This is a genomic window from Spiractinospora alimapuensis (assembly GCF_018437505.1).
GTDB classification, from domain to species: Bacteria; Actinomycetota; Actinomycetes; order Streptosporangiales; family Streptosporangiaceae; genus Spiractinospora; species Spiractinospora alimapuensis.
Window position 1 is genome coordinate 3,309,794 of sequence record NZ_CP072467.1, and the last position, 112,547, is coordinate 3,422,340.

Sequence of the window (112,547 nt, forward strand, 5' to 3'; positions counted from 1 at the left end):
CACCACTGGGCTCGCCTGTCGCGACAAGGGGGAACACCGCTGTGCCGATTCGTCGGACCGGGGCGCTGCTGACCACATCCGTCCTTCTGGCGTCCGTCTCGGTCCCCGTGGCGGCTCCCGCCGTCGCGGACGGAGACCTCACCCTCGACCAGTGGGGCGTTGACGCGGTCAACGCCGCCGACGGGTGGGAGACGAGTACAGGGGCCGGCGTCACCGTCGCTCTCCTCGACACCGGTGTCGACGACACTCACCCCGATCTGGGCTCCTCACCCGACGCCTCCGACACCGAGGCGCCCAGCTCCGTGGTCACCGGCCCGGACTTGACCGGAGAGGACCTCGAGCCCGGCGCTGAGTCCTTCGGTGTCCGCGGCACCAAGCTCGCCGGGATCATCGCGGCGAGCGGACACGGTCAGGAACACTCCGGTGGTGCGATGGGCATCGCCCCGGACGCGGCGGTCCTCTCGGTGCGGGTCGCCGGCGAGCCGGACGGGGACGCGCACGCCGACGCCGCTGTGGTGGCCGAGGGGCTGCGGCACGCCGTCCAGGAGGGTGTCCAGGTCGCGCTCCTCCCTGTGGGCCTGGACGCCGACGACGAGACGATCGTGGACGCCGTCGAGACGGCCGAGAGCAGGGGTGTGGTGGTCGTCGCCCCGGAGGGCTCGGCCGTGCCCGGCGCGCTCGCCGCGACAGCGGTCGACGAGGACCTCAACCCGGTGTCACCGGACTGGGGTAGGGCACACCTCGCCGCCCCGGGCACCGACATCGTCACCACGTCGGCCGGCGGCGACTACGCCCAGGCCGAGGGAGCTGAAGCGGCCGCCGCGTTCGTCGCGGGCACCGCCGCCCTGATCCGATCCGCCTTCCCGCATCTACGCCCCGACGAGGTGTCTGAGGCGATGACCTCGAGCGCCAGCCCCATCTCCGGCGCCCCCGAGGTCGCGCCGGAGGCCGAGCAGGTTCCGCCCGAAGCCGTACCCGACCCCGATCCGGCCCCGCCTGAGGGCGGCGTCCCGGGGGAGACGCAGGAGGCGCCCGTCGAAGGGCTGGACGGCCTGGGCGTCGAGGGCGGCGTCGAGGGAGCCGCGAACGGTCTCGAACAGGCCCCCGACGCCGAGGCGGACGCGGCACCCCCCGAGGAGGCTCCCGCCGAGGACGAGGCGGACGACGACAGCGACCCCGTCGGTCTCCTGCACGTCGCGGACGCGTTGACCACGGCCGAGGAGATCGCGGATGAGTCGGAGCCGTTCGACGAGGACCTCGTCTCCTCCGAGGAAGACCAGGTTTCCCTGCTCTGGCTCGCCGGCGCGGCCACCGGACTGGTCATCGGCGCCGGAGTGCTCCTCTTCATCGTGCTCCGTCGTCGTTGGTCCAACCCCTACGACCTCCCGCCCCGCGAGACCTTCGCGGTCGACGAACCGCCCGACCCCCAACCCCGCCGAGGCCGTCGACGTCGCCGCTAGACAGCGTCGGGGGGCGCCGATACCCGAGGCCCTTGTCGCGCCGCCCCTCACCCGTCCTTTGGGCGCCCGGCCGCTGGGCCCACCAGCTTCCCCGAGGCCGGCACCACACGGCGGTTGACCACGCGCATCCGTTCGGGGGATACGCACCTCGCGCGCCTCGGCGCCAACGCTGCGAACTCCGGCTCAGCGTCGTCGACTGACCCACCACACCGGCCTCCCACGACAGCGTGCGGCCACGGCTCGTCCACATCCGGGCCAGGCGATCGATCGAGGGGCGTCCAGACTGGGTTGTCCACCGAGCATCAGAGGCTTCACGCCAAGCCGGGACACCACGTCACCCGACAAGTCACACACGCGGACAGGGGCCGCCGACCATCGCGCGCATGGGCACGTGGGGCGGCGGGAATGTGACGGCGTGGTGTGCGGCCCACGCGGGCGGGCGTGGACCTGCGACCCGGTGGCCGTGAACAGGTGTGCTGCCGGGGAAGCCCTGGCACGCGTGGGGCCGGCTCCTGTGCGAATCCCGGGGGTGCGGAGCCTCAGTGACGCGAGAGGGCGTCGCGGAGGGGCCTCCATGGAGCGCGGCGTTTCGGGCTCGCCCCGCCGTCCGCGCGCGTGGCGGCTACGTGACACGTTTCCTGGAAGGCCGGTGTGTCGGCCGCGCCCCTCGGAGAGACGGGGCTACAGCACGGCGTCGCGGACCGCTTGGCGTAGGTCCGGGAGTCGGCGGCGTTCTCGGCCGAAGTGGACGGAGTTGGTCAGAACGCCGGCGAAGCGACCACGGTCAGGGTGGATGGCGAGGGACGCGCCGGTGAAGCCGTCGTGGTGGACGACTCCATCCGCGGTGAGGAGCCAGCCGAGGCACTGTGCGTGCTCGTGGGAGAGCCACAGGGCCGCCTCTCGGCTTTGCTGAGCGTAGGCCTGGGACACCACCCCGCCCGGCCGGCCGGGGTCCGTCCAGGTGCCGAGGAGTGCGCGACAGTACCGGGCCAGGTCGTGAGCCGTGGTGAACACGCCGGCGTGCCCCGCGACGCCTCCCATGAGGGCGGTGGACTCGTCGTGGACGGTGCCCCAGGTGGCTCCGGCTCCGGCGAGGCGACGCTCGGTGGGGGCGGTGTCGGGGCCGGCGGCCACGGGTCCGTAGGTGGTCTCCCGCATCCCGAACTCGTCCCACAGGTCCCGCGCCTGGTCCCGCAGCCCGCGCCCCTGGAGCCGTTCCAACAGCAGGCCCAGGAGGATGTAGCCACGGTCGATGTAGCGACGCCCCGGCTCCTGGAGTGGCGCCGCCAGGATGGTCTCCACGAGGTCGTGCGTCGTGCCGACGTACCGGTGGAGTCCGGTGACCGGATCCAGTCGCGCGGTGTGGGTGAGGATCTGGCGGGTGGTGACCGCGGCTCCCGGAGTGGTGGCGTACCGGGTCAGGTACCGTCCCACGGGAGCGTCCAGGTCCAGGGCCCCGGCGGCCACCGCACGACCGACGAGCGGCCATGTCACCATCACCTTGGTGAGGCTGGCGACGTCGTAACGGACGTGGGGGTCGGGTGCGGTGTGCGGGAGGTCCGGAGTAACCAGACCGGCGGCCGCGAAGGCGTGACTCGCGGCGTCCCCGACCACGGCGACACCGCCGGGGAGGTCACCGGCCGCGACCATCTCCCTTAGCAGGTCACGGAGCCGTCCGGCCTTACCTGACCACGGTGCGGGCGCGTCGTCCACAGTGACTCCCCCAGATTCACGTTGAAAACTTAATTAACAAGCCGTATCCTGCGTAGGCTCCGTACGGCGCTCGGAGCGTGGCGGCCCTCGGTCAGATCCCCCAAGGCCCGGGGCCGTCACCGTCAACTCCTTCGTACCCCGACACTCGCTCAGGCCGGCTCGATGAGATCCCAGCGGTTCCCGTAGAGGTCCCGAAACACCGCGACGGTGCCGTAGTCCTCCACGCGCGGGTCCTCCTCGAACACGACGCCCGCCCCCCCGCAGACGCGCGTGCTCTCGGGGGAAGGAGTCCGTGTAGAGGAACCACCCCACGCGGCCGCCCGTCTGGCCACCGACCCTGCTCCGCTGAACGTCGTCGACAGCCCGGGCAAGCAGGATCCTCGCTCCGTCGAGCGACGACGGCGCCACCACCACCCAACGCTTGCCCCCACCAAGGTCGGTGTCCTGGACCAGGTGAAACCCGAGACGACCCGTGTAGTACGCGATGGCCTCGTCGTAGTCCTCGACCAGCAGAGCGCACAAGCCCAACGAAAGCACTGTCGACAGATTCCCGCCGACCGGTCACACAAACCACGGCGAGCCGTTCGCAGGATCACGGTGTGGGGCGGACGACCCACTGCCGAGGACTTGACCTCCAGCGCGCTTGAAGTGATGCCGTGGACGTGGTTCTTCCCGCCCGCGTCCGGAGGTTACGCGTGAGTGTCCTGGTTGAGGTCTGGTCCGATATCCGTTGCCCCTGGTGCTGGATGGGACATCGTCAGCTCGTCGCGGCGGTCGAGCGCTCCGGCGTCGACGTCGACGTACACCATCGCAGCTTCCTGCTCGAGCCCACCGGACCCGCCGAGTCCCGGCGCCCCATTCGCCAACTGGCGGTGCGGTCGTGGGGACTGACCCCTGGGGAGTGGGATCAGCGCCGGGACCACATCCAGTCCTCCGGCCGGGCCCTGGGGCTGCGGATCAGTATGGACTCCGCCCTCGCCATCGACTCCCGGGACGCCCACCGACTGATCAAGTGGGCGGTCGCGAGTGGGGTTCCCGCGCTCAGCATGTGGGACCTCGCCTTCGCCGCACACCTGGAACACAACGAGAACCTCGAGGACCCCGATGCCCTACGGGCGCTCGCCACACGCGCCGGGCTCGACGCCGCGGAGGCCGACCACCTCCTCGCCTCCGACGCGTTCTCCGACGAGGTGGTCGAGGACCACCGCAGAGCCCAAACCCTCGGAGCCCGGGGCGTCCCCACCTTCCGCGTCGGCGGACGCGTGCTGAGCGGCCACCACCCGGTCGACGCCCTCGCGGAGTTCCTGGTCACGGGTGCCACCGCCGCGTGACGGGCCAAGCCATGCCGCCGTCTGGGGACCTGCCCGGCGAGAACGGGTACTCGCTTCGGTTCGCCGCGAACTTCACCACCAGCCTGGTGGAGGTGCCCGTCGGCCCGAGGGCTCGTGGGTCCAGGCGGAGGCCGTGGCGAAGAAACTCGCTCCCGGGGGCTGGGCACGAGTGCGCTGGTAGGCTCCACACCGAAGAATAGGACTTCTCTCCACAAAACACCCGTCTTTCCCGGCGGTCGCTGGAAGGAATACATGCCTACGGCTCCACCCGCCTTCCAGCTTTATGACCTGTGCAAACGGTTTGGCGAACACCAGGCTGTGGACAACGTCAACCTGACGGTTCCCACCGGCTCCTTCTACGGGCTTGTCGGGCCGAACGGCGCCGGGAAGACCACCTCACTGACCATGGCCGTGGGGCTGCTCCGGCCGGACAGCGGCGGTGCACGGGTCTTCGGGGCGGACGTGTGGAGTGATCCCCTGGCCGCGAAGGCGCGCATCGGTGTGCTGCCCGACGGCATGGCCATGCCCGAGCGACTCACCGGACGCGAGCTCCTCACCTACCTCGGGCAGCTCCGCGGGCTGGACCGGCGCGACCTGGACACGCGGGTCGAGGACCTCCTCGCCGGGCTCGGGTTGGACGAGGCCGAGGGCACGATGATCATCGAGTACTCGGCGGGAATGCGGAAGAAGATCGGGCTCGCCGGCGCGCTCCTGCACAACCCCCGGCTCCTCGTGCTCGACGAACCGTTCGAGGCCGTGGACCCGATCTCGGTGAGCGTCATCAAGTCGCTGCTCCGCTCCTTCACCGACTCCGGTGGGTCCGTCGTCATCTCCAGCCACGTCATGGCGCTCGTGGAACAGATCTGTGACCACGTCGGTGTCATCGCGCGCGGGCGGGTGCTGGCGTCGGGAACCATCGACGAGGTACGCGGCGACCATCCCACCCTCGAGCAGGCCTTCGTCGACCTCGTCGGCGCCCCCGAACCGACGACGGGATTCGCATGGTTGGGGTGATGGTGCGGATGAAGCTCGCCGCCCTCCGACACGGGTCGAGCGGATCCCGCACCGTGGGGGCGGTGCTCGGCATCGTCCTCGCCCTCGGCACCGTGTGGGTCGGTGTCCTCGCGCCCGCCCCCGCCGTCGCCGGTCTCGTCGCCGCGATCCTCGGTGTGTGGACCGTGGGGTGGCTCGTGGGCCCGTCCGGTGTCGGCGGGGGCGACGAGACTCTCAAGCCCGAGTACTTCGCCCTGCTTCCCCTTCCTCGGCGCACCGTGGCCGTCGGGCTGCTGTGCGCGTCGTTCGTGGGCGTCACGGTGCCGGTCACCGTGGTCGCGCTGCTGTCCCTGCTCACGCTGGCGCTGCGCTACGGGGCCCTGCCCGTGCTGGTCGCGGTCGTGGCGATCCCCCTGCAGCTCCTCGTGATCGTGCTCGCCTCCAAGGTGCTGACCGCACTGTGGGGCGCCGCGCTGCGCACCCGGATCGGTATCGAGATCACCGCGATCCAGAGCGCGGCGATCCTCGCGACCGGCTTCTCCGTGTACATGCTGTACCAGGCGGCCTCGCACCACGCCGACGTCGCCTCCGCGATGTGGAACGAAGGCCTCCCCACGGGAGTGACGCGGGTCGCGCTGCTCCTGCCCTCCGGTTGGGGTGTCGCCGCCGTCAACGCGGCGGGCGAGGGGCGCTGGCTGGTGGTCCTCGGGGCGCTCGTGGGCCTCGCGGTGTTCTCCGTACTTCTCCTGGCGGCCTGGTCGGCACTCATCCAGCGGCGCGTCACGCGCCCGACCACCGGCGACTCCCGCGGGGCTCGCCGTCGGAGCTGGCACCTGCAACGGCTGATGCCGTCCACTCCGGTCGGTGCTGTGGTCGGGCGGGAGCTGCGTTCCTGGTCCCAGGATCCGCGGCGGGCACTGGAGCTCCGCACGGCCCTGTGGACCGGACTGCTCGTGTGCGTGCTGGGACTCGCCGTCGGGCTGACCTTCATGATCCCGTTGGCGGGCCTGATCACGCTGGCCCTCGCCGCCCTGATGTCCCTGAACACCTACGCCCAGGACGGCAGCGCCCTGTGGCAGACGCTGTTGGTTCCCGACGCGGCACGCGGCGACGTCCGTGGTCGTCAACTCGGCTGGCTGATCGTCTTCGTCCCGATCGCCCTGGCCGTGTCGGTCGGCGGGATCCTGTTGACCGGGCAGTCCTGGGCCTGGCCGTGGGTGGCCGCCGCCGCCCCCGCCCTCGTCGGTGGGGGCGCGGGCCTGTCCGTGCTCTTCGCCGTGACCTGGCCGGCGCCGGGCGCCGATCCGCACCGGCACGGCGGCAATCCGCTGGACTCTGGCTCGGTCGTGGCCCAGTTCAACGTCATGTTCCCCCTCATGCTGTTCGTGGCCGCGCCGCCCACGGCCGTCACCGCGTTGGGGTACCTGACGGACAACCCGACGCTCATGTGGTCCGGGACGGCGGTCGGCGTCGCGTTCGGGACACTCTTGGCCTGGGGCCTGGGCCGCGTCGCGCACCGGCGCCTTCAGCGTCGGGGGCCGGAACTCCTGAGCACCCTTCGGTGGGGCGCCTCGCCCGAGCCGGACGCGTCCCAACCGGGCGAGGAAGGCGGTGGGACGGTCACGTTCGGGGTGGTCGCACGGGCCCAGCACAACCTGGAGACCCTGTCCTCGGCTCGGGGGGCGGCCCTGTCGGCCCTGGGCCTGACGTTCTGGCTGCCGCTGTACCAGGGCGTCGTCTCCCTGGTCGGAGTCCTCGTCGGGACGGACAACCCGTCGTGGCACCTTCCGCTGTACCTTCCGGCGCCGCTCCAGATCCCTGGATCCGTCGGCATGCTCCTCCTCGGCGTCCTGATGATCGTCGCGATGGGACGGATCGTCCTCCGCCCGGTCCGAACCCAGCCGGAGGTCGACGGCGTCACCCTCGCCGCGAGCGCGACGGAATCCGACGTTCCGGACGAAGTCGTCGACGCCACCAATCGCTGACGAGCCCACGGGCAGATCGCCATCCGGCTTCGGTCGATCAGCAGAACGGAAGCCGGTCCGGGCCTAGCGCAACGGATGCACCGCCGCCAGTTCGGGTTGTGGGCGTCCGGTGGCGATGGTCTCGGCGAGGAGTTGACCGGTGATGGGGCCGAGGGTGATGCCCCACATGCCGTGGCCGCCGGCGACGAAGACCCTGGGGGAGAGGGTCGGGCCGACGAGGGGGAGACCGTCCGGGGTGCAGGGACGAGCACCGACCCAGTCGTCCTGTTGGGTCGACCAGTCCACACCGCGCAGTTGCGGAGCGGCCGCGTCGCGAACGCTGGCGACCCGGCCCGGGTCCAGCGGCGCGTCGGTGCGGCGGAACTCCATCATCCCGGCGACCCTCATCCTGTCCCCCATCGGACCCGCGACCACCCGGGCCGCCGGGAACATCACCGGGTCGGCTGGCATGTGGTCCGTCCGCACGCTGAAGCTGTACCCCCGCCCGGCCTGGACCGGCACGGTCACACCGAACGGCGCGGCCAGCCGGTTCAACAGGCCACCGTTGGCGATGACGGCGACGTCGCCGCGAACCACTCCCCCCGGCACTCGGGCCTCCACCCGGCCCCGGCGCTCCCTCAGGCGGGACACGGGGCTGTCCTCGGCGATGTGCCCCCCGAGCTTCCGCACCCCGTTCGCCAGGCCCGCGACGAAATCACCCGGATTGACCCGACGTTGACCGCGCAGACGCATCGCCGCGCCGATCTCGTCCGACAGGGCCGGCTCGGCCGCGTGTGCCTCGATCGCGTCCAACAGGTCGTACTCGACCGGGAGGCCCGCCTCGCGGACGTGCCGCATCTCCTCGACCATCCCCCGCAGGCCGGACCTGCTCGGAGCGGCGACCAGTGGTGCCGCCGGAACCGTCTCCGCACTGACGCCGCCGTCGGTGAGCTCGTCGAACGCGGCGAAGGCGCGCAGATTGAGGGGGGTCATGGCGGCGAGTCCGGCACGCCACCTGCGTGTGGTGGCGTTGCGGAGGAACCCGGTGAGGAACCGGACCAGGTGGAGGTCGATGGTCGCCGGGACGTACAGCGGGGCGCTCGGGGACATGAACCCGGTAACACCCGCCTGGAGGGTCGAGGGATCGGGAAGTGGGACGGAGTGCGCGGGGGACACCCATCCGGCGTTGCCCCAGGAGGCGCCGGAGGCGACCCCACGGCGTTCCAGCACGACCACGTCGACCCCTCGACGGAGCAGGAACCACGCGGTCGAGAGCCCCACCATTCCCGCTCCCACCACAATGACCCGCTGGGGCGAACGGCGACCGTCCGACATACGATCCCTCCTCGAGAAAGCACCCACACGTACGCGGCGACGCACCGCACACCGGACAGAAGCATTCCCCCGCCACATAGAGGGACACTTCTCCCGCCCCACGCCGACTTCGTATCCCGCGACTGTTCCGCACGACACGCGGCGCCGTAGAGTGCTGGACTCCTGATCCGTCTCGAGGACGGTCCCCGCTCCCCGGCGAGAGGAAGACCCATGGGCGAACTGGTGGTTCGGACCCTGGCTGACGACCCAGCGCTGATCGACGTCCTACGTCGGTTCCCCGACACGTGGCCGCGCTTCATCATCGAGGACCCGTGGGGCGAGGCGTACTACTCCCACGCCGCGGACCTCTTCCCGGAACACGTGCAGGTCGCCTGGGACACCGACGACCCACGGACCCCGGTCGCCCGCGCCTTCAGTGTCCCGTTCGTCTCCGACACGGAGGAGCGGAGCTCCCTGCCGGAGCACGGCTGGGACGCGGTGATCCAGTGGGCGCTCCAGGACCGGATCGCCGGCCGTACCCCGACGGTGGTCTCCGCGTTGGAGATCACGATCCACCCGGAACGTCGCGGTGGCGGGCACGCCGCGGAGCTGCTGAACGCCATGCGGACCAACACCAAGGCGCTGGGGTACACCGAGTTGGTCGCACCGGTGCGTCCCACGGGTAAGGCGGCCGAACCCCAGGCGCCGATGACGGAGTACGCCCACCGAACCCGGGAGGACGGGCTCCCCCTCGACCCGTGGCTCCGGGTCCATGTTCGCCTCGGCGGTGAGATCGTCGGTGTGTGCGCCCGCTCCATGACGATCGCCGGATCGGTCGCCGAGTGGCGGGCGTGGACCGGGCTCCCGTTCGACGAGCCGGGTGACGTGGTGGTGCCGCGGGGCCTGGTTCCCGTGCACTGCGACCCGCGCCACGACCACGCGGTCTACGTCGAGCCCGGGGTGTGGGTACGCCACCGGATGTGATTCGGGAACCGCGCGACGGCCTCACGGACGGCTTCCGCCCCCTGGAGGCCCCCCAGGGGGCGGATCGACGCGGGACACCCGCCCAGCGACGACGGAAACCCTCGTCCGGAACCACGAGGCCGACCCCACCCACCCCGGCGAGCCGCGCACCTGTGGCGTCGGAGCGCCGCGACTGCGCGCGGGCTCTGTCGTGGCACGAAACCACGCCTTCCCCCTGACCGGCCCGCCGAGGGCACAGGGACAAGCGGCCCGCTACCCGGGCTTCCGCGCTGTGGTGACCAGGCTGGGCGTCGGCTGCCGCACGCCCCGGCGAACGTCGACGTGTTCCTCCAACGCACGCACCACGGCCGCGCGCGCTGCCCCTTCGGCCTCTTCGTCCACGTCGCCGAACCAGTGGCGGATGGGCCCCATCTCGAACATGAACGTGGCCGCCTCCTCGGCGTCCCGACCCAGGAACTGGGTGACGGGTGCCGACTCCGACCGAACGTCGACGAACCCGGCCGCCGTCAGAACGTTGGATACGCCTTCGGGTGTGGAGAGCGTGTCGGTCCCGGTCGTGTCCTCCTCGACGGCCAGCGTTGGTGTGTCCGGAACGAACTCCCGCATGATCCGGAGAAGGTCCGGGAATCCCCCGGTCTCAGGCTCCTCGGTGGAGGGGGTCATGATGGCGAGCCGTCCTCCCGCCCGCAGCGCGGAGGCGATGTTGGTGAACGCGGCGACCGAGTCGCTGAAGTACCACACGCCGCCCCGGCTGATGACCACGTCGTAGGACGCCAGAGGAAAGGGGTGGACCTGGGCGTCCCCCTGCTCGAAGGACACATTGGCGATCAGTTTCTCCTCGGCCACCTCCCGCGCGCGGACCAGCATCGGTGCCGACAGGTCGACACCGTGCGCGTGCCCCTCAGGTGCCAACGTCGCGGCACGACGGGTCGTGAGCCCCGCTCCGCAGCCGATGTCCAGCACGTGGTCCGCCGAACGGATGTCGGCCGCGCCGAACAGTGCACGATTCATGCCTCCGACCATGGCGTCGTAGCGGTCGTTGTTGTTGGCCCAGTGCTGGCCCTCGTAGCCGTTCCAGGCCTGGTACTGGTGTGTGTTGACGATCTCCCGCGACATGCGTGCTTCTCCTCCGTGTCGTGTCCCGCTGACCGGCGGGCGCTCCTCGAGGCCACCGGCGTGGGGAGACCGGCTCCCCCGCCTCCGGTCTCCGGTTCGAGCGCCGACGCGTCAGATCGCCGCTCCGAGCTCCTCGGCGTGCCGCGCGCGGCACGCCTTCGTGCAGTAGCCGTAGGTCTCGCCAGCGTGCACCAGGGTGATCGCCGCGTCGTCGAGCTCCACGACCATGTCGCAGATCGGGTCGTGGACGGTCGCCGGGCGAGGCCCGGGAACCGGGACCCGGCCCCGGACCTCCTCCCGCCGGCGCTGGGTGACGAGTCGCTCGATCTCCGGCGTCGACAACGTCTGTCCGTCCATCCCCCAGCTACCGTCCCGGACGCCGCGAATCTCCACCCAGATCCGGGGGTCCGCGTCGGCGTCGGCCTCCCGTGCCGCCTCCCGGATGATCCGGGTGAAGCGCTGGACCATCTCCTCCCGCACCGGCTTGACCCACGGCGCCGGCACACTGACCCGGGCGACGTAGCGCGCGTTGTCGTGGCCGCTCACGGTCCGGTCGCCGGCGACCCACGTCTGGGGTTCGAGCAGGAGGACCTGGGTGAGGGCCCGCGAGTCCTCCAGCACCGTGGGGGAGTGCTCGTCCTCGTCCATGAACGCGATGAGGCGGCGGGCGAGCCGCTCGCGCTGTGGGGCGCCGAGAACTCCCGAGGGCAGGTACAGCTCGATCAGCAACATCACCCATCACGTCCTTCGCGGCGAGGAATCGTGCCACCGTCGGTTCGTGGCCCCTGCTCCACAGCGTTCCCCACATACTCCCCAGGGGCATCCGACCTAGGGCGGCTTCGCCCCGTGCGGACAGTGACGGACGCGGGGCGACGGCTACGCCCGGGGGAGTAGTCGGCGTCGTCGCCCGGGGTAGGACGCGCGTTCGGACGGAAAGCGCCTAGGTTTGAGGAATGCAGCTTCGATGGATGCCGGGGCCCGGCCCCGCCCGCGAACTGGCGATCGTCGGCGTGTCGGCCGTCCTCGTTCTGGTGAGCGGGGCTTTGGGTTCGATCGACGCCGGCGGACTGGCGGTCCATGACTATCCGCTCCTGCTCAGTGGACCGGCGTTGCTCCTGTTCCGGAACCGGACGCCTCGCGCCGTCCTGGTGGGGGCCCTGCTGTCACTGCTGGTCAACTCGGCGGTCCAGCCGGAGGTCGGCCCGCATGTGGCGCTGCCCGCCCTCGTCGCCCTGTTCACTGCGGTGAACCACGGCTACCGGGGCTTCGCGGCCGCAGCCGTGCTGCCCACCATCGGCGCCGCGGCTCTCGCGGAGGTGAGCCAGGCCAGCGGGCCGAGCGGAGACGGTCTACAGGAACTCATGCTCTCGGTCGGCTGGTTCGTGGCCGCGGGGATCCTCGGCGAGGCCACCCGCCAGCACACCGCCTATGTGCGCGAGGTGGAGGGGCGTGCCGCCGAGGCCCGCCGAACCCAGGAGGAGGCCGCACTACGCCGCGCCGGAGAGGAGCGTCTCCGGATCGCCCGCGAACTCCACGACTCTCTGACCCACGCCATCTCGATCATCAAGGTCCAGGCGGGGGTGGCTGCCCACCTGACCCGCAAGCGCGGCGAGGAGGTGCCCGAGGCACTAGTCGCCATCCAGGAGGCCAGCGGGGACGCGACCCGCGAGCTCCGCGCCACCCTCGAGGTGCTGCGACGGCCGGCGGACGACCCGGACGACCGGCCGGGGTTGGGACAGTTGGAGGCGCTGGTGGAACGTTCCCGCGGTGCGGGAGTCCCCGCCACCGTCACCGTTCGCGGCGGCGCCGACGCCGTCTCGGCCGACACCGACCGTGCCGCGTACAGGATCGTGCAGGAGGCGCTGACCAACGTGACACGCCACGCGAACCCCACCACTGTCCGCGTCGAGGTGTCCTACGAAACCGACGTGGTCCGTGTCGCCGTGGAGAACGACGGCCCCTGGCTCGGCGCCCAGCCGCCCACGCCGGGAACCGGCCTCCGAGGTATGCGGGAGCGCGCCTCCGCCCTTGGTGGTTGGGTGCGCGCGGAGCCCGGACCCGAGGGCGGTTTCCGGGTGGAGGCAGAGCTCCCCCGGGAGGCGCCCGTGGAGGCCCCGACGTGATCCGGGTGCTCCTGGTCGACGACCAGCCACTGATCCGCGGCGGATTCCGAGCGCTGCTGGACGCCGAGGACGACATCGCCGTCGTCGGCGAGGCGCCCGACGGAGAGCAGGGCCTTACCCTGGCCCGGGAACACCTGCCGGACGTGGTGCTGGCCGACGTGCAGATGCCCGTCATGGACGGCATCGAGGCGACCCGGAGAATCGCCGCGGATCCCGCCCTCGATGGGTGTCACGTGGTGATCCTGACTAACTACGGCGTCGACGAGTACGTGTTCAACGCCCTGCGGGCCGGAGCCGCCGGGTTCCTCGTCAAGGACATCGACCCTCCGGAGCTCCTGCACGGTGTGCGGGTCGCGGCACGCGGTGAGGCCCTGCTCGCGCCGGCCATCACGCGACGCCTCATTCAGGAGTACGTCGCACGGCCACCACTCTCAGCGTCCCTCGCACGGGTGGACGAGCTCACCAACCGGGAGCAGGAGGTCGTGGCACTGGTGGCTCGGGGCCTGTCCAACGACGAGATCGCGCGGCAGATGGTGATCAGTCCCGCGACGGCCAAGACGCACGTCAGCCGCGCGATGATCAAAACCGGCGTACGCGACCGGGCCCAGCTCGTCGTCCTCGCCTACGAGTCCGGCCTCGTCACCATCCGCCGCGACGGCTTCGCCTGACCCCGCCCGTCCCCGTCCCCCCATCAGGATTTCTCCACCCCCCACCAGGATTCACGCACATGGATCGTGTGGGGGGGTGCACCCCGCCCTGCCATCGCGGGGTCAATCACACCCACCACCTTGTCCACCCACCTCGCAGCGCTATACGCTACAAATGTAGCGCTACATAAATAGCGAACGAATGTCCGGAGCGGGAAGGGCGACACCATGTACGACGTACTCATCGTGGGCGGGGGACCCAGCGGCCTGATGGCCGCCCACGAACTGGCCCTGGCCGGCGTCTCCTGCCGGATCCTGGAACGGCGCCGCGAGGAGTCCAACGTCACCCGGGCGTTCGCGCTCCACGCCCGGGCGCTGGAGCTACTGGACGCCCGCCGGCTCGGGGACGGCCTCGTCGCACGCGGCAACCCGCTGCGACGCGTCGCCCCCGCCTACGCGTCCCAGGTGGAGTTCGGACAGTTGGACACCCGCTACCCCATGCTCTTGGTCGTACCGCAGAGCGGCACCGAAGAACTCCTCACCGAACGCGTGGCGGAGTTCGGTGTCGAGATCCTCCGCGGCGCGGAGGTCGCCGACGTCGACCAGGACGACGACGAGGTGCGTCTGCGCCTCACTGACGGCACGACGCACACCGCCTCCTACGTGATCGGCGCGGACGGGGCGCACAGCACCATCCGGGAACGGGTCGGCGCGGGGTTCACCGGTGATACCTACGAGCTCCCCATGCTCCTGGCGGACGTCCAGCTCGCTCCCGGGGCCAGGCCGTCCCTGAGCAAGGTGGGCCGAGCGGGCGTGGTCGTCGCCCTGCCGTTCGGGAACGACTGGTATCGGGTGGGCGCGTGGCTGCTGGACCCGCTCCCGCAAGGGACCGATCCCCGGACCGACCACATCCGCGCGGCGTTCCTCGAGATCGCCGGAACGGATCACGGGATGGGTGAAGCCCGGTGGATCACCCGGTTCACCGCCGAACGCCGCCAGGCACAGCACTACCGAGTGGGGAGGACGTTCCTTGTCGGCGACGCCGCGCACGTCAACTCCCCCATCGGAGGCCAGGGCATGAACACCGGAATCCAGGACTCCGTCAACCTCGGATGGAAGTTGTCGGCCGCGGTCCAGGGGTGGGCACCGCCGTGGCTTCTCGGCTCCTACCACGCCGAACGCCACCCGGTCGGAACCGAGGTACTCGCGATGACCGACCGACTCACCTCCATCGTCCTCACCGGCTCCCGGCTGCGGCTGGCAGCGCACCGCCATCTGATGACGGCGCTGCTGGCCACGCCCCACGGCCGGGACGCCATCCTGGGGCGCATCAGCGGACTGGCCCTCTCCTATCCCTCGGTGGTGCCCGGCGACTCCGCTCCCCATCCCCTCGTGGGCCGCCGCGCACCCGACGGCCCGACCGACCACGGACGGCTCTACGAGGTGCTGAGGGACGCGACGTTCGTTCTGCTGTCCAACGCACCGCCCACCGACGGCCCCCGGCTCGAGGCCACCGACGAATCCGTGTCCGCGGCGGCCCCGCCGTGGAACGGCCGCGTACGCCAGGTGCGTCCACTGAACCCGATGGCGGCGACACACGTCCTCGTTCGCCCTGACGGCTACGTGGCCTGGGCGGGTGACTCCACGGCCGCGTGTGACCAGGCGATCAGGACGTGGTGCGGGTCGGCCTAGAGTGGCGGGGAACAGCCGCGGAACACTGAGGTTGGAGGTTCGGTGCCGCCACCCAATCGGGCGCGCCGCGACGCCCTCGCGGACGCCGCCATCGACGTGCTCGCGCGGGACGGCTCACACGGGCTCACCCACCGTGCCGTCGACGACAGGGCCGACGCCCCCAACGGGACCACCTCGCGCTACTTTCGCTCCCGGGCGGCGCTCCTGGAGGCGGTGGCCGAACGCCTGACGGACCGGCTGCGGCAGCGAATCGACGGCTTGGACCCCGCCCCAACGGACCCGGTGACCCTGACGGACTCACTGGTCGCGACGATCATGGGGATGCTTGACGGGAACCGGTCCATGGCGCTGGCCCTGATGGAGCTTCACCTCGAGGGCAACCGCTCGCCGGTCGTACGCGCCGCGGTGTCGAGCGCCCTTTCCGCCCGGGTGGACCTGATCCGCGGCCGGTGTCGGTCCGCTGGTGTCGAAGTGTCCCTCAAGGACGCACAACTCCTGGACACCACGATCACGGGGATCCTGTTCACCACCATCACCGTGCACGCCTCCGACGATCCTCTCCCCCTGGTCCGCGCCATGGTCCAGCGGACCCTCACCGGACAGCTCCTCGACTCCTGACCGGGAACCCTCCGGTTCCGCGTCGAGGACACGCCCTGTCCGCGATCGCTGGCAGACTGGTTTCCATGCCCGAAACAACCGCGGGGCGACTGCTCAGCCTCCTGTCCCTCCTGCAGACAGCACCAGAGTGGACCGGTGAGCAGCTGGCTGAACGGATGGACGTCACCACGCGGACCATCCGTCGTGACGTGGACCGACTCCGGGAGTTGGGGTACCCGATCGAGTCCACGTCCGGGGTGGCGGGCGGGTACCGCCTGGGTCCGGGCGGGCGCATGCCTCCGCTGCTGCTGGACGAGGAGGAGGCGCTGGCGGTCGCGGTGGGGCTACGCACCGCCGCGCAGGGTTCCGTCGCGGGCATCGAGGAGTCGTCGGTCCGGGCGCTGACCAAACTGCACCAGGTGCTTCCCCCGCGCCTGCGGCAACGCGTCGAGGCCCTCACTCTCGCCACCGCCACCATCCACCGCGAAGGCCCCACGGTCGACCACGAGACCATCGCCCTCATCGCCGGCGCGTGTCGGGCGAACGAACGCCTCCGCTTCGACTACGTGCGCCTCGACGGCACCGAGGCCCGACGTGTGGTGGAGCCCCACCGTCTGGTCTCCGTCGGACGCCGCTGGTACCTGGTCGCCTGGGACGTCGACCGCGACGACTGGCGCACCTTCCGCGTGGACCGACTCACCCCGCGCCCCCCGACAGGTCCCCGGTTCGAGCCACGCGATCCCCCCGACGGCGACGTCGCCACCTACCTGAACCGCCGCATGGGCCTGGAGATGTGGCCCATCGAGGCTCGGCTCCTCATGCACGCCCCAGCCGAAACGTTCGCGGGCATGGACTTCGGCCTGGTCACACCGATCGACGATGACACCTGCGAAGTACGCATCGCCAGCGACTCCCTCACCATGCTCGCCGTCTGGTCCGGCCTCGCCGACGTGGACTTCACCGTCCTCGACCCCCCAGAACTCCGGGAGAGGCTGGGACACCTCGCCGCCCGCTACCAACGCGCCGCGAACTCCTGAGTAAGCGCCTACCATCCATGACGGCAGGGGCGTGCGGTCTGCCGCCGCTGAGCGTCCGAGGATCCGGGTAGGGGTCTCTCAGGGGCCGAAGGAGGTGCGCCATGTTCAGCGGACGGACCAAGGGACCGTTGGGGAGTCACGCCCGGCCGGCGAGTGCGCTGGGCCTGCGGCTGATCCTCGCGTTGTTCGGGTTCGCGGTGTGTACCGCGGCGACCGCGATGGCGGTTTTCTGGTGGCACTCGGCACCGGTCGCGGTCATCTTCGGATTCGGCATGGTGTTGACGGCGGTCAACTCGTACTGGGTCGCCGAACGGATTCGCTACGAACGGCGGTGACGCCCGACGCGGCCAGTGCCCCGCGGAAGTGGATCTTCTCGCGGGGCACTGTCACCGTCCGTGACAGGAGGGGTGGCTCACGGACGGTGTCCCGCGGGTGGGACGGACACCCGCGGGGACCGGTGACATCGGGGCCGGGCCCCTGGTGCTATGGCGTCAGAGTGCCAGAAACCACGCGCCAGCGGGCATTTCTACTGCTCTCCCGACTGACTGTCTCACTCAGAATCGAGCAATGTGAGCCAGGCCGTCAATGCTCTGTCGACAGTAGGCCAGTTCCGGACAGTGCACGGAGGGCGAACAGTGCACGTCACGCCCGAGTGCTGGTGGAACCGTCGCCCGCCCCCTGTCCGACCTGCTGGCTCCCGATCCGGGGGAACGGCTCCGTGGAGAACACCACCTCGACCGGGACCTCGAAGTACTGTGCCAGCCGTAACGCGAGGTGCAGGCTGGGACTGTACTCCCCGCGTTCGAGATAGCCCACCGTTTGGTAGTGCACACCAAGGGCCTCAGCGAGCTGCCGCCGTGAGACTCCACGTTCCGCGCGCAGGACGCTGATCCGGTTGTAGACACGCTCGGCGCTGATCGGTCTCCCCTTCTCCAGTCCCTGCCGTGTCTCAGCCGACCCGCTTCATCGCGTCCTCCCGGCGCGACTGGACCGCCGAGCCCGACTCCCGCCGTGCCATCCGACGCAGCAGGGGCGGTGCCAGCACCAGACCCAGTACGGCCCAGACCCCCAACACCCCCAAGGTCTCCAGGTGCCGCCACGACTCGCCGATCTCCGCCGCCGCCATCTCGCTGGGGAGGAGAGCGGAACGCATCCCCAGGCCGAGCCAGTAGACGGGGAAGACCTGCGCGACCGCCTGCAGCCAGGTGGCCATCGCCGTGATCGGGTAGAAGATACCGGAGATACTGATCAGCCCACCCATGGGGAGGAAGACCAGTCCCATGCTGCGCGGGTTCGTGATCAAGGCCCCGATCGCCGCCCCGATAGGCACCACGGCCAACATGCCCAACACGAACACGACGACGAGCAGCACGGCACCCGTCACCGAGGGGGTGACGTCGGAGCCGAAGAGCGCGATGCCGCCCAGCAGGATCAGGAGCGCGCTCATCGCCGTCATCGCCGCGACGAGGAACGTCTTGGCGACGAGGTAGGAGAGCATCCCGTTCGGGGTGGACTTGGCCCGCAGCAGCGTGCCGTCCTCCCGCTCGGTGACGAGGATGGACGCGACACCGATCATGGCGAAGGCCACGTTCATCCCGATCACGCCGGGCAGCACAGAAGCCCCGAGCGAGAACTCCGTCCCGGGAACGGTCGAGTTCCGCATGAAGAGCATGACGACGAAGAAGATAATCGGCCAGAAGAAGTACTGGAACAACTCCTGCGGCTGAGTGATCGAGTGAAGGAACTCGATCCGTCCCCGGGCCACCCCCAGCCGGAGGGCACGCAGATACGGTGTCATCGGTCGGCCTCCCGCTGCTTGAACTCACTGACCGCTTCGTTGGTCTTCCCGGCCTCGTGCCGCTGGACCATGGACATGTAGACGTCCTCCAGCGTCGCCCGCCTCACCTCCAGGTTGGCGATCTCCTCCCCGTACTGACCGAACAGCTCGCGGACGAACTTCGTCGCGTCCGGGGTGGAGTGCAGGAAGTGTTCGTCGCTCCTGGTCCAGCGCACCTCGGCGTCGTGCGCCACCTGGCGCGCCAGTTGTGCGGCACTTCCGTTCGCGAGGATCTGCCCGCCCGCGAGGATGAGGATCCGGTCGGCCAGTTTCTCGGCCTCGTCGAGGTCATGGGTGGTGAGAACGATGGTGGTGTTCTCGTCGGCGACCGAGTGGATCAGGTCGTGGAAGTCGCGTCGCGCCTCGGGGTCGAAGCCGGCGGTCGGCTCGTCCAGGAACAAGAGTTCCGGATTGCCCACCAGGCCGATCGCCACGTCCAGGCGCCGACGTTGCCCCCCGGAGAGCGCCTTCACCCGGGTGCTCGCCTGCTCGGTCAGTCCCACGCGGGCGATGAGCTCGTCGGGGTCCACCGGACGCGATCGGTCGGTGGTGCCGTAGGGACGGTAGTACTCACCCAGGTGACGAATGAGCTCCCGCACCCGCCAGCCGCCGTGGTCCCGCCACGACTGCAGGACGATCCCCATCCGTGCCCGCCAGGCCTCATTACCGTGCGCCGGATCGACACCCAGGACCGAGACCTCCCCGTCGGAGCGCATACGGAAGCCCTCGAGGATCTCGATCGTCGTCGTCTTCCCGGCACCGTTCGGACCGAGCAGACCGATGACCTCTCCCGGCTCCGCCGAGAAGGTCACTCCGGTCAACACGTCCTTGCTGCCGTACCGCATCCGCAGGTCACGAACTTCGATAGCGGTGTCGACCCGCGTGTGCGCTTCGGGGGCGAGGTCGTCACCCGCGAGTTCGCTCACTCTTGTCATACCTCTCTGCCTTTCAGCCACATCTATACACCCAATTGTAGTACTTGTACTACATTCGATCGCAAGCCAATTACGCCCAGGTGCGGTCCTGCCCCCTCATCGGGTGTCCTCCGGCGCTCGACGGTGCCGAGTGTCAGGCCCCCAGGATCCGGCCGACCGTCGCGCCGAGGATCATCGCGCCGACCCCGGCCAGCAGAGACGCGGCCACGTTCAGCAGCGGGAGGAACCGGACCCCTCCACGGGCGAGTCGCACACGGTCTCGAACGCGAACGTCGAGTAGGTCGACAACGCACCGAGGAAGCCGACGGCGACGAACCCGAACCACGGCTCCGGAAGGACCAACGTGGCCACCAGCCCCAGGAGGCCACAGGCGAGGGTGTTGGCGGTGAACGTGCCCCAGGGGAACAAGGAGTCCAGTCGAGCCCGCCAGGCGCGATCAATGAGGTAGCGCGACGGCGCCCCGAGGGCGCCTCCCAGCGCGACCAGGAGGAATGTCATTCGTCCCGCCCCTCCTCTCCACCATCGGTGGAGCGGCGCAGCACCCGCTCGGTCAGCTCGACTCCCGCCCAGACCGCGAACAGCCCACCCACCAACGTGACGCCGAGGTACACGACGGCCAGGCCACCACTACCGACGGAAGCCATGTCCAACGCGTCGAGGACATGGGTGCTGAACGTCGTGTAGCCGCCCAGCACGCCCACGCCGAGCAACGGTCGGGCCAGCGGCCAGCGGGGGTGCAGCTCGGCGAGCGACGCCAGCAGGATCCCGATCAGCAGGCACCCACCGACGTTGGCGATGATCGTCGCGTGGGCGAAGCCCCCAGGAGTGTGGGGTATGGCGAGGTCGATCGCGTGCCGTGCGCTGGCCCCCAGCGCCCCGCCCAATGCGACGAGCGCCAGGTCCCACCCCAGACCGGCGCGGGACGCTCGACGGACGCGGCCGGAGGGGGCGTCCGTTTCGCCGCCGTCCCGTGGCCCGGCTGCGGGAGGTGTTCTGGGCGACCCTTGGGGAGCGGAGCGCTGTCCACGCGACCGCGGCGGGAGCGAGTCGTCCGGCTCCTCCGCCTCCCCCGGTCCATCGACGCCGCCCGGGCCGTCGGCGCACATGTGCATCTCCCATCAGCGAACGGGGACCGCGCGAACAGCGGCGCGAACCGTCTGACTGACAGGGACCGTTGGCGGCACGTACGTCCGCGATTGGGTGCGGCGGGCCCCTCCGCCGCGTCGATCCCGCCCAGTCTATCCCCAGGTCAGCCGTCCATCTGGGGGGACACCGAGCCGACGAGGTGGTCCAACAGCAGGCCACTGACCCGGTCGGACCGTTCGATGGAGACGAGGTGGGCGCCTCCGCTGACGACGGCGTAGCGGCAGCGTGGCAGCCGCTCGGCGAGGTGACGTCCCTGCCGAGGCGGCGCCTCGGGGTCGTGCGCGGAGGAGATCACGAGGGTGGGGTGCGGGATGTCCCGCAACGCCGGCCTGAGGTCGGCGTCGGCGAACGCGGTCGCCACCGCCGCGAACTCGTGGGTGGACATCGCCACCAGCTCCCGGGCGAGCAGTGCGCAGACGTCGGGCCGTTCCTGGGCGAACCTGGGGGTGAACCAGGACCGTGTCGCGTCCGGCACCACGGCGGGCATCCCCGATCCGAGGGCCAGGATGGCGCGCCGTCGCCACGCCGACGGGTCGCGGGTCCGGGCCGACGCGGACAGGAGCCCGAGTCGTTCCACCGACCGTGGGGACTTCCGCGCCGCGGTGAGCGCGACCGCGGCTCCCAGAGCGGCGCCCACGATGGACACCCGCTCGAGTCTGCGCACCTTCAGCAGGTCGAGCACCGCGTCCGCCATGGCGTCGACCGTCGCCCCGGGGGGTTCGCCGTCGGGACCACGGAGGTTCACCCGGAGCACGCGTAGGTGTCGGGTGAGCTCGGGAAGCTGCGGCTCCCACATCGACCATCGGGTCCCCGCGGCGGGCAAGAGCAGGACGACCGGGGCGCGGGGTGGTCCGACGAACCGGTGCTCAAGGGGCGCGAGGGCCACGTGCGACCTCCCAGGACGGCACGGCCCAAAGCGTATCCGTTCCGACACCGCCCAGTGGAGGTTTCGTCGAGTTCTCTTCGGCCATACGCGGCGATTCTCCGCCGGCGACCGCGACCGGGCCCCCAATCCGCCGGCACCTGTGAGGGCACGCCATACCCGCCGCTCAGCCGAACCCAAAAATGTCTTGGTGCCCCTCATTCGGGTCGGGAACAATCGCATCTCATGACGGATTCACCAGACTCGAACTCACCCAGAACCGTGACGGTACGCCCCGCGACCGGCGAGGACATCGACCAACTCGTGCGGGTGTCCCGGTCCGCCGACACCGCGTTCCACGCCGCCGGACTCGACCTTCCGCCCGACGACCCCGAGGAGGAGTTCCGCTCCAGTGAGTGGCTGCTCGTCGCGGAGGTGGCAGTGGATGGCACCGCGCGGGTCGCGGGATTCGCGACTCTGCTGGACATCGGTGGGGGCCAGGCGCACCTGGCGGGTCTTGGCGTACACGTCGACCACATGCGACGCGGTGTCGGGACCACGCTCCTCGACGCGGCCCGGTCCCAGGCACGGGACCGGGGCTACGCGTGGCTGACCCTGACGACCTTCCGGGACCTGCCGTTCAACGCGCCCTGGTACCGGCGTCGCGGGTTCTCCGTCGTGGACTCCGTGTCCCTCACCCCGGAACTCGCCGAACGGTTCCGCTTGGAGGACGAGGGGTCGGGGCACGCCGCGCCGCGCGTAGCGATGCGGCGAGCCCTGCGGTAGACACACCGGTGTGGGACGCCGGCGTTCCGCACCGGCGGGTCACACCGGAGCGTCCCAGGGGCGCAGGCGGGGGATCCACGCCGGCACGTTGCGACGGTAGGTCTCGTAGTCCGACCCGAACTGCCGCACCAACGTGGGCTCCTCGTAGAGCCGGACCCACAACACGAACATGACGTGCACGCCGACCGCGTAGAGCACCAGCCAGGCGGAGCCGAACAGCAGTGCCTGCCCGACCAACGCCGCCGCGATACCGACGTACATGGGGTTGCGGACGTAGCGGTTGGCGCCGGCCACCACGAGGCGCTCGGTCGGGGCCACAGGCGCGGGAACACCGCGTGCCCGGACGAACTCCACGAACGAGGCGACCAGCGGGATCAGGCCGAGGACGACCAGCAACGCGCCCAACGTCTGGGCCACGACCCAGTACTGCGTCGGCTCGACGAACTGCCAGCGGGTGATCAGCCAGGGCAGCAATCCCACGACCGTTCCCGGCGCGATCAGGAAGAAGACGACACTGCCCATGGCGGCAGAGGCTCGCGAACGCATGACAACCACTCCTGTTCTCAGGGGGAGATGCGGGTCGACTCCGAAGGTGGCTCCACCGCGACCGCACGCAGGTACATGCGGACGAACTCCTCGGAGGCGAAGTCAACCGGTGGAAGCCCGCCCGGAACGACGGGTTCCAACGTGGGGCGCAACATCAGATGCGCCATCAGCGGCCCAATGAGCTGCTGAACGAGTAGGGGAATGGGAAGATCCCGCAGCCGACCTGCATGCACGTGGGGGAGGAGCAGCTCGGAGAACACCCGGAACATCCGCGGGAATGTGGTCCTGGACATCTCGGCGACAGGGGCCTTCGGACGCGCCATCACCTCCGACAGCAGCCCCGCGACGACGCGGGGTTCTCGCTGGAAGGCCCTGATGAAGATCCGGTGCAACGCCCGGACGGTCTCCTCGAGCGACTCGGGGAGCTCGGCGGCCAACTCCTCCAGCTCGATCACGGGCCCGTGCCGCTCGAACACGGCCGCCAGCATGCCGTCCCTGCCACCGAAGACGGTGTGCAGGCTGGGGACCGAGCACTCCGCGTTCTCCGCGACACGCTCGAGTGTGAGCGCGCCCAGCCCCCGCTCACTGATGATGAGCGCCGCCGCGTCCGTCGCGCGTTCCCACACGGACGGACGTCCCCCCGGGTCGACCCCGGCGCGACGAACGGCGTCGTCCAGCGCCGCGCGGGATCCGCCCAACCGGCGCAGCAAGGTGCTGCGTGAGACGCCGGCCTCCGCCGCGATCGCCGGCAGGGGCACCATCGCCACGTCCTGTCCGCGGTCACGGGCCGCCCGCAGCGCGGCGTTCACCAGATCATCCAGAACATCCATAGACGTGACACTATGATAAATGTAGTCACGTATCAAGTGTCAGCGGACGATGAGCACGACACGTGGGTGCGGAACATCAGACAGCGAAAGGAAGGACGGGGGATTCGGACGCCCGGAGATCAGGACGCCCCCGCGAGCCGCACCGCGCCCACGACGCCGAGCTCGGCGCCAACGGCCACCCCGGGGGCCACGGATCCGACGAGCCCTCACGCGGGGGACATCGCCCCCAGGGACAGAGACGCAGGACTTTGACCTGCGAAAACATCCCCACACACAAAGGCGCGAGGGTCGTCTCCGCATCCCCCCTCAAAATTACGGAGACGACCCTCGCCTTTAGGGAACGGATCGCCGACTCCTCCCCCCTGGAGTCGCGACCCATGAAGGTCTGTCGCACGATTTGGGTTCTTCCCCTCCGTGCTGATAGCTACCTTACCTATAGCCACCTGCTCTAACAACCGACCGTCATGGAAAATCACTTAAAGTAATTTCCAGTTTTGGGTTCTCCGGTATCCAAGGGGACATCCTGGACACCAAGCGGGGGTCACGAGCACCCCGTGTCAACATCCACCTACCCTGGAGAGGTGCGCGCCCTGCTCCTCAGCCCTCGCTGGCTCGGTATCCACCTCGCGGCGGTCCTCATCGCGTTCGGTTGTGGCATGGGCGCCTACTGGCAGTTCTCCGCCGCGATCAATCCGGAGCGCGACGCTGTGCCCGCGCCGGAGGACATCACCTCGCCCGACGACATCGACTCCGTCGTGGGCCCGGGTGAGTACCTCCCCATGGACCTGGCCAACCAGGGCGTGTCGGCCACCGGCCAGTTCGACCCCGACCGGCAGCTACTCGTTCCCGGCCGGTCCCTCGACGGTGAGCTCGGCTATTACGTGATCTCCGCCCTGGTCACCGACGGCAACACCGCGGTCGCCGTCAACCGTGGCTGGCTGGAGGCAGCGGAGGGCGAGGCGAACGACGTGCCCACGCCGCCGGAGGACACGGTCACGGTGACGGGATGGCTCTCGCCGCCGCAGGCCGAGGAGACGGAGGGGCTCAGCGCGTCGAGTCTCCCCGCGGGGCACATCGACCGGGTCACACCGGCGATCCTGGTCAACGAGTGGCCCTACAACCTCTACGAGGGTTACATCACGGCGATCGACGACGCCTCCTCGCTCGCCCAGGCCCCCCCGGTCGAGACACCGGAGAAGTACGACCTGAACTGGCGGAACCTCAGTTACGGCGCCCAGTGGGCGATGTTCGGCGTGGTCGCCCTCATCTTCTGGGGAGTCCTGGTCCGGCGCGAACTCAACGGAGACGACACGCCCACCGACTCCCCCGGCTCCGAACCGGTCATGACGTCGGTCTGACCACCGCTCGCCGGCGCCGTCAGGCCAGCGCCCGCTCGCGCCGCCCCGCGGGGAGCACCGACATGCGGATCACCGTCCGCAGTTCGTCGACCTCCAAGGTCTCCCGCGCTCGCGGGACCACCTCGGTGGCGCAGTACTCCCACACGGCGCGCGGATCCGCGTCGTCGGTGAGCACCACATCCAGGCGCACACGGGGCTGTCGCAGTGAGCCGATCAGCCGCGCCCGCGCCCGGGACACGCCCGGGCAACGCCCGACCCCGTCCTCCAACGCCTGGGAGAGCGACGCCCCCATCACCTCGGTGCGCCCCTCTCCCGGGTCCGTGGCGACCCGGAACCGGTCGATGGAGGGGGTCCTCCCCTGGACGAGCAACCAGCGCAGCGCCAACACGGCCACGATCACGGCGACGACGGCGATGACATAGGGCACCCACGCCAGTCCGGCCAAGGGGGACACCGCGTCCCCCAGGGTCGACGAGGCGAGGGCGCCTCCGAACAGTCCCAGGCCGGCGGCGAGCGCGCCGGCACCCCCGACCGTGAGGACGAGTCCCACGATCACCAGTCCCCACCGGTTGCCCCGGGCCGACCTTCGAACGTCGTCCGCCACCGCGCTCACCCCTTCGCGTTGCCGATTCGGGCGCGGACACGCAAGCGTCGCAGCGGACCGAGCGCGTCGAGCCGCTCGCGCACCGTGTCCCGCAGGGTCCGCGCCATGACCTTGCGCCGCGCGCGCTCCGGCCGCGCCCACGTCGACGCGCGGACCTTCACGCGGCGGCGCCGTACGGCCACCCGCGCCTGGTGCACGCCGTCCATGTCGGCGACCGCCGCCGCCAGGTGCCGCCGCAGCCCGGCCCGCGACACGCCGACCACAAGGCTCGGGTCCTCCGTCCGGAGCGGGACGTAGCCCCCACGCCCCGGCAGCAGAGCCGCGAGCAGCAGGATCACCCCCACAGCGCACGCCACGCCCCCCGCGACCAGAACAGCCGTCGACCGCCACGCCAGGGGCTCCAGAGCACCGGTGACCGTCTCCATCGGCAGCAGCCCCAAGGGGCGCCCCACCACCGTGGCGACCGCCTCCGCCGCGACGAGCACCGCCACGATGGCGACACCCGCCGCCACCAACACCGCCGGCCAGGTCCGCTGCGGTCGGAAGGTGTGCAGCGCGACGCGTCTCGCCCGCCGCGGCGCCACGACCGGCACCGTCCCTCGTTGGATCGCTGTCATCTGGTCCCCCGATTACTCCCGCTTCCCGTGCCCGTCTCCATCGCCCGGCCACCACACCGGGTGCCTCGGTCGACACACACGCCGCTCCCACCGATTCGGCCGGTCGACGGTCAAGCCACCCACCGCGCTCGTCGCCTGGTTGGGGTGGGGCGACGACGCGCCGCCCCCTCCCGGATCGGCGGCCCGAGGCGCCGCCGTGCTCACGCGGCGGGACCACATGGGTCGGTATTCGGTCCGGAGGTCGACGAAGGTGACGCGGTGGAGCCGGGCCACTGGGACGAACGTTTCCGAGCCCACCGGACGTGGCAACGCCCAGCCCCTCCTGGCTCGCGCCCATCCCGCCCGACTCGTCCGGCCGGAGCTCCGCCCCACACCCACGGCACGAACGGTGCGCCTTCCCGACCGGTCGTCACATCCGCCGACGGCCGACCGACACGCGCACCGGAACGGGCACCCGACGATCCGCCCCGCACTCGCCACGTTGACGCGCCAGCTCGGCCTTCCCATGAACGCCCGGCCGCCGTCTCGGAAACCACGGTGCGGGGTCGTGACGCCGCGTCCCTCGCGATGCCAACACACATGGTCCGCCGCCGCGCTGCCGCGAGCGGCTCGGCGCGGCTCAGCGCGGCTCGGCTCCGCTCGTGCCGTGAGCGGCGTCCGATGACACGACGACCGCGCCATGCGCCGATCACCGAACCCGGGGCGAGGGAACGAGTTCGGCGACCTGGATGTCGACGTGGCGGACGGTCAGCCCGGTCAGCGCAGTCACCCGGTCGCGGACGTGGTCACGGACGCGTTGGGCCGCCTGTCCGACGGCGACGGGATAGGTCAGCGCCACCTCCAGGCGCAGGGTGACCGCGTTGCCCTCTCGGCGCACGTTGACCCGCGCGTAGTGGGTGTCGACGAGTCCCCCCAGCGCCGCGGAGCGGGCGTGGGTCTCGGGACGTTCGCGGACGGCGCGACGCACGACGCGCTCGATGACACGGTCCGCGATGTCGGTGCGGCCGGGCGTGTCGCGCGCCCGTGGTTCGACCGACGTTTGTTCCACCGGCGACTGTTCCGTCCGCTCCGGGGCGGTCGTCGGGCTCATCGACTGTCCACCGTGCGGTTACGGAGGAAGAGCGCGGCCAGGTCGATCTCCCCGTCGTAGGCGCGCCCCGCCAGGAATCCCACCACCCCCAGGATGAGAACGAGAACGAACGCGCCGAAACCGCCGAACGCGGCGCTGAGTCCCAACAACGAGCCGTACGCCAGTCCCACGATTGCCCACATGACAGCCTCCTCAACTGCGAGCGCGACCGGGCGCGCCCGACGCTTCGGGCGCGGTGGGCGTCTCGACGACGACGTCCTCGATGGTGACGTCGACCGCGCGGTCCGGAACCACCGCGGCGACGGTCGCGCGAACGTCCGCGGCGACGTCGGGCAGTGGTCGTCCCCACCGCACGACGACGCCGACCTCCACCCGGCTCGCGCTCAGCGACACGCCCGACACCACGTCACCCGGCAGGACGGTGTGCACCGTTCCGAACGCCCCGGCGGAGAGGTCGACGACGTCCGGCGACTCCCGCGCCGCGGCCGCGACTCGCTCGGCGAGTCGCGCCTCGGCGCTCATGTCCGAACTCATTCCACCCGCGACTCGGCCGAGGAGTCCTCGGAGGAGTCATCCTCGGGTAGGTGGATGTCGTCCACGGAAATGTTGACCTCGGTCACCTGCAGTCCGGTCATGCGCTCCACCGAGTGGATGACGTTCTTCCGGACCGCGGAAGCCAGGTCGGGAATGGACACCCCGTAGTCGACGGTGAGCTGGACGTCGACGGCGGCCTGACGCTCGCCGACCTCGACCTCGACGCCACGCGACGCTGCCGCGGTGCCGCCGGCCACCCGGTCACGGACGGCTCCGAACGCGCGGGCGGCCCCGCCACCCATCTCGTGCACGCCTCGTACTTCGCGCGCCGCCATTCCGGCGACCTTCGCGACGACGTCGGAGGCGATGTTGGTGCGTCCGGCCTCCGTCACGAGATCGTCGGATCGGCTCGAACCCCCCGCGCGTCGACCCTCGCGCGCGTCGGGCACCTTGACGTCACTCGGCTTGGCCTCGGTTTCGGTCATGCTAAGTCCCCCCGGTGGCGGGACACGCGTCCCGCCGGTTGTGCGGTCGCGGAAGGGCGGGCCCGGTGGCTCGGCCACGGCCCGCCCCGATGGCCGGAACTCTGGTTCGGCCGAAGGTCCACGGTCAACGCTTAGCGTCGCGGATCTTGTTGATCGCCTCGCTCGCGGTCTCCTTCGCCTTGTCCTTGGCTTTCTCCGCGGCTTCCTTGACCTGGCTCTTCGCCTGGTCCTTCATTCCGTCGGCCTGCATGGACTCATTGCCGGTCGCCTTGCCGATGCCTTCTTTGGCCTTGCCAACGGCATCGTCGACGTGCTTGTCGTGATCCGCCACGACTTCACCCCCATGCACTGATCTGACGGGAAAGCCCGTCATTCGCATTCGTCATGCGGTGGGGGTTATTTCGCGGATCACCCAATCGGAACCCCAAGGAAGGCTCCAGTCTCGGTCAGCGCACCATCACGGCGCGCCGTTCCGGCGTCCGGACGGCCGGTGGTCCCGGGGTTTCAGGACCCGCTGGTGGGGGCGGCCGGCTCGGCGGTGGATCCGGTGATCTGGACGGACGAGGAACGATGTGCCTCGGCGCGCGCCATGCGGCGCTCGACCACCATGCCGAGGACCGGGATGGTACCGACGAGGGCGACGCCCAGCGTCCTGCCCGCACCCCAGCGTCGGCTGAGCGCCAGCCACAGCACGACGACGACATACGCCATGTAGGCGTAGCCGTGCGGCATGGCGATCGGGAGCATCAGACCGCTCTCCGCACCGAACAACTGCTCCGTCCCGGCCGGGGCGGACACCAGCGAGAACGCCGCGTCGTCCCCGATCAGGTACTTGGCGGGCATGGCGACGAAGGTCAGGAGGACCAACAGCACGCCGGTGACGTACGCCAAAACCTGGTAGGTCAGGAAAACCGCACGTCCGGAGGAGGGTTTCGCGTCCATAGCCCCAGGCTACGGCCATGTTCCGTCAGGCGCGCACCGCCCTGCCCGGACTCTTCCACTGCCCGTCGGACCGGGTGGTCCACGCCTGGGGGATGGTCCGAAGCGCGAGGAAGGAGTCGACGAGCCGGAACCCGAGGAAGAAGAGACCGTAGACGAGATAGGCGGGACGCCCCCGGATGGTGGCCATGACACACGTGAGCACGTAGTCGGGAACGAACAGGCCGCTGGCCAACACCACGAGCGGGAGCAACAACGTCACCTGGTCGTACCCGGCGGCGTACCAGGAGCTCTCGAGCACCGCTCCGTTGGTGAGCGGCGGCAGCGCCGTGAACACGGCGAGGACGGCGGTCGTGATGAGCACGACCGACACCAGCAGCAGCTCCAGGATGTAGAAGAAGAGCGCGAACCAGAAGAAGCTCGGCCACACACCGTGGCGACGGATGGTCTGCCAGAAACCCAGGGACCACCGCCGTACCTGGCTCAGGTAGTCGTTGAGGTTGTAGGGGTCCTGACACACGGCCCGCGTTCGGGGCCGCATGGAGATGCGCCCCAGCGCCTTGCGGTGAACCTCGAAGGTCATGTTGAAGTCCTCGATCACCAAGCCCTGTGGGTTGATGTCGATTCGGCGCAGCGCGGAGGTGCGGTACAGGCTCGCGAACCCCGGAACGATCGGGGGAACGCTGGTGAACCGCCAGGTCTGACCGAACCGGATCAGGTACTGCAGCATGAAGTACAACCGGTCCCGGTACGCCGAGATCGCGCGGCCGACGAGACTGCGTTCCTGCGGGTTCCACTCGGCGACCACGAATCCCGCCACGGCGGCGACCTTGGGGTCGCGCAGTTGGGCCTTGGCACCGCGAACGTAGTTCTCGTCCAGCTCGGTGTCGGCGTCGAGGATCACGACGCCGTCGTAGCGCTCCACCAGTTGGAACTCGGTGATCAGCGCCTCAATCGCACCGGCCTTCCCACGGTTGGTGAGGAGCTCCAGGATGTTGACCCCGGTCTGGGCCGCGATGTCCGCGGTGTAGTCCCTGGAACTGTCCGACACCACGTAGATGTCCCGCCGGTCGAACAGGCGCAGCGCGGACCGGATCGCCGCGTTGATGACCGGTTCCTCGTTGTGCGCCGCGATGATCACCGACAGGGTGATGTCGGCGTTGGGGTCGGCCTCCCCGTCATGGCCCGACGGCTCGGGACGCACCAGGGTCGCCGTCGGCGCGCCGCCGGAGCTCATCTCCGTCGACTCGCCGGTCGCGGACATCATGAGCACCGGGGCCGTTCCTCCGCGTCGGTGCCGTCCGGTGGAGGCGACCTGGGCACCGCGCTCCCCGCGGAGGCGTCGTATCAGGGCCCGGGTTCCGTCGTCACCGCAACGCACCAGGCCGACCATCGCCCACACCGCGAGGTTGACGCCCAACGCCAGCCAGAAGAAGAGCACCGGGGTGGACTGCGCCCCCAGGGTCGCGATGGCGAAGGACGCCCACTGCCAGGCGAGGACGACAGCCACCGTCGCGGCGATCAGGGCACCGACCGAACGGCCGATGACTCTCGCAGTGCGCACTCACAACTCCCCACTCACCCGTCCCGCGCATGGCGGGGCCAAATTCGACAGGATTAGACTCGCAGCGCGATGACAACGGGTGATCGCGGAGTGGTCACGCCGCCGCGGCCATTCGCGCGTACCACGGCGCGCCCGGAGTGTCACCCGGATCCGGATGCCGATGAACCGGCGCACACATAAGCGATCATGACACCGCCCCAATGATCAGCCGAAACACCTGACAATTCAGTGAACAGTAGTGTACTTATGGTGGGGCCGTGTTGCATGACGACGATTCCCGTGTCGTGGACATGACCTTACCGACCGCATCTACCGGGAGGATTCCACCGTGCGTGTGGCCATTCACCAGCCGCACTACCTGCCGTGGCTGGGGCTGATCGACAAGATCGACCGTAGTGACCTGTTCGTCCACCTCGATCATGTCCAATACGAGCGGCGCGGGTGGCAGAACCGCAACTATATCGCGGCCAAGGGCGGCCCGGTCATGCTCACTGTGCCGGTTGTGCAGCACAGCAGGGGCGAGCTGATCAAGGACAAGCAGATCGACACCGCCCAGGGGTGGATCGAGAAACACCGACGCGCTATCGCCCATTTTTGCTACCGAAACGCCCCTTATTGGCCGGAACTCGGTCAGGATATCGTCGGAATATACGATCGCGAGTGGACCAATCTCGCCGAGCTTGCGATTACCTCGACTGATCTTATCCTGAAACAGTTTGGCGTGAACACGCCGTGCGTGCGCAGCAGTGAACTGGGGGAGTTCACGGGACAGAAGAGCGAACTCATCGCACAGATCGCCGCGAAGGTGGGCGCGACCGCCATGCTGTCCGGCGACGGGGCCCGCGGGTACATGGACGAAGACGTCTTCAGGGAGCTGGGTGTCACTTTGGAATGGCAGAACTTTCAACATCCGACCTACACGCAGTTCTGCCGTGCGGAGGATGAATTCCTGCCTCGAATGGCGGCCATCGATCTCCTCCTGAACAAGGGACCAGATGGCATCAATCTCCTGCGCGCGGCCCGCGCGGAGTCGTAGGGCTCCCACCCTGGGAGACCCTGGGCGGACCGTCACGGTCCCATCCCCCAACTCTTCTCAATCGAGGACGGAGCGTATGACGATCGACTGGGCCCAGCAACGCATCCTCATCCTGTCGCCACACCCCGACGACGAGACCCTGGGATGCGGCGGCCTCATCGCGAAGGCGAAGGAACTCGGCGCGGAGGTCTACGTCCAGTTCCTCACGGTCGGCGACACCCGGGACTACTCCGCGGCCGGGCTGTCCACCGCCCAGGAACGCCACGGCGAGATCAAGCGGGTCGCCGACTTCTTCGGCTGGGACGGGTGGGAGATCTCCTTCCCGGGCAACGAGTACCACCTGCGCCTGGACCAGATCCCACGGGTCGACCTGTCCAACATGATCGAACGGGACAGCCCGCTCTCCATCGCGGAACTCGAACCGTCGATCGTCATCACCACCCACCGAACGAGCTACAACCAGGACCACCAGGTCGCCGCCGAGGCGCTGCACACCGCCACCCGGCCCTCCAACCGGTCCGTCCGGCACCATCCACAGATGGTCCTGGCCTTCGAGGAAGCCGCCGACCAGTGGCGCTACGACGCCGCCCCCACGCCGAACCTGCTGGTTGAACTGGAGGAGCGCCACGTCGCCGCCAAGCTCGAGGGAATGCGGCAGTACGGGACCCAGATGCACGACCATCCGCACACCCGGTCCGAACAGACCCTGCGCAGTCTTGCTCTCCTGCGGGGCATGCAGGCGGGAACCCCCTTCGCCGAAGGTTTCCACTGTCTGCGTTGGTTGACCTGACCTGGTCCGCCGACGACCACGTAGAGAAAGAGAGGCAAGCGTTGAGAGCCGTCGTGACGGGCGGAGCCGGATTCATCGGCTCGCATCTGTGTGACCATCTGATCTCCCAAGGCCATCAGGTCGTGGTGCTCGACGACCTGTCGACAGGGTCGGCCGACAACCTCCCCGCCGGGGAGAACGTCGAGCTCGTCCGGGGGTCCGTCCTGGACCGGGACCTGGTCGACTCGGTGATCCGCGACAGTGACGTGGTGTACCATCTCGCGGCCGCGGTCGGTGTCCACAACATTGTGGACAAGCCACTGGAATCGCTGCGCATCAACCTCGACGGCACCGAGAACGTGGTCGAGGCGGCCGTCCAGCACCGCGCGCCGTTCATGATCGCCTCCACCAGTGAGGTCTACGGCAAGAACGACGCCGACGGATTGCGGGAGGACGCGGTCCGGGTTCTAGGCTCGCCGCTGCTGAGCCGATGGTCCTACGCCGCGGCCAAGGGCATCGACGAGCTCCTCGGGTACGTCCACAGCACCGAGAGCGGCGTCCCCTGCGTGATCGTGCGCTTCTTCAACATCGTCGGCCCGCGCCAGACCGGCCGATACGGGATGGTGGTGCCTCGGTTCGTCACCCAGGCGTTGGCCAACGAGCCCATCACCGTCTTCGGGGACGGGACACAACGCCGTTGCTTCGGATCGGTGCACGACGTGGTCCCCGCGATCACCGAGTTGATGCGGACCCCCGCGGCCTACGGACGGGCCGTGAACCTCGGCGGACACGAGGAAGTCTCGATCAAGGGACTCGCGGATCGCATCCGGGAGCTCACCTCGTCCACCAGTGAGACGACGTTCGTGCCCTACGAGGACGCCTACGGGTCGGGTTACGAGGACATGCAACGCCGGATGCCCGACACCGGGCTGGCGCGCGAGCTGATCGGTTTCGAGCCCAAGTACGGACTCGACGACATCATCCGCTCCATCACCGACGCGCGCTGACGTCCCGCCCGGACGGCGGCGGCCCGGGGGCCGGGGAACTGGCTGTCACACCAGTGCGGCGACGCCGACGGTGACGGCCAGTCCACCGACCATGAGGCTCAACACCACGACCTGCCACCGGGGGGCCGGCCGCGCCGCCGCGGAAGGCCGGGCCAGGGTTGCGCGCCAACGCCGACGCACGGAGACCCCGATGACGACGGTCGTCGCCGCGGCGACGGTCAGCGGCAACACGGCGGCGACGTGGGAGGCGGTGGGGGCGACGTCGGTGATCCCGGCGGCGGAGAGCAGGGAGACCACGAGCAGGAGCACCAGGGTCCGCTGCCACGCCAGATAGGTGCGTTCCGGCTGGAGTCCCGGGTCACGCGGTGCCCTCGGAGTCATCCGGCGAGGTTCCCCACGATGACCAGCACGCACACCACGAGCACCGCGACAGAGGTCACCACCGGCAACGCGCTGACCGGCAACGGCGCGTCCCGGCGCATCGCCCGCTGAACCCGGATCCAGCGGAAGGGGGCGATGCCCGCGATCACGATGGACAACACGGCCAGGGCGAGACCGACAGAGGTGCGCAGGCCCGGACCCCACTCGAGGGGCACCAGGCTCAACACCGCCACCGCGCCGGCCAACAGCGCCAACGCCGTGCGGATCCACGCCAGGAACGTCCGCTCGTTGGCAAGGGTGAAGCGATAGTCGGGTTCGTGCTCCTCGGCGTCGGCACGCCCACCTGTCCCGTTCACCCGTACCCCTCCTCACTGGTCCCGGCCCCCGCGGGCCACGAAGGCACGCACCAGCCTAGACAGCGCGGAGCCACTGATGATCACCGGCGTACCCCAACTCGCGGGGCCCCGGAACACCGTCGTGACGCCGGTCACGACCGCGGCGACGTCCAGACGGCCGCACCCCCACCAGCGGCCCAAACGCCCGCGATGGTGGAAAACTCTGCCCCGCCCCCACTGGTAAGGAACAATGTGGCGGGCCAAGACGCTCTAGGGGAGCGAGACACGCCACAACAGGAGGATTACAGTGCCAACCGTCGAGCTGACAAAAGACAACTTCGACGAGCAGCTCACGAACAACGACTTCGTGCTGATCGACTTCTGGGCCGGATGGTGCGGCCCCTGCCGGCAGTTCGCCCCGGTGTACGAGCAGGCCTCGGACCAGCACTCCGACATCGTGTTCGCCAAGGTGGACACCGAGGACCAGCAGGAGCTCGCGGCGAGCTTCGACATCACGTCGATCCCGACCCTGATGGTCGTCCGGGACCGTACCGTGATCTACAACCAGGCTGGTGCCCTCCCGGCCGACGCACTGGAGAACCTCATCTCACAGGCACGCGAGCTCGACATGGACGAGGTCCGCAAGGACATCGCACGCCGGCAGGCCAACGGTGAGGCGGAGTGACCCCACGGGCTCAACGACGTGCGATGTAGACCACGTCGGGTTCGCCCCGCGCGACCTCGGTCTCTTCTCGGCGCACGGTCCCGAACCGGGAACGCAGCGTCGTCTCGAACCGCGGTGTGGGGGCCGCGCTCCAGAAGCTCACGACGCCCGTGGGTGCCATGATCCGCAGCAACTGGTCCATGGCCTCGGCCTCGTAGAGACGCTGGTTGCCGTCGACGACGGTCCACTCCGGTCCGTTGTCGACGTCCATGCACAGCACGTCGTACTCGTCGCCAGATCGGACCGCGGCCCCGATCCAGTCGACGATGTTCGCGCACTCCACCCGGCAGCGCGAGTCGTCCAGGGCACGATCGGTCACCGCGGCCAACGGGCCGGAGTGCCACCCGATGATCCGAGGTTCCCACTCGACCACGAGTACGCGTGAGACGCGAGGATCATCGAGCGCGGCCCGCACCGAGAATCCCGCTCCCAGACCGGCGATCAGGACCCTGACCCCCCGCTGGTGCGCGGGCAGCTCGTCCAACGCTCGCTGGACCAGTGCCCGCTCTGAGCGACCGTCCCTGGTGTCCATCAGGAACACGCCGTTGCTGATGATCTCGTAGGCGGGGCCGACCCGCCGAAGCACGAGCTCACCCCCGGACACTCCGTGGGCGCGGTCCAGGACCTCCGGTTGTTCGATCACAATCGGCAGGCGTAGATATCCGTGACGAGGATCGCCCTGGCTCCAATCTCCCACAGCTCGTCCATGATGCGTTGGGCGTCGCCGCGCGGAACCATCGCCCGAACCGCGACCCACCCCTCCCGGTGCAGCGGAGAGACCGTCGGGCCCTCCATTCCGGGGGTGAAGGAGATCGCGTCGTCGAGGAACTCGGCGCGCACGTCGTAGTCCACCATGACGTAGTCACGGGCCACGAGGACGCCCCGGAGGCGTCGGAGGAGCTGCGCCGCCTGACGGTTGTCGTCGTCGGCTCCCTGGCGTCGGATGACGATGGCCTCCGACCGCAGGATCGGGTCGCCGAACGTCTCCAGCCCCGCGTTGCGCAGCGTGGTGCCGGTCGAGACGACGTCCGCGATGACATCGGCGACACCGAGTTGGATGGAGCTCTCCACCGCTCCGTCGAGCTTGATGACCCGCGCGTCGATGCCCTGCTCGCTGAGGTAGGCACGGAGCAGTCCGTCGTAGGAGGTCGCGATGCGCAGCCCGTTCAGGTCCTTGGTGTCCATCCGCCCGCCGTCCGGGGCGGCGAAGCGGAACGTGGAGTCACCGAACCCGAGGGCCATGACCTCCTCCACCGGTGCCCCCGAGTCCAGGAGCATGTCCCGGCCGGTGATCCCGACCTCGATGATGCCCTCGCCGACGTAGACGGCGATGTCGCGGGGGCGCAGGAAGAAGAACTCGGCGTCGTTCTCCGGGTCGACCAGCACGAGGTCGCGGGGATCCTTGCGCTGGCGGTATCCCGCCTCGGTGAACATGGCGATGGCGGGCTCGGCGAGTTGGCCCTTGTTGGGCACAGCGATACGCAGCGTCTCAGGCATGGTGTTCTCACGGCTCCGGAACTATTGGGCGATCGTCGACATCCGTGGACGGCCGGCCCCACACGCGGTGGGGCCGGCCTACAGATGCGCGTAGACGTCGTCCAGGGTCAAGTCCCGAGCCAACATCAGGACCTGGAGATGGTAGAGCAGTTGGGAAATCTCCTCGGCGGCACGGTCGGCGGACTCGTGCTCCGCCGCCATCCACACCTCGGCCGCCTCCTCGACCACCTTCTTACCGATCGCGTGTACCCCGGCGTCCAGGGCCGCGACAGTGCCAGACCCGGCGGGGCGGGTCTCCGCCTTCTCCGCGAGCTGGGCGAACAGTTCTTCGAAGGTCTTCATGCTCCACAGTCCTTGGTGACGTGCCAGCTCAAGCATAGAGGACACGTGTCACCGTAGGCGCCGCATCGCCGCCAAAACCCCACGACGCACGACCGCGCCCGGGACCACGCCGAGGAGCACGTCGGCGATCTTGTACTGATACCCGGGGACGACATGCGTTCGCCCCGCCGCGAACGCCCGCAGGGACTCGGTGACGACGCGCTCCGCCGAGACCCACACCACGTCCGGTGGGTCCGCGGCCTGGAGTCCCACGGTCATCGGGGTGCGCACGTATCCGGGGAGGACGGCGGTCGCGCGCAGCCCGTGGGAGGTCTCCTCGAGGGCGACGCTCTCCGTGAAGCTCCGCACGAAGGCCTTCCCCGCCGCGTACACGGCGTTTCCCGGCATGGCGGGCAAGGCACCGGCCATGGAGGAGATGTTGATGACACCCCGGGGACCCCCGGTGGCTCGCCGTCGCCTCATGGACGACATCGCCGCGTGGGTCAGACGCACCACGGCGCGGACGTTCAGGTCGATGCTGGCCTGGATGTCGGTGAGGTCCTGCCGAGCGAGTGGCCCTCCGCCTCCGACTCCCGCGTTGTTCACCACCACGTCGATCGGATCGTCTCTTGCCTCGACGCGCGCCGCGACGCGTTCCAGTGCGGCGGGGTCGGTGAGATCGGCGGGTAGGGGCCGCACCTCGACGCCATAGGTTCCCTCGAGGTTCGCTCCCAGGTCCCGGAGGGCCTCGGACCGGCGCGATACCAGAACGAGGTCGTGTCCCCGTCGGGCGAGCTGGCGTGCGAACTCCGCTCCGATCCCGGTCGACGCGCCTGTGACGAGTGCTGTCCTCTTGGCGGAACGGGATGCCGTCATATCACGAGATCCTAGGACGCGGTCCCGTCACCGGGCGATAGGCGACGCCGAAGATGCATGAGACGCGGCGGCCGGACAGTACCGTGCTGGTATGCCTGCGATTGAACAGATTCAAAGCCGGGCCCGCGATGCGGGCGTGTTCCTCAAGGAGTTCTTCCGGGAGTTCCGTGACACTGGTTCGATCACACCGAGCAGCGCCGCGCTGTCCAACGCCCTGACCCGCTCGCTCGAACAGCGCACCTCCCGCGAGCCGCTGACCATCCTGGAGGTCGGCGCCGGGACCGGCCCCGTCTCCAAGGCCATCGCCCGCCGCATGGGAACCAAGGACACCCTCGAGCTGGTCGAGTCCAACGACCGGCTCGCCGACCGCCTCCAGGACCTCCTCATCGACGACGACGAGCTCGCGGGGGTCGCGGACCGGGTCAGCCTGCACCGTGCCCGGGTCGAGGAGCTGGACCGGACGGAGCGTTACGACGTCATCATCTCCGGGCTTCCCTTCGCCAACTTCACGGCCGAGGAAGTCCGGGAGATCATGGAGGCCTACTTCGCGATGCTGCGTCCCGGCGGGACCCTGTCGTTCTACGGCTACCTGGGGACGAAGCAGATCCGCGCCGTCGCGGCCCGACGCGAGGACTACCTCCGTCAGGTGCGCTCGGGGTGGGTCGTGGACGAGTATCTCGCCCGCTACGGCGAGGCCGACGACCGGGTGATCGCCAACGTGCCGCCGGCCTGGATCCACCACCTGCGCAAGCCGCTCGACTGAGCCGCCTGACCGGGGGATCGACAGAGCGAGGCGCGTGCCGCGGCGAGAGCGGCACGCGCCTCGTCGTCTATTCGCCTGACGGAGACACGATCTGCCACGACCACCCACCAGGTGAGGGGCGAGGGCACATAAGTCAAGCACTCCCCGATATCGGTGACACGGCAGTGTCACACTACCCATGCAAGTGGTAGATAAGCCGATAATCGGGTTCAATGCGACAAAATCACCCCAAGGTGATTTTCCGCCCCGCATAGTCGGGGGCGGACTCCCGCAGTCCGGCGAGTGTCGTGGCGACGCCGTCCGGAAACGGACACGCCCGCGACGCCGACTGGTCGACGTGCAGCGCGAGGAGCTCCTCCGTGGCGACCACGGTTCCGTCCACGGACATCTCGTGGCTGAACCACAGCTTCTTCGCCGCGTGCCCCAGGACGCGCGTCGTCACCTCCGCCGTGTCCCCGACACCGATGTCCCGCAGGTACCGCACGTGTGCCTCGACGGTGTACAACGAGCACCGCGTACGTTCGCGGTACTCCGGCCCCAGACCGATCCGCTCCATCATCGCGTCGGTGGCGAACCCGAAGATCAGGACGTAGTAGCCCTCACTGAGGTGTCCGTTGTAGTCGATCCACTCGGGCTGGACCACCTGCTGGAACTGTGCGGTCATCGCGCGCTCCGGAGCTTGAGCGTCGCCCGGGTCTCCTCCGGGCTGGCGACACGGGCTCCGAGGAGTTCGATGATGTTGACGGCCTTCTCGACGAGCTGGCCGTTGGTGGCCTTGACTCCACGGCTGAGATAGAGGTTGTCCTCGAGCCCGACGCGGGCGTGCCCGCCCAGCAGGACGGACTGGGCCACCCACGGCATCTGCATCCGCCCGATGGAGAAGCTGGCCCACTGCGCACCCTCGGGGAGCAGGTTGACCATCGACTGCAGTACCCCGGGGTCGGCCGGGGCGCCATAGGGGATCCCGGTGCAGAGCTGGAACAGGGTCGGATCGTCAAGAAGGCCCTCGGCGTGCATCTGCTTGGCGAACCACAGGTGCCCGGTGTCGAAGATCTCCAGCTCCGGCCGCACGCCGAGCTCCTGGATCCGCTTCGCGCCCGCACGCAGCATGTCCGGGGTGGAGACGTAGACGTGGCTGCCGTCGCCGAAGTTCAGGCTTCCGCAGTCCAGCGTGCAGATGTCGGGCAGTAGTTCCTCGACGTGCGGGAGCCGCTCCAGACCGTTCACCAGGTCCGTGCCCGTGTCGAACGCCATCGGATCGTCCTGGCCGATCACCAGGTCACCGCCCATCCCCGCGGTCAGGTTGATGACGATGTCGATCCCGGTCTCCTTGATGCGCTCCACCACCTCGCGGTACAGCGCGTTGTCCCGAGACGGCGCGCCGGTCTCCGGATCTCGAACGTGGATGTGCACCGCGCTGGCCCCCGCCTCGGCGGCCTCCACCGCCGACGCGGCGATCTGCTTCGGCGTCACCGGCACGTGCTCGCTCCGGCCGACCGTGTCACCCGCGCCCGTGAGCGCGGCCGTCAGGATCACCTTGTGGTTCATCGTCTCGTTCACTGCCAAACACCGCTTTCGTTCGAACTGCTTGAGGGGAGTGAGAGGTTGTGCGGCGACGCCACGCGGGCGCCGGTGCGGGGCCGTGCCAGCCCCGCCGTGTCAGCTCTTCAGGACATCGGCCTCGATCACGCCGTAGAGCGTCCGACGCATGTCGGTGACCAGGGTGTCCGACTTGCCGACGAGCACCTGGATTCCCAGACCGTCGATCAGCGCCGTCAGCCGTGTCGTCATCGTCACGACGTCGAACTCCCGGAACGCCCCCCGCTCCTGTCCCTCCCGCAGGGTGTCCGCCAGAACCTCGTGCCACCGCTGGTAGAAGTCCCGGTACAACGCCCGCATCCGGGTGTCCAGCGAGGCGGCGGCCCACATCTGCAACCAGATGGACCATTCCTGCCGGACGTGCCCGGCGTGGGGAAGCTGGAGGTCGATGAGTCGGTGCAGCCGCTCCACCGGGTCGGCGATGTCGTGGAGGCCGGCGACCTGCCGGTCGAACGCGACCTGGACCTGGTGTCGAAGAGCGGCGGTGAGCAGAGCGCGCAGGGTGGGGAAGTAGTAGTGCACCGTCGCCGTGGAGGTCCCACAGGCGGCCGCGACGTCCGCCACCCGTACGGAGTAGTAGCCGGCCTCGGCGATCAACCGGTGCGTCGCCTCGATGATCTGACGCTCGCGGGAGTAGCCGGGGGCCGGGAGGGGACGTTTGTTCTCCCCGGGGACCGTCCGCGCCGACACCGGTGCGGCCCGCGGCGAGGTCAGGGACGTGGGCGCGTCCGCGCTCTGCCCGTTGAGGAGCCAGTTCACCGGGACACCCGTGAAATCGGCGATCGTGACCAACTCGGTCGGCGTGAATCGACGGACACCGGTGAGCGACTTGGAGAGCTTGGTGGGCTCCATCCCGATCGCGTCGCCGAACTGCCGTTGCGAGCGCCCCGACCTGCGGATCACCTCACGGACCCGCAGTCGGACCTTGTCCAGCACCTCGTCGCTCACGGCGGTAGGGTAACAACCCCTGAGCGATTATCGCAACCACTCCACAACAGAGAACGGCGTCGACAAGGAACTTCTCCTCGAATCGCCCGACGACTGACTGAACAGTTAGTCGTTGCCAGGTTCCACGATCACTCCGGCGACCCCTCCAGAAGCCGCACTGGTGGGCCGACGCGACGATGTCGCGGCCGACGAAACACGGCCTAGACTCGGATGCGTCTCGGTCCCCCTCCCCGTACGCACCCCCGTCCCAGAGGATCCGCGGAGTCATGAACAGTTCGGATGTCGACGCCGGTCACCTCCTCGCGGACCGGTATCGCCTTGACGAGACGATCGGTACCGGCGGCATGGGGCGGGTGTGGCGCGGCACCGACACGCTGCTCGACCGCGCCATCGCGGTGAAGGAACTCACCACTCCGGCGAACCTCACCGCGCAGGACGTCGAGGTGCTGCGCACGCGCATGCAGCGCGAGGCGCGCAGCGCGGCCAAACTCAGCCACCCGACGATCATCACCATCTACGACGTCGTGGAGGAGGACGGCCGTCCGTGGATCGTGATGGAGCTCATCAAGGGCCCGTCCCTGAGCGACATCATCCGCGGCGAGGGGCCGCTCACCGTCCACCGCGCGGCGTCCATCGCCGCCCAGATGGCCGGCGCCCTGGCCGAGGCGCACAACCACGGCATCGTGCACCGCGACATCAAACCCGGCAACGTCCTGGTCGCCGCCAACGACAGGGCGGTCCTGACTGACTTCGGCATCGCCCACCTCGACGGATCGACCCACCTCACGAGCACGGGCCTGCTCATCGGGTCGCCGAGCTACCTGGCTCCGGAGGTCGCGCACGGGCGCCCCGCGTCCCCCGCCTCCGACATGTGGGCGCTGGGTGTGACGCTCTTCCAAAGCCTCGAGGGCTCGCTGCCCTTCGACCGGTCCTCGCCGATGTCCACTCTGACCGCGATCGTCACCGAGGACCTCCCCCACAGCCCCAACGCCGGCCCCCTGCGCCCGCTCCTCGACGCCCTGTGCTCGAAGGAACCGGGCAACCGTCCCTCAGCCGTCGAGGCCCGCGCCCAACTGCGCGCGCTGCGGGACGCCGCGGCGGCGGCGCCACCGCGGCCGAAGGACACGCGGGAGACCCCTCCCCCCGTCCCGCCGACACCCCCGGCCCCGAAGCCGGCCCCGGTATACGCGGCCCCCACGCCCGAACCCGGCCCCGAGACGTCCGCGCCCACCGGTAACGGGTTGGCTCGCGGCGCCACGAGGCGGACGGCCCTGGTCGCCGGTGCCGTCGCGGTCCTCCTGGCGCTCGGTGTCGGCATCGTGGCCCTGGTCAACACGCTGCGTCCCGACCCCGAGCCCATGGCGGACGCCGAGGAGGCTCCCGACGAGGAGACCGCCCCGCCCGACGAGGAGGAAGAGGAGCCGGAGGAGGAAGAGGACGACGAGTGGGACTTCCTGACCCGCCACGAGGACGACAGCGGATTCGCCGTCGACGTCCCGGAGGACTGGGACTACGACCCCGACGGGCAGATGGTCTACTTCCGTAACCCGGACGGCGGCTACCTACAGATCGACCAGACCGACAACCCCAACGAGGACGCCGGCGACGACTGGCGCGACCTCGAGAGTCGCATCAACAGCAACTTCTCCAACTACTCCCTGATCGGCATCGAGGACGTCGACGCCGACTGGACCGACCCCTACGTCAGCGCCGCCGACTGGGAGTTCACCTTCGACGGCAGCGACGGCGAACTCCACGCCATCAACCGCGGCTTCCACACCGAGGACTACGGCTACGCCCTGTTCCTCGTCAGCCCCGACTCCCAGGACGACAACCACGCCCTCCTGGACCGCATGGCCGAGTCCTTCGAACCGGCGTCGTGACGTTGGAGCACTTCGTGATCCTCAATGCGCGTGCCCGTCCCGAGCTTCCGGACGTTCGACGGCCACGAGATTGACGATTCCGGCAAGGCCGCGAAAATCGTCCGGATTGGTGGTGAAGAGCGGAAGACCATGAGCCACAGCGACACTGGCGATCATGAGATCGGCCTCGCGGCGGCGCGGCTTGCGGTCAACGGCGACGATCGCGGCCACGAGTGCTCCATAGTGTCGCGCGGCCTCAGTGTCGAACGGCAACGGCTGGAACGCCGCCTCGGTCCGTTGTAGCAACGTTATGCGCTGGACACGTTCAACAGGATCCGCTGTCTGGTGCGGCCCAGCGGACAGTTCCGCGAGAGTGATCGCGCTGATCAGCAGCCGCTGGGGCAACTGGCTCCGCTCCAGGCGTGCCAGGTGGATGACGATGTTCGTGTCGACCAAGCCCCGCGCGTACTTTGTCACCTAACGGTCCCCGTCCTCGTCGCGCGTGCGCTCATAGGCATCGCCAACGTAAGGGTTGATGAATTCTTCCTGGTCAGCACGGAAGGCGTCACTGTCTATCACAGGCAGGTCGGCGAACATCGCGATGACGTCGTCAACAGGAACCTCCTGTCTTGGTTGGGTCACTGGAGCCCTGCTGACATACTCTTCGATCGCCGCTCGGGCAACTTGCTGCATCGAGCGGTGCTCAGTGTGTGCGACGCGACGCAGGGCTTCCACCTGTTCGTCGCTCAGCCGGAGAGTCATTGCCATACACCGATGGTATCAGTGGTATCAATCTACGACGGCGATGTGTGCTATCTGCATGCGCCAGTGAGGTGCTGTACCTGTGAATACGGGCGACCGGCAACGCCGGGACGAGGACCTCGAACGCTACGCCCGTCTCTCGTCAGGCTGGGACTACGAGGTGTGGCAGCTGCAGCACTCCGCGAATGATGCACTTGGATACCATTACCTGCGGTTGATAACCGCGATCGAAGAGCTGGAGACTGGCTGCGGTATCGAGCGGGAGATCGACGAGTGAGGGTGGTCTGGGCCATTCCTTCCCCACAGGAGTCCGGGGACTCAGACTGAATCGCCCCGACTCCGGGATTCTCCTCCTCACCACATCAGTGCTTGAAGTGCACGAACAGCCGACCGAAGTTCTTGCTGTCCTTCTCCACCCGGTGGTAGAGCTGCTTGATCTCCTTCTGGTCGAGGAACCGCAGCACCCGCTTCTTCAACTGGCCTGAGCCTTTGCCGGGGATGATCTCTACGGTCTTGGCCTTCTTGCGGACCGCCTCTTCCATGATGTCGGAGAGGGCGCGGTCGATGTCGCGGCCCTTGTTGAAGATGTCGTGGAGGTCGAGCTTCAGCTTCACGGAGTGGGTCCTTCCGGCTCGGCTGGCGCGGGCTTCTCGGCGACGAAGATGGCGGTTCCGGGAAGGATACGGCCTCGGGTGGGACTCCAGCCTCCCCAGACCTGGTGGTTGTCCTCCGGCCACTCCGGTTCGATGAGGTCGAGCAGGCGCAGTCCGGCCCGGGCTATCGCGCGTACCCAGTCGCCGGTGGTGTGGTGGTGCTCCACGTAGACCGCGCGGCCGTCGGTGTCCTCCTCGACGTAGGCACGACGGTCGAAGTAGGACTGGTTGGCGACCAGACCGTGCTCGGTCGGGTCGTCGGGGAAACACCAGCGGATCGGGTGGCTCACCGAGAACACGAGCCGACCTCCGGGCCGCAGCACACGTGCGCTCTCCGCGACGGCGTCGTCGGCTCGGGGCACGAAGGGGAAACCGCCGTATGCGGAGAACACGACGTCGAACGCGGCGTCGGCGAAGGGCAACCGCTGCGCGTCCGCCTGGGCCAGCGGGATCGGATTCCCACCTCCGTGGTCCCCTCGCCGTGCGTAGCGCAGTTGACCACTGGAGACGTCGATGCCCACCACGCGAGCGACCCTCCGCTGGCGTAGCCATCGCGCACAGGCGGCGGCACCACAACCGACCTCGAGCACAGTGGCGTCGCGCAACGTCGCGAGATCACCAAGTAGGTGTTCCCGTGCCTCGTCCAAGCCCTCGGGGCCCCAGACGAAGCGTCCGTTGAGGAAGTCCCCGTGTTCGGCCTGGTACTCGTCGGCGGACGCGTCCCACCAGAGCCGGTTGGCACGGGCGCTCTCGCTGGCGCCCACCGCGCGTCGGGCGACCTCGGCGACCTCGACCGGCTCGGTCATGATGCCCGCTCCCCGTCCAGCTCGACCGACGGCGCGTCAGCTCCGCCGTCCGCCCCCGAGGCCTCCCGGCCGTCGCGACCCGGCGCGTCGTTCGTCCCCTCGCGGGCCTCGCGCACCTCACGGCGGACCAGGACGACGAGGGCGCCGACCACCAGCGCGGCGAACAGCCACCACTGGACGGCGTAGGCGAGGTTCAACCCCCAGTTGTAGCCGTCGACAGTGACCGGGAGCGGTGTCTCGTCCACCGCGGGCTCCAGGCTGAGCATCTCGATGTGGCCGCCGAGCACCGGGTACGGCATCTCCTCGGCCAGCGTGGGAACGTCGATGAGCATGACCTGGCCCTCGGGCAGACCGTCCCGGTCCTGGATGCCCGTCGACTCCGTGGTCTCGCTCGTCTCGGCCCGCCCGGTGACCGTCACGTTCCCTGTCGGGGGCGGGGGCACCTCGGGCCGCGCGTCCGCCGCCTCAGCCCGGGGCACCCAACCTCGGTTGACGAGCGCCGCCGTACCGTCCCCCGTCAGCAGCGGCGTCACGACGAAGAAGCCCGGCCCGTCGTCGCTGGTCCTGTTGCGGACCAGAACCTCGTGGTCCGGGTCGAACTCACCCGTGAGCGTGGTGCTGTGCCAGCGGTCGTCCGGCGCGAGGTCACCGTCGACCTCGGTGAGCTCGTCGAACGCCACCTCCTCGGCGGCGATGTTCTCCTCCTGCAGTTGGGTGGCCGCGAGCCGCTGCTCGAAACGGTCCCACTGCCAGAACCCCAACACGACGAACACCGGGACCAGCAACGCGGCCAGCCCGGTGAACGTCAGTATTCGCTGTGTGAACAACACGTGAGGCACATAGTCGAGGCTAGGTGACCTCCAGAGAGGTCAGGATTCGACCCCCGCCCGGCTGCGCCGACGACGCGCGAGGTAGATGGCACCGCCGCCGAAGGTGACCAGGGCCAGCGCCGCGATCAGGATGCCGTACAGGGCCGACCCGGTCGTCGGCAGTGCGGAGCTACTGTCCGCCGCGTGCGGGGGGTTGGCGTCGTCCGGCGTCTCGTCGTCCTTCTCAGGACCGTCCTGGTCCTCCGGACCAGGACCCTCCGGGCAGTCCTCCCCGTTTCCGTCGTCACAGCCGTTGCCGCCGTTGTCGTCCCCTCCGTTGCCTTCTTCGCACTCCTCCTCGTGACCGCCGTCGCCGTCACACCCGTTGTCGTCCTCGGTGCAGCCCTCGCCGCCGTTGTCACCTTCGCACCCGTTGTCACCCGGGTCCTCCGGCTCGTGTTCCTCCGGGGTCTCTCCCTCGGAGGTAACGCACTCGGCGGTGGCCACGCCGAGAATGGCCACTGCGTTGCCGCAGATCTCGACGTCGGCGTCGATGGGGACGTCGACCTGGTTCCCGCTTCCGATTCCGCCGGACCCGTCGGACACCTGGTTGGTCGAGTCATCGCCGTCGGCGAGCTCCTGCGCGACCTGCTGGCACTCGGCCTGGGAAACTCCCGCGACGGCGATCGAGTTACCGCACAGGCTTACGGCGATATCCACGGGAATGTTGATCTGGTTCCCGCTGGCGATTCCACCCGAACCGTCCGATACCTGGTTCGAGCCGTCACTCGCCAGCTCTTCCGCGATTTGCACACATTCCGCTTCGGAGACTCCGACCACGGCCGCCACGGAGTTTCCGCAGAGTTCCACCGCGACGTCGATGGGAACGTTGATCTGGTTCCCGCTCCCGATTCCGCCGGACCCGTCTGTCACCTGGTCCGCGTGGGCTACCCCAGAGAGGCTGGCGAACGCCCCCGCCGCCAGGGCGGCGATCATCACCGCGCCACGAGTCAACTTAGTTGGCATACCCACCCCTGAGGACTAAAAACTACTCATCCGAAATTGAGCGGGCGCCACGTTAGCACCTGTCATCGAGGCGTCGCACATCATTGTCGAAATTTGGCGCGTACCGACCGAATACACCAACCCGAATTCCCACAGAAAGAGAACTACGCAAGAATTGTCTGACTGGCACGTATTGTGCGGATATTCGTTTATGGACGACTCCACGCACGAATCACGGACTCTGACCGGAACCACCGATTCGCCCTTGACGTACCGTTCCGCACGAAACCTCCGCTCCGTCCGGAAACGAGAGCGGCCCCGCCGGAGGTGTCCTCCGGCGGGGCCGCTCGTGGATCAGGTCGCCCTGGACCACGATGTCACCTACGCGACGTCGAGCCCCTTGGCGACGCCCGCCCCGAGGTCGGGGTGGACGTTGGTCCAGTACTCCACCACGCGCTTCTTCATGTCCGCGGTGACCTCCGGCGCGGACGCGTGGCCCACGATGTTGGACACCATGTTGGCGCGCTCACCGTCACTGAGGACCTTCTCCCACAGCGCACGCGGCTGCGCGAAGTCGTCGTCCTCCTTGTGCAGGGTGTAGGCCGAACGGACGATCTCGCCGGTCACGTTGTAGCTGTCACCGTCGTTGTAGAACGACGGGTCAGCGGCGGCGCCGCCCACCGTGTTGGGCGCGTAGACCGGGTCCGCCGGGTTGTTGTGCCGCCCCTGACCGTCCCGGTTGTAGCTGTGCACCGGAGCGACCGACCGGTTGACCGGCAGCTCGTTGTAGTTCGCGCCGATGCGGTAGCGGTGCGTGTCGGGGTAGGAGAACAGCCTGCCCTGGAGCATCTTGTCCGGGCTCATCGCGATCCCGGGGACGAGGTTGGAGGGCTCCAGCGCGACCTGCTCCACCTCCGCGAAGTAGTTCTCCGGGTTGCGGTTGAGGGTGAAGCGCCCGATCGTGATCTCCGGGTAGTCGGAGTGCGGCCACACCTTTGTCAGGTCGAACGGGTTGAACCGGTAGTCCGCCGCGTCCTCGAACGGCATGACCTGGACGTTGACCTTCCACGACGGGTAGTCGCCCTTGTTGATCGAGGTCCACAGGTCCCGGATGTGGAAGTCGGGGTCCTGGGCCTCGAGCGCCTTGGCCTCGTCCGCGGTGAAGTTCTCGACACCCTGCTCGGTCTTGAAGTGGTACTTGACCCAGAACTTGCGACCGTCGGCGTTGTACCACATGAAGGTGTGGCTACCGAAGCCGTGCATGTGCCGCCAGGAACGCGGCGTGCCCCGGTCGGTCATCAGGAAGCTGACCTGGTGCGCGGACTCGGGCTTCAGGGTCCAGAAGTCCCACTGCATGTTGTTGTCACGCAGGTGGTTGTCCGCCCGGCGCTTCTGCGAGTGGATGAAGTCCGAGAAGTTCGAGGGGTCACGAATGAAGAAGATCGGCGTGTTGTTGCCGACGATGTCGTAGTTGCCCTCCTCCGTGTAGAACTTCAGTGCGAAGCCGCGGGGGTCACGGGCGGTGTCGGCGCTGCCGAGCTCACCGGCGACCGTGGAGAAGCGAAGGAACAGCGGCGTCCGCTTGCCCTTCTGGAACAGGTCCGCCTTGGTGTACTGGCTCACGTCCTCCGTGATCTCCAGCTCACCGTAGGCACCGCCGCCCTTGGCGTGGACGACCCGCTCGGGGACCCGCTCCCGGTTGAAGTGAGCCATCTTCTGGATCACGTAGTGGTCCTGCATCAGCAGGGGGCCGTTGGGGCCCACGGACTGCGAGTGGCTGTCGCTCGGCGCCGGCACACCCACGTCGTTCGTGGTGAACGGGACCCGGTCACTCATTGATAAGCACCTTTCGTCTCACTGACAACTGCGCATTGGTTCGGCCGCACGCCCGGCGCCCCTCATGACGTCGTGACGAAGCGAGTCCATGAGACCGCGACGTCGGGGCCCGGCACGCGCGCCGGTGTCACGCGGTTAACCGCGCCTTTGTCGGTCCGACGTCGTTCTTGGCGTCCGTGGCGTCCGCGCTCTCGCGGCCACCGGAATTGGAACCGTCGCGCGTGTCGCTCTGGCAATACGGACACACGCCCCAGAACACGACTTCGGCCTCATCCACCTGGAAACCGGCCACCTCAGCGGGTACGAGACACGGGGCCTCTCCCGTCAGACAGTCCACGTCGGTCACATCACCGCACACCCGACAGACCAGGTGATGGTGGTTGTCACCGACCCGTCCCTCGTACCGCGCCGGCGAGCCCGCTGGCTCGATCCGGCGCACCAGACGCGCGTCGGTCAGGGCATGTAGCGCCTGGTATACGGCCTGCGTGGAAATCTGACCAACCCTGTCCCTAACCGCGCTGGCGACGCTTTCGGCGTCCAGGTGACTGCCCGATCGCACGACGTCGAGGATCGCCAACCGCGCCGCGGTAACCCGAAGGCCGACCGAGCGTAGCTGCGTGGCGTCATCCATAGCTCCACATCGTATCGGACTAACTTGAACGACTCAATAAAGCAACTCACTTAATTTAGTGCGATACCCCCTCTGACCGGCAGTAACGCTTGGTAGCTTCCCCGCACCACAAGCCCGCACTGTCAACCGTTCGGGGTCACGTCGCGTCCTGCATCGGGCCCCGAACCACGACCCCAGGAGCCACGCATGGCACCGACGTCTCGTGTCCCTATGCGCATTCCCCAACTCTCGGTCCTCCTGCCCCTCGTCCTCCTCGCCTCCTGCAGCGGCACCCAGGACGACGAGAACCCCGACGCGCAACAAGCCCCCGAGTCCTCCCCGACCGCCGAGGCCGACGAGAGCCAGGACGGAGGGGACGACGCCGAGCCGTTCACCATCGCGTTCGGTGGCGACACCCTCTTCGAGGGCCAACTGCGCGACCGCCTCAACACCCCCGAGACCGCGCTCGGCGACGCCGCGGAGGTCTTCCAGACGAGCGACCTCGCCATGGTCAACCTGGAGACCGCGGTCACCGAGCGCGGGACACCCGCCGACAAGGAGTTCGTCTTCCGTGCCCCGCCCTCCGCCTACGAGGCGCTCAGCGCCGCCGGCGTCGACGTGGCGACGGTGGCGAACAACCACGGGATGGACTACGGCGAGGAGGGCCTCGCCGACACCCTCGACCATGCCGAGGAGGCCGACTTTCCCCTCGTCGGGATCGGCCGCGACGCCGACGAGGCCTACGAGCCCTACGTCGTCGACGTCAACGGCAACACCGTCGCCATGTTCGGCGCGACGGACGTCCTCGACGCGGAGTTCCTCCAGGCGTGGACGGCCGGGGACGACTCACCGGGACTGGCCTCCACCAAGGACGAGTCCCGGGAGCGCATGCTCGAGGCGGTCCGGGAGGCGGAGGAGACCGCGGACACGGTCATCGTCTTCCTGCACTGGGGCCTGGAGGGGGACCACTGTCCCCTGGGTCACGCGCCGGACCTCGCCCACGACCTGATCGACGCCGGGGCCAACGCCATCGTGGGCGGACACGCGCACGTGCTCGGCCCCGGTGGCTACTACGACGACTCCTACGTCCACTTCGGGCTGGGCAACTTCGTCTTCTACAACTTCTCCGGCCCCACCGCGGAGACGGGAATCCTACGACTCACCATGCGGGGCGACGAGATCCTCGAGGACGAGTGGATCCCGGCACAGATCCAGGGCGGAGTCCCCTCGTTCTACGAGAACGCCGACGCCGACAACGCGCTGGGCACGTGGGAGGGCTACCGCGAGACGTGCGACGTGGGTCTCAGCGCGGAACCTCAGTAGCGGATTCGGGCGCGCGGTGCCGCGCGAGGGTCGCGTCGATCTCCGCGCGCAGGGCGTCCTTCTCCTCGTCGGGGAGGAAACTGGCGTCCACCCCGTTGCCGGCGAGCCGTGCGAGTCCCGCGTCGTCGAACCCGAGATCGTGCGCCACACGGTACTCCCGAAGGAGGTCGGTCCCGAACATCGGCGGGTCGTCGGTGTTGAGCGTGACCTTGAGGCCGGCCTCCACCATCTGGGGCAGCGGGTGCTCCTCCAGTGAGGCGACCCCACGCGTACAGACGTTGGACGTGGGGGACACGTCGAGCGGAAGCTGGGTGTCACGGAGGTAGGCCACCAGCTCCGGATCCCGCATGGCGTCGATGCCGTGCCCGATGCGCTCGGCGTGGAGCTTGTTGATCGCCGACCACACGCTCCGCGGTCCGCTGTTCTCACCGGCGTGCGGGAGACTGCGCAGTCCGGCGGCGCGGGCCCGACCGTAGAGCCCCTCGAACTGGTCCCGGTCGACCTCGATCCCACCGACCCCGAACCCGAGGACCGAGTCGGGACCGTGGGCGAGGACGGCGTCCAGGGTCTCCGTCCCGCTCTCCACCCCGAACTGCCCGGGGAAGTCGGGGATCCAACGCAGACGGATGCCCGAGGTGCGTTCCGCCTCGAGGCGCGCCGCCTCCAGGCCCGCGAAAACCGTGCTGGCGGGAATCCCGCGCATCAGGTGGGTGTACAGACTCACGTGCAGTTCGGCGTAGCGGACGTTCTGCGCCGCCAACGCCCCCGCGACGTCCGCCGTCAGGGCGGCGAAGTCCTCCTCCTCCCGAAGCACCTCCACCGCCTGCAGGTACACCTGCACGAAGTGCTCGAAGTCGGAGAACTCGTACCACTCGGCGAGCTCCTCAGGCGAACTCGGCACGCCCGCGACACCGTGCTTCGCCGCCAGTCGCATCAGGGTGTGCGGCCGCATCGACCCCTCGAGGTGGACGTGCAGCTCGACCTTGGGCAGGTCGGCGACGAAAGCGTCAATCGGGGCGAGATCGCTCATTTGCCTAACGTTACTCTGCCCCTTAGAGCACGCAAACCGAGCCGTCCTGGGCCGCGAGCCACGCCGGGCGATCCCCACGAGCGGGCCGGACCTCCCAGGAACGGACTCCGCCACGGGGACGGTGGGGTCCCACGGGCAGGAGAGAGGTGGGGCACCGTGGCGGAAACCGACCCGACGGACCCGGACGAGCCGGAGAACCCAACGGCGTCCGGTGGCACACCGGTGACGGGCACGGCCGCCGGCGTTCCCTACCTCGCGGTCCCCCCGGCGACGACCGAACCGGCTCCCTTGGTCGTCGCGCTGCACGCCCTGGAGCCGCCCCGGGCCGAGGCCGCGCTCGCCGGCGCCCTGCCCATGAGAGAGCTCAGCGCGTGGCGGATCTACCTCGGGCTCCCCCTCTTCGGCGAAAGACTGCCCGCGGGCGGCGTGGCCGAGATCAACCGTCGGGGACAGGACGACTACGTCGCCGAGCTCTTCGGTCCTGTCGTCAGCGAGGCCGCGGAGGAGCTTCCCTCGGTCGTGCGGGAGCTCACCGTCGAGTTCCCGGTGCTGCCGGGCCATGTGGGCGCGCTGGGTGTGGGCGCCGGCGCCGCCGCTGTACTGCTCGCCGCCGTCGAGGGGCTCCTCCCCCTGACCGCCACGGTGGCGGTGAACCCGGTGCTGCACCCCTCGTTGGCGACCGACGCCCGGCGACGCCGTCGTGGCATCGACTACACCTGGACAGCGGCGGCGGAGCGACAGGCCGCGCGACTCGACATCCTGGACCGCGTCCCCGAACTGACCGAACGCCCCGGAAACCCCCCACTCCTCGTCGTCACGGGCGAGAACGACGCGGTCGTGCCGCCGGAACGAGGCGAGGCGCTGGTCGAACGCGCGACCGCCGGATACGCTCCGCGCAGCCTCCGCCACCTGTCCATCCCCGGTCTCGCGCATACGATGGGGCCGGAGCCGGGACTGGCCCCGGCACCTCCCACCCCCAGCACCGTGCTGGTCGATCGGGCCGCCGAGGAGTGGTTCGACCTCCATCTGACCTCGGGGGCGGAGAGCACACACCTGTTACACCGTCCCGACCCAGCCTGAGGAGTACACGCACATGCCGGACCCCGTCTCCGTCGAGGTCCCGGGCACCGACCCCGGGCGGCTCACCGCGCAGCTTCGCTTCGTCCTCGAGGTGGACCGGCTCAAGTCCGTGACGCGGCGCAACCTCCTCGTCGACGGCTCCCGCCGGGAGAACTCCGCCGAACACTCCTGGTACCTCGCGCTGTCCGCCCGGGTGTTCGCCGAGTACGCGCCCCCGGAAACCGACATCGACCGAGTGACCGAGATGCTGTTGATCCACGACGTCGTCGAGGTCGACGCCGGGGACACCTTCATCTACGGCGCCGACGAACAGGTGCGCGGTCAGCAGGTGCGTGAACGCGCCGCCGCCGACCGGATCTTCTCGCTTCTCCCCGAGGAGCAGGCGCTGCAGGCCCGCGCGGTGTGGGACGAGTTCGAGGCGCGGGAGACCCCCGAGGCGCGGTTCGCGCGCGCCATCGACCGCATCGCCCCGATGCTGGCGAACGCCGCCACCGACGGCGGCACGTGGACCGAGTACAACGTCAGCAAGGACCAGGTCCTGGAAAAGGTGAAGATCATCGCGGAGGGCTCGCCACAGTTGGGGGAGTACGCCCGCGGCCTGATCGAGGACGCCGCGACCAAGGGCTACCTCGCGGACTCCTGACCGGGCCGGTCACATCCCGTTGACGACGAGCTGGACCACCGCGGTCATGCCGATGACGACGATCACGATCCGCAGAACGAGCGGCTTGAGGTGACGCCCGAACCGCCCCCCGAGGAACCCGCCGATCACCGACCCCACGGCGATCAACGCCACCGCGGTCCACGACGGCTGGGCGAAGATGATGTAGAAAACCGCCGCGGTGATGTTGACGATCGAGACCAAGGCGTTCTTGAGCGCGTTGATGCGTTGGAGCTTGTCGTCGATGCTGGTCCCCAGGATGCCAACCAGCAGGATGCCCTGGGCCGCCGCGAAGTAGCCACCGTAGATCCCGGCGCCGAGCACGCCCACCGACACCAGGGGACCACCCTCGGGCTTGCGTCCCGGGCGACCGCGGACCCACGCCCCCAGCCACGGCTGCACCACGATGAGCACACACGAGAGTGTGATCAGGACGGGCACGACCCGCGCGAACACCTCCGGCGGTAGCCGCAGGAGCAGGGTTCCACCGATGATCGCGCCGATGAGGGACATCCCCGCGAAACGCATCAGCCGGGCACGCTGGCCCTTCAGCTCGTGTCGATAGCCGATCGCGCCGGCCACCGCGCCCGGGGCGAGGCCGATGCTGTTGGAGACCGTCGCCGTCACCGGCGGAAAACCCATGGCCAGCATCACCGGGAACGTCAGCAGCGTCCCGGAACCGACGACAGCGTTGATCGCCCCCGCGCCGACACCGGCGGCGGCGATGGCGAGTGCTTCCCAGATGCCCACGTGGTCAACCCCCCGGCCAATGATTGCATACAGTGTACAAACCCCAGGACGCGTGGGACGGCCGCGCCCCCAACGCAGTGGTTCAAAACGACCCGGCCCCGGTCAGCGGGACGGTGTGTCCTGCTGACCGGGGCCGGGATGCCAGGTCGGGGGTGTCAGTCGTCCAGGACCGGCGGCTTGCCGTAGCCGCGCCGCTCCAGGTCCTCGGCCGGATCGAACGGCCGCTCCGAGCCGTTCTCGCTCTCCGCGTCGCCGTTGCCGTTTCCGTGGTCGTCCCGTCCGTTGCCCTGCTTGCGCAACGCACCGGCGATGTCGTCCAACTGCTGGGTGAAGGGCCAGAACGACGATCCCGAGCCCATCTCCGAGGGCACGAACCAAACCTTGTTGGCGTCGCCCTTGGCGATCTCGGGCAGTTTCTGCAGGTACTGGTAGGCGAGGAGGTCCTGGTTCACCCGCCCGGAGTGGATGGCCTTGAACACCATCGCGATCGCATCCGCCTCACCACGGGCGCGCAGGGTCATGGCCTCGGCCTCCGCCTTGGCCTGCACGGTCTCGGCCTCCGCGCTACCCCGGGCCTTGAGGACCGCCGCCGTCTTCTCACCCTCCGCGCGCAGGACCGACGACTGCTTCTCCCCCTCCGCGGTGAGGATCTTCGCCCGCTTGTCGCGGTCGGCCTGCATCTGCTTCTCCATCGCCTCCTGAATGGACTCAGAAGGATCGATCCCCTTCAGCTCCACACGGGTGACCTTGAGCCCCCAGTCGGCCGTGGCCTCGTCGAGGACCGACCGGAGCTCCCGGTTGATCTGGTCACGCGAGGTCAGCGTCTGCTCCAGGTCCATACCACCGATGACGTTACGCATCGTGGCCGAGACCAACTGCTCGACGGCGGTGATGAAGTTCGAGACCTTGTAGGTCGCGTCGTAGGAGTCGGTGACCCGGTAGTAGACCACCGTGTCCACACTCACCGACAGGTTGTCCTGGGTGATGGCGGCCTGGGGCGGGAAACTGACCACCTGGTCACGCTTGTCGACCTCGACCCGGATACTGTCGACGAACGGGATGACGATGTTGAAACCCGACTTGAGCGTCCGGTGGTATTTCCCGAATCGCTCCACAACCGCTTCGGTCGCCTGCGGGACGATGCGCACGCTACGTATCGCACCGAACAGGAAGAGACCTGCGACAACGATGGTGATGCCGAGGCTGACGTAATTCATCGAGGCGGCTCCGGGTCCTCAGCTTGGGGACAGGGGACGAAATCCGACGTGGGGGTTCACGCCGAGATCATAGGACGCCCACGGCCCGGCAATGGTGGTGTGCGGAGAATGCGGCCCTCCGTACCGACAGGAAAGCAGACTCAATTCGCCGACGGTTGGGCGCACTCCGTTTCCGGCGCGGCCCCACCACCACAAGTCCGCCGTCCGAAGGGGAGGACAGCCTCGTCCACATGTGGACACCCGAGGTGATTATGACCGAACCGGAAGGGGATTATGCCTTTCGGTTCCGACGGATCGACGCTGGGTTTCCCACCGGCCTCGGGATGTCGTCGTCGCCCAGAGCCATCGTCGGTCAGATCGCCCGAGCGCTCCAGCGGCCGTCCACCTGCTCCACCTTGAGACGCAGCCCGAAGGTCTCGCTCACGGTGCTCGCGGTCAACACGCTGGCGATGGGGCCCGCGGCGACCGCTCTTCCCTCCCGCAACAACAGGGCGTGGGTGAACCCCGGCGGAATCTCCTCCAAGTGGTGGGTCACCATCACGGTGCACGGCGACGTCTCGTCCCTGGCGAGAACGGACAGCCGCCCGACCAGGTCCTCCCGACCACCGAGGTCGAGCCCGGCCGCGGGCTCGTCCAGCAGAAGCAGTTCCGGGTCGGGCATGAGCGCCCGCGCCACCTGCACCCTCTTGCGCTCCCCCTCGGAAAGAGTGGAGAAGCGCCGCTCGGCGAGATGCTCGACCCCGAACCAGGCCAACAGGGCCCGCGCGCGGTCGCGGTCCAGGTCGTCGTAGGCCTCGCGCCAACGGCCGAGGATGGCGTAGGAGGCGCTCATCACCAGGTCGATCGCCTTCTCCTGGCCGGGGATCTCGTTGGCCACCGCCGCGCTGGCGAATCCGACGCGCGGGCGCACCTCGAACACGTCGACGGCGCCGAGCCGCTCCTCCAGCACCTCAACCGTGCCCTCGGTCGGGAAGAGCTGGGTCGCGGCGACACGCAGAAGGGTCGTCTTCCCGGCACCGTTGGGTCCGATCACCACCCATCGGTCCGCGGCGTCCACGGTCCAGTCAACGTCGCTGAGCAGGTGGGCTCCGTCCCGGCGGACACCGACACCGTTCATCCGTACTACGTGGCTGTCCATGACTCTCCTCGATCGCGCGCTGGTTGCGAAGATACTGCATCGGGGCTGACCGCACAGGACTGACGGACGTCCCGACACGGCGCGCACAGCCGTCGGTTTCTCAGGGGCATCCCAGGGTGGTCCCGGATACTGCGACCGCCGCGACGCGGGCAGACTTGGGGTATGCACATGAGTCAGCACGGTCACGACCACGTCCGGGCCTCCGACGCGGACCGCGACCAGGTCGCGGCCGTCCTCGCTGACGCGCTCGCCGAGGGGCGGCTCACCCCGGTCGAGCACTCGGAGCGGATGGACGCCGTGTACGCCGCGAAGACGATCGGCGACCTCGCCCCCATCACCCGGGACCTGCCCGCCGCCGGTCAGGGGATGCCGGCCCGGGAGGGGACGTTCAGCTCACCCGAGGCCCTCGACCTCGCACAGGACAGCCAGGGCCGGGAGAACATCGTGGCGGCCTTCGGTGGGGCGCAGCGGACCGGACGATGGCTGGTGGAGCCACGCACAAACGTCTCGCTCGTCTGCGGTGGGGCCGACCTCGACTTCCGTGACGCCGTCCTCAGTCAACGCGAGGTGACGATCCAGTGCGCGATCCTCTTCGGAGGACTCTCCATGACCGTCCCGCCCGGTGTCCGCGTGGTGAATCGCACCACAGCGATCATGGGCGGCACCACGCTCAACGGCACGGACGCGGTGACCGACCCTCGTGCTCCCACCGTGATGCTCACCGGAACCTGCCTGTTTGGTGGGATAACCGTCGAGCAGGTCAAGCGGGGAGAGAAGAAAAGGTCAGGCTGCTGAGACGTCCGCGGGGGGAGCCCGATCCCGCGGGTAAAAACCGGAGACGAGTAACGTGGAAGGGCCATGACTGATTCCACACTGCTCGTGACGGTGACCGGACCGGACCGACCTGGGGTGAGTGCGCGCCTGCTCAGCACCCTGTCGGTATTTCCCATAACCATCGTTGACCTCGAACAGGTGCTCATCAGCGACCGGCTTGTCCTTGGCGCGCAGCTCGCCGTAGACACGCGCGCCGCTCCCGGGGTACGCCGCAGGGACTTGTTCGCCGAAATCAGGGGCGCGCTCGCCAAAGTGTCCGCCGAACTGGGGATGGACGTCTCCGTCGAGGACGGAGACGACGCGACCCTCCAACCGGGCGCCGAGGGGCGACTCCACGTCACCCTGCTGGCCAGTCCGCTGCGGCCGGCCGCGCTGGGGGCCATCACCTCCTGCATCGCGCGCGGTGGCGGCAACATCGACCGAATCGAACGCCTGGCGAGCTACCCGGTGACCGCCGTGGAGCTCGTCGTCTCCGGCGGTGACGTGGAACGACTACGCGGCGAGCTGAGCACGGAGGCGGCCGCCCAGGGCATCGACATCGCCGTCCAGCCCAGTGGCCTGCACCGCAGGGCCAAGCACCTCATCGTCATGGACGTCGACTCCACCCTCATCCAGGGCGAGGTCATCGAGCTCCTCGCCGCGCACGCGGGCTGCGCCGACGAGGTCGCCCGCGTGACCGAGGAGGCGATGCTGGGGGAGATGGACTTCGAGAAGTCCCTACGCCAGCGGGTCGCCCTGCTCAAGGGGCTCGACGCCAGCGTGCTCGACGTGGTGAGCCAGGAGCTGGTCCTCACCCCGGGGGCCCGCACGATGGTGCGCACGCTCAAGCGGCTCGGCTACGAGTTCGCGATCGTCAGCGGGGGGTTCACACAGATCACCGACACCCTCGTCGGCGAGCTGGGGATCGACTACTGTGCCGCCAACACCTTGGAGGTCGTGGACGGCAAGCTGACCGGGGACATCGTCGGTCCCGTGGTCGATCGGGCCGGGAAGGCCGCGGCGCTGCGACAGTTCGCGGCCGAGGCACGGGTTCCCCTGAACCAGACCGTGGCGATCGGGGACGGCGCGAACGACCTGGACATGTTGCAGGCCGCCGGACTGGGCGTGGCCTACAACGCGAAGCCGGTGGTGCGAGCAGCGGCCGACACGTCGGTCAGCGTCCCCTACCTCGACACCATCGTGTTCCTGCTCGGTATCTCCCGCGAGGAGGTCGAGGCGGCCGACCGCGAGAACGACCCGTCGGACGGATAACCGCCCTGACGCGGCCCCGACGTGCCACGGGGCCGCGTCATGGCGGCCCGAACACGATCGCGAAGGTCGCGAACGCCGCGACGATGAGCAGCATCACCCCGACCAGAACCGCGAGGCCCTTCATACCTGCCATGGGGTCAGTGTCCCACGGGGTGTTCCCCACCCATTTCCGGGGCCGCCAGGGCCTGACCCGGACCGACGCGTGACCCACGCCTACGCGGCGCGGCTCGTACTGTGCCGCGCCGCGACGTGTCCGGCGCGATCCCGGTCCGACAGGTCCGACACCACGTTCGCGCGCTCGGCCTGGCGTGGCGGCCCACGACACAACGCCGGCCCCGACACACGGAGTGCGGGACCGGCGCAGTAGTGCGGAATTGCTCGATGTGGTGTTGTCGGGCGACGCGAGATCGGGTTACTTCTCGCTGGACGCCTCGGAGGTGGCCGCCTCCTCTGACCCGTTTCGGCTCGCACCGTCGGCGCCGGAGGGGACCGTGACCCCGGCGGCGGCGCCGTTTCCGTTGAGGGGGGCGCCCTCACGCGCCGGAACGGGGGTCGTCTCCTGGCCGTTGGGGACGGAACGCCGCTTGGACCACAGGATCGCCCCAACGATGGCGGCGACCGCCACGACGACGATGCCCAGACGTGCGGCGAGGTTGTCCTGCAGCATCACCACACTGGGGGCGACCAACAACGCCACCAGGTTCATCACCTTGAGCAGCGGGTTGATGGCCGGGCCGGCCGTGTCCTTGAACGGATCGCCCACGGTGTCACCGATGATGGTGGCCTCGTGCGAGTCCGACCCCTTGCCGCCGTGGTGCCCGTCCTCGACCAGCTTCTTGGCGTTGTCCCACGCACCCCCGGAGTTGGCGAGGAACACCGCCATGAGCACGCCCGCCGCGATGGCGCCGCCGAGGAACCCGCCGAGCGGTCCGTAGCCCAGAGCGAAGCCGACAGCGATCGGCGTGAGCACCGCGAGCAGGCCCGGCGTGATCAGTTCACGCAGGGAGTCCCGGGTGCAGATGTCGACGACGCGGCCGTACTCCGGTTCCTCGGTGCCGTCCATGATGCCCGGACGGGTGCGGAACTGGTTGCGGACCTCCTGAACGACCCGGCCGGCCGCACGGCCCACCGCCATGATGGCCAGACCGGAGAACAGGAAGACCACGGACGCGCCGATGATCACGCCCACGAGCACGTCCGGCACGTCGAGGGACATGCTGAACGCCTCGCCCTCGGGCAGGTAGCGCTCGACCGTCGTACGGAAGGCGCCGAACAAGGCGGTCGCCGCCAGGACGGCCGTCGCGATCGCGATCCCCTTGGTGATGGCCTTCGTGGTGTTACCGACGGCGTCGAGGCTCGTCAGCACGTCCGCGCCCTTGCCTTCGACGTCGCCGGACATCTCCGCGATGCCCTGGGCGTTGTCGGCGACCGGGCCGAAGGTGTCCATCGACACGATGACACCCACCGTGGTCAGCAGACCCGTACCGGCGAGGGCCACCGCGAAGAGGCTCAGTGTGAGGTCCCCCGAGCCGAGCTGGAACGCCGCGAACACGGTTCCCGCGATGAGGAGCGCCGAATAGACGGCGGACTCCAGCCCCACCGAGATGCCCGACAGAATCACGGTCGCCGCACCGGTCTCGGAGCTCTCCCCGATCTCCCGCACGGGACGACGGTCCGTCTCGGTGAAGTAGCCGGTGAGGAGTTGGATGGCGGCCGCGAGCACGAGCCCGAGGAGGACAGCGCCGACGACGAACAGGCGTGGGTCGCCGTCGAGGGCGGCGATCTCCGCGCCGACGCCCTGAGGGCCGCCCTCCCCGTAGTTCAGTCCCGCGTAGCTGGACGGGAGGTAGAAGTAGGCGGCGATGGCGACGAGGATCGCGGAGGCGCCCGCCGAGATGAAGAACCCGCGGTTGATGGCCGCCATCCCGGACTTGTCCCGGGCCATCGGCGTGACCGCGAAGACACCGATCACCGCGGTGATGACACCGATCATCGGCACCAGCAGCGGGAAGACCAGCCCGTGGAACCCGAACGCGGCCCAGCCGAGGATCAACGCCGCGACCAGGACCACAGCGTAGGACTCGAACAGGTCCGCGGCCATTCCGGCGCAGTCGCCGACATTGTCACCCACATTGTCGGCGATAGTCGCGGCGTTCCGGGGATCGTCCTCCGGAATATTCTGCTCGACCTTTCCGACGAGGTCGGCTCCCACGTCGGCGGCCTTGGTGAAGATTCCGCCACCAACACGCATGAACATGGCCAGCAGAGCCGCGCCAAATCCGAAGCCCTCCAGCACGATCGGGGCCTGATTGCCATAGAGCAGCACAACGACCGCCGCGCCGGCGAGACCAAGGCCCACGGTGAACATTCCGGCCACACCACCGGTACGGAAAGCGATACGCATCGCGTTCCGCTCACCGCCCGCACGGGCGGCGGCGGCCACACGGACGTTTCCACGCACCGCGAGCCACATGCCCATAAACCCGGTGAGCGCGGAGAATATCGCTCCCAAGGCGAAGAACGCCGAACGTCCCGCCCTGATCCACCAGTCGTCGGCTGGCAGCAACAGGAGCAACAGGGGAATCGCGACGGCGAATATGATCAAGGTGCGAAACTGGCGTTTCAGGTACGCCGCCGCACCTTCCTGCACCGCTCTCGCGATGTTCTGCATTCTCTCGGTGCCCTGGTCGGCATTGATGACCTCGCGGACGAGAGCTCCGGCGACGGCGAGCGCGAGCAGCGCCACCACCAGGATCACGACCGCCAGGGTGAGATCCATCCCTGCCAGGGTCAACACCGAGCCATCCTCGGCAGCGAGGTTCGGCTCAGACAATCCGTCCTCCTAGGCTCAATTCTGTGGGTCAGGTAGGAAGGGGTACATTCCCGTCGCCCCGCCCGGCGTCGCGGGCTTCTTCCGCTGCAGGTCTCGTGTACCCTCCCGCTTCTCACCCCGTATGCGGAGCGCTATTCACCTTGTGGTGAATTGTCCGGCAACGCTCACACCAGGGAAATGCGGTGTCGCCGTGCACTGCTCGACCGTTTCCGCGAGATGAACGCGGACGGTGTCCCGGGATTCTACGTGGCGCGGGTCTCACTGCCTAATGGAGGCCCAAGTTCAGTACGGAGTGTGAGGAGAGTTGGGAAGGTCGGCTTCGTGTGGAATAGGCCGAGAACATTCCGGATACGCGTCTGTTTCGGTGGGGCGTTTTCGTTCTTCGCCGGAAGACCCTTGGACGCCTGACTGCGCACAGTGACCGAAAACGGTGAACGGGGAATGTTTTAGCGCGGGGTGAGCATCGAGTCGACCGTCCGCTGTAACCAATCCACCAGAATCCCGCCCACCGCGTCGGGTTGTTCCTCGTGTGGGAAGTGGCCGGCCCCCGCGACGAACCGGAGAGTCCACGGCGCGTGCGCGTGGCGATGGGCGCTCTCCACCGCCGCCGCCGGAACCACGCGGTCCAGGGAGCCGTGGAGCCGCAGGGTCGGTACTCGAATCGGACGACGCATTCGTGCCCGGTAACGGCGGCCCTCGGTCCGCAGGGGGGAGCGCGCCATCCACCGGTGGGTCGCGAGCGCGCGACGCGCCACACCAGGGACCTGGAAGGCGTCCCGGTAGCGTCGCTCGGCGACCGGATCGGACCACCCCCGGGCGTACCCACGGCGCAGGAACGACACCATGGGGGCGGCGTCCGCGTGGAGTAGGCCTCGCTCGGCCAGGATCGGTGGCCGCCAACCCAGGACCTGGCGACGCAGCCTCCCCCGCGGAAGACCGAAAAGCGACCGCCACGTGCCGGGATGCGGCGTCGACAGGACGGCGAGACCGCGGACGAGTGAGGTGTGGACGGCCGCCGTCGTCCACGCGACGAGCCCGCCGGTTCCGTGCCCGACCACGACGGCGTCGCGGGCGCCGAGAGCGCGGATGACCCCCGCGGCGTCCGCCGCGAGGGTCAGAGGGTCGTATCCGCGAGGCGGCTTGTCACTGGCGCCGTACCCCCGCAGGTCCATGGCGACCGCGCGGTACCCGGCCTCGGCGAGGGAGACCAACTGACCACGCCAGGTCCACCAGAACTGGGGGAACCCGTGGAGGAGGAGCACCAGCGGCCCCTCGCCGTACTCGGCGACGTGGAACCGGCATCCCGCGGCACTGACCGTCCGATGGGCCCACGGGCCCTCGAGCAGGACCGTACGGACGTCAGACGCGATCGACGACCCCGTCGCCGGTGTCCTCGGGCTTGCGGTGTCTGATCGCCGCGAAGGTCTGTGGCAGGCTCGCCTTGGTCTCCGGTGTTCCCCGCATACCGCGGAACCGTCGCAGCCCCCAGAGGCCGAACACGATCACCAGGAGCAGGTAGAAGCCGGTGACGATGGCGAACGCGCCCCACAACGGCAGCCAGACGTAAAGGACGAAGCCGAGGGTCGCCGACAGCAGGATGATGAACAGGTGGGCGATGACCGCCGCGGCGGCGAACATGCCCGTACCGGTCGCCACAGCCTTGGCGTCATGGGCGATCTCGGCCTTGGCCAGCTCGATCTGAAGCCGAATGAGCTCGGCGAGTTCGGTGTTGGCGTCGGCGACGAGTTCACCCACGGAGCGTTCGCTCGGCGGCTCTTGACCCGCGCCCTCGTCGCCCGGCGTGGTCTGCGCCATTGGTCGACTCCCTTCCCCCGCACCTCACTGGTTTCAGGGAACGATCCTCGCACATGTGGACACCGGTCACCGCGAAGGCCCGGCGGGGAAGCGTCGATCCCCGCCGGATTCTCCGTTCGGTCGTCAGTCGTCGTCGGACGACTTGGGCAGACGCTCGGCGATCAGGTCCATGACCGACGAGTCCGTCAACGTCGAGACGTCGCCCATCGCACGGTGCTCCGCGACGTCCCGCAGCAGTCGGCGCATGATCTTGCCGCTACGGGTCTTGGGGAGCTCCGGGACGATGAGGACACGCTTGGGCTTGGCGATCGGCCCGAGCGACGCTCCCACGTGTTGACGCAGTTCCTCGTCCAGCCCGTCGTAGGCGTCCCCGCTGAGGATGACGAACGCGCTGATCGCCTGGCCCGTCACCTCGTCCTTGGCACCCACGACGGCGGACTCGGCCACCAACGGGTGGGAGACGAGCGCCGACTCGACCTCCGTGGTGGAGATGTTGTGTCCGGAGACCAGCATGACGTCGTCGACCCGGCCGAGCAGCCACAGGTCCCCGTCCTCGTCCCGTTTCGCGCCGTCGCCCGGGAAGTAAAGACCGGGGAACCGGGACCAGTAGGTGTCCTTGTACCGCTCGGGGTCGCCCCAGATGCCACGCAGCATCCCCGGCCAGGGTTCACGGACGACGATGTAGCCGCCACCGCCGTTCGGGACGGACTCGCCCTCGCTGTTGACGACGTCCACCGCGATGCCCGGGAGCGGTTGCATCGCGGCCCCGGGCTTGCCCTCGGTGATACCGGGCAGTGGCGACACCATGAACCCGCCGGTCTCGGTCTGCCACCAGGTGTCCATGACCGGAGTGCGGTCGTGGCCGATGTTGGTGCGGTACCAGACGTACGCCTCGGGGTTGATGGGCTCCCCGACCGACCCCAGGATCCGCAGGCTCGACAGGTCGTACTGGGCCGGGATGTCGTCACCCCACCGCATGAAGGTACGGATGGTGGTGGGCGCGGTGTACAGAAGCGTGACCCCGTACTTCTGCACGATCTCCCAGAAGCGGCCCTTGTGCGGCGTGTCCGGGGTTCCCTCGTACATCACCGACGTCGCGCCGTTGGAGAGCGGCCCGTAGACGATGTAGGAGTGTCCGGTCACCCAGCCGATGTCGGCCGCGGTCCAGTAGATGTCGCGTTCGGGCTTTAGGTCGAAGACCGCCCAGTGCGACCACGACACCTGGGTCAGGTACCCGCCGGTCGTGTGCAGGATGCCCTTGGGACGCGCGGTGGTACCACTCGTGTACATGATGTACAGCGGGTCCTCGGCGTCGTGCGCCTCCGGGACGTGCTCGGTGCTCTGGCGGTCCACGACGTCGTGCCACCAACGGTCCCGCCCGTCGGTCCACTCCACGTCCTGGCCGGTGCGGCGCACGACCAGAACGGTGTCGATGTGGGGGCGGTCCGCGAGCGCGGCGTCCACGTTGGGCTTGAGCGCACTGGGGGCCCCACGCCGGTAGCCGCCGTCGGCGGTGATGACGACCTTCGCGTCGGCGTCGTCGAGGCGGCCGGCCAGCGCGTCGGACGAGAAACCTCCGAACACCACCATGTGCACCGCGCCGATGCGGGCGCAGGCCAGCATCGCCACCACGGTCTCCGGGATCATCGGCATGTAGATCGCCACCCGGTCACCCTTGGTGACGCCCAGCTCCAGCAGCGCGTTGGACGCCTGGCACACCAGGTCCTGCAGCTCCGCGTAGGTGATCGTGCGCGAGTCGCCCGGCTCACCTTCCCAGTAATAGGCAACCCTGTCGCCGTTGCCCGCCGCCACGTGCCGGTCAACGCAGTTGACGGCCGCGTTCAGCGTCCCACCGACGAACCACTTCGAGAACGGCGGTTCCCACTCCAGAATGGTGTCCCAGGTGCGTTCCCACTGCAGTCGGCCGGCCTGCTCCGCCCAGAAGGCCTGGGGGTCGGCGGCGGCCCGCTCGTAGATGTTGTCCTCGGCACGCACGTTCGCGGAGGCTGCGAGCTCCGGCGGTGGGGAAAACCGCCGCTTCTCCTGAAGCAGGTTCGACAATGTCCGCTGTTCTGACTCCCGCTCCTGCGGAGTCTCACCCATCATCGCTCCTCTACCTTGTGACCGCATTGTCTGCGCCCGGAACCCAGTTGCAGGGACCACTTCATCAGGTCGACGCCGCTGCCCACAAGGTCCGCCGAGGGGCCACTCCCGACAAAACGGACCCGCGGGCCAGCCACCGGCACGTTTCCATGATCGATTTTTCATTTCCGCTGCTCGTGGGGGCCGGCCCTCCGCCCCGCGTCACCGTCGCCCCGGAGAAGGCATTCACGGTGTTGCGCACACAGGACAGGCGCACCGTCCACAAAGGAATCCCGCCGGAAAAAGGCAGCGGAGAAGGATCACTTCGGATTCAACCGGCGAGTCGGCATGGTAACGTTGCGTATCATCCTCCTTACCGTCATCCCGCACACTTGGGCCCCGTGACAGGTGCCCCTGGCGGCGACGTTACGAGTATGTGACTATGTTGGTGTCGCTCACCCGAAGTGAGCGCCCACGAACAACAACAGCCCCTCTGGAAAAGCGGAACCGGCTCCACCCCCCCGGAGCCGGACCGTGCGATGGCCCCCGCTCTCCCCCCGGCGGGGGCCATCTTGACGGGCGTGGTCGGTTCCCTCTCACCGAGAAGTCCGGAGTTCCCTCGGGCACTGTTTCACGAGGAACGTTCCCGGGCGGATTTTCCGCACCAGGCTTTCGGATCGGGCTCGTGTTCTCAGCCGGGCACTGTTCTCGTCGGTGCCCCATTGCGGAATCCGGGCGGAACGGCGCGTCGCCCATTCTGCCCGTTCGGCATTCGCGCGGGCTCTCCTGCCAGGCCGGTTATCCACACCCCGAGGAATGACGCTTTCCCGCCGTCACGCTCCGGGGTTGAGTGCTTTCTACGCACCCAACGCCCTTGGAGTCGCCGTGGCACCCGCGTCAGCAGCCAGTTCGTCCAGCCGACCGTCTCGCCGGTCGCCACTCCTCGTCACCGGCGACCCCACCCTGCTCGAAGAGGTACTGCGCCTCACCGCCGCGGTCGGAACCGATCCCGTCGTGGCCTCCGCAGTCGCGTTCGCCCGTCGTGACTGGGACGCGGCGGCGTTCGTGATCGTGGGAGCCGACCTCGCCGAGGCCATGGCGGAGCAGGCACCGCGCCGCCATCCCAACCTGGTGGTGGTCGGACACGCGCCCCAGGGCTCCCCGGACGAGGGAACCGTGGAGCTGTGGCGCTGCGGCGTCCGCCTCGGCGCCAGGGAGGTGTTGTTCCTTCCCGAGGGCGAGGCTCGACTGACGGAGCTGTGCACCGCGCCCGGCCCGGAGACGGCGCGGGCCGCCCATCTCGTCGCCGTGATCGGTGGGCGAGGGGGCGCCGGCGCGAGCCTGTTGTCGTCCGCACTGGCGCTCGCCGGCGTACGTCGAGGCGTACGGACCCTGTTGATCGACGCCGATCCGCTCGGCGGTGGCCTCGACCTGCTCCTCGGGCACGAGAACACGCCTGGGGTTCGTTGGCAGGACCTGCTGCAACGCCAGGGACGGATCAACGCGCACGCCCTGTTCGACGCCCTCCCCACGGCCTCCGGTTTCTCCCTCCTCACGTGGGAGCATCAGACCGGCCCTCCGCCGCCGGTGCCCACCACGGCGATGCGTTCGGTACTCGCCTCGGCCGCCGGCGCCGGCCTGCTGGTGGTGGACCTGCCCCGAACCCTGGACGAGGCCGCGCGAGAGACCGTTCTGGCCGCACACCACCTGCTGGTCCTCGTCCCTGACGACGTCCATTCCGTCGTGGCCGCGAGCCGGTTGTCGGCCGTCATCCGCACCCACACCCCGCGCGGTCGTGTCGTCGTGCGCCGCGACCGCGCGCGTGGGGTGTCCCCTGACGTGATCTCCACATCGGTCGGTCTTCCCCTCGCCGGCGAGCTTCCGGACGAACCGGGCCTGCGTGCCACGCTCGAACGCGGCACCATCCCCGCGGTGCGGAGGGGATCGCCGCTACGGACGTTCTGTGACGGTTTCCTCGCCGGTCTGGACGCTGGAGAGGCGGAGCCGTGAGCCAACCGGACCTACCCGGCCGACCGGGCGACCCCCAACTGCTGGAGCGGGTGCGGGCCCGACTTCTCGGCCAGGCCGGACCGGCCACGCCGTCCCGGGTCGCGGCCGCCGTCCGGGCGGAGGGGGAGATCCTGGGCGACGCCGAGGTCCTCGCTCTCTCCCGGGAGCTCGGGGCCGAGCTCACTGGCGCCGGCCCACTGGAGCCCCTGCTGGGTCGGCCGGAGATCACCGACATCCTGGTCAACGGCCCGCACGAGGTGTGGATCGAGGCCGGTCGGGGGCTGGAGCGCGTCCCTGAGGTGTCCTTCCCCGACGACGACGCCGTCCGGTCCCTGGCCCAACGGTTGGCGGCCCAGGCCGGGCGACGGTTGGACGCGGCCGCCCCCTGGATCGACGCCCGCCTCACGTCTGGCGCTCGGTTCCACGCGGTCCTCGCCCCGCTCAGCCCGGGAGGGACCTGTCTGTCGCTCCGGCTGCCCCGTCGGCGCGTCTTCACGCTCGCCGAACTCGTCGCGGCCCACGGCCTGCCACCGGAGGGGGCGGAGATCCTCCGCGGCATCGTGGCGGCCCGTCTCCCGTTCCTGATCTGCGGCGGCACCGGAAGCGGGAAGACCACGCTCCTGAGCGCCCTACTCAGCGTCGTCGCACCCAGCGAGCGCCTGATCCTCGTCGAGGACGCCCCCGAGCTCCGCCCCGACCACCCACACGTGGTCCAACTGCAGACCCGCCCGGCCAACATCGAGGACCGCGGCGGCGTGGAGATCCACCACCTGGTGCGACAGGCACTGCGCATGCGCCCGGACCGCCTCGTCGTCGGCGAGGTCCGTGGCCCCGAGGTGACGTCCCTCCTGAACGCCCTGAACACCGGCCACGAAGGGGGTGCCTGCACGCTCCACGCCAACACGGCCGCCGACGTCCCCGCCCGTCTCGAAGCACTCGGCTGCGCCGCCGGCCTCAGCCGCGCCGCGGTCCACAGTCAATTGGCCGCCACCCGCGTGGTCGTCGCCCACCTCACCCGCTCCGACACCGGCACCCGCCGCCTCGCGGAGATCTGCTGCCTCGCCCGCGACCCCACCGGCGTCGTCCAGTCCGTCCCGGCCGCCACCTTCAACCCAACCGGCGCCCTCACCCCCGGCCCCGCCTGGCCCGAGCTCTGTCGCCGCCTCCAGGGGCACTGGACCCCGGTAGAGGTCCCCCGATGATCCCCATCGCGGCGTCACCTGACCGACAGACTCAGTACGGAGGTCACCGATGATCGCCCTCGCGGCACTTCTCACCGGGCTCACCGTCGCGCTCCTTCCTCTTCCGTCGCTGGCCCAGGACCGTGTGCGGGCACTCCACCCGCCGCCCGCGGCGGCGCGTGGACCGGGGCTCCGGGGTGTCCGCCGCGGGCTTGCCCGGCGGGCGTCGGGGGTCGACCCTCGGGGCCTCGTGGTGGAACTGCTCTCCGCGCTGATGACGGAGCTGCGTTCAGGTCTCGCGCCCACCTCCGCGTTGTCGAACGCCGTGGACCAGTTCCGGGACCGGGCGGAGCGATTGGGGCGGGTTGGGCCGGCGCTCCTCGCCGTTGGGGAACGGGCTCGGGCGGGACATGATCCGGTTCCGGAGCTCCACCGTGCCGCGTCGATCGCGGGAGCCGAGGGGTTGGGGCGGCTCGCCGCCTGTTGGCGGGTCAGCGCGCGCACCGGCGCCGCGCTGGCGCCCGTGATCGGCCAGCTCGGCGACACCCTGCGCGCGGAGGAGGAGCAGCGCCAGGAACTCAGGGCACAGCTCGCGGGGCCGCGCGCCACGTCGGTGCTGCTGGCGGTCCTGCCGGCGATCGGGCTCGCGATGGGTGCGGGTTTGTCGACTCGTCCCCTGGTCTTCCTGCTCACCACTCCGGCCGGACTGGCCTGCCTCGCGGTGGGGATCACACTCGAGGTACTCGGGCTCATGTGGACCCGACGCATCGTCCGCGGTGCTCTGGGGAGGGCGGCCCTCCGTCCTCCGACACCATGAGCGTCGTCGCGGCGGTCACGGTCGGCCTGTCCGTCGCGTTCCTGCTGCTGCCCACGCTCTCGGTGCGGCGACTTCGCGCTCTGGAATCTCGGTCGGACGGCTCCACCGCCTCCCCACGGAGGGGCGGGCCGGCCGACGTGGCGAGTGTCAGTCGGCGCGAACGCGCCCGTCGGATCGACGAGGACGCTCCGACCGCGTTCGCGATGCTCGGCGCGGCCCTCCGTGCGGGGGTCGCCGTCCCCTCGGCTCTCGCGATCGTTGGGGACGCGCTTCCCGGCCCGCTCGGCGAGGAACTGCGCATGGCCGCGGACCACGCACGGCTGGGCGCCGATCCCACGTCCGCGTGGGACGCGGCACCGGACTCGGCCCTCACCGAGCTTGGCCGCACGCTCACACGTGCCAGCACGTCAGGAGCGCCAGTCGCCGACCTGCTCGACCAGGCGGCCTCGGACCGACGCCGCACCACCCACACCAACGCGCGGGCCCGCGCCCACCGTGCCGGCGTGCTCGTCGTCCTCCCGCTCGGTCTGTGCTTCCTCCCGGCGTTCGTACTCATCGGCATCGCCCCACTCGCCGCCGGACTCCTGCTTGACCTCGCCTGACGGGCTCCGCGGAATCGGGCGATGGGCGCACGTCGACGGCTTGTCCACAGGCTGGGGAACCGCGCTGGCGATCAGCCCCGACCGTGTCCACCCTGTGGGCACCCTTCCCCGTTCCTGGGGACCAGCCCACTCCTGGGAGGTTCTGATGCGTGTGATTCCGCGGTACCCGTTCGAAAGCGACGACGCCGGCATGTCGACGGCGGAGTACGCGTTGGGCACGGTGAGCGCGTGTGCCTTCGCCGCCGTCCTCTACGTGATCCTCACCAGCACCCAGGTCGGTGACGTCCTGACGGCGCTGGTCACCGACGCGCTACAGCTCAGTGGCTAGAGCCGCGCGAGTCGACCGGGGGACCGTCACCGCGGAGATCGCGGTCGGACTGCCGTCCCTGATCCTGGTGTTGGTGGTGACGCTGGGCGCCGTACAGGCGGTGGCGACACAGGTCGCCTGTGTGGACGCGGCACGACTCGCCGCCCGCGCCCTCGCCCGGGGCGACCCGGTCGAGGCCGCCGAGGGTGTCGCCTTGGCGAGCGCCCCGGCGGACGCGGAGATCATCACCGACATCGACGCCTCTCACGCACGGGTGGTGGTACGTGCCCCGGTCGACGTTGTGGTGGGCCGCACACCCCTCACCGTTCACGGTGAGGCGGCCACACCACTGGAGGAACCCCCGTGACCCGGGACCGCGGTTCCGGAACGATCTGGGTGCTGACCTGGTGCGTCCTGGTGTGGTTCGTCGCCCTCACCTTCGTGCTCCTGGGGTCGGTCCGAGTGGACCGCCACCGCGCCGCGACCGCCGCCGACCTCGCGGCCCTCGCCACCGCCCAACGCGACGCCCGTGGCGCCTCGACCCCCTGCGCCGCGGCTGAGGAGGTCGCCGCCGCCAATGACGCGGAACTCGTCGAATGCACCGTGCGCGGCACCGTCGCCGACATCACCGTCGAACTCCCACTACGTCACTGGCCCGCCACCGTCACCGCGCGCTCCCGAGCCGGCCCCGGAACACCGCCGTGACGCCTACCCCGTCCCCGGCCGCCACCCCCAGTCCGCCGACTAGGTGGTGAGCGGGGACGGTGCGGGATGGCCACTCACGCTGGAAACGCCTCGACCACGAACGCTGGCGCGGCCCCGTTGGGGGTGTTCACACGCCGAGTTCGGCGATGAGGGACAGGGCACCCGACTTGCTCAGAGGGTCGTTGCCATTGCCGCATTTGGGGGACTGGATACAGGACGGGCAGCCGTTGGCACAGGGGCAGGTGGCGATCGCCTCGTGGGTGGCCGCGAGCCAGGACTCGGCGGCTTCGTAGCCGCGTTCGGCGAAGCCGGCCCCGCCCGGATAGCCGTCGTACACGAAGACCGTGAGTGTGCCGGTGTCGACGTGCCCGGTCGTGGAGAGACCGCCGATGTCCCAGCGGTCACAGGTGGCGAAGAGGGGGAGGAGACCGATGGCGGCGTGTTCCGCGGCGTGCGCGGCACCGCGGAGTTCCACGTCCTCGGCGCCGAGGCGTTCGCAGACCTCCGGGGCGAGCGTCCACCACACGGCTTTGGATCGCAGGACTCGTTCCGGGAGGTCCAGGGGTTCCTCGCCCAGGACGGCGCCGGTTCGGACGTCGCGTTTCAGGTAGCCCACGACCTGGCGACGGACCTCTACCTCGCCGAAGTGCAGGCGGGCGTTGGGGCCGAACGCGCGTGAGCGGATCTCCCGCAGCACCGCGATCTCGGTGACGTCCCGGGCCCACGTCGTGTACTGGGGGTCGGCGGCGTGCACCAACGCGACGCCCGACTCCAGGTCCAGTTCGTCCACCACGTAGGTCGCGCCCTGGTGCAGGTGGACCGCTCCGCTGTGCACGCTGGCGTGCGCCGCGCCCTCGTCCACGGTCCCCAGCAGCTGCCCCGTCTCCGCGTCGGCGATTTGCACCGGCGGGCCGCCCGCGCCACGCAGGTCGACCAGGGACGCGGCGCGCTCGCGTTTCGTCCAGAACCAGCCGCGTGGACGGCGGCGCAAGAGGCCTTGGAGGCTGAGGTCCTCCACGGTCTCCGGGGCGGCGGGGCCGAACAGGTCCAGGTCGCCCTCGCGCAGCGGCATCTCCTCGGCGGCGGCGCACAGGTGCGGGCCGAGCACGTGCGGGTTGTCGGGGTCGAGGACGGAGGACTCCACTGGACGGTCGAAGACCGCCTCGGGGTGGTGGACGAGGTAGGTGTCGAGTGGATCGTCCCGCGCGATGAACACCGCGAGGGCGTCCTGCCCCGATCGACCCGCGCGCCCCGCCTGCTGCCACAGCGACGCCAGGGTCCCCGGCCACCCGGCGATCACCACGGCGTCCACCCCGGCGATGTCGACCCCCAGTTCCAGGGCGTTGGTGGCGGCGAGGCCCAGCACCGCTCCACTGCGCACGTCGCGCTCGAGCCGCCGCCGGTCCTCGGCCAGGTATCCCGCCCGGTAGGCGGCGACCCGCTCCGCGATCGGCTCCCCGTGGCGTTCGGCGAGGTGGCGCCGCGCGGTCACCGAGACGACCTCCGCGCCCTGTCGGGAACGCACGAACGCCAGGGTCTGTACCCCCTGTCCGACCAACGTGGCCAGCACGTCGGCGGCCTCGGCGGTGGCCGATCGGCGGATGACCTCTCCGTCTCCGCCGCGTCCCCGGGAGGACGGGCTCCGTTCGGGCTCGGGCTCGACGAGTGCGACGCAGGTGGCGCCGTGGGGCGCGCCGTCGGTCGCCACGGGCGTCACGGGCAGGCCGATCAACCGGCTCGCACTAACCTCGGGCTCGGCGGAGGTGGCCGAGGCGAGGACGAACGTGGGTGCCGACCGGTAGCCCGCGCAGACACGGCGCAGGCGGCGGATCACGTGGGCGATGTGGGACCCGAAGACGCCCCGATACCGGTGGGACTCGTCGATGACCACGTACCGCAACCGACGGAGGAACCCGCTCCAGGCGGCGTGCCGACCGAGGAAAGCGTGGTGCAGCATGTCCGGATTGGTGAGGACGAGGTTCGCGTTGCGCCTGATCCACGTACGGTCCGCCGGCCGGGTGTCGCCGTCGTAGGTGGCGACGGTGAGGTCGGGCAGGCCCAGTGCCCGCAGCGAACGTTCCTGGTCGGCGGCCAGGGCCTTCGTCGGCGCCATGTACAGCACCGTCCCGCCGCTCTGGATCGCGTCCACGCTCGGCAGGAGGAATCCCAGTGACTTGCCGGACGCCGTTCCAGTGGCCATGATCACGTGCTCGCCCGCGCGCGCGAGCTCCGCGGCGTGGGCCTGGTGTGACCACGGGGCGCTGATTCCGAGCGCCGCGAGGCGTTCCCGGAGGTCATCGCCCACCCACTCCGGCCAGTCGACGGTGACGCCGCTGCGCTTCGGCAGCGTCCGCACATGCGCGATGTCAGAGGGCAGCCCACGTCCCGGCCCGGCGCTGAGCAGCTCTGACCACGGATTCACACGAATACCTCCCCACGTCGCAGGATACGAACCAATGAACGGGTAAGTATCAACACGGACGCAGTGCCGACCGCGCGGTACCGTGGGTTTCTCGGCGATAGCCCGCAAATGCGCGAGTCAAACGTGGTTGAATGCCGCACTGCGGGGTAACGCCCGGCACAGACCCCACGCGGCCGACGGCCGCGGTACGGCGCTGGAGGACTAGTGGACTTGAAGCTGGAACACTACACCGAGGACGACACCGAGATCGTGGTCGTTGAGGGTGAGATCGACGTCTATACCGCCCCCCGGCTGCGCGAGCTTCTCATCGACCTGGTGAACCAGGGACGATTCCACTTGGTCGTGGACATGGAGAAGGTGGAGTTCCTGGACTCGACCGGCCTTGGGGTACTTGTCGGCGGCCTGAAGCGGGTGCGCGCGCACGACGGCACCCTGGACCTCGTGTGCAAGCAGGAGCGCATTCTGAAGATCTTCCGCATCACCGGACTGACCAAGGTCTTCGGGATTCATGACACGGTCCGCGATGCGATCGATAACCGCAAGACGCAGTAGCAAAAACGGTTAGCGATGGCACTCGTTCAGCTTTCGATCAGCGCGTTGCCCGTCCATGTTCGTACGGCGCGGCTCGTCGCTTCCGCCGTCGCCCGCCGCTCAGGCCTCCCGGAGTCAGCACTTGACGAGGTACGGCTCGCGGTCGGCGAGGCCTGCTCTCGTGCGGTGGAGAACCATCGCACCCACTGCCCGCAGCAACCGATCACCGTCGAGCTGCGGGAGCACATCCAGTCATCCCCCGGCCCCGGCCGGTTCGAGGTGACGGTTCTGGATCGGGCCCCGGGAGCCGAGCGGCCCCCGGGTGGTGGCGGTGTCCCGACCGCCGCCCTGCCCTACGCGGAGGCGGGGGAGGTCTCCGGGCTGTCCCCCGACATCGGCCTCGCGGTGATCAGCGGTCTCGCGGATCAGGTCGACGTCGAGGGCTCGGCGAACGGTACGACGATTCGGATGAGCTGGCCCATCGGCGACCAGCAACCGTCGGAGACCGGCACCCGCACCGGCGAGTTCAGCGGCTGACGCGACGCGGTGCGTCGCGGCGAGACCGGCGACGCACCGCGCGAACACCGACAATCCCCCGGCGCGGCCCCGAGCGGAGGTGTCCACGGTCGGGTGCCCCGACTCGTGCGCGCCTGTGTCCGACAGCGCGTGCCGCGGGGAGGTCCCCTCGCGACCCCCTAGTCACACCCCTGGGTCGATACCGGCTCGGTCGCCGCGACACCCTCCTCGGCGTTCTCCGCCACCTCCTCCGCGGTCAGCACGTACCCGGTCTCCGTCTCCTGCGTCGCCGCCGCGAAGACCACCCCGTACACGGTCCCGTCCGGTGCCAACAGCGGGCCGCCGGAGTTCCCGGGCTGGACGTTGGCACGCACCTGGAAGATCTCTCGGCTGACCTGCTGTTCCTGGTAGAAGTCCGGCCCCTGCGCCGACTGGCGGACCCGGATGCGGGCCGGCATCACCGTGAACCCGCTGTTGCGCGGGAATCCCGCGACGACGGCGTCGTCACCCGCCTCACCCTCGGTGTCGAACTCCAGCGGCTCCAGGCCGAGGCCCTCGACCTCCAGCACGGCGAGGTCCTGCTGGGGGTCGTACAGAACGACGGTGGCCGGAAGCTGCTCACCGGAGCGGGTGACCACGCGCAGGTCCTCGCGAACGCCGGCGACCACGTGGGCGTTGGTCATGATCCGGTCCGGGGCGTAGGCGAATCCCGTCCCCTCGACCCGGCGTTCGCAGTCGGGAGCGGCCCCCAGGACCTTGACCACGCTCTGCCCGGCGTCCCGGAGCTCCTCGGTGTTCAGTACGTCGGGGTCGGGCGGCTCCACCTCGATGGGGGTGCCCGGGCCGATCCCGCTGAAGACCTGGGGGAACTCGCTCTGGTCCACGGCCTGACGGAACTCGGAGAACCACGTGTTGACGCCGTCGGGGATGGCACGATCCACGGCGTGCAGTACCCGGGAGTTCTCGATCTGGTTGCTGACCACCGGGATGGAGGAGTTGGCGAGCGCGCTCCCGATGAGCCATGCGATGAGCAGAACCGCCGAGGCGTTCACCACGACCCCGCCCAGGGCGTCCAGGACACGAACGGAGTCCCCGGTGACACGGTTGCGTAGGAGGGCCCCCAGGTAGGAGGCCGAGAACTGGCCCACGGCGGCGCTCAGGAAGACCGCCGCGACCGCGAGCAGCGCCTGCTGTCCGGGATCGGAGACCAGTTCCATGATCAACGGGGGAAGGCCGATCGCGGCGGCGATACCACCACCCAGGAGGCCCGCGAAGCTCAGTACGCCGACGATGAACCCCTGGCGGTACCCAGCGAGCGCGAAGAGCAGAGCCACCGCGACGAGGATTACGTCCAGCACGGCGCCCTCCGATGCTCCTGCCCCCAGAGTAGCGTCGGAGCACTCACCCGAGCAGGGACTCCACGCTGACCACCTCTGGGTTGTCCTGATTGGGCGGCTCCCACCCGGCCAGTGTCAACAGGTCGTTGAGCACTCCGGCCGTGAAGCCCCACACCACCATTCCTCGTACCCGAAACGCCACCCCACTCCGCTTGGGTCCGTAGACGACGCGCAGGCGGTTCCCGGGATCGATCAGCTCCCGGACCGGTACCCGAGCCACTCCGGCGACCTCGCGCGGGTCCGCGACCCGCACCGGACCCGGTACGCGCCACCAGGCGAGAATCGGCGTCACCCGGTTTCCGCTGTTGGACAGGTACACCTCGGGCAGCTCCGCCAGTACGGTCACGCCGCTGGGGTCCAGCCCGGTCTCCTCCTGCGCCTCCCGCAGCGCGCACTGCGCGGCACTGCCGTCATCGGGCTCCACGGCCCCGCCGGGGAAAGCGGGCTGCCCGGCGTGGTGACGCAGGCTGTCGCCGCGTTGCGTGAGGAGAACGTCCGGACCGTCCTCTCCGTTCCCGAAGAGCACCAGGATGGCGGATCGGCGCCCTCCCTCCTCCGGGGGACGCATCAGGAGCGGGACCGGCGCGTCGATAGCCCGGTCGCGCAGGGAGAGGAGCCACTCCGGAGGTGGCGTCCCGGTCACGAGAACGGCCCCTGCCGCACCAGCTTGCGCGCGGCCGCCTCGTCGGTCGGCCCCTCACCGAAGGACGGGCACATGGGGGCGAGCGTGCAGGCCCCGCACGCCGGCCGTCGGGCGTGGCACACGCGGCGCCCGTGCCAGATCAGGCGGTGCGACAGCAGGGTCCAGTCCTTGGCGGGGAAGAGCGTGGCCACCGCGGACTCGATCTTCTCCGGGGTGGACTCGTCCGTCCACTTGAACCGGCGCACCAGGCGGGAGAAGTGGGTGTCGACCGTGAGACCGGGCACACCGAACGCGTTTCCGAGCACCACGTTGGCCGTCTTTCGTCCCACCCCCGGCAACGTCACCAGATCGGCCAGGCGCCCGGGAACCTCGCCGCCGTACCGGTCGCACAGTTCCTGTCCCAACCGCAGGATGCTGTCGGCCTTGGAACGGAAGAAACCGGTGGAACGGATGAGCTCCTCGAGTTCGGTCCGGTCCGCCGCGGCGTAGTCCTCGGCGGAGCGGTAGCGCTCGAACAACGCGGGCGTGACCATATTGACCCGCTTGTCGGTGCACTGCGCGGACAGAATCGTCGCGACCAGCAGCTCCAAGGAGTTAGTGAAATCAAGCTCACAGTGCGCGTCGGGATACAGCCGCACCAACTCCGGTACATCCGCCGTGCCCGCCGCACGAGGGCGAGGCGGGTTTCCCCCGTGGGTGTGGGTTCCTCGTACCGCTGCGAGGCCGCGGCTGGCGCAGTGGAGTGGTGCACAACTCCCAAGACTACGGACTCCGCCAAGTTGGGTGTCCGAGGACCACGACTCGGACCACTGCCCCGTGAATCCGCGTCCACAGTGCCCGCGCACACCGAAATGGTCGGCCCCGTTGAGGCATCACACAATCACAGAATGTAACTATCGAGTAAGGGTGCGTTCTCTCGGGGCGGGAAAGATCCCAAGAGATGACCTAGTATCGAAGGTGCTGACTGATGTTGGCGCAGGCCACGACGGGCCGAGGTAACGGAATTGAATCGCACGGGGCCCGCGATGCGTCACACTGATGTGCGGTCAGGGGTGCATTGGAGGAATTGGTGGACGAGACCAACGAGGTACTGGGCCACGCCCCGCTGTTCGAGGCATTGGACGAAGAGGGCGGGGCTGCCCTTCGCGCCTCGATTACCGAGGTTCGTCTCGGACGTGGACAGACCCTGTTCTCGGAGGGCGACGAGGGCGACCGGCTGTACGTCGTGATCAGCGGCAAGGTGAAGCTCACCCGCGCCGCGGTCGATGGCCGGGAGAACCTGGTCAGTGTCCTTGGCCCCTCGGAGATGTTCGGGGAGCTCTCCCTGTTCGACCCGGGCCCGCGGACCGCCAGCGCTGTCGCTGTCACCGACACCATTCTCGCCGGCCTGGGCCACGAGGACCTGCGTCCGTTCGTCTACGGCCAGCCCGAGGTCGCCATCGTGCTGCTGAAGGCGCTGGCCCGGCGGCTGCGGAAGACCAACGACGTCATGGCCGACCTGGTCTTCACCGACGTGCCCGGCCGCGTCGCCAAGGCCCTGCTCGACCTCGCCGACAAGTTCGGCAAGGAGGGCGAGGACGGCTTGCACGTGCACCATGACCTGACCCAGGAGGAGCTCGCCCAGCTCGTGGGCGCGTCCCGGGAGACCGTGAACAAGGCACTCGCCGAGTTCGCGCTGCGGGGGTGGCTGCGCATAGAGGCGAAGGCCGTCGTCCTGATGGACGTGGAGCGCCTGCGCCGCCGCGCACGCTGAGACACCGTTGAGGGGAGATCCGCCGTCCGCGGCGGACCACCCTTCATCCGCGGCGGGGACGACGACATCGCCATCGCCCGACGTCCCGAGCGGCCGTAGTCCAGCTGGTCGGCGTCGATTCGATGACGGGTGCCGCCGACGTCGCCGCGCGTCGGAGCCACCATGTCGGAGCGTATGCCCCCGGTGGGGAGAGGCCCTCGGTCACCGGCGACGCGTGACTGATGGCGTGTGCCGGATGCCGGATGGTCCGTGCAGGCCCGGCCGTCTCGGGGCGACAGCGTGGTCGCGCCGGTCAGAGCGGTACTGAGGCTGAAGAAGCCCAGCCGCACCTCATCGAGGGTCCACGGCGGTAGCCCCTCGGGCGCGGGGGCCTCCGCGAGCCCCCACCCCTCCGCCGGGAGGGCGCTCGGTCTAGTCGAACCTGAGGTCGTCGGGGGTCTCGCCGCGCGACCTCAGGAAGTCCAACTGGGCCCGGACCGACGCCAGTGCCGGCCCGATGAGCGTGTCGTCGATCTCGGTGTAGACGCGGGCCACGATCTCGCGCGGAGAACGGGCTCCGGCCTCGATCGCGGCACGGATCTGATCCAGCCGTTCCTGACGGTGCCCCCGGTAGGTGGCGATGGCGCCGGCGGCGTCCGAGATCAGTGGCCCGTGGCCCGGCAGGAGCGTGACCACCCCCGCCTGGGCGATCAGGTCCTCGAGCCGCGCCAAGGTGTCCATGTAGTCACCCAACCCCGCCTCCCCGAGCACCGTTGACCCTCGACCGAGGACGGTGTCACCGGTGAGGATCGAGCGGTCCGCCGGCAGGTGGAAACTGACCGAGTCCGGCGTGTGCCCGGGCGTGGCCACCACGCGTAGCTCCAGGCCGGCCACTTTGATCGTCTCCCCGTCGCGGAGAGAGTCGGTGTCCCCCACCACGAGGTCGGGGTCCACGGCCCGCACCGGGGCACCGGTGAGCTCCGCGAAGTAGGGAGCTCCTTCGGCGTGGTCGGGGTGGTGGTGCGTGAGCAGCACCAGTTCCACGTGCGCGCCGCGTTCCTGCAGGGACCGCGCCACCCGCTCCAGGTGGCGTTCGTGGTGGGGGCCGGGGTCGACCACGACGACCCCGTGCGCGTCCGGCTCCCGGACGACCCAGGTGTTGGTGCCGTCCAGCGTCATCGGCCCCGGGTTGGGGCACAGCATGGCGGTCGCACGGGTGGTTCCCGAACCGTCGATCTTCACCGTCTACCTCGCGATCCGTGGCGGCTGGTACTCGCGGCCGTCCGGCGCCACGAGGACAACGGAGTCGTTGGCCCGCCGCCGGACGGCGGGCTCGACAGGGTGGAGGTCCCGCCGCAGCTCGAGGATGGTGTCCAGGGTGGCGGTCCGGGAGAGTTCGGCCAGTTCCCGCAGGGTCTCCGACGTGGGCAACGCCATCGGCAGTCCGCCGGCGTCCCAGTGGTCGACCGCCTCCGCCGGGGTCATCCACACGAGGCGGTCCGACTCGGGGCTGGCCACCCGGGGCTCCTGGTCAGGGGGCACCACCGCGACGAAGAAGCGGGTGTCGAACCGCTTGCGCTCGGTGCGGGGTGTGACCCAGCGCGACCAGGGCCGCAGCAGGTCCGCCCGTACCGTGAGCCCGCGGTGGGCGAGCATCGCCGCGAAGGAACGGTCAACGGGCGGGAGACCGGTCGCTGCGCCCTCCGGCCGGGCCGAAGGTCCGTCCAGGGGGTGCGTCGCGGGACCGGCGAGGAGCACTCCGGACTCCTCGAAGGTCTCCCGGACCGCGGAGTACACGAACGACGCCGCGTGCTCCCGTGATACGCCGAACCAGGCCGCCCAGCGCTCCGGCTGGGCACCGATCCAGGGAAGGCACGCCCGCGCGTCGTCCACGTCCTCGGCGTCCACCGCCCCGCCGGGGAAGACGTACAGTCCCGCCCCGACCCGCATGGTGGCGGCGCGACGCAGGAGACACACCTGGAACGCGCCGCCGACCCCGGGACGAAGCAGGATCACCGTCGCGGAGTCACGAGGCGCCACCGGGTCGGTGTGTCCCGCCAGAACCGCGTTCCGCCAGCTCGCACCGTCCGTCATGGCCGCCTTCCGCCGAACTCAGCCCTCGGTCAGCTCCACAATCATCTCAACCTCGACGGGAACGTCCAACGGCAGGGCCGCAACGCCAACAGCGCTGCGGGCGTGCACGCCGGCCTCACCGAAGACCTCGCCGAGCAGCTCGCTGACGCCGTTGATGACCTGGGGCTGGCCACCGAATGAGGGGTCACTGGCCACGAACCCGACCACCTTGACCACGCGGGCCACCTTGGACAGCTCGCCGACCTCCGCCTTGACCGCGGCGATGGCGTTCAGACCGCACACCGCGGCGAGCTCCTTGGCCCGCTCGGCCGTCACCTCGGCACCGACCTTGCCGGTCGCCAGCACCACACCGTCCACCCGCGGGACCTGGCCCGAGACGTAGACGTAGTTTCCGGTGCGGAGGGTGGGCACGTAGGCGGCGACGGGGGCGGCCACCTCCGGGATGGTGAGTCCCAGCTCGGCGATACGCGACTCGGGAGTTACGGCGGTCACTGGCGTTCTCGCTTCATGTAGGCAACGTACTGCTGGTTCCTGGGGTCGGTGCCCTCCGGCAGGGGAGCGGGCACCACGGAGACCAGCTCCCAACCGTCCTCACCCCAGTTGTCAAGGATCTGCTTGGTCGCGTGCGACAACAGCGCGACCGTCTGGTACTCCCACTTCGTCATGGCCGACACACTACTTCACCGTAGACTTCGAGGAGTGAGCGCACGCGGTCCGGCACCAGACAACTCGGCTCCCCGCCTGCACGTCGTGACGGGCAAGGGCGGAACCGGTAAGACGACTGTCGCGGCCGCCATGGCGCTGAGCCTCGCCGCGCGCGGCCATCGTGTCCTGCTGATGGAGGTCGAGGGACGTCAGGGCATCGCCGAGCTCTTCGGCACCCCGCCCCTTCCCTATGACGAACGCTGGATCTCCGGGGTGGGGGACGAGGGCTCGGTGCACGCGCTCGCGGTCGACGCCGAGCAGGCGCTGCTGGAGTACCTGGACATCTTCTACGGGATCCGGCGCGCCGCCCACGCGCTGACCCGGCTCGGAGTGGTCGACTTCGCGACCACCGTCGCGCCGGGCATGCGTGACGTCCTGCTCACCGGCAAGGCGGTGGAGGCGGTCCGCCGTCGGCGCGACCCCGCGCGCCGCTCGCGCTGGTCCTCGGAGTCCGACCGTCCCGTGGACGGCGACCAGGAGTTCGCCTACGACCGCGTCGTGCTCGACGGGCCGCCCACCGGTCGGATCGCCCAGTTCCTCAGTGTCAACGCCGAGGTCGCCGGTCTCGCCAAGGTGGGGCCGATCCGCAACCACGCGGAACGCGTCATGCGGGTCATCCGTTCCCCTCAGACGGCGGTGCACTTCGTGACGACCCTGGAGGAGATGCCGGTGCAGGAGTCCCTGGACGGCGTCGCCCAGGTGCGGGACACGGGGATCCCCGTCGGCGGCCTGCTGTTGAACATGACGCGGGAGCAGCTCCTCTCCGACGCCGAGCTGGCGCGGGCCGCGGCGGGTGACGTGGACACTGCCGACCTGCGCGACGCCCTGGAGTCGGTGGACACACCCCAGGCGTCCCGGGCCGCGGATCTCCTCGCACGCGAACTCGTGGGGCACGCCCGCCGGATCGGCGTGGAGAAGCGGATGCGCCACCGCCTGGAGGAGGTCGAGCTTCCCGTGACATCGCTGCCGCTCCTGCCCGACGGTGTGGACCCCGCCGGGCTCCGCGAACTGGCCAAGCACCTCACCGCGGTGGGCACGCCATGAGCGAGCTAACCATCCCGCCCCCCTCCGGATCCCGCGGCAACCCGGCCCTGGACTGCGACGCCCTTCTCGTCGACGCCGAGACGCGCATCGTCGTCTGCTGCGGCGCGGGAGGCGTGGGCAAGACCACCACCGCGGCGGCCCTCGCGCTCCGGGCGGCTGAGCTCGGTCGGGACGCCGTGGTCATCACGGTGGACCCGGCACGCCGGCTCGCCCAGGCACTCGGCCTGACGGAGCTGGACAACACCCCACGACCCGTGGAGCTGGGACCCGGTGCGCGGGGAAGCCTGCACGCCATGATGCTCGACATGAAGCGCACCTTCGACGAGGTCGTCACCGACAACGCCGACCCCGCCCGCGCCGAGGAGATCCTCGCCAACCCCTTCTACCAGTCGCTGTCGACCAGCTTCTCCGGCACACAGGAGTACATGGCGATGGAGAAGCTGGGGCAGCTCCGGCGGGACGGTGACTGGGACCTCATCATCGTCGACACCCCGCCGAGCCGGTCGGCGCTGGACTTCCTCGACGCCCCCAAGCGCCTCGGCCGGTTCCTTGACGGCAAGCTCATCAGGTTCCTGACCGCGCCCGCCGGCGGAAACGGACGCGCTTACCTGCGCATCCTCGGCACGGGGTTCGGGCTGGTGACGGGGTTCGTCAACAAGGTCGTCGGGGCCCAGGCGCTGCGGGACCTCCAGACCTTCGTGACCCAGTTCGACGCGGTGTTCGGTGGCTTCCAGGAACGGGCGCGACGCACCTACGAACTCCTGCAGGCCCCGGGGACCGCGTTCCTGGTGGTCGCCGCGCCCGAGAGCGACGCACTACGCGAGGCGTCGTACTTCATCGAACGGCTGGGCTCCGACCGGATGCCGATGTCGGGGCTCGTGCTGAACCGCACGCACCACAGTGACCTGACCTGGCTGACCGCAGCGGAAAGCGGCGCCCGGGCCGACGCCCTCGACGACGCGGGGCGATCCCCGCTCGCGGCGTCGGCCCTGCGCCTGCACGCCGACCGACTGCGGGCCCGAGCGAAGGAGACGCGGGTGCTGGCGGAGTTCACCGCACAGCATCCCGCCATCCCCCTCGTGGAGGTCCCCGCCCTCCCCGAGGACGTCCACGATCTCTCGGGCCTGCACAAGGTCGGACGCTCGTTGTCTGTGGAGGACCGCGCCGCCTCGTGACGGCGCGGTCCTCCCCCGTGCTCAGCTCGCGATGAGCTCCTCACGGTTCTCGTTCTCCTCCGGGCCACTGGCGCGGAGGTAGTCCGCTCGGGCGCGCTCCAGCAGCGCCCGCCAGGAGGTCACGTCCGGGCGGCGTCGTAGTAACGCGCGACGCTCCCGTTCGGTCATCCCTCCCCACACGCCGAACTCGATGCGGTCGTCCAAGGCGTCCGCCAGACACTCCGTCCGGACCGGACAGCCCCGGCACAGCATCTTCGCTCGGTTCTGTTGGGCCCCCTGGACGAACAGCGCGTCCGGGTCTCCTTCGCGACACAGGCCCCTACTTGCCCAATCATTGCTCCACATGCTGTCCCACTCCCATAGTTCATCATGTGTGGCCGTTTGCGGTCGGCAGGATGAGCAGGACGAATCCCCAGGCAACACTGTGGGGGATCCGCGAGGGGCACTGACTCATTTCCCAATAACCGCTCAGGGCACGAAGCTATGAATTGCGAGGACATCCCAACAGCCCCCATTGGGCCCATTTATGGAATAGTCCGAGCGGGCCATTCGCACCGTGTCGGGTGACTGACAGTCCGCGTTGGTGATCTTCGACACCGGGCCGTCGCCACTTCCGTCCCGTCCGCAACCTTGCAGCATCGGACCCTCACACCATGCGATTCCGGCTACGAAGACGCGTAGTCTTAGGGACGTGGGACGAGCGACTGTGGTGCAGCGGATCGGCCAGCTCTTCGGTGTCAGTGTCATGGCGGGAGTGCTAGTGGCCGCCATGATCCTGCCTGCGGTGGGCGGACTCGGTCTGACCGCGCGCGACGTCGCGACCGGCTTCCTCAACATGCCCAGCGAACTCGAGACGCTGACGCCCCCGCAGCGGTCGATCATCTACGACAGCGAGGGGGGCGAAATCGCGCAGGTCTATGACCGAAACCGCGAGCTCATCGAGCTGGAGGACATGTCGCCGATCCTGCAAGAGGCCATCATCGCCATTGAGGACAGCCGTTTCTACGAGCACGGTGGCATCGATATCCAGGGCACCTTCCGCGCCGCGATACGCACCTTGCGCGGGGACACCCAGGGTGGATCCTCCATCACGCAGCAGTACGTGAAGAACGTCCTCGTGGAGAGCGCGACCTCCCGCGAGGAGGTCGAGGACGCCCAGGCCGAGACCCTGGCCCGCAAGATCCGCGAGCTCCGCTACGCCGTCACCCTGGAGCAGGAGCTCACCAAGGACGAGATCCTGGAGGGCTACCTCAACATCGCCTACTTCGGCGACGGCGCCTACGGCGCGGAGTCCGCGTCGCAGCACTTCTTCAGCGTGAGCGCCGACGAGCTCGAACTCGACGAGGCCGCGACCCTCGCCGGGGCGGTCCGGTTCCCGTTCCAGTACAACCCCCGGTTGAACCCCGACGAGGCGGTGGACCGGCGGAACACGGTGCTGGACCGGATGGCCGAGAACGAGATGATCACGTGGGAGGAGGCCGAGGAGACCAAGGAGGCCGACCTCGACCTCGACGCCGCGGACATGCCCGACAACGGATGTGTGCCGTCCGACGCGCCGTTCTTCTGTGACTACGTGATCAACCACATCACCAACAGCGAAGAGTTCGGTGAGGACGAGGAGGAACGGGACCGCTGGCTGAAGACCGCGGGCCTGGAGATCCACACCACCCTCGACCCCGACATGCAGGAGGCCGCCCAGGACGCGGTCGACAAGTGGGTCCCCCGGGACAACGAGTCGCGCAAGGTCGCGGCGGAGGTCCTGGTCGAGCCGGGGACGGGCGAGATCCGCGCCATGGCGCAGAGCCGCGACTACGGGCCCGACGAGGACGAGCTGGGCGTCACGTCCATCAACTTCACCACCGACTACGACAACGGTGGCAGCACCGGCTTCCAGGCGGGCTCGACTTTCAAGACCGTCACCCTCGCGGCAGCGCTCGACCAGGGGCTGGGCTTCGGCACGTCCTTCGACTCACCGGGCAGCATGACCATCACCGGGCAGACCAACTGCGAGGGCGGCACCCTCGCGCCCTGGTCCGTGAGCAACGCCGGTGAGAGCGACTCCGGCGGGCACAACATGATCTCCGGCACCAAGGGGTCGGTGAACACCTACTTCGCCCAACTTCAGCGGCGGGTCGGACTCTGCGACGTGATCGAGATGGCCGAGACCCTCGGTCTCGAGCGCGCGGACGGCACGAGCTTCGACAACCCCAACACCCAGGCCAACAACTCCTTCACGCTCGGCAGTGAGGAGGTCTCGCCTATGCGCGTCGCCAACGCCTACGCGGTGTTCGCCTCCGGCGGCCAACTGTGCGAGCCCCAGCCGTTCACCGAGATCTACGACAGCGTCAAGGACGAGACACTGGAGTTCGACTCCGACTGTGAACAGGTGATCGACGAGGACGTCGCGGCCGGCGTGAGCTACATCCTCAGCCAGACGTTCAAGGGCGGCACGACCAACGGACTGGACATCGGCCGTCCCGCCGCCGCCAAGACGGGCAGTACCGACGGCACGGCCGCCGCCTGGTTCGCCGGGTTCACCCCCAACCTCTCCGGCGCGGTGTTCGTCGGCGACCCGCGTGGGCCGCAGGAGTACCCGCTGCGCAACGTGAACATCGGCGGGCGCTACTACGGCCAGGTGTACGGCGCGACCATCCCCGGGCCGATCTGGCAGGAGACGTTCCGCGAGGCCGTCGAGAAGATCCCGGAGGAGAGCTTCCCCTCCGCACCGTCACGGTTCGGGTCCACGTCCTCCCAGCCGAGTGGTGGGGGCAGTGACACCCAGACCGCGGCGGCGGGCGGTGTTCCCGACGTGGTCGGTCAGACGGAGGAGGCGGCGGTCGCCGCCCTCGACGACGCCGGCTACAACGTCAACGTGTCCGGAAGCCCGATCTCCTCGGCGGAACCCGCGGGGAGCGTCGCGGCGGTGAACCCCGACCCGGGGACCAGCCTGCCGTCCGGGGCGACCGTGAACCTGTTCCTCAGCAATGGTGAGGGTGGGGCCGACGGCGCTTTGAACGATCACGGCCAACCGGCGATCTGGCCGGGCTCCACCCGTGACCCCGACCACGGCGAGGCCTGACCAGTCCCGACGCGTCCTGGTGACGAACCGTGGGGGCTCTTCCGGACGGTTCACCATCCGGAAGAACAGGCGTCCAGCGGAGCGGCGGCCCCTCGTGGGCGCCGCTCAGGCGAGCTGGCGGCGTACCTCGGTCGAGACCCGCTTGCCGTCGGCGCGGTCCCCGACCCGAGGCAGGACCTCCTTCATCACCGCGCCCATCTGGGTCGCCCCCGTCTCGGAGATGACGGTGGACACGATCTCGGCGAGTTCGTCATCGCCGAGCTGAGCGGGGAGGTACTCGCCCAGGACCACGGCCTCGGCGCGCTCGGCCTCGGCGCGCTCCTCCCGGCCGCCGGTGTCGAACGCCTCGGCGGCCTCCCGGCGCTTCTTGACCTCGCGCGCGATGATCTTCTGGATCTCGTCGTCGTCGAGTTCGCGGGCGGTCTCGCCCGACGTCGACTCGGTGGAGACCACGGTGAGCACCATGCGCAGGGTGCGGGCGCGCACCGCGTCACGTTGCTTCATGGCGCTCGTGAGGTCGCTTTGTAGACGTTCTTTCAGCTCGGACATGAACCCTGATCCTACGGCGTTCCGGCGGGACGCTCGCGGGGTTTTCGCCGCGGTGCCGAGGATCTGCCACGATGAGAGGGAGTCGGAAGGGAAGTGTCCATGGGTGAGCGTGCTCCATCGATCCGTTCCATCGGGATGGGCGCGGCCGGCGTGGCCGCGATCGGCGCCGCGGGCCTGGCCTACGCCGGGCTCGTCGAACGGAACTGGTTCCGGCTTCGCCACTATGAGGTTCCTCTCCTCCCGCCCCGAAGCCCTCGGCTGCGGATTCTCCACCTCGCGGACGCCCACCTGACTCCGGGACGCCGCCGGATGATCGACTGGATCCGCGGCCTGGACGACTACGAACCCGACCTCGTGGTGAACACCGGGGACTCGCTGGCGTCCGCGGACGCCGTCGAACCCTTCCTCGACGCACTGGGGCCGCTCCTACGACGCCCCGGCGTGTTCGTCTTCGGCTCCAACGACCTCTACGGGCCGCAGTGGAAGAACCCGGCGCGCTACCTGTGGCGCAGTAGCCACAAGGACTACGAGGTCCGTCGGGTCCCCGACCTGCCGTGGGAGCACCTCAGCGCCGCGATGACCTCGGCGGGGTGGCTCGACCTCAACAACCGCAAGGGCGACGTGAAGGCCGGGACGCTCGACGTCGCGGTGGCCGGTATCCACGACTCCCACATCAAACGGGACCGCTACGACCTGATCGCCGGCCCCGCCGACCCGGGCGCCGACCTCCGTCTGGGCGTAATGCACTCCCCGGAACCGGCCAACCTGGACCGGTTCACCGCGGACGGCTACCAACTCCTGCTCGCCGGCCACACCCACGGCGGCCAGATCTGCCTCCCGGGCTACGGGACGCTGGTCACCAACTGCGGCATCGACCGCCACCGCGCCCGTGGCCTCAGCCGCAACGGCGACTCCTACCTCCACGTCTCCGCCGGCCTCGGCACCTCCCCCACCGCCCCCGTCCGTTTCTTCTGCCGCCCCGAGGCCGCCCTCCTCGACATCGTCGCGCGATAGTCGTTACCGCACCACCACGAATGTCCGTTACACTGTGATGCGGAACCTCGGGGTGTAGCGCAGCTTGGCAGCGCGCTTCGTTCGGGACGAAGAGGTCGTGGGTTCAAATCCCGCCACCCCGACCAGCCAAAACGCCAGTCCATACGGACTGGCGTTTTTGTTTTGGGAGACCGATGGGAGACCACGACTCCAAGGTCTCCCATCGTTGACTGCCTCGAGATGAGCTGACGCCGAGCCGTGCGCGTCGATACCCCTCCTCACAAGCACCGAGTGTCGATTCCGGCTCGACAGTACACAGTGTTGCGGCCTTCGGACTCACGCGACGAAACTAGGACATACATTCGCTTTATCGGGATTTTCCAGTGGAGAAGATGGAATCCCGCTAGCTTGCCGGACATGCCGAGCAAACCACATGAGGCTCTTCACCAGATCTTCCGTGAGGACACCTCTCTGATATCGCGACTACTACGCCGATACCTCCAGGAGGACGTGCCCGCCCCGGACTCCGCCACGGTGTTGAACGTGGACCTCACCGAGGTTCAACCCCTGACCCGATTCACTGACACCGCGATCCTCTGCAAGTGGGAAAAACGGAAACATATCTTCGTCGTGGAATCCCAAACCAAAGACGATGACAGGAAGCGCATCACCTGGCCCTACTACATCGCCTACCTCCACAACCGATACAAGTGCGGGATCACACTCGTGGTGCTGTGCCCGGACCAGTCTGTCGCGGAGTGGGCATCGGAACCGATCATCATCGGCCTCGATGGGTGGACATCGATGCTGGTGCGTCCCTTCGCTCTCGGACCGAAGGACGTACCGCCTCTGGTTGACCCGGAAGAGGCCAGCCAGGACATCGTCCTGGCCGTGTTCTCCGCGCTACTCCAACGCCTCGACGCAACCGCTAACGACAATCTCGACGTACTCGCCGCCGCCTTGGATAACATCGATACCGAGACCGCGAAAGCTCTGGCTGTATTCACTGAAGCAGGCCTTGGGGAGTCCACCGCCCAACAGATCTGGAGGGATCTCATGAACGCTCGGACGTACCAGTACCAGTCTCAGATCGCCGCTGACTACCGCGAGCAAGGCCTAGCGGAAGGACGGGCGGAAGGACGGGCCGAGGGGCGGGCCCAAGGACGGGCGGAGGGGCAGGCGGAAGGACGGGCCGAAGGACGGGCGGAGGGGCAGGCCGAGAGTCGAGCCGCGGATGTTGTACGGATCTTGGAGAAGCGTGGGGTGACCGTGGACGCGGCCAGCCGGGAACGAATCCTGGGCTGTACGGACCTGCACCAACTGGACCAATGGTTCGACCGAGCGATCACCGCACACGCCGTCGGTGAACTCTTCGTCTAGACGAACCCCAGGAATCTCATGAACGCTCCGAGGTACCCGTACCTGTCCCAGTTCGCCGCCGACTACCGCGAGCAACAACGGGCGGAAGGACTGGCCGAGGGACTGGCGGAAGGGCAGGCCGAGGCTCGAGCCGCGGATGTTGTACGGATCTTGGAGAAGCGCCGGGTGACGGTGGACGCGGCCAGCCGGGAACGGATCCTGGGCTGTACAGACCTGCACCAGCTGACGCAATGGTTCGACCGGGCGATCACCGTAGAGGCGGTCAGCGAGCTGTTCTCTTAACCGGCGAACCTCTCAGTACCCAGACGATGAGTGGGGAACGCGGTCGGAGGATTCTCATCACTCCGTGTGGCTGGCCCACAGATTCCCCATTCGCGCTATCGGCACAACGCATCGCCCATACCCAGCACGAGGCGGCCTGAGCTCATCAAAGCCCCGTCCTAACCCCCGTAGTAGCCCACGCCTCCCAGGTAGAGGTGGTGGACGGGGGACTCGGTGGGGGTGTCCTCGTCGGGTTTCCACTCGTTGACGGGGCAGAGGCCCGGGGGGACGAGGTCGAGGTCGCCGAAGTACATGCGGTGTTGGGGGTAGGGGCGCCAGAAGCCGGTGTCCATGCCGTTGGCACGCGCGGCGGAGACGAGTTTCTCGACACGGTCGTCCGTACCGGGGTCGGCCACGTTCGCGACCGCCAGGTAGGAGCCGGGACTCATCCGCTCGCGCAGCATGCGGGCGACGGCGCGGTCCTGACCGTCCGGGAAGTGGTGCAGGACGCTGGCGAGGAGGATGGCGAACGGCTGGTCCAGGTCGATCAGGGCGCGGAGGTCGTCGTTGTCGAAGACGTCGTCCAGGTCGCGAACGTCCGCGGTGATGACGGTGGTTCGGCTGTTGACGTCGAGCATCGCCCGGCCGTGCGCCAGCACGATGGGGTCGTTGTCGACGTAGGCCACCCGGGTGTCCGGCGCGATCCGCTGCGCGTAGTCGTGCACGTTGCTGCTGGCCGGCAGACCGCTGCCCAGGTCGATGATCTGCCGGATGCCGGCCTCGCCCACGAGCCACGTGACCACCCGGCCGATCCACGCCCGGTTGTCCTGCGCGAGCCGCGCCGACTCCGGGACCACCTCCAGGATCGCCTGCGCGACCTGACGGTCCACCGCGAAGTTGTCCTTCCCGTTGAGGAAGGCGTCGTACACGCGGGCGATGGACGGCGTCGAGGTGTCGAAGGTGACGGTCGCCCACTCGGGGAGCTCCCCGTCCTCGGGCGCGACGTTCTTCATGAAGTCGTTGACGTCAGCCACTGCCCAACCCCTTCGCCCCTATGTACCGAACCCCGACAGGTTTACCCTGTCCATTCCAGTACACACCTGTCAATCCAGGCACGAATCCGACAGTGGCCACCGGACGTCCCCGTCGGTACCCGGCGACACGCCCCGAATCCTCTGTTCAGGAGGGGAAGGCGGTAGCTCAGTCCCGCCCGAAGATCGCGGGCAAAGCACTCTCGTACACCTGGCGGAGTTCTTCGAGCTCCACGGAGAGACCGAACGTGCCGGCGTCAACGGAGAGACGGTCGGTGCCGGTGGCTCCGATCTCCCGAGCCGAGACACCCTCGTCGGCGCACAGACATGCGAACGCGGCGGTGTTCTCGGGGGAGACCGCGACCACGGCTCGGGCGACCGACTCGCTGAACAGACCGACGACGCCGTCCTCCTCGACCCGAACGGTGGCGCCGACGTTCCCGCGCAGGCAGGACTCGGCGAGGGCGACGAAAAGGCCGCCGTCGGAGAGGTCGTGCGCGGCCAGGGCGAGACCCGCGTCGGCCGCGCCGGCGAGGGTTCGTCCCAGTGCGGCCTCGGCCGCGAGATCCACCCGGGGCGGCACGCCACCCAGGTGGTCGTGCACCGTGTTGGCCCACGCCGAGCCGCCGAGTTCCTCGTGGGTCTCCCCGAGGAGGAAGATCCGCGCGTCACTGGGGAACGCCGAGGACAGGCGGGTCCGTACGTCGGCGATCGTTCCGAGGACCCCGATCACCGGTGTCGGGTTGATGGCCGTCTCACCGGTCTGGTTGTAGAAGCTCACGTTGCCGCCGGTCACGGGAACCCCGAGTTCCTGGCAGGCGTCGGCCAGACCACGCGTGGACTGGGCGAACTGCCACATGACGCCGGGGTCCTCCGGCGATCCGTAGTTGAGGCAGTTGGTGACGGCCAGGGGCACGGCACCGGTGGCCGCGACGTTGCGGTACGCCTCCGACAGGGCCAATTGGGCTCCGGCGTAGGGGTCGAGCCGGGTGTAGCGGCCGTTGCCGTCCGTGGCCAGGGCGAGGCCGCGCGGACTGTCGTCGGAGATCCGGATGACGCCGCCGTCGTGCGGAGCCGCCAACACGGTTCCGCCGAGGACGTAGCGGTCGTACTGCCGGGTGACCCAGGTGGGGTCGGCGATTCCGGGCGAGGCGAGTACCGCGAGGGCCTGGTGCCGCAGTTCGTCGTCGCTCGCCGGGCGGGCCAGCGTGTTCGCGTTGTGTGCGCGCAGTCTGTCGAGGTCGCCCGGACGGGCGTAGGGCCGCTCGTAGACGGGCCCCTCCTCGGCGGCCGTGCGCGGGGGAAGATCGACGACGGTCTCGCCGTGCCAGGTCATCACGAGGCGTCCGCCGCGTTTGGCCTCCGCCTCGGTGACGTCGGTGACCTCGCCGATGACCGTGGCCTCAACGCCCCACTTCTCGCAGATCGCCATGAAGGCGTCCAGCCGGTCGGGTCGCACGACCGCCATCATGCGCTCCTGGGACTCACTCATGAGGATCTCCTCGGGAGTGAGTCGGGGGTCGCGCAGGGGAACCCGGTCCAACTCGACGCGCATGCCTCCGGTGCCACCCGCGGCGAGCTCCGTGGTGGCGCAGGAGACCCCGGCGGCGCCGAGGTCCTGGATGCCTTCCACCAGATCGTCCGCGAACAGCTCGAGGGAGCACTCGATGAGTAGCTTCTCCAGGAAGGGGTTGCCGACCTGCACGCTGGGCCGCTTGGCCTGGCTCTCGTCCTCGAAGGAGGCGCTGGCCAGGACGGACGCGCCGCCGATCCCGTCCGGTCCGGTGCTCGCCCCGAAGAGGACGACCTTGTTGCCGGGGCCGTCCGCCTGGGCGAGTTTGATGTCGCCGTGACGCATCACCCCGACGCACAGGGCGTTGACGAGCGGGTTGCCGAGGTAGCCCGCGTCGAAGCCGAGTTCGCCCCCGATGTTGGGCAGGCCGAGGCAGTTGCCGTAGGAGGAGATCCCCGACACCACGCCCGGCAGGACACGCCGCGTGTCCTCGGCGTCGGCGGGTCCGAAGCGCAGCGCGTCCATCACCGCGACGGGCCGTGCTCCCATGGTGAGGATGTCGCGCACGATGCCACCGACGCCGGTCGCCGCCCCCTGGTGGGGTTCGACGTAGGACGGGTGGTTGTGGGACTCGATCTTGAAGGTCACCGCCCAGCCGTCACCGACGTCGACGACTCCGGCGTTCTCGCCCATGCCGACCAGGAGCGCGTGGGTCTGCGGCGCCTTCGCACCGAACTGGCGCAGGTGCACCTTGGAGCTCTTGTAGGAGCAGTGTTCGCTCCACATCACGGAGTAGATGGCGAGCTCCGCCGCCGTCGGGCGCCGCCCGAGGATGCCCCGCAGCCTCTCGTACTCCCCCTCGGTCAGGCCGAGCTCGGCGTAGGGCTGGGGAACGTCCGGCGTCGCGGAGGCGCGACCAACGGTGTCCAGCTCGGGGACGGCGACAGACATGCGTGCTCCAAATACGGCGGTGCTCGACCTATGACTCGGATTCGGCCGCGTGGGTGATCACGAGGTGTGCGATGGCGCCATCCTCTTCGGCCTCGGGCGAGGGTGGCTGGTCCGACCCCTGGATGACGACGGTGTTGTCGGTGAGCGCGGAATCCACCCAGTCGACTTCCTCGGGGTCCTCTTCGCCGGGCGGCAGCATCCGACCCATGCCCCGATCCAACAGGGTCGTGTAGATGGTGTCGATGGCTTCCTCGGCGGAGAGGTCCTCACTGCTCACCGACACCGCCCGGAAGCACTCCTCCACCTCGCAGATCTCACCGAGGTCGGCGTACTCGACCCGGTTGGGTGGCGTGCCCAGACTGTCCATGCTGGGCGCGGGCTCCAGCTCGGGTGCGCCGGCGGGAGGCGGTTCCGGCGCGTGCCGGGCACTGATGAAGCCGTAGCCCATGGACGCGACGAGGCCCACGACGACGATGCCGACCACGATCCGCATCGCGTTCCGCGACCGCATCCGCGACATCATCACGGGCTCCCGGCCGCGACCGGTGAGGTTGACGCCGCGAGGATGGAGGTGAAGAAGCCCAGACCGTCGGTGCCGGGACCGGTCAGGGCGTCGATGGCGTGCTCGGGGTGCGGCATCAGGCCCACGACGTTGCCGTGCTCGTTGGTGATCCCGGCGATACCCCGCTGCGCGCCGTTGGGCGCGTCCCCGACGTAGCGGACGACGACCCGGCCCTCGGCCTCGAGCTCGTCCAGCGTCGTGGGGTCGGCGACGTAGTTGCCCTCCATGCTCTTCAACGGGATGACCAACGTGTCGTCTGACGAGTAGGCACTGGTCCAGGCGGTGGAGGCGTTCTCCACCCGGAGCTTCTGGTCCGTGCAGACGAAGCGGGTCGTGGCGTTGCGGGTGAGCGCGCCCGGCAGGAGGTGGCTCTCACAGAGGATCTGGAAGCCGTTGCAGATGCCGAGCACCGGAAGGTCACCACCGCGGGCCGCGGGGACGATCGCCTCCATGATCGGCGCGAAGCGGGCGATGGCTCCACAGCGTAGGTAGTCCCCGTAGGAGAAACCGCCGGGAAGGACCACGGCTTCGACGCCGCGCAGGTCCGCCTCGGCGTGCCACAGAGGTACCGGTTCGGCTCCGGCCTGGCGCAGTGCGCGCGCCGCGTCCCGGTCGTCGAGGGACCCGGGGAAGGTGACAACACCCACACGGGTGGCCATGGCGCCCCTTAGCGGTAGTTCGATGCGACGTTACGTCCCGAGGCTACCGCCTGAGCTGCGCCGGGGGGACTGTCGATGCAAACCCCGTCGGATCGGCCCCGTGCCGGAAGGATCCCGAGTTCGCCGTGCGGCGTTCCCACGGGCGGTACTCGGGGCGTTGACGTCAGCCCACGGGGGTCCGTGGTGCCGGGGCGGCCGCGGAGAGTGGAACACGCCACTTCAGCAGGGAGACCCGCTTCCCGCCACCCGGAACCTCGTCGAGGGCGACGTTGTCGACCAGTTCGCGCATCATGAGGATCCCCCGGCCCGACTCGGCGTCGTCCTCCGGCATGCCGACCTCGTGGACGTCGAAGTAGGACCCGGTGTCGGTGACCTCGATCACGCACCAGTCCTGGGCCACCCGCATCTCCACCTGGTAGCTCCGGGCGGGGAAGCCGTGATCGATGGAATTGGCGCAGGCCTCGGTCGCGGCGGACAGGATGTCATCCCGGAACTCCCCGACGACCCCGCTGCTGTCGAGAGCGGACCGTAGAAAAAGGCGCGTTACCCCAACCGTGTACGACGCTCTGGGGAGCGTGATCGAGAAACTCACGTCCATCGACGGCCCTCACTGCCACTCACCACACCACGGAACGTTCCCATGGTCGATGCGGTGAAACCGGCGGTGGCCGACGACCTGAGCCGACCTCACTCCACCCGGAGCGTGTAGTCCTCGATGACCGGATTGGCGAGGAGTGTCTCCGCGAGCTGGCGCACCTCGGCCAGGGCCTTGTCGTCGGCGTCACCCGCGAGCTCGATCTCGAACCGCTTTCCCTGGCGCACGCCACCGACGCCCCCGAATCCGAGCCGTGCGCTGGCCTCGGCAACGGCCTGGCCCTGGGTGTCCAGGATCTCCGGCTTGAGCATGACGTCCACCACTACGCGGGCCACGGAACCTCCATCGATCGACGCGTTCAGGCCCCCAGGTTAGGCCGTGTACCGCGTGCACCTGCGGTCGCGGCGACAATCCGCACGCCCCCGCCCCTACGGTCGAGCCCACCCCGCCGCACCACGACGCGCGGCCACCACGACCTCGAGGGTCAAGTGACGCGGATCACGCGTGGACCAGTCACCGTTTTGTGGGTCTGGGCGCGTCTCACTGTGTGGTAGGAATCCGGTCGTCCGATGGGGGAGATGTGGTGACGGCCACACAGAAGGAACGCGCCTCTGGGGAGGCGCGACAAGAACAGCAGACCGGTGAAGTTGACTTCCCGGCCGCGGTCATGACGTACGCCGACCAGTTGTACCCGATGGCGCTACGTATGACCCGTAACCCGGCGGACGCCGAGGACCTGGTGCAGGAAACCTTCACCAAGGCGTACGCCAAGATCCATCAGTTCAAGATCGGAACCAACTTCCGAGCGTGGCTGTATCGGATCCTGACGAACACTTTCATCAACGGCTACCGCAAGAAGCAACGCGAGCCGTTCCAGGAGACCACGGACGAGATCAAGGACTGGCAGCTCGCCGCCGCGGAGTCCCACACGTCCACCGGGGCGCGTTCCGCCGAGTCAGAGGTGCTGGACCGGCTGCCCGATTCCGATATTCGACGGGCGCTGGCCAAACTGCCGGAGGAATTCCGCCTCGTCGTCTATTTGGTGGACATTGAGGGGTACCCCTACAAGGAGGTCGCCGCGCGCATGGGAACACCGATCGGAACGGTGATGTCCCGCCTCCACCGCGCCCGGCGCCAGCTTCGCGACCTGCTCGCACACCACGCGCCACAGCATGGGATCGCGGCCTAGTACATCGGGCCGCTTCGGGTCAAGAATTCATCGGACGACCTGGTAGTTGCGTTTTATCGCTTCTTGGGGATCATCGGAGTCAAACGCGGGCCGAGTGGGCTTGCGCGGCTCATAGTGGCCTCTGTCACTATGGGCGCTAACGCTGCCCACTCGACCGTCACCACGGACGGGCGGGCGAAGAGCCGGTCCGCTGTCGCGGTGATCCCGCGAACGGGCCCCGAGACTCGAAGGAGCGCCAGGTGTCCACCAACACCTCGTCGGGCGCAGGCGTCGAACCGCGTTCGGCCGACAGCGGCGACAACCTAGTACAGATCCTCACTCCGGACGGAGAGTTCCGGGAGCATCCCCATTACCCCTTCGCGATCACGGCGGAGGAGGCACGCGGCCTGTACCGTGACATGGCGCTGGTGCGACGGTTCGACACCGAGGCCGTCGCGCTGCAGCGGCATGGCGAACTCGGCCTCTGGGCGTCCCTGCTGGGGCAGGAGGCCGCCCAGGTCGGCTCCGCGAGGGCGGCGCGGCCCAACGACATGATCTTCCCCTCGTACCGGGAGCACGGTGTGGCCTGGTGCCGCGACGTGCCGACCGCCGAGCTGCTGGCGATGTTCCGCGGCGTCACCAACGGTGGCTGGGATCCGCGGGACTACGGCTTCCACCTGTACACCGTGGTGATCGGGACCCAGTGCCTGCACGCCACCGGCTACGCGATGGGAATCCAGCGCGACGGTGCCGTGGGTGAGGACGGCAGCGCCGTCATCGCCTACTTCGGCGACGGCGCCAGCAGCCAGGGCGACACCAACGAGGCCTTCGTCTACGCCGCGGTGAACAACGCGCCCGTGGTCTTCTTCTGTCAGAACAACCAGTGGGCGATCTCCGAGCCGTTCGAACGCCAGAGCCGCGTACCGCTGTACCAGCGCGCGTCGGGCTTTGGCTTCCCCGGCGTCCGCATCGACGGCAACGACGTCTTCGCCTCCCTCGCCGTGACCCGGCAGACGCTGAACGACGTCCGTGTCGGCCAGGGGCCCGCCCTGATCGAGGCCTTCACCTACCGAATGGGGGCGCACACCACCACCGACGACCCGACGCGCTACCGCGTGGCCGAGGAGCTGGAGGAGTGGAAGGGCCGAGACCCCATCTCCCGGCTGCGGAAGTATCTGACCCGCACTGGTGGCGCCGACGAGTCCTTCTTCGACGCGGTGGAGACGGAGGCCGAGGCCCTGGGCGAACGGGTCCGGACCGAGTGCCGCACCCTGCCCGACCCGCAGCCATCCGACATGTTCCGCGACGTCTACGCCGAGCCACACCCCGTGCTGGAACGTCAGCGGGACGAGTTCGTCGAGTATCTGGCGTCCTTCGACGGCGAGGAGGCGTCCCACTCATGACCACCACCCTCAACCTCGGCAAGGCCATCAACGCGGGGCTGCGGCGCTCGATGGACGACGACCCGAAGGTTCTCCTCATGGGAGAGGACGTGGGCAAGCTCGGCGGCGTGTTCCGCGTCACCGACGGGCTGTACAAGGACTTCGGCCCCGACCGGGTCATCGACACCCCCCTCGCGGAGTCCGGGATCATCGGCACCGCGATCGGGTTGGCGCTGCGCGGGTATCGCCCGGTGTGCGAGATCCAGTTCGACGGGTTCTTCTTCCCCTCCGCGAACCAGACGTTCACCCAGCTCGCCAAGATGCGTATGCGTTCCAACGGGGCACTAAAGCTCCCGGTCGTCATCCGGATCCCGTTCGGAGGCGGAATCGGCGCTGTCGAGCACCACAGTGAGTCCCCGGAGACCTACTTCGCGCACACCGCCGGACTGCGTGTGGTGAGCTGCTCCACGCCGGAGGACGCCTACTGGATGATTCAGCAGGCCGTGGCCAGTGACGACCCGGTGGCGTTCTTCGAGCCGAAGCAGCAGTACTGGGACAAGGCCGACGTGGACACCGAGGCCGCGCTGTCGTCGGCGGCGCCCATGGGCAGCGCCCGCGTCGTCCGCGAGGGCACCGACGCCACGGTGGTGGCCTACGGGGCGATGGTGAAGACGTGCCTTCGCGCGGCGGCCGCCGACGATGAGCGCTCTCTGGAGGTCGTCGATCTCCGCTCCCTGGCGCCGATCGACTACGAGACGGTCTACGCGTCGGTCCGCCGCACCGGCCGCCTGATCGTCGTGCACGAGGCGCCGATGTCCCACGGTCTGGGGGCGGAGATCGCGGCCCGCGTCACCGAGCAGTGCTTCTATCACCTGGAGTCCCCGGTCATCCGGGTCACCGGTTTCGACACTCCCTACCCCCCGAACCGCCTGGAGGATCACTACCGGCCGGACCTGGACCGCGTACTCGACGGAGTCGACCGCGCCTTCGCGTTCTGAGTGGAGACCTCTGATGGCACAAGGCATTCAGCAGTACAGGCTGCCCGACGCGGGCGAGGGCCTGACGGAGGCGGAGATCGTGCGCTGGGCGGTTCAGCCCGGCGACGAGGTCACCATCAACCAGACCCTGCTCGAGGTCGAGACCGCCAAGGCCGTGGTGGAGCTCCCGAGTCCCTACGCGGGAACGGTGTCGGAGCTCCTCGTCGCCGAGGGGACGACGGTCCCGGTGGGCACGCCGATCATCACCATCGCCGGCGGTGACGCCGCGGGGACCGAGTCCGGCGCGGACGCCGGAGCGGCGGGGTCCGCGACCGGGGGTGACGGGGGAGAGGGAGCCAAGGCCGAGCCGGTCCTGGTGGGATACGGCGTGAAGGAGGCGCCGAGCCGGCGTCGACGTCGCTCCCGTCCCGACGCCACCGCGGCACCTTCCGGCACCCAGAACGGTCGGACGGAGGCGCCCCCGACCGCTCCGACCCGCGCGCCCGCACCGCCCGCACCGCCCGCACCGCCCGCACCGCCCGCACCGCCCGCACCGCCCGCACCGGCGCGGACGATCCGTGCGCTCGCGAAGCCACCGGTGCGCAAGCTCGCCAAGGACCTCGGTGTCGACCTGGGCTCCGTGGACCCCACTGGTCCCGACGGTGTGGTCACCAGGGACGACGTCCGCAGGGCGGCGGAGGCACCCGTCGCCGCGACCTCGGCGCGGGACGGCGAGGAACGCGTCCCGGTTCGTGGTGTCCGCAAGCACACGGCGGCCGCCATGGTGTCCAGCGCGTTCACCGCTCCACACGTCACCGAGTTCCTGCAGATCGACGCCACCGAGACGGTCCGGGCCGCGAAGCGCCTGCGTAAACGGCCCGAGTTCGACGACATCAAGGTGTCGCCGCTCCTTCTGGTGGCCAAGGCCCTGATGGTGGCGGCCCGCCGCTATCCGGAGCTCAACTCCTCGTGGGACGGGGACGCCGGGGAGATCGTACTCAAGCGCTACGTGAACCTGGGCATCGCCGCCGCCACGCCGCGCGGCCTGCTCATCCCCACCATCCACGACGCCCACGCGATGGCCCTGCCCGACCTCGCCAAGGCACTCCAGGAGAGTACCGAGACGGCCCGCGCGGGGACCGCGACTCCCGCCCAGCTCAGCGGGAGCACCATCACCATCACCAACGTCGGGGTCTTCGGCGTCGACGCCGGAACCCCGATCCTCAACCCCGGGGAGGCCGCGATCCTCGCGATCGGCCAAATCCGGGACATGCCGTGGGTCCACCGCGACGAACTCGCGATCCGCAAGGTGACCACCCTCGCGCTGAGCTTCGACCACCGGATCATCGACGGCGAGGTGGGCTCCAAGGCCCTCCGGGACATCGGGGAAATGCTGGAGGACCCCCTGACCGCCCTCGCCTGGTCCTGACCCCGGGCACCGGGGGTGGGGGTCACGAGAACCGGCCCCTGCCCCCACCTCCATCGGTGCCCACGCGCCGTCCGCCCTGATCAGGACGTCCCGGGGGACGGCCCTCGGGCTCCCCGTCGCCTCATGGGACCCTGCCAACGCCCAAATGGAACGTGGCTCCCCGCCAACGACGAACCGCCCTCCCCGACTGTCCTAGCCGGACGAGTATTCCGCCCAGGAGGACCTCTCGCACGGTGCGACCCGTCCGCGCCACCCCTCTCCGACGCCTGGGTCCACCGACTCGGCTCACTGTCGACTGCCCTCGCCGCGCTCAGCCCCGGAGCGGGGATGCCTTGAACAGCGGGCCACACGTGCGGGGCGGGCTCCGCACACCGCTACCGAGGTCTCGCGGCCCCGGACTGGCCACGCCCAGTGGTTCTTCCCCACGCTCGGCGTCCCAGGAGGCGTCGCCCGAAGCGCGTGCTCTCGATCGCACCACCGCGTAGAGCGCCGGCACGCTACCCTCCGGCCGAATCTCGCACACCGCGCCCGTCACCCCGACGGACGCCGCGCCACGGCGGCCCCGCGTCGAACGGGCGTCCGGTCCCCGACACGGTGGGGTGGAGCGTCGCGACGCTCCACCCCACACGCGCGTTACGGACGCCGGCTACTTGTTGAACGTCTCCGGGTCCGGCCCAACGCGTTCGTCGCGGTTGAGGCCGTTGATGGTCGCCATGTCCTCGTCGTCGAGCTCGAAGCCGAAGACGTTGAGGTTCTCCCGGATGCGTTCCGGGGTCACGGACTTGGGGATGACGATGTTGCCGAGCTGGATGTGCCACCGCAGCACGACCTGTGCGGGCGAGCGGCCGTGCTTACGGGCCAGGGTCGCGAGCGTCGGGTCGTCCAGCAGGCCCTTCCCCTGGCCCAGGGGGCTCCACGCCTCGGTGGCCACACCGTGGTTGGCGTCGGCCGCCCGCATCCGCTCCTGGGTGAGATAGGGGTGCAGCTCGATCTGGTTGACGGCCGGGACGATCTCCGTCTCCTTGACGACGCGGTCCAGCGTCTCCTCGGTGAAGTTGGAGACGCCGATCGCCTTGGCGCGGCCCTCGGAGTAGATCCGCTCCAGCGCCTGCCAGGTGTCGACGTAGAGGTTCCGGGCCGGGCTCGGCCAGTGGATCAGGTACAGATCGACGTAGTCCATGCCGAGTTTGCGCAGACTGGCGTCGAACGCGTCCAGCGTGTTCTCGTACCCCTGGTCGGTGTTCCACAGCTTGGTGGTGACGAACAGTTCCTCGCGGTCGATGCCCGACGCCCGGACCGCACGCCCGACACCCTCCTCGTTCTGGTAGAGCGCCGCGGTGTCGATGCTGCGGTACCCGGCCTGGAGCGCGACGTCGACCGACCGCTCGGCCTCGTCATCGGGGACCTGGAAGACCCCGAACCCGAGCTGGGGCATCCGAAGCCCGTTGTTCAGCGTGATGTACTGCATTGATCGCGTTACCTTTCCTGCACGGTCGTGCGCTGCCGTCATGCCCTACCCGCGCCACACTCCGCCCCGAGCCGTCCTCGGGGGTGTCGTGTGGTGGGCTGTGTCAGCGGGTGGGCAGGTTCTCAACCGCCTCCGCGATGGGGACGTCCCCGCCGACGAGTTCCACGGTGAGGCCGACTCCCGCGCCACGGCCCAGCAGCTCGGCGATGGCCGCGGCGACGTCGTCCCGCGAGATCTGGCCCCGAGGCACCGGAGGAGGGGCGAGCGTGACGCGCCCGGTCCCCGGGTCGTCGGTGAGCAGTCCGGGGCGAACGATGGTCCAACCGACGTCGCGGCGTCGGAGGTCCCCCTCGGCGAGTGTCTTCGCGGCGATGTACGCGGCCCATACGTCACCGCGTTCGGGCGCCGGCGGCTTTCCCGCACCCATCGCCGAGACCTGCAGCAGACGTGGCACCCCCGCGGCCTGGACCGCGTCGGCGAGGAGGATCGCGGCCCCCTTGTCCACGGACTCCTTGCGGGCGACGCCGCTGCCCGGGCCCGCACCCGCGGCGAACACCGCCGCGTCGGCGCCGGCTAGCAGCTTCTCCACGTCGGCGACCGTGGCCCGCTCCAGGTCGCACTCAACACCCTCGGCGCCGGCGGCGCGGAGGTCAGCGATGTGATCCGGATTGCGCACGAGGCCCACGGCCTCGTCGCCGCGGTCCACGAGCAGTCGCGCCAACCGCAGCGCGATCTTGCCGTGCCCACCGGCGATCACGACACGCATCTCCACACCCTTTCCGAACGCGGATAGGAGTGTGCCCACCCGCTTCAGGTCTCAACCGGCCAACTTCGTCTGGTCCGAACCCAACCCTTGCAGGTCGGACGCCCTGCCCCAAATCCTCGGGGCGCGCATGGCTAGACTCCGTGCGAAACAATCTTCGCGAATCCATCCGGGAACCCACCTGTGACACCCCCGAACGAGTTTCCCCCGGGGCTTACGCCCCGTACCGACGTCGACCCCGAACACGTGGGTGACTACCGTGTCGTCGGCCGACTCGGCTCCGGCGGGATGGGGACCGTGTTCGCCGCGGTCGACCCGTCGGACACGCCGCTGGCGCTGAAGCTGGTGCACGGTGAGTACGCCGTCGACGAGGAGTTCCGCGCGCGGTTCGCCCGCGAGGTCGATCTCCTGCGCCGCGTCGACGCGCGTTGTGTGCCCACCTTCTACGGGGCCGACACCGCCGCTCGGCGGCCGTGGCTGGCGACGGAGTACGTTCCCGGTAAGACGCTGCGCGGTCACGTCTCCGACCACGGCCCCTTCACCGGTGACCTGCTGATGGGTCTGGCCGCGGGGATGGCGGAGGCCCTGGTCGCCATCCACGGGGCCGGCGTGGTGCACCGTGACCTCAAACCGGGCAACGTCATCGTCGCCCCGGACGGCCCCAAGGTGCTGGACTTCGGTATCGCCCGCGCGGTCGAGGAGTCGGCGATCACCCGCACCGGCGGCCTGTTCGGGACGCCCGGGTGGATCGCTCCGGAGCAGTACCAGGGAGCCGACCCCGCCGCGCCCAGCGACATGTTCGCCTGGGGCGGACTGGTGGCCTACGCGGCGACGGGACGCAACCCCTTCGGCACCGGGGCCACGGACGCGTTGGCGTATCGCACCATGGAGGAGGAGCCCGATCTCGAGGGGCTCCCCGAGCGGCTCCGCTCGTTGGTGACGGCGACGCTGGCCAAGGACCCGACCCACCGTCCGACCGCCGAACAGGCGCTGAGCGAGGTCACCCGGATCTGGACCGGCCAGGCCCCCAGCAGCGGCGAGGAGGCGACCCGGGTGCTCCCGGGGATGCTGGACACGCGCTGGCTGGGCCTGCCGGACGTACCGACGGACACCACCTCGTGGTCGGAGCACGCTCCGGCGAAGCGTTCGCTGCTGCGCTCCCCCAAGGTGCTCATCCCGGTGGCGGCGGTCCTCGCGCTCGTTCTGGTCGCCACGGCGGGGGCCGTGCTGTGGCGAATGTCCGGCAGTGACGCCGATCCGCAGGCCAACGGCGGGGATCCCGCGGACGAACAGTCCAACGGCGGCGGAGACGGCGATGGCGAGGACGACAGTGCCGCCGCGGGGACCGAGGCCGCGGAGGATCTGGGCCACGGTGGCCCCGACCTGGGTGCGGACGCCGCGGACGAGAGCAACCGGCCGATCGACTTCTCCACCGTGTCCACGGGGTTCGTGTACGAGGGTGAGGACGCCGAGACGATCCTGCTCGAGGTCGCCGAGGAACTCGACGGCGGCCAGGGATTCGGGCGCAGTGAACCCGTGCTGCGGCTCGGCTTCGACGACGCCGAGACCTCGGGCGACGGTGTCCGCATCACCGGCACCGCGGACTACTTGCTGGACGATGGGAGCTACGTCCTGCACGCGCAGGACTTCCGATACCTTGAGCCCTACGCGGGGAACGAGTGGTCGCCCGACGAACCCGAGGGGTCCGTCTATCCCGAGGAGGACGAGGTCCTGTTGACCTTGGACGCCGATAACCCGACCGGAGAGTTCGCCCTCACGATTCCAGGCGTGGACGAACGAGGGGGCCTCCAGTACGTCACGCCCGAGCTTTGGGGATACCAACCCGTGCCACCCGACGACCCCATCCCAGGCGTCATCTGCTTCGATACAGCGACTCCGGAACCGTTCATTCCACCGGGTGACAACATCGGGTGCGAGGTGGTGGTGTCGTGACCGCCCCAACCCCTCCCCCTGCTGACCAGCCCCCCACCCCTCCGCCCCCCACCTCCGGCGCCGCGCTGACTCCCCTGCTGCCCGAGGACCCGAAGGAGATCGGCGGCTACCGTCTGGTCGGCCGGATCGGCGCCGGCGGGATGGGCGTCGTCTACGCGGCGGCGGGATCCGACGGCTACATCGCGATCAAGGTGATCCACAGCGACCACGCGGCCGACCCGGAGTTCCGGGTGCGTTTCGCGCGCGAGGTCGACCTCGCGCAGCGGGTGGTCAGCCCCCGAGTCCCCGCGTTCTACGGTGCCGACACCCAGGCGGCGGCGCCGTGGCTCGCCACCGAGTACGTTCCCGGCCGCACCCTGCGCGAGCACCTGACGGCGCATGGCCCGCTGCGGGACGGCATGCTGCTCGGCTTCGCCGCCGGCGTCGCCGAGGCCCTGCGTGTGGTGCACGCGGCCGGAATCGTGCACCGGGACCTCAAACCCGGCAATGTCATCCTCGCCTCGGACGGCCCCCGCGTGCTGGACTTCGGCATCGCGCGCGCCGTCGAGGAAACCGCGCTCACCCGGACCGGTGGTCTGGTCGGCACGCCGGGCTGGATCGCACCGGAGCAGTACCAGGGCGCCGAGATCACGTCCGCGGCCGACCTCTTCGCCTGGGCGTCCCTCGTCGCCTTCGCGGCGACCGGCGCCAACCCCTTCGGCAGCGGCCCACCGAACGCGCTGGCCTACCGCGTCCTGCGGGGAGAACCCGACCTCACTGGGGTCCCCGAGGCCCTGCTGCCGCTCCTCACCAGCGCACTGGATCGCGAACCGGCCACACGTCCCAGCGCGGAGCAGGCGGTCCGCGCGGTGCACTACGTGTGGAACGACTCCACCGCCGCGCCCGCCGCGGAGCCGCCGGCCGACGACGCCACAGCGGTCGTCCAGCTCCTGGGCAACGAGTGGACCGAGATCCAGACCACGGTTCCGCCGGCGCCGCCCCGTCAGGGCCGTCGTCGGCTCGCCGTCCTCATCGCCGCCGGTGTCGCCGCTGGCGTCCTGGTGCTGGGCGGAGGCGCCGGGGCCGCCGCGATGTTCATGTCCTCCGCGGAGGACCCGCAGGTCGCCGACGGCTCCGAGACCGATGGTGCGGGCACCGACGACGAGGGGGCCGAGGACGACACCGGAGACGAGGGCTCCGAGGGCGCGGACGACTCCGAGGACACGGCCGACGACGAAGGCGCTGAGGACGAGGCCGAGGACGAACCGGTCGAACTCCCGGCCTACGCGGTCGACTACGTCAGTACCGGCGGCGGCGGAGCCAACACGGGGGAGGTCACCGAGACCGGTGACACGGCCCGGGTGGAGCTGCGTTACTCCGAGGGCTTCGCCACCACGGTGATGGAGCTCTCCGATGTCACGTCGACCGGCGACGGTGTCCAGGTGACGGCGCGCCTCTTCCAGGACGGCGCCAACGCGATGTCCTATCCCGACCTGTCGTCGTCGTGGTTCTTCGTCCGCGACTCCGACGAGGGCTACATCCCGAACTCCGCGGACTCCTTCGTCTACCAGGCCGCGGGGCACGAGCACTCCGAGACGTTCACCCTCACGTTCTCGGGTGCGGAGGAGTCCGGTGTCCTCTCGATCGACGGTAGTGAGGGAAGAGAGGGTGTGGGACTACCGCCGTTCAGTGTCTGCTACGAGGCCGGCGCGGGGTTCTCCACCGACTACGAGAGCTGTGTCTAGGCTTCACTGAGCGGACCGGCCCGCGGCGTGTTCCGCGGCGCCGGTGCCGCTCGTCGTTCCGGGGAGCCGCACGACTCTGGGCCGCCCGGCGAGGATCCCGACGGCCAGTTGCAGTCCGCACATCGCGAGACCGAACACCAGGGGTAGGGTCCATCCCGCCGTCGCCTGGTACAGGACGCCGATGACCAGGGGCCCGGCGGCCGCCATGATGTACCCGAATCCCTGGGCCATGGCGGACAGCGACACGACCGACGTCGAGTCCGGCGCGCGAAGCGTGATGATCAGCAAGGCGAGGGCGATCGACGCTCCCTGGCCGAACCCCATCACCAGGACCCACAGCCACGGCAGGGTCGTGGGTGCCAACAGGATGCCGGCGTAGCCCGCGCCGGTCAGGACCACCGCCGTGACCACGTGCGGCACCTGGCTGCGTGCCCGCGCGGCGAGGATCGGCATCGTCAGGGTGGACGCGACCTGCACCAGGTTGGACAGGCCCAGCAGGAAGCCGGCGTAGGCGGCGGAGTAGCCGGCGTCCTGGAAGATCGTCGGGAGCCAGGAGAGCGTGATGTAGAACGTGATGGACTGAACGCCCATGAAGGCCGTGACGATCCACGCCGTACCACTACGCAACAACGGCCGCACGTGGAGGACGGGGGTGTTCCCCCGCGAGGACCGCAGGGCGTGCGGAGCCCACAGGACGGTGGCCACGATGGCGACGACCACCGGAACGGCGATCGCGAACCGCCATCCGCCGCCGACGGCGTCCCGGATCGGCACCGTGAAGGCCGACGCCGCGGAGGCTCCCAGAACGAGCCCGGTGGTGTAGAGCCCGGTCAGGATTCCGGTGTGGTTCGGGAAGCGCCGCTTCACGAAGCCCGGCATCACCACGTTCATGATCGCGATGGCCGAACCGCAGGCCGCCGCCCCCAGGTACAGCAGCACCGGGCCGCCCGCGCTGCGCACGAGCAGCCCGACACACAGCACCACCAACCCGGCGAGCAACGCCCGCTCCGTTCCGAACCGGCCGGCGAGCAGCGGCGCCACGGGTGAGACGACCCCGAGGCACACCACCATCACCGTGGTGATCATGCCGCCAGCGGCCGCGCTGAGGCCGAGCTCGCTCATGATGTCGGTCAGCGCGGGGGACACCCCCGCGAGCGCCGGGCGAAGGTTCAGGGAGGCCAGGGCGAAGGCGATGACCAGGAGCACGGTGCGAACACTGGATTGCGAAATGATCGGACCTCACATGCCGGACCGGGCGGAGCTCACACGGCGGAAAATTCATCGGATGACCCGCTGTAATCTAGCAAGCTGCCCCGTGACCCCCAGCCCCGCCCCACGACAAACGTCACGTCGCGCGACGTCCCGTTGGTCGGCGCACCGACGAGTCCGAACCGCGCTTCCCGACCACCGCCAGGCGCGATGCGCGACCCCTCTGGCCGGCGCCGCCCACGCTGGCATCGACCGCGACAACCGTGCGACGGACGTGCCCATTGGCTGAGCCCCGCGTCGTCCTGGCTCCGGGAGCGTGGGGACTGAGTGGCGTCCTGCCCGCCCCAGGACCAGCGTCACGAACGAACGGGGACCCTGGTTCCCCACCACCCCCGCCAAGGCCGCTCACCGTCGCGACGCCAGGACCAGGACGGAAAGCCACGGGACGCTCCGCACGCGCACATCGCCCGTCGCCCGTCGCGGCTTCATCCGCCCACGCCACGGGCGTGCGGGTGACACCCGACTTCGGGCCGCTGACCCGTCTCGCGGCGCGCGTGCGGTCGGCGGAGCGAACCAGTCGCGCGTGAACGCGATCCCGGGACCAAGGTCGACATGCGGTGACCCGTCCGCCGCGAGACGGTGTGCCGCGGTGGACGCGCGCGAGGAACGAGGCCACGCACGAAGCGCCCATTGCCCTCCGCGACCGCGTTCACGCGCCATCCCGTCGCGTCGCGAGGGACCGCCCCGTACCGGATCGCCCGCTTTCGGAGTTGGATTCCGATCGTCCGACCTACACTGTGCTTTCCGTGGCCGGTGCCGTTGTTCCGCCTCGGCCGCTGCCCCCCATGCCCCACACCGCCGCCCGCCGCGTGGCGACGGTGGCGAACCGACTCCTGGAAGGCCGCGGTGCGCTTCTACGCCGACCTGCACATCCACTCCAAGTACTCCCGTGCCTGCAGCAAGGACTGCGACATCGAGCACCTCACCTGGTGGGCGCGACGCAAGGGCGTGGGTGTCGTCGGCACGGGGGACTTCACCCACCCCGCGTGGTTCGCGCACCTGCGGGAGGTGCTGGAACCGGCGGAGCCAGGGCTGTTCCGGCTCCGGGCCGACCTTGACCGGGACATCTCCCGCACCCTGCCCGCGTCGTGCAGGAGCGACGTGCGGTTCATGCTCTCCGTGGAGATCTCCACGATCTACAAGGCGGGTGAGCGGACGCGGAAGGTGCACCACCTCTGCTACATGCCGGACTTCGCGGCCGCCGAACGGTTCAACGAACGGCTCGGCCGGATCGGGAACCTGGGGTCGGACGGGCGCCCGATCCTCGGGCTGGACTCCCGGGACCTGCTGGAGATCACGCTGGAGAGCGGCGACGGCGCCTACCTGGTGCCGGCGCACATCTGGACCCCGTGGTTCGCCGCGATGGGCTCCAAGGCGGGGTTCGACTCGATCGCCGACTGTTACCGCGACCTCTCCGGGCACATCTTCGCTCTGGAGACGGGGCTCTCCAGTGACCCAGAGATGAACTGGCGGCTCAGTCAACTCGACGGATTCACCCTGGTCAGCAACTCCGACGCCCACTCTCCGCCGATGTTGGCCCGGGAGGCCAGCGCGTTCGACACCGAACTCGACTACTTCTCCATCCGGCGCGCGCTGGAGACGGGCACCGGCTACGAGGGCACGGTCGAGTTCTTTCCGGAGGAGGGGAAGTACCACCTGGACGGCCACCGCAAGTGCGACGTCCGCCTCGAACCCGCGGAGACCAAGGCCCGGGGTGGTCTGTGTCCCGCATGCGGCAAGCCCGTCACGGTGGGGGTGCTGCACCGGGTGGACGACCTGGCGGACCGACCGGAGGGCGTACGCCCCGAGGGGGCGGCCGGATTCCGCAACCTGATCCCCCTGCCGGAGATCGTGAGCGAGATCGTGGGGGTGGGTCCCAAGAGCAAGAAGGTGCTGGGCCGGATCGCCACCCTCACGGCGGAGCACGGATCCGAGCTCGCCATCCTGGACGACGTCCCGACCGACGATCTGGAGCGCGGCCTCCCCGGACTGGGTGAGGCGATTTCCCGGCTGCGTGCCGGGACGGTGATCCGCGACGCGGGGTACGACGGCGAGTACGGGCGGATCCACCTCTTCGCCCCCGACGAGCTGACGGCCCTGCGGACGGCGGACGCTCCGGCCCTGTTCGACGCGCCCGCCGCGACGCCCGCGCGGCGCGCGTCGTCCCGACCCGCCGTCGCTCCCCGCACGGCTGAGGTCACCGTCGCCGTCACGGAGCCGTCGGACGACGACCGCACCCCGCCGCCCCTCCCACCCCCGGACTCGGGGGGTTCCGGCGTCCTCGCCGGCCTCGACCCGGACCAGCGGACGGCCGCGGCGGTGGAGAGTGGACCGCTGTTGATCGTGGCTGGCCCCGGAACCGGAAAGACCCGGACGGTCACCCATCGCCTCGCCCATCTGGTCACGGAGCGGAGTGTCCCGCCGGAGGAGTGTCTGGCGATCACCTTCACCCGCAGGGCGGCCGAGGAGATGTCGGAACGCATGGCCGGCCTGGTCGGCGCGGCGGCCAGCGACCTCACCGTCGCCACCTTCCACTCCTTCGGGTTCTCCGTCATCCGTGACCACCACGAACTCCTCGGGCTTCCCCCGACCGTGGGCATCGCCGACGCGACCGTCGCGGACGAGCTGCTCACCTCGGCCGCGGGCGACCGTGGACTCACGAGCGGCTCCCGTCGGGCCCTGTCCCTGGTGCGTCGCGGCGAGGCCGAGCCGGACGCCGACACGGCGGAGCTGCTCGCCACCTACTCGCGTCTGCTACGGGAACGCGGACTCGTGGACTACGACGACCTGCTCCTGCTCCCGGTCGAGCTGCTGGGCGCTAACCCGGAGGTGCGGGCGGCGTATCGGGACCGCTACCGCTGGGTCACGGTGGACGAGTACCAGGACGTGGACGCGGTGCAGTACCGCCTCCTCCGGTTGCTGTGCCCGCCGGACGCCAATCTCACCGCTATCGGCGACCCCGACCAGGCGATCTACTCCTTCCGCGGCGCCGACGTCGGGTTCTTCCTCCGGTTCGAGCGGGATTACCCGACCGCCCCCGTCGTCCGGTTGACGCGGAACTACCGCAGTGGTCCCCCCATCGTGGAGGCCGCGCTGCGCGCGATCCGTCCCAGCACGCTGGTCGCGGACCGGGAACTCCACGCGACCCGTACCGAGGTCGACCATCCGCTGACCGTGCACCAGGTCGAGGACGAACGCGCCGAGGCCGCCTACGTGGCGCGCACCATCGAGTCCCTGCTCGGCGGATCGTCGCTGTACTCGCTGGACAGTGGACGGGCGACCCCGGAGGACGGTCACGAGATCTCCTTCGCCGACATCGCGGTCCTCTACCGGACCGACGCCCAGGCGCGGGCCGTGGTCGAGGAGCTCGGACGGTGTGGCCTACCGAGCCAGAAGCGGTCGCATGACCCCCTCACGGCCCGGGCCGGGGTGGAACACATCCTGCGGGAGCTGGTGCACGTCAGCGACGGCGCCACCGGCGACGTGCTGGCGGAGGTCCGTTCGGCGGCTGCCGCCGCCGAACGAACGCTCGCCTCCGACTCCGCCTCGGAGGGGGCCGACGAGCGCGTCGCCGAGGTCCACGTCGCGACGGAGCTGCTCTCCCCGCTGGCACGCCGCTACGGCACGGACCTCGGCGGCTTCGTGCGCGAGGTCCTGCTCGGGGCGGAGGTCGACGCGCTGGACGCACGGGCGGACGCGATCTCGCTGCTCACCCTGCACGCGGCCAAGGGTTTGGAGTTCCCGGTGGTCTTCGTGGTCGGCTGCGAGGACGGGCTGCTCCCCCTGCGCTGGCCGGGCACGGAACCCGACGAGGCCTCGATCGCGGAGGAACGCCGGTTGTGCTTCGTCGGCATGACCCGCGCGCAGGACCACCTGTACCTGACGCACGCCCGCCGGCGCTCACGGATGGGACGCGTGGAGGAGCGGCGGGTCTCCCCGTTCCTGGACGACCTCGGGGACCGTGTCCGGCGGACCACCCTCAGCAAGCCCAGGAGCGCTGACCGCCAGCTACGGCTGCTGTAGCCCCACCACCTGGACGTTCTCGCTGGGCACGGCGCCGGGTTCGCACTGGTAGCGACCGTCGGAGAGTGTGGGGGTGTCCGGCCTCGGCATCGCCGCCAACCGACGGAACACCGCTTCGGTGGGGGAGCCCGGCTCGGCGCAGTAGGCGATCAACCGCTGGTCGGACTCGGGGATGTGCATCACCTGACACTCGAAGCGCAGTTCCCCCTCGGCGGGATGCACCACACGCTTGCGGACGCGGCGCCGCACCTCCACCTCGTGGGCCGCCCAGATGTCGGCGAAGTCGGGGGAGCTGGCCCGTAGTTCGTCGACGAGCCGTCGGATCCCCGCGTCACCGGGGTACTGGGCGTGGGCGGCGCGCAGGTCGGCCACGCAGGAGCGCGCGAAGGACCGCGCGTCGGGGTCCTCCCGCCGAGCGGCCCCGTCGTCCCCCGGACGGAAGATCCAGCGGAGAACGTTGCGCCGCTCCGGGGACACGTTTTCCAGGTCCCCAGTGAAGTAGGTGGCGAGGTGGTTCCACGCCAACACGTCGTACTTCGCGTCCAGGACGTAGGCGGGGGTGTTGGTCAGGTTGTCCAGGAGGATCCGCACCGCGTTGGGCACGTCCTGGGTCGGCGACCGAGTGATCGGCGGATTCTCGCCGACGAGCCGGAACAGGTAGTCCCGCTCGTCCATGGACAGCAGCAGGGCCCTGGTCAGAGCGGCGAGCACCTGCGCCGAGGGGGTGGGACCGCGTCCCTGCTCGAGCCGGATGTAGTAGTCGATCGACATCCCCGCCAACTGCGCGACCTCCTGCCGCCGCAGTCCTGGCGTCCGCCGCGGCCCAACCTCGGGAAGTCCGACGTCAAACGGTTGGAGCCGGTGCCGACGGGTGCGGAGAAACGCGGCCAGTTCGCCACGGTTGGAGTGCGCCACGGTGTGATTCCCTCTCTGTTCCCCCCAGGATGCCCCGTCCCTCCGCCACTGTCGCCTCCCGAGGGTGGTACCGGCGGTACTACCTCGGCGTATCGCTCGGAACATCCACGGGTGGAGCGGGGGTCCCTACTCGACGACCGGACGTCCAACTTCGGTCGGTCCGGGGCCGACCCGGTGCCCCCGAGGGGACCGTCAAGGCGTCCGGCTCCTGGTACCGCGACGTGATCGCCACGAACACCGTGCCCCCGGGATGACGCCGGGGTGGGATCCGCGATACCAGGCTCCGCGAGGCTCTCCCGGGCGGC

General features: G+C 69.5%; 114 protein-coding genes, 1 tRNA gene and 1 pseudogene. 49 read left to right on the forward strand and 67 right to left on the reverse strand.

Annotation, left to right across the window (positions count from 1 at the left end; all coding sequences use genetic code 11):
• The first annotated feature begins 41 nt into the window (after positions 1–41).
• On the forward strand, positions 42–1,460 hold the full coding sequence (locus J4H86_RS15260) for a S8 family serine peptidase (protein WP_236538298.1): 1,419 nt from the start codon (positions 42–44) through the stop codon (positions 1,458–1,460).
• A 681-nt stretch (positions 1,461–2,141) separates the two neighbouring features.
• Here the strand turns inward: J4H86_RS15260 and J4H86_RS15265 are convergent.
• The gene (locus J4H86_RS15265; RefSeq protein WP_236544040.1) at positions 2,142–3,110 is read right to left on the reverse strand and encodes a serine hydrolase domain-containing protein; all 969 of its coding nucleotides are present in this window, start codon (positions 3,108–3,110) and stop codon (positions 2,142–2,144) included.
• Positions 3,111–3,206: 96 nt separating this feature from the next.
• Positions 3,207–3,710 (reverse strand): VOC family protein, encoded by a 504-nt coding sequence (locus J4H86_RS27655; protein WP_394356377.1) that lies wholly within the window; start codon positions 3,708–3,710, stop codon positions 3,207–3,209.
• 158 nt (positions 3,711–3,868) lie between these two features.
• On the opposite strand from J4H86_RS27655, the gene J4H86_RS15275 reads away from it, so the two are divergent.
• From J4H86_RS15275 to J4H86_RS15285, 3 genes are all read left to right on the forward strand, one after another.
• Positions 3,869–4,504, forward strand: a complete 636-nt coding sequence (locus J4H86_RS15275) for a DsbA family oxidoreductase (protein ID WP_269134470.1) — start codon at positions 3,869–3,871, stop codon at positions 4,502–4,504.
• A 252-nt stretch (positions 4,505–4,756) separates the two neighbouring features.
• The gene (locus J4H86_RS15280) at positions 4,757–5,518 is read left to right on the forward strand and encodes an ABC transporter ATP-binding protein (RefSeq protein ID WP_236538301.1); all 762 of its coding nucleotides are present in this window, start codon (positions 4,757–4,759) and stop codon (positions 5,516–5,518) included.
• A complete protein-coding gene (locus J4H86_RS15285) occupies positions 5,518–7,482 on the forward strand; it encodes a hypothetical protein (protein WP_236538303.1) in 1,965 nt (654 codons plus the stop codon). The genes J4H86_RS15280 and J4H86_RS15285 overlap by 1 nt, the downstream gene beginning before the upstream one ends.
• A gap of 63 nt (positions 7,483–7,545) precedes the next feature.
• On the opposite strand, the gene J4H86_RS15290 is transcribed toward J4H86_RS15285, so the two are convergent.
• Complete coding sequence (locus J4H86_RS15290; protein WP_236538305.1) at positions 7,546–8,796, reverse strand: NAD(P)/FAD-dependent oxidoreductase; 1,251 nt, start codon at positions 8,794–8,796, stop codon at positions 7,546–7,548.
• Between the two features lie 210 nt (positions 8,797–9,006).
• Between J4H86_RS15290 and J4H86_RS15295 the strand changes: the two genes are divergently transcribed.
• Positions 9,007–9,759: an N-acetyltransferase gene (locus J4H86_RS15295; protein ID WP_236538307.1), complete on the forward strand. Its 753-nt coding sequence runs from the start codon at positions 9,007–9,009 to the stop codon at positions 9,757–9,759.
• A gap of 252 nt (positions 9,760–10,011) precedes the next feature.
• On the opposite strand, the gene J4H86_RS15300 is transcribed toward J4H86_RS15295, so the two are convergent.
• The gene (locus J4H86_RS15300; RefSeq protein ID WP_236538309.1) at positions 10,012–10,875 is read right to left on the reverse strand and encodes a class I SAM-dependent methyltransferase; all 864 of its coding nucleotides are present in this window, start codon (positions 10,873–10,875) and stop codon (positions 10,012–10,014) included.
• Positions 10,876–10,986: 111 nt separating this feature from the next.
• Entirely contained in the window at positions 10,987–11,610 is a 624-nt protein-coding gene (locus tag J4H86_RS15305; RefSeq protein WP_236538312.1) for a hypothetical protein, read from the reverse strand.
• 218 nt (positions 11,611–11,828) lie between these two features.
• Between J4H86_RS15305 and J4H86_RS15310 the strand changes: the two genes are divergently transcribed.
• From J4H86_RS15310 to J4H86_RS15335, 6 genes are all read left to right on the forward strand, one after another.
• A complete protein-coding gene (locus J4H86_RS15310) occupies positions 11,829–12,998 on the forward strand; it encodes a sensor histidine kinase (RefSeq protein ID WP_236538313.1) in 1,170 nt (389 codons plus the stop codon).
• Positions 12,995–13,666 (forward strand): response regulator, encoded by a 672-nt coding sequence (locus J4H86_RS15315; protein WP_236538315.1) that lies wholly within the window; start codon positions 12,995–12,997, stop codon positions 13,664–13,666. The genes J4H86_RS15310 and J4H86_RS15315 overlap by 4 nt, the downstream gene beginning before the upstream one ends.
• Before the next feature lie 207 nt (positions 13,667–13,873).
• Positions 13,874–15,337 carry an FAD-dependent monooxygenase gene (locus tag J4H86_RS15320; protein WP_236538316.1) on the forward strand — a complete coding sequence of 488 codons (1,464 nt, stop codon included), beginning with the start codon at positions 13,874–13,876 and terminating at the stop codon, positions 15,335–15,337.
• Between the two features lie 42 nt (positions 15,338–15,379).
• A complete protein-coding gene (locus tag J4H86_RS15325) occupies positions 15,380–15,955 on the forward strand; it encodes a TetR/AcrR family transcriptional regulator (protein ID WP_236538317.1) in 576 nt (191 codons plus the stop codon).
• A 65-nt stretch (positions 15,956–16,020) separates the two neighbouring features.
• Complete coding sequence (locus J4H86_RS15330; protein WP_236538318.1) at positions 16,021–16,971, forward strand: helix-turn-helix transcriptional regulator; 951 nt, start codon at positions 16,021–16,023, stop codon at positions 16,969–16,971.
• Between the two features lie 101 nt (positions 16,972–17,072).
• Positions 17,073–17,306: a hypothetical protein gene (locus J4H86_RS15335; RefSeq protein ID WP_236538320.1), complete on the forward strand. Its 234-nt coding sequence runs from the start codon at positions 17,073–17,075 to the stop codon at positions 17,304–17,306.
• Between the two features lie 307 nt (positions 17,307–17,613).
• Here J4H86_RS15335 and J4H86_RS15340 read toward each other — a convergent pair whose 3' ends face one another.
• From J4H86_RS15340 to J4H86_RS15365, 6 genes are all read right to left on the reverse strand, one after another.
• The gene (locus J4H86_RS15340) at positions 17,614–17,907 is read right to left on the reverse strand and encodes a helix-turn-helix transcriptional regulator (RefSeq protein ID WP_236544041.1); all 294 of its coding nucleotides are present in this window, start codon (positions 17,905–17,907) and stop codon (positions 17,614–17,616) included.
• A gap of 13 nt (positions 17,908–17,920) precedes the next feature.
• Positions 17,921–18,769, reverse strand: a complete 849-nt coding sequence (locus J4H86_RS15345) for an ABC transporter permease (protein WP_236538322.1) — start codon at positions 18,767–18,769, stop codon at positions 17,921–17,923.
• Positions 18,766–19,743, reverse strand: coding sequence for an ABC transporter ATP-binding protein (locus J4H86_RS15350; protein ID WP_236538324.1), 978 nt, complete (start codon positions 19,741–19,743; stop codon positions 18,766–18,768). Before J4H86_RS15350 ends, J4H86_RS15345 begins: the two co-directional genes overlap by 4 nt.
• A gap of 210 nt (positions 19,744–19,953) precedes the next feature.
• Entirely contained in the window at positions 19,954–20,241 is a 288-nt protein-coding gene (locus tag J4H86_RS15355) for a fluoride efflux transporter FluC (RefSeq protein ID WP_330932419.1), read from the reverse strand.
• A complete protein-coding gene (locus tag J4H86_RS15360) occupies positions 20,238–20,849 on the reverse strand; it encodes a fluoride efflux transporter FluC (protein ID WP_236538326.1) in 612 nt (203 codons plus the stop codon). Before J4H86_RS15360 ends, J4H86_RS15355 begins: the two co-directional genes overlap by 4 nt.
• 143 nt (positions 20,850–20,992) lie before the next feature.
• Positions 20,993–21,775, reverse strand: coding sequence for an alpha/beta fold hydrolase (locus J4H86_RS15365; RefSeq protein WP_236538328.1), 783 nt, complete (start codon positions 21,773–21,775; stop codon positions 20,993–20,995).
• A gap of 222 nt (positions 21,776–21,997) precedes the next feature.
• On the opposite strand from J4H86_RS15365, the gene J4H86_RS15370 reads away from it, so the two are divergent.
• Positions 21,998–22,537: a GNAT family N-acetyltransferase gene (locus tag J4H86_RS15370; RefSeq protein ID WP_236538330.1), complete on the forward strand. Its 540-nt coding sequence runs from the start codon at positions 21,998–22,000 to the stop codon at positions 22,535–22,537.
• Positions 22,538–22,576: 39 nt separating this feature from the next.
• Here J4H86_RS15370 and J4H86_RS15375 read toward each other — a convergent pair whose 3' ends face one another.
• Both J4H86_RS15375 and J4H86_RS15380 read right to left on the reverse strand, forming a co-directional pair.
• Complete coding sequence (locus J4H86_RS15375; RefSeq protein ID WP_236538332.1) at positions 22,577–23,083, reverse strand: methyltransferase family protein; 507 nt, start codon at positions 23,081–23,083, stop codon at positions 22,577–22,579.
• 17 nt (positions 23,084–23,100) lie between these two features.
• Positions 23,101–23,913 (reverse strand): TetR/AcrR family transcriptional regulator, encoded by an 813-nt coding sequence (locus J4H86_RS15380; protein WP_236538334.1) that lies wholly within the window; start codon positions 23,911–23,913, stop codon positions 23,101–23,103.
• A gap of 581 nt (positions 23,914–24,494) precedes the next feature.
• Here J4H86_RS15380 and J4H86_RS15385 point away from each other — a divergent pair.
• Positions 24,495–25,271 carry an SURF1 family protein gene (locus J4H86_RS15385; RefSeq protein ID WP_236538336.1) on the forward strand — a complete coding sequence of 259 codons (777 nt, stop codon included), beginning with the start codon at positions 24,495–24,497 and terminating at the stop codon, positions 25,269–25,271.
• Between the two features lie 19 nt (positions 25,272–25,290).
• On the opposite strand, the gene J4H86_RS15390 is transcribed toward J4H86_RS15385, so the two are convergent.
• From J4H86_RS15390 to J4H86_RS15430, 9 genes are all read right to left on the reverse strand, one after another.
• Positions 25,291–25,875 (reverse strand): alkaline shock response membrane anchor protein AmaP, encoded by a 585-nt coding sequence (locus J4H86_RS15390; RefSeq protein WP_236538338.1) that lies wholly within the window; start codon positions 25,873–25,875, stop codon positions 25,291–25,293.
• A 5-nt stretch (positions 25,876–25,880) separates the two neighbouring features.
• Complete coding sequence (locus tag J4H86_RS15395) at positions 25,881–26,492, reverse strand: DUF6286 domain-containing protein (protein WP_236538341.1); 612 nt, start codon at positions 26,490–26,492, stop codon at positions 25,881–25,883.
• A gap of 688 nt (positions 26,493–27,180) precedes the next feature.
• The gene (locus tag J4H86_RS15400) at positions 27,181–27,582 is read right to left on the reverse strand and encodes an Asp23/Gls24 family envelope stress response protein (protein ID WP_236538343.1); all 402 of its coding nucleotides are present in this window, start codon (positions 27,580–27,582) and stop codon (positions 27,181–27,183) included.
• The gene (locus J4H86_RS15405; protein WP_236538344.1) at positions 27,579–27,764 is read right to left on the reverse strand and encodes a hypothetical protein; all 186 of its coding nucleotides are present in this window, start codon (positions 27,762–27,764) and stop codon (positions 27,579–27,581) included. Before J4H86_RS15405 ends, J4H86_RS15400 begins: the two co-directional genes overlap by 4 nt.
• Before the next feature lie 10 nt (positions 27,765–27,774).
• On the reverse strand, positions 27,775–28,104 hold the full coding sequence (locus J4H86_RS15410; protein WP_330932420.1) for an Asp23/Gls24 family envelope stress response protein: 330 nt from the start codon (positions 28,102–28,104) through the stop codon (positions 27,775–27,777).
• Positions 28,105–28,112: 8 nt separating this feature from the next.
• A complete protein-coding gene (locus J4H86_RS15415) occupies positions 28,113–28,601 on the reverse strand; it encodes an Asp23/Gls24 family envelope stress response protein (protein ID WP_236538348.1) in 489 nt (162 codons plus the stop codon).
• 124 nt (positions 28,602–28,725) lie between these two features.
• Complete coding sequence (locus J4H86_RS15420; RefSeq protein ID WP_236538350.1) at positions 28,726–28,932, reverse strand: CsbD family protein; 207 nt, start codon at positions 28,930–28,932, stop codon at positions 28,726–28,728.
• A 173-nt stretch (positions 28,933–29,105) separates the two neighbouring features.
• A complete protein-coding gene (locus J4H86_RS15425; protein WP_236538352.1) occupies positions 29,106–29,543 on the reverse strand; it encodes a DUF3817 domain-containing protein in 438 nt (145 codons plus the stop codon).
• 25 nt (positions 29,544–29,568) lie between these two features.
• Entirely contained in the window at positions 29,569–31,104 is a 1,536-nt protein-coding gene (locus J4H86_RS15430; RefSeq protein WP_236538354.1) for a glycosyltransferase family 2 protein, read from the reverse strand.
• 328 nt (positions 31,105–31,432) lie between these two features.
• Here J4H86_RS15430 and J4H86_RS15435 point away from each other — a divergent pair, with 328 nt between their 5' ends.
• The 3 genes from J4H86_RS15435 (at position 31,433) to J4H86_RS15445 (ending at position 33,916) form a co-directional block, all read left to right on the forward strand.
• Positions 31,433–32,140, forward strand: a complete 708-nt coding sequence (locus tag J4H86_RS15435) for a WbqC family protein (protein ID WP_236538355.1) — start codon at positions 31,433–31,435, stop codon at positions 32,138–32,140.
• A gap of 76 nt (positions 32,141–32,216) precedes the next feature.
• Positions 32,217–32,930, forward strand: coding sequence for a PIG-L deacetylase family protein (locus tag J4H86_RS15440; RefSeq protein ID WP_236538356.1), 714 nt, complete (start codon positions 32,217–32,219; stop codon positions 32,928–32,930).
• 41 nt (positions 32,931–32,971) lie between these two features.
• The gene (locus tag J4H86_RS15445) at positions 32,972–33,916 is read left to right on the forward strand and encodes an NAD-dependent epimerase/dehydratase family protein (RefSeq protein WP_236538357.1); all 945 of its coding nucleotides are present in this window, start codon (positions 32,972–32,974) and stop codon (positions 33,914–33,916) included.
• A 45-nt stretch (positions 33,917–33,961) separates the two neighbouring features.
• Here J4H86_RS15445 and J4H86_RS15450 read toward each other — a convergent pair whose 3' ends face one another.
• The gene (locus J4H86_RS15450; RefSeq protein WP_236538358.1) at positions 33,962–34,297 is read right to left on the reverse strand and encodes a DUF202 domain-containing protein; all 336 of its coding nucleotides are present in this window, start codon (positions 34,295–34,297) and stop codon (positions 33,962–33,964) included.
• On the reverse strand, positions 34,294–34,653 hold the full coding sequence (locus J4H86_RS15455) for a YidH family protein (protein WP_236538361.1): 360 nt from the start codon (positions 34,651–34,653) through the stop codon (positions 34,294–34,296). Before J4H86_RS15455 ends, J4H86_RS15450 begins: the two co-directional genes overlap by 4 nt.
• Positions 34,654–34,939: 286 nt before the next feature.
• On the opposite strand from J4H86_RS15455, the gene trxA reads away from it, so the two are divergent.
• Positions 34,940–35,317 (forward strand): thioredoxin, encoded by a 378-nt coding sequence (gene trxA / locus J4H86_RS15460; RefSeq protein WP_236538363.1) that lies wholly within the window; start codon positions 34,940–34,942, stop codon positions 35,315–35,317.
• A 10-nt stretch (positions 35,318–35,327) separates the two neighbouring features.
• Here trxA and J4H86_RS15465 read toward each other — a convergent pair whose 3' ends face one another.
• From J4H86_RS15465 to J4H86_RS15480, 4 genes are all read right to left on the reverse strand, one after another.
• Positions 35,328–35,999, reverse strand: a complete 672-nt coding sequence (locus J4H86_RS15465) for a spermidine synthase family protein (RefSeq protein WP_236538364.1) — start codon at positions 35,997–35,999, stop codon at positions 35,328–35,330.
• Positions 35,996–36,853, reverse strand: a complete 858-nt coding sequence (gene hisG, locus J4H86_RS15470; RefSeq protein WP_236538369.1) for an ATP phosphoribosyltransferase — start codon at positions 36,851–36,853, stop codon at positions 35,996–35,998. The genes J4H86_RS15465 and hisG overlap by 4 nt, the downstream gene beginning before the upstream one ends.
• Positions 36,854–36,931: 78 nt before the next feature.
• Positions 36,932–37,195 carry a phosphoribosyl-ATP diphosphatase gene (locus J4H86_RS15475; protein ID WP_269134471.1) on the reverse strand — a complete coding sequence of 88 codons (264 nt, stop codon included), beginning with the start codon at positions 37,193–37,195 and terminating at the stop codon, positions 36,932–36,934.
• A 48-nt stretch (positions 37,196–37,243) separates the two neighbouring features.
• Positions 37,244–38,050, reverse strand: coding sequence for an SDR family NAD(P)-dependent oxidoreductase (locus J4H86_RS15480; RefSeq protein ID WP_236538371.1), 807 nt, complete (start codon positions 38,048–38,050; stop codon positions 37,244–37,246).
• 91 nt (positions 38,051–38,141) lie between these two features.
• Between J4H86_RS15480 and J4H86_RS15485 the strand changes: the two genes are divergently transcribed.
• Positions 38,142–38,813, forward strand: a complete 672-nt coding sequence (locus J4H86_RS15485; RefSeq protein ID WP_236538372.1) for a class I SAM-dependent methyltransferase — start codon at positions 38,142–38,144, stop codon at positions 38,811–38,813.
• A gap of 223 nt (positions 38,814–39,036) precedes the next feature.
• On the opposite strand, the gene J4H86_RS15490 is transcribed toward J4H86_RS15485, so the two are convergent.
• The 3 genes from J4H86_RS15490 to J4H86_RS15500 all read right to left on the reverse strand — a co-directional run bounded on the left by J4H86_RS15490 (position 39,037) and on the right by J4H86_RS15500 (position 41,360).
• Positions 39,037–39,477 (reverse strand): thioesterase family protein, encoded by a 441-nt coding sequence (locus tag J4H86_RS15490; RefSeq protein ID WP_236538373.1) that lies wholly within the window; start codon positions 39,475–39,477, stop codon positions 39,037–39,039.
• On the reverse strand, positions 39,474–40,373 hold the full coding sequence (locus tag J4H86_RS15495; protein WP_236538376.1) for a BKACE family enzyme: 900 nt from the start codon (positions 40,371–40,373) through the stop codon (positions 39,474–39,476). The genes J4H86_RS15490 and J4H86_RS15495 overlap by 4 nt, the downstream gene beginning before the upstream one ends.
• 99 nt (positions 40,374–40,472) lie before the next feature.
• On the reverse strand, positions 40,473–41,360 hold the full coding sequence (locus J4H86_RS15500) for a TetR/AcrR family transcriptional regulator (RefSeq protein ID WP_236538378.1): 888 nt from the start codon (positions 41,358–41,360) through the stop codon (positions 40,473–40,475).
• Positions 41,361–41,626: 266 nt separating this feature from the next.
• On the opposite strand from J4H86_RS15500, the gene J4H86_RS15505 reads away from it, so the two are divergent.
• Positions 41,627–43,243, forward strand: a complete 1,617-nt coding sequence (locus J4H86_RS15505) for a serine/threonine-protein kinase (RefSeq protein WP_236538380.1) — start codon at positions 41,627–41,629, stop codon at positions 43,241–43,243.
• A gap of 21 nt (positions 43,244–43,264) precedes the next feature.
• Here J4H86_RS15505 and J4H86_RS15510 read toward each other — a convergent pair whose 3' ends face one another.
• Entirely contained in the window at positions 43,265–43,678 is a 414-nt protein-coding gene (locus J4H86_RS15510) for a type II toxin-antitoxin system VapC family toxin (RefSeq protein ID WP_236538382.1), read from the reverse strand.
• A 21-nt stretch (positions 43,679–43,699) separates the two neighbouring features.
• Positions 43,700–43,990, reverse strand: a complete 291-nt coding sequence (locus J4H86_RS15515; RefSeq protein ID WP_236538383.1) for a ribbon-helix-helix domain-containing protein — start codon at positions 43,988–43,990, stop codon at positions 43,700–43,702.
• Between the two features lie 76 nt (positions 43,991–44,066).
• Here J4H86_RS15515 and J4H86_RS15520 point away from each other — a divergent pair, with 76 nt between their 5' ends.
• Positions 44,067–44,261 carry a hypothetical protein gene (locus J4H86_RS15520; protein ID WP_236538384.1) on the forward strand — a complete coding sequence of 65 codons (195 nt, stop codon included), beginning with the start codon at positions 44,067–44,069 and terminating at the stop codon, positions 44,259–44,261.
• 85 nt (positions 44,262–44,346) lie between these two features.
• On the opposite strand, the gene J4H86_RS15525 is transcribed toward J4H86_RS15520, so the two are convergent.
• The 6 genes from J4H86_RS15525 to J4H86_RS15550 form a co-directional block, all read right to left on the reverse strand.
• The gene (locus J4H86_RS15525) at positions 44,347–44,598 is read right to left on the reverse strand and encodes a Smr/MutS family protein (protein WP_236538385.1); all 252 of its coding nucleotides are present in this window, start codon (positions 44,596–44,598) and stop codon (positions 44,347–44,349) included.
• Positions 44,595–45,443, reverse strand: a complete 849-nt coding sequence (locus J4H86_RS15530) for a class I SAM-dependent methyltransferase (RefSeq protein ID WP_236538386.1) — start codon at positions 45,441–45,443, stop codon at positions 44,595–44,597. Before J4H86_RS15530 ends, J4H86_RS15525 begins: the two co-directional genes overlap by 4 nt.
• Entirely contained in the window at positions 45,440–46,282 is an 843-nt protein-coding gene (locus J4H86_RS15535) for an SURF1 family cytochrome oxidase biogenesis protein (protein ID WP_236538388.1), read from the reverse strand. The genes J4H86_RS15530 and J4H86_RS15535 overlap by 4 nt, the downstream gene beginning before the upstream one ends.
• A 30-nt stretch (positions 46,283–46,312) precedes the next feature.
• Complete coding sequence (locus J4H86_RS15540; RefSeq protein WP_236538390.1) at positions 46,313–47,278, reverse strand: chaplin; 966 nt, start codon at positions 47,276–47,278, stop codon at positions 46,313–46,315.
• Between the two features lie 360 nt (positions 47,279–47,638).
• Complete coding sequence (locus J4H86_RS15545) at positions 47,639–49,093, reverse strand: catalase (protein ID WP_236538392.1); 1,455 nt, start codon at positions 49,091–49,093, stop codon at positions 47,639–47,641.
• A 127-nt stretch (positions 49,094–49,220) separates the two neighbouring features.
• Positions 49,221–49,724 carry a Fur family transcriptional regulator gene (locus tag J4H86_RS15550; RefSeq protein ID WP_236538394.1) on the reverse strand — a complete coding sequence of 168 codons (504 nt, stop codon included), beginning with the start codon at positions 49,722–49,724 and terminating at the stop codon, positions 49,221–49,223.
• A gap of 186 nt (positions 49,725–49,910) precedes the next feature.
• On the opposite strand from J4H86_RS15550, the gene J4H86_RS15555 reads away from it, so the two are divergent.
• Positions 49,911–51,026, forward strand: coding sequence for a CapA family protein (locus J4H86_RS15555; RefSeq protein ID WP_236538395.1), 1,116 nt, complete (start codon positions 49,911–49,913; stop codon positions 51,024–51,026).
• On the opposite strand, the gene add is transcribed toward J4H86_RS15555, so the two are convergent.
• Positions 51,007–52,056 carry an adenosine deaminase gene (add, locus tag J4H86_RS15560; RefSeq protein WP_236538397.1) on the reverse strand — a complete coding sequence of 350 codons (1,050 nt, stop codon included), beginning with the start codon at positions 52,054–52,056 and terminating at the stop codon, positions 51,007–51,009. The two genes, J4H86_RS15555 and add, sit on opposite strands and share 20 nt — an antisense overlap.
• Before the next feature lie 156 nt (positions 52,057–52,212).
• Between add and J4H86_RS15565 the strand changes: the two genes are divergently transcribed.
• Entirely contained in the window at positions 52,213–53,136 is a 924-nt protein-coding gene (locus tag J4H86_RS15565; protein WP_394356378.1) for an alpha/beta hydrolase family protein, read from the forward strand.
• 13 nt (positions 53,137–53,149) lie between these two features.
• Entirely contained in the window at positions 53,150–53,779 is a 630-nt protein-coding gene (locus J4H86_RS15570) for an HD domain-containing protein (protein WP_236538399.1), read from the forward strand.
• 9 nt (positions 53,780–53,788) lie between these two features.
• Here the strand turns inward: J4H86_RS15570 and J4H86_RS15575 are convergent, their stop codons facing one another.
• The 3 genes from J4H86_RS15575 to J4H86_RS15585 form a co-directional block, all read right to left on the reverse strand.
• Entirely contained in the window at positions 53,789–54,547 is a 759-nt protein-coding gene (locus J4H86_RS15575) for a sulfite exporter TauE/SafE family protein (RefSeq protein WP_236538401.1), read from the reverse strand.
• A gap of 155 nt (positions 54,548–54,702) precedes the next feature.
• Positions 54,703–55,764 carry an SPFH domain-containing protein gene (locus J4H86_RS15580; protein WP_236538403.1) on the reverse strand — a complete coding sequence of 354 codons (1,062 nt, stop codon included), beginning with the start codon at positions 55,762–55,764 and terminating at the stop codon, positions 54,703–54,705.
• 352 nt (positions 55,765–56,116) lie between these two features.
• Positions 56,117–56,902, reverse strand: coding sequence for an ABC transporter ATP-binding protein (locus J4H86_RS15585; RefSeq protein ID WP_236538405.1), 786 nt, complete (start codon positions 56,900–56,902; stop codon positions 56,117–56,119).
• A gap of 162 nt (positions 56,903–57,064) precedes the next feature.
• Here J4H86_RS15585 and J4H86_RS15590 point away from each other — a divergent pair, with 162 nt between their 5' ends.
• Together J4H86_RS15590 and serB are read left to right on the forward strand one after the other, a co-directional pair.
• Positions 57,065–57,697 (forward strand): DUF1707 SHOCT-like domain-containing protein, encoded by a 633-nt coding sequence (locus J4H86_RS15590; protein WP_236538407.1) that lies wholly within the window; start codon positions 57,065–57,067, stop codon positions 57,695–57,697.
• 63 nt (positions 57,698–57,760) lie between these two features.
• Entirely contained in the window at positions 57,761–58,987 is a 1,227-nt protein-coding gene (gene serB, locus J4H86_RS15595; RefSeq protein ID WP_236538409.1) for a phosphoserine phosphatase SerB, read from the forward strand.
• Between the two features lie 412 nt (positions 58,988–59,399).
• Here serB and J4H86_RS15600 read toward each other — a convergent pair whose 3' ends face one another.
• The 4 genes from J4H86_RS15600 to acs all read right to left on the reverse strand — a co-directional run bounded on the left by J4H86_RS15600 (position 59,400) and on the right by acs (position 65,738).
• Positions 59,400–61,820: a sodium-translocating pyrophosphatase gene (locus tag J4H86_RS15600; protein ID WP_236538411.1), complete on the reverse strand. Its 2,421-nt coding sequence runs from the start codon at positions 61,818–61,820 to the stop codon at positions 59,400–59,402.
• Positions 61,821–62,266: 446 nt separating this feature from the next.
• Positions 62,267–63,082, reverse strand: coding sequence for an alpha/beta fold hydrolase (locus tag J4H86_RS15605; RefSeq protein ID WP_330932421.1), 816 nt, complete (start codon positions 63,080–63,082; stop codon positions 62,267–62,269).
• 97 nt (positions 63,083–63,179) lie between these two features.
• Entirely contained in the window at positions 63,180–63,635 is a 456-nt protein-coding gene (locus tag J4H86_RS15610; protein WP_236538413.1) for a phage holin family protein, read from the reverse strand.
• A 123-nt stretch (positions 63,636–63,758) separates the two neighbouring features.
• The gene (acs, locus tag J4H86_RS15615; RefSeq protein WP_236538414.1) at positions 63,759–65,738 is read right to left on the reverse strand and encodes an acetate--CoA ligase; all 1,980 of its coding nucleotides are present in this window, start codon (positions 65,736–65,738) and stop codon (positions 63,759–63,761) included.
• A gap of 864 nt (positions 65,739–66,602) precedes the next feature.
• Here acs and ssd point away from each other — a divergent pair.
• The 7 genes from ssd to J4H86_RS15650 all read left to right on the forward strand — a co-directional run bounded on the left by ssd (position 66,603) and on the right by J4H86_RS15650 (position 71,339).
• Positions 66,603–67,727 carry a septum site-determining protein Ssd gene (ssd, locus tag J4H86_RS15620; RefSeq protein WP_236538415.1) on the forward strand — a complete coding sequence of 375 codons (1,125 nt, stop codon included), beginning with the start codon at positions 66,603–66,605 and terminating at the stop codon, positions 67,725–67,727.
• Positions 67,724–68,929: a TadA family conjugal transfer-associated ATPase gene (locus J4H86_RS15625; protein ID WP_236538416.1), complete on the forward strand. Its 1,206-nt coding sequence runs from the start codon at positions 67,724–67,726 to the stop codon at positions 68,927–68,929. Before ssd ends, J4H86_RS15625 begins: the two co-directional genes overlap by 4 nt.
• A gap of 49 nt (positions 68,930–68,978) precedes the next feature.
• Positions 68,979–69,725 (forward strand): type II secretion system F family protein, encoded by a 747-nt coding sequence (locus J4H86_RS15630; RefSeq protein WP_236538417.1) that lies wholly within the window; start codon positions 68,979–68,981, stop codon positions 69,723–69,725.
• Entirely contained in the window at positions 69,722–70,327 is a 606-nt protein-coding gene (locus tag J4H86_RS15635; RefSeq protein WP_236538419.1) for a type II secretion system F family protein, read from the forward strand. Before J4H86_RS15630 ends, J4H86_RS15635 begins: the two co-directional genes overlap by 4 nt.
• 145 nt (positions 70,328–70,472) lie before the next feature.
• Positions 70,473–70,655, forward strand: a complete 183-nt coding sequence (locus J4H86_RS15640; RefSeq protein ID WP_236538421.1) for a DUF4244 domain-containing protein — start codon at positions 70,473–70,475, stop codon at positions 70,653–70,655.
• Complete coding sequence (locus tag J4H86_RS15645; protein WP_236538423.1) at positions 70,648–71,001, forward strand: TadE family type IV pilus minor pilin; 354 nt, start codon at positions 70,648–70,650, stop codon at positions 70,999–71,001. Before J4H86_RS15640 ends, J4H86_RS15645 begins: the two co-directional genes overlap by 8 nt.
• Complete coding sequence (locus tag J4H86_RS15650) at positions 70,998–71,339, forward strand: Rv3654c family TadE-like protein (protein ID WP_236538424.1); 342 nt, start codon at positions 70,998–71,000, stop codon at positions 71,337–71,339. The genes J4H86_RS15645 and J4H86_RS15650 overlap by 4 nt, the downstream gene beginning before the upstream one ends.
• A gap of 127 nt (positions 71,340–71,466) precedes the next feature.
• On the opposite strand, the gene J4H86_RS15655 is transcribed toward J4H86_RS15650, so the two are convergent.
• Entirely contained in the window at positions 71,467–73,761 is a 2,295-nt protein-coding gene (locus tag J4H86_RS15655) for a DEAD/DEAH box helicase (protein ID WP_394356379.1), read from the reverse strand.
• A 204-nt stretch (positions 73,762–73,965) separates the two neighbouring features.
• On the opposite strand from J4H86_RS15655, the gene J4H86_RS15660 reads away from it, so the two are divergent.
• Positions 73,966–74,313: an STAS domain-containing protein gene (locus tag J4H86_RS15660; protein WP_236538425.1), complete on the forward strand. Its 348-nt coding sequence runs from the start codon at positions 73,966–73,968 to the stop codon at positions 74,311–74,313.
• A 15-nt stretch (positions 74,314–74,328) separates the two neighbouring features.
• The gene (locus J4H86_RS15665) at positions 74,329–74,829 is read left to right on the forward strand and encodes an ATP-binding protein (RefSeq protein WP_236538427.1); all 501 of its coding nucleotides are present in this window, start codon (positions 74,329–74,331) and stop codon (positions 74,827–74,829) included.
• A 158-nt stretch (positions 74,830–74,987) separates the two neighbouring features.
• Here J4H86_RS15665 and J4H86_RS15670 read toward each other — a convergent pair whose 3' ends face one another.
• The 3 genes and pseudogenes from J4H86_RS15670 to nth all read right to left on the reverse strand — a co-directional run bounded on the left by J4H86_RS15670 (position 74,988) and on the right by nth (position 77,500).
• Positions 74,988–76,166 carry a MarP family serine protease gene (locus J4H86_RS15670; RefSeq protein ID WP_236538430.1) on the reverse strand — a complete coding sequence of 393 codons (1,179 nt, stop codon included), beginning with the start codon at positions 76,164–76,166 and terminating at the stop codon, positions 74,988–74,990.
• A gap of 43 nt (positions 76,167–76,209) precedes the next feature.
• A complete protein-coding gene (locus J4H86_RS15675) occupies positions 76,210–76,848 on the reverse strand; it encodes an NUDIX hydrolase (protein WP_236538432.1) in 639 nt (212 codons plus the stop codon).
• A pseudogene (gene nth / locus J4H86_RS15680) lies at positions 76,845–77,500 on the reverse strand (endonuclease III). Before nth ends, J4H86_RS15675 begins: the two are co-directional and overlap by 4 nt.
• 414 nt (positions 77,501–77,914) lie before the next feature.
• Between nth and J4H86_RS15685 the strand changes: the two are divergent.
• Positions 77,915–78,601 (forward strand): Crp/Fnr family transcriptional regulator, encoded by a 687-nt coding sequence (locus J4H86_RS15685; protein ID WP_394356519.1) that lies wholly within the window; start codon positions 77,915–77,917, stop codon positions 78,599–78,601.
• 411 nt (positions 78,602–79,012) lie between these two features.
• Here the strand turns inward: J4H86_RS15685 and J4H86_RS15690 are convergent, their stop codons facing one another.
• Genes J4H86_RS15690 through J4H86_RS15705 form a run of 4 tightly spaced genes read right to left on the reverse strand, consistent with a single transcriptional unit; the run spans position 79,013 to position 81,339 of the window.
• Positions 79,013–79,822 carry an MBL fold metallo-hydrolase gene (locus J4H86_RS15690; protein WP_236538434.1) on the reverse strand — a complete coding sequence of 270 codons (810 nt, stop codon included), beginning with the start codon at positions 79,820–79,822 and terminating at the stop codon, positions 79,013–79,015.
• Positions 79,823–79,825: 3 nt separating this feature from the next.
• A complete protein-coding gene (locus tag J4H86_RS15695; RefSeq protein WP_236538436.1) occupies positions 79,826–80,674 on the reverse strand; it encodes an NUDIX hydrolase in 849 nt (282 codons plus the stop codon).
• An 18-nt stretch (positions 80,675–80,692) separates the two neighbouring features.
• Positions 80,693–81,166 carry a RidA family protein gene (locus J4H86_RS15700; RefSeq protein WP_236538438.1) on the reverse strand — a complete coding sequence of 158 codons (474 nt, stop codon included), beginning with the start codon at positions 81,164–81,166 and terminating at the stop codon, positions 80,693–80,695.
• On the reverse strand, positions 81,163–81,339 hold the full coding sequence (locus tag J4H86_RS15705) for a DUF4177 domain-containing protein (RefSeq protein WP_236538440.1): 177 nt from the start codon (positions 81,337–81,339) through the stop codon (positions 81,163–81,165). The genes J4H86_RS15700 and J4H86_RS15705 overlap by 4 nt, the downstream gene beginning before the upstream one ends.
• Between J4H86_RS15705 and J4H86_RS15710 the strand changes: the two genes are divergently transcribed.
• Together J4H86_RS15710 and J4H86_RS15715 are read left to right on the forward strand one after the other, a co-directional pair.
• Complete coding sequence (locus J4H86_RS15710) at positions 81,338–82,423, forward strand: ArsA-related P-loop ATPase (RefSeq protein WP_394356380.1); 1,086 nt, start codon at positions 81,338–81,340, stop codon at positions 82,421–82,423. The two genes, J4H86_RS15705 and J4H86_RS15710, sit on opposite strands and share 2 nt — an antisense overlap.
• Positions 82,420–83,598, forward strand: coding sequence for an ArsA family ATPase (locus J4H86_RS15715; RefSeq protein WP_236538448.1), 1,179 nt, complete (start codon positions 82,420–82,422; stop codon positions 83,596–83,598). The genes J4H86_RS15710 and J4H86_RS15715 overlap by 4 nt, the downstream gene beginning before the upstream one ends.
• Positions 83,599–83,619: 21 nt before the next feature.
• On the opposite strand, the gene J4H86_RS15720 is transcribed toward J4H86_RS15715, so the two are convergent.
• Positions 83,620–83,943: a WhiB family transcriptional regulator gene (locus J4H86_RS15720; RefSeq protein ID WP_236538449.1), complete on the reverse strand. Its 324-nt coding sequence runs from the start codon at positions 83,941–83,943 to the stop codon at positions 83,620–83,622.
• 361 nt (positions 83,944–84,304) lie between these two features.
• Here J4H86_RS15720 and J4H86_RS15725 point away from each other — a divergent pair, with 361 nt between their 5' ends.
• Entirely contained in the window at positions 84,305–86,677 is a 2,373-nt protein-coding gene (locus tag J4H86_RS15725; RefSeq protein ID WP_236544046.1) for a penicillin-binding protein, read from the forward strand.
• A gap of 105 nt (positions 86,678–86,782) precedes the next feature.
• Here J4H86_RS15725 and J4H86_RS15730 read toward each other — a convergent pair whose 3' ends face one another.
• Positions 86,783–87,226, reverse strand: a complete 444-nt coding sequence (locus tag J4H86_RS15730) for a GatB/YqeY domain-containing protein (RefSeq protein ID WP_236538450.1) — start codon at positions 87,224–87,226, stop codon at positions 86,783–86,785.
• Between the two features lie 99 nt (positions 87,227–87,325).
• On the opposite strand from J4H86_RS15730, the gene J4H86_RS15735 reads away from it, so the two are divergent.
• The 4 genes from J4H86_RS15735 (at position 87,326) to J4H86_RS15750 (ending at position 89,881) form a co-directional block, all read left to right on the forward strand.
• A complete protein-coding gene (locus J4H86_RS15735) occupies positions 87,326–88,240 on the forward strand; it encodes a metallophosphoesterase (RefSeq protein ID WP_236538451.1) in 915 nt (304 codons plus the stop codon).
• Positions 88,241–88,288: 48 nt separating this feature from the next.
• Positions 88,289–88,365, forward strand: a tRNA-Pro gene (locus tag J4H86_RS15740).
• Between the two features lie 271 nt (positions 88,366–88,636).
• A complete protein-coding gene (locus tag J4H86_RS15745) occupies positions 88,637–89,599 on the forward strand; it encodes a hypothetical protein (protein ID WP_236538452.1) in 963 nt (320 codons plus the stop codon).
• Positions 89,600–89,617: 18 nt separating this feature from the next.
• A complete protein-coding gene (locus J4H86_RS15750) occupies positions 89,618–89,881 on the forward strand; it encodes a hypothetical protein (RefSeq protein ID WP_236538454.1) in 264 nt (87 codons plus the stop codon).
• 158 nt (positions 89,882–90,039) lie between these two features.
• Here the strand turns inward: J4H86_RS15750 and J4H86_RS15755 are convergent, their stop codons facing one another.
• From J4H86_RS15755 to purS, 6 genes are all read right to left on the reverse strand, one after another.
• A complete protein-coding gene (locus J4H86_RS15755) occupies positions 90,040–90,894 on the reverse strand; it encodes an SAM-dependent methyltransferase (protein WP_236538456.1) in 855 nt (284 codons plus the stop codon).
• 166 nt (positions 90,895–91,060) lie between these two features.
• Positions 91,061–93,355, reverse strand: coding sequence for a phosphoribosylformylglycinamidine synthase subunit PurL (gene purL, locus J4H86_RS15760; RefSeq protein WP_236538458.1), 2,295 nt, complete (start codon positions 93,353–93,355; stop codon positions 91,061–91,063).
• 28 nt (positions 93,356–93,383) lie between these two features.
• Positions 93,384–93,866 (reverse strand): hypothetical protein, encoded by a 483-nt coding sequence (locus tag J4H86_RS15765; protein ID WP_236538460.1) that lies wholly within the window; start codon positions 93,864–93,866, stop codon positions 93,384–93,386.
• An 11-nt stretch (positions 93,867–93,877) separates the two neighbouring features.
• Entirely contained in the window at positions 93,878–94,576 is a 699-nt protein-coding gene (purQ, locus tag J4H86_RS15770) for a phosphoribosylformylglycinamidine synthase subunit PurQ (protein ID WP_236538462.1), read from the reverse strand.
• Positions 94,577–94,739: 163 nt separating this feature from the next.
• Positions 94,740–95,174: an ATP-binding protein gene (locus J4H86_RS15775; RefSeq protein WP_236538464.1), complete on the reverse strand. Its 435-nt coding sequence runs from the start codon at positions 95,172–95,174 to the stop codon at positions 94,740–94,742.
• An 89-nt stretch (positions 95,175–95,263) separates the two neighbouring features.
• Positions 95,264–95,506: a phosphoribosylformylglycinamidine synthase subunit PurS gene (gene purS, locus J4H86_RS15780; RefSeq protein WP_236538466.1), complete on the reverse strand. Its 243-nt coding sequence runs from the start codon at positions 95,504–95,506 to the stop codon at positions 95,264–95,266.
• Positions 95,507–95,754: 248 nt separating this feature from the next.
• Here purS and J4H86_RS15785 point away from each other — a divergent pair, with 248 nt between their 5' ends.
• The 4 genes from J4H86_RS15785 (at position 95,755) to J4H86_RS15800 (ending at position 100,127) form a co-directional block, all read left to right on the forward strand.
• Complete coding sequence (locus J4H86_RS15785) at positions 95,755–96,360, forward strand: sigma-70 family RNA polymerase sigma factor (protein ID WP_236538468.1); 606 nt, start codon at positions 95,755–95,757, stop codon at positions 96,358–96,360.
• Positions 96,361–96,599: 239 nt separating this feature from the next.
• Positions 96,600–97,742: a pyruvate dehydrogenase (acetyl-transferring) E1 component subunit alpha gene (pdhA, locus tag J4H86_RS15790; RefSeq protein ID WP_394356381.1), complete on the forward strand. Its 1,143-nt coding sequence runs from the start codon at positions 96,600–96,602 to the stop codon at positions 97,740–97,742.
• Complete coding sequence (locus tag J4H86_RS15795; protein WP_236538473.1) at positions 97,739–98,719, forward strand: alpha-ketoacid dehydrogenase subunit beta; 981 nt, start codon at positions 97,739–97,741, stop codon at positions 98,717–98,719. The genes pdhA and J4H86_RS15795 overlap by 4 nt, the downstream gene beginning before the upstream one ends.
• Positions 98,720–98,732: 13 nt before the next feature.
• Entirely contained in the window at positions 98,733–100,127 is a 1,395-nt protein-coding gene (locus tag J4H86_RS15800) for a dihydrolipoamide acetyltransferase family protein (protein WP_236538474.1), read from the forward strand.
• A 646-nt stretch (positions 100,128–100,773) separates the two neighbouring features.
• Here J4H86_RS15800 and J4H86_RS15805 read toward each other — a convergent pair.
• Both J4H86_RS15805 and J4H86_RS15810 read right to left on the reverse strand, forming a co-directional pair.
• On the reverse strand, positions 100,774–101,595 hold the full coding sequence (locus J4H86_RS15805; RefSeq protein ID WP_236538476.1) for an aldo/keto reductase: 822 nt from the start codon (positions 101,593–101,595) through the stop codon (positions 100,774–100,776).
• Between the two features lie 103 nt (positions 101,596–101,698).
• Positions 101,699–102,361, reverse strand: a complete 663-nt coding sequence (locus tag J4H86_RS15810; protein WP_236538477.1) for an NAD(P)H-binding protein — start codon at positions 102,359–102,361, stop codon at positions 101,699–101,701.
• A gap of 180 nt (positions 102,362–102,541) precedes the next feature.
• On the opposite strand from J4H86_RS15810, the gene J4H86_RS15815 reads away from it, so the two are divergent.
• Together J4H86_RS15815 and J4H86_RS15820 are read left to right on the forward strand one after the other, a co-directional pair.
• Positions 102,542–104,311 (forward strand): serine/threonine protein kinase, encoded by a 1,770-nt coding sequence (locus J4H86_RS15815; RefSeq protein WP_236538479.1) that lies wholly within the window; start codon positions 102,542–102,544, stop codon positions 104,309–104,311.
• Positions 104,308–106,035, forward strand: a complete 1,728-nt coding sequence (locus J4H86_RS15820; protein ID WP_236538480.1) for a serine/threonine-protein kinase — start codon at positions 104,308–104,310, stop codon at positions 106,033–106,035. The genes J4H86_RS15815 and J4H86_RS15820 overlap by 4 nt, the downstream gene beginning before the upstream one ends.
• A gap of 3 nt (positions 106,036–106,038) precedes the next feature.
• On the opposite strand, the gene J4H86_RS15825 is transcribed toward J4H86_RS15820, so the two are convergent.
• Positions 106,039–107,241: a CynX/NimT family MFS transporter gene (locus tag J4H86_RS15825; protein WP_236538482.1), complete on the reverse strand. Its 1,203-nt coding sequence runs from the start codon at positions 107,239–107,241 to the stop codon at positions 106,039–106,041.
• A gap of 909 nt (positions 107,242–108,150) precedes the next feature.
• Here J4H86_RS15825 and J4H86_RS15830 point away from each other — a divergent pair.
• On the forward strand, positions 108,151–111,327 hold the full coding sequence (locus J4H86_RS15830) for a UvrD-helicase domain-containing protein (protein WP_236538483.1): 3,177 nt from the start codon (positions 108,151–108,153) through the stop codon (positions 111,325–111,327).
• Here J4H86_RS15830 and J4H86_RS15835 read toward each other — a convergent pair.
• On the reverse strand, positions 111,313–112,242 hold the full coding sequence (locus tag J4H86_RS15835; RefSeq protein ID WP_236538485.1) for a helix-turn-helix transcriptional regulator: 930 nt from the start codon (positions 112,240–112,242) through the stop codon (positions 111,313–111,315). The two genes, J4H86_RS15830 and J4H86_RS15835, sit on opposite strands and share 15 nt — an antisense overlap.
• Between the last annotated feature and the right edge of the window lie 305 nt (positions 112,243–112,547).

Excerpts from the sequence above, each read along its gene's own strand:
- J4H86_RS15735 (WP_236538451.1), top strand. The coding sequence starts at position 87,326 with ATGGGTGAGCGTGCTCCATCGATCCGTTCCATCGGGATGGGCGCGGCC.
- J4H86_RS15395 (WP_236538341.1), bottom strand. The coding sequence starts at position 26,492 with ATGACAGCGATCCAACGAGGGACGGTGCCGGTCGTGGCGCCGCGGCGG.
- purL (WP_236538458.1), bottom strand. The coding sequence starts at position 93,355 with ATGTCTGTCGCCGTCCCCGAGCTGGACACCGTTGGTCGCGCCTCCGCG.
- J4H86_RS15425 (WP_236538352.1), bottom strand. The coding sequence starts at position 29,543 with ATGGACGCGAAACCCTCCTCCGGACGTGCGGTTTTCCTGACCTACCAG.
- J4H86_RS15805 (WP_236538476.1), bottom strand. The coding sequence starts at position 101,595 with ATGCAGTACATCACGCTGAACAACGGGCTTCGGATGCCCCAGCTCGGG.
- J4H86_RS15540 (WP_236538390.1), bottom strand. The coding sequence starts at position 47,278 with ATGCCAACTAAGTTGACTCGTGGCGCGGTGATGATCGCCGCCCTGGCG.
- J4H86_RS15370 (WP_236538330.1), top strand. The coding sequence starts at position 21,998 with ATGACGGATTCACCAGACTCGAACTCACCCAGAACCGTGACGGTACGC.
- J4H86_RS15585 (WP_236538405.1), bottom strand. The coding sequence starts at position 56,902 with ATGGACAGCCACGTAGTACGGATGAACGGTGTCGGTGTCCGCCGGGAC.
- J4H86_RS15515 (WP_236538383.1), bottom strand. The coding sequence starts at position 43,990 with ATGGCAATGACTCTCCGGCTGAGCGACGAACAGGTGGAAGCCCTGCGT.
- J4H86_RS15530 (WP_236538386.1), bottom strand. The coding sequence starts at position 45,443 with ATGACCGAGCCGGTCGAGGTCGCCGAGGTCGCCCGACGCGCGGTGGGC.
- J4H86_RS15710 (WP_394356380.1), top strand. The coding sequence starts at position 81,338 with ATGGCCGACACACTACTTCACCGTAGACTTCGAGGAGTGAGCGCACGC.
- J4H86_RS15300 (WP_236538309.1), bottom strand. The coding sequence starts at position 10,875 with ATGTCGCGGGAGATCGTCAACACACACCAGTACCAGGCCTGGAACGGC.
- J4H86_RS15410 (WP_330932420.1), bottom strand. The coding sequence starts at position 28,104 with ATGAGCGCCGAGGCGCGACTCGCCGAGCGAGTCGCGGCCGCGGCGCGG.
- J4H86_RS15350 (WP_236538324.1), bottom strand. The coding sequence starts at position 19,743 with ATGACAAGAGTGAGCGAACTCGCGGGTGACGACCTCGCCCCCGAAGCG.
- J4H86_RS15795 (WP_236538473.1), top strand. The coding sequence starts at position 97,739 with ATGACCACCACCCTCAACCTCGGCAAGGCCATCAACGCGGGGCTGCGG.
- J4H86_RS15480 (WP_236538371.1), bottom strand. The coding sequence starts at position 38,050 with ATGACGGCATCCCGTTCCGCCAAGAGGACAGCACTCGTCACAGGCGCG.
- purQ (WP_236538462.1), bottom strand. The coding sequence starts at position 94,576 with ATGGCCACCCGTGTGGGTGTTGTCACCTTCCCCGGGTCCCTCGACGAC.
- J4H86_RS15635 (WP_236538419.1), top strand. The coding sequence starts at position 69,722 with ATGAGCGTCGTCGCGGCGGTCACGGTCGGCCTGTCCGTCGCGTTCCTG.
- J4H86_RS15375 (WP_236538332.1), bottom strand. The coding sequence starts at position 23,083 with ATGCGTTCGCGAGCCTCTGCCGCCATGGGCAGTGTCGTCTTCTTCCTG.
- J4H86_RS15580 (WP_236538403.1), bottom strand. The coding sequence starts at position 55,764 with ATGAATTACGTCAGCCTCGGCATCACCATCGTTGTCGCAGGTCTCTTC.
- J4H86_RS15640 (WP_236538421.1), top strand. The coding sequence starts at position 70,473 with ATGCGTGTGATTCCGCGGTACCCGTTCGAAAGCGACGACGCCGGCATG.
- J4H86_RS15440 (WP_236538356.1), top strand. The coding sequence starts at position 32,217 with ATGACGATCGACTGGGCCCAGCAACGCATCCTCATCCTGTCGCCACAC.
- J4H86_RS15360 (WP_236538326.1), bottom strand. The coding sequence starts at position 20,849 with ATGTGCGCCGACGGCCCGGGCGGCGTCGATGGACCGGGGGAGGCGGAG.
- J4H86_RS15330 (WP_236538318.1), top strand. The coding sequence starts at position 16,021 with ATGCCCGAAACAACCGCGGGGCGACTGCTCAGCCTCCTGTCCCTCCTG.
- acs (WP_236538414.1), bottom strand. The coding sequence starts at position 65,738 with ATGGGTGAGACTCCGCAGGAGCGGGAGTCAGAACAGCGGACATTGTCG.
- J4H86_RS15695 (WP_236538436.1), bottom strand. The coding sequence starts at position 80,674 with ATGACGGACGGTGCGAGCTGGCGGAACGCGGTTCTGGCGGGACACACC.
- J4H86_RS15705 (WP_236538440.1), bottom strand. The coding sequence starts at position 81,339 with ATGACGAAGTGGGAGTACCAGACGGTCGCGCTGTTGTCGCACGCGACC.
- J4H86_RS15405 (WP_236538344.1), bottom strand. The coding sequence starts at position 27,764 with ATGTGGGCAATCGTGGGACTGGCGTACGGCTCGTTGTTGGGACTCAGC.
- J4H86_RS15290 (WP_236538305.1), bottom strand. The coding sequence starts at position 8,796 with ATGTCGGACGGTCGCCGTTCGCCCCAGCGGGTCATTGTGGTGGGAGCG.
- J4H86_RS15335 (WP_236538320.1), top strand. The coding sequence starts at position 17,073 with ATGTTCAGCGGACGGACCAAGGGACCGTTGGGGAGTCACGCCCGGCCG.
- J4H86_RS15730 (WP_236538450.1), bottom strand. The coding sequence starts at position 87,226 with ATGTCCGAGCTGAAAGAACGTCTACAAAGCGACCTCACGAGCGCCATG.
- J4H86_RS15285 (WP_236538303.1), top strand. The coding sequence starts at position 5,518 with ATGGTGCGGATGAAGCTCGCCGCCCTCCGACACGGGTCGAGCGGATCC.
- J4H86_RS15490 (WP_236538373.1), bottom strand. The coding sequence starts at position 39,477 with ATGACCGCACAGTTCCAGCAGGTGGTCCAGCCCGAGTGGATCGACTAC.
- J4H86_RS15745 (WP_236538452.1), top strand. The coding sequence starts at position 88,637 with ATGCCGAGCAAACCACATGAGGCTCTTCACCAGATCTTCCGTGAGGAC.
- J4H86_RS15665 (WP_236538427.1), top strand. The coding sequence starts at position 74,329 with ATGGCACTCGTTCAGCTTTCGATCAGCGCGTTGCCCGTCCATGTTCGT.
- J4H86_RS15280 (WP_236538301.1), top strand. The coding sequence starts at position 4,757 with ATGCCTACGGCTCCACCCGCCTTCCAGCTTTATGACCTGTGCAAACGG.
- J4H86_RS15400 (WP_236538343.1), bottom strand. The coding sequence starts at position 27,582 with ATGAGCCCGACGACCGCCCCGGAGCGGACGGAACAGTCGCCGGTGGAA.
- J4H86_RS15320 (WP_236538316.1), top strand. The coding sequence starts at position 13,874 with ATGTACGACGTACTCATCGTGGGCGGGGGACCCAGCGGCCTGATGGCC.
- J4H86_RS15590 (WP_236538407.1), top strand. The coding sequence starts at position 57,065 with ATGCACATGAGTCAGCACGGTCACGACCACGTCCGGGCCTCCGACGCG.
- J4H86_RS15800 (WP_236538474.1), top strand. The coding sequence starts at position 98,733 with ATGGCACAAGGCATTCAGCAGTACAGGCTGCCCGACGCGGGCGAGGGC.
- J4H86_RS15475 (WP_269134471.1), bottom strand. The coding sequence starts at position 37,195 with ATGAAGACCTTCGAAGAACTGTTCGCCCAGCTCGCGGAGAAGGCGGAG.
- hisG (WP_236538369.1), bottom strand. The coding sequence starts at position 36,853 with ATGCCTGAGACGCTGCGTATCGCTGTGCCCAACAAGGGCCAACTCGCC.
- serB (WP_236538409.1), top strand. The coding sequence starts at position 57,761 with ATGACTGATTCCACACTGCTCGTGACGGTGACCGGACCGGACCGACCT.
- J4H86_RS15550 (WP_236538394.1), bottom strand. The coding sequence starts at position 49,724 with ATGGATGACGCCACGCAGCTACGCTCGGTCGGCCTTCGGGTTACCGCG.
- J4H86_RS15485 (WP_236538372.1), top strand. The coding sequence starts at position 38,142 with ATGCCTGCGATTGAACAGATTCAAAGCCGGGCCCGCGATGCGGGCGTG.
- J4H86_RS15415 (WP_236538348.1), bottom strand. The coding sequence starts at position 28,601 with ATGACCGAAACCGAGGCCAAGCCGAGTGACGTCAAGGTGCCCGACGCG.
- J4H86_RS15810 (WP_236538477.1), bottom strand. The coding sequence starts at position 102,361 with ATGCGTGTCGTGATCGCCGGTGGGCACGGCAAGATCGCGCTGCGGTTG.
- add (WP_236538397.1), bottom strand. The coding sequence starts at position 52,056 with ATGAGCGATCTCGCCCCGATTGACGCTTTCGTCGCCGACCTGCCCAAG.
- J4H86_RS15505 (WP_236538380.1), top strand. The coding sequence starts at position 41,627 with ATGAACAGTTCGGATGTCGACGCCGGTCACCTCCTCGCGGACCGGTAT.
- J4H86_RS15345 (WP_236538322.1), bottom strand. The coding sequence starts at position 18,769 with ATGACACCGTATCTGCGTGCCCTCCGGCTGGGGGTGGCCCGGGGACGG.
- J4H86_RS15295 (WP_236538307.1), top strand. The coding sequence starts at position 9,007 with ATGGGCGAACTGGTGGTTCGGACCCTGGCTGACGACCCAGCGCTGATC.
- J4H86_RS15310 (WP_236538313.1), top strand. The coding sequence starts at position 11,829 with ATGCAGCTTCGATGGATGCCGGGGCCCGGCCCCGCCCGCGAACTGGCG.
- J4H86_RS15765 (WP_236538460.1), bottom strand. The coding sequence starts at position 93,866 with ATGCGGTCGCGGAACGCGATGCGGATCGTGGTCGGCATCGTCGTCGTG.
- J4H86_RS15715 (WP_236538448.1), top strand. The coding sequence starts at position 82,420 with ATGAGCGAGCTAACCATCCCGCCCCCCTCCGGATCCCGCGGCAACCCG.
- J4H86_RS15630 (WP_236538417.1), top strand. The coding sequence starts at position 68,979 with ATGATCGCCCTCGCGGCACTTCTCACCGGGCTCACCGTCGCGCTCCTT.
- J4H86_RS15570 (WP_236538399.1), top strand. The coding sequence starts at position 53,150 with ATGCCGGACCCCGTCTCCGTCGAGGTCCCGGGCACCGACCCCGGGCGG.
- J4H86_RS15380 (WP_236538334.1), bottom strand. The coding sequence starts at position 23,913 with ATGGATGTTCTGGATGATCTGGTGAACGCCGCGCTGCGGGCGGCCCGT.
- J4H86_RS15775 (WP_236538464.1), bottom strand. The coding sequence starts at position 95,174 with ATGGACGTGAGTTTCTCGATCACGCTCCCCAGAGCGTCGTACACGGTT.
- J4H86_RS15610 (WP_236538413.1), bottom strand. The coding sequence starts at position 63,635 with ATGGCGCAGACCACGCCGGGCGACGAGGGCGCGGGTCAAGAGCCGCCG.
- J4H86_RS15450 (WP_236538358.1), bottom strand. The coding sequence starts at position 34,297 with ATGACTCCGAGGGCACCGCGTGACCCGGGACTCCAGCCGGAACGCACC.
- J4H86_RS15355 (WP_330932419.1), bottom strand. The coding sequence starts at position 20,241 with ATGACATTCCTCCTGGTCGCGCTGGGAGGCGCCCTCGGGGCGCCGTCG.
- J4H86_RS15750 (WP_236538454.1), top strand. The coding sequence starts at position 89,618 with ATGAACGCTCCGAGGTACCCGTACCTGTCCCAGTTCGCCGCCGACTAC.
- J4H86_RS15265 (WP_236544040.1), bottom strand. The coding sequence starts at position 3,110 with ATGGTCGCGGCCGGTGACCTCCCCGGCGGTGTCGCCGTGGTCGGGGAC.
- J4H86_RS15555 (WP_236538395.1), top strand. The coding sequence starts at position 49,911 with ATGGCACCGACGTCTCGTGTCCCTATGCGCATTCCCCAACTCTCGGTC.
- J4H86_RS15545 (WP_236538392.1), bottom strand. The coding sequence starts at position 49,093 with ATGAGTGACCGGGTCCCGTTCACCACGAACGACGTGGGTGTGCCGGCG.
- J4H86_RS15720 (WP_236538449.1), bottom strand. The coding sequence starts at position 83,943 with ATGTGGAGCAATGATTGGGCAAGTAGGGGCCTGTGTCGCGAAGGAGAC.